The organism is Acidovorax sp. 59 (assembly GCF_002754175.1).
Classification (GTDB): Bacteria; Pseudomonadota; Gammaproteobacteria; order Burkholderiales; family Burkholderiaceae_C; genus Acidovorax; species Acidovorax delafieldii.
In genome coordinates, this window is record NZ_PEET01000001.1 from 1 (window position 1) to 110,242 (window position 110,242).

115 protein-coding genes, 1 tRNA gene and 1 riboswitch are annotated in these 110,242 nt (G+C 65.9%); of the genes, 71 read left to right on the forward strand and 45 right to left on the reverse strand.

Features of this window, described 5'->3' with window-relative positions:
• A partial coding sequence (locus CLU87_RS00005) for a CHASE3 domain-containing protein (protein WP_233193669.1) occupies positions 1-2,451 on the reverse strand: 2,451 nt, incomplete at its 3' end.
• A gap of 196 nt (positions 2,452-2,647) precedes the next feature.
• Here CLU87_RS00005 and ubiA point away from each other — a divergent pair.
• Positions 2,648-3,541, forward strand: coding sequence for a 4-hydroxybenzoate octaprenyltransferase (gene ubiA, locus CLU87_RS00010; RefSeq protein WP_099729087.1), 894 nt, complete (start codon positions 2,648-2,650; stop codon positions 3,539-3,541).
• A gap of 43 nt (positions 3,542-3,584) precedes the next feature.
• On the opposite strand, the gene proC is transcribed toward ubiA, so the two are convergent.
• From proC to CLU87_RS00025, 3 genes are all read right to left on the reverse strand, one after another.
• A complete protein-coding gene (gene proC, locus CLU87_RS00015; RefSeq protein ID WP_099731958.1) occupies positions 3,585-4,421 on the reverse strand; it encodes a pyrroline-5-carboxylate reductase in 837 nt (278 codons plus the stop codon).
• Positions 4,422-4,579: 158 nt separating this feature from the next.
• Positions 4,580-6,073 (reverse strand): glycerol kinase GlpK, encoded by a 1,494-nt coding sequence (glpK, locus tag CLU87_RS00020; RefSeq protein WP_099729088.1) that lies wholly within the window; start codon positions 6,071-6,073, stop codon positions 4,580-4,582.
• A gap of 21 nt (positions 6,074-6,094) precedes the next feature.
• Entirely contained in the window at positions 6,095-6,859 is a 765-nt protein-coding gene (locus CLU87_RS00025; protein ID WP_099729089.1) for a DeoR/GlpR family DNA-binding transcription regulator, read from the reverse strand.
• A 236-nt stretch (positions 6,860-7,095) separates the two neighbouring features.
• On the opposite strand from CLU87_RS00025, the gene CLU87_RS00030 reads away from it, so the two are divergent.
• From CLU87_RS00030 to CLU87_RS00150, 25 genes are all read left to right on the forward strand, one after another.
• The gene (locus CLU87_RS00030) at positions 7,096-8,187 is read left to right on the forward strand and encodes an ABC transporter ATP-binding protein (RefSeq protein WP_099729090.1); all 1,092 of its coding nucleotides are present in this window, start codon (positions 7,096-7,098) and stop codon (positions 8,185-8,187) included.
• 1 nt (position 8,188) lies between these two features.
• The gene (locus tag CLU87_RS00035; RefSeq protein ID WP_099729091.1) at positions 8,189-9,280 is read left to right on the forward strand and encodes an ABC transporter ATP-binding protein; all 1,092 of its coding nucleotides are present in this window, start codon (positions 8,189-8,191) and stop codon (positions 9,278-9,280) included.
• Between the two features lie 58 nt (positions 9,281-9,338).
• Positions 9,339-10,235 (forward strand): carbohydrate ABC transporter permease, encoded by an 897-nt coding sequence (locus tag CLU87_RS00040; protein ID WP_099729092.1) that lies wholly within the window; start codon positions 9,339-9,341, stop codon positions 10,233-10,235.
• Positions 10,228-11,040, forward strand: coding sequence for a carbohydrate ABC transporter permease (locus tag CLU87_RS00045; RefSeq protein ID WP_099729093.1), 813 nt, complete (start codon positions 10,228-10,230; stop codon positions 11,038-11,040). Before CLU87_RS00040 ends, CLU87_RS00045 begins: the two co-directional genes overlap by 8 nt.
• Positions 11,041-11,052: 12 nt before the next feature.
• Positions 11,053-11,361 carry a DUF2160 domain-containing protein gene (locus CLU87_RS00050; RefSeq protein WP_099729094.1) on the forward strand — a complete coding sequence of 103 codons (309 nt, stop codon included), beginning with the start codon at positions 11,053-11,055 and terminating at the stop codon, positions 11,359-11,361.
• Positions 11,362-11,474: 113 nt separating this feature from the next.
• Positions 11,475-13,205 (forward strand): ABC transporter substrate-binding protein, encoded by a 1,731-nt coding sequence (locus CLU87_RS00055; RefSeq protein WP_099729095.1) that lies wholly within the window; start codon positions 11,475-11,477, stop codon positions 13,203-13,205.
• A 188-nt stretch (positions 13,206-13,393) separates the two neighbouring features.
• Positions 13,394-14,986, forward strand: coding sequence for a glycerol-3-phosphate dehydrogenase/oxidase (locus CLU87_RS00060; RefSeq protein WP_099731959.1), 1,593 nt, complete (start codon positions 13,394-13,396; stop codon positions 14,984-14,986).
• Between the two features lie 194 nt (positions 14,987-15,180).
• On the forward strand, positions 15,181-15,549 hold the full coding sequence (rplN, locus tag CLU87_RS00065; protein WP_007861702.1) for a 50S ribosomal protein L14: 369 nt from the start codon (positions 15,181-15,183) through the stop codon (positions 15,547-15,549).
• Positions 15,550-15,558: 9 nt separating this feature from the next.
• Positions 15,559-15,879 (forward strand): 50S ribosomal protein L24, encoded by a 321-nt coding sequence (gene rplX, locus CLU87_RS00070; RefSeq protein WP_008906524.1) that lies wholly within the window; start codon positions 15,559-15,561, stop codon positions 15,877-15,879.
• 9 nt (positions 15,880-15,888) lie between these two features.
• Positions 15,889-16,428, forward strand: a complete 540-nt coding sequence (gene rplE / locus CLU87_RS00075) for a 50S ribosomal protein L5 (RefSeq protein WP_005793632.1) — start codon at positions 15,889-15,891, stop codon at positions 16,426-16,428.
• An 8-nt stretch (positions 16,429-16,436) separates the two neighbouring features.
• Positions 16,437-16,742 carry a 30S ribosomal protein S14 gene (gene rpsN, locus CLU87_RS00080; RefSeq protein WP_015016017.1) on the forward strand — a complete coding sequence of 102 codons (306 nt, stop codon included), beginning with the start codon at positions 16,437-16,439 and terminating at the stop codon, positions 16,740-16,742.
• Positions 16,743-16,762: 20 nt separating this feature from the next.
• Positions 16,763-17,158, forward strand: a complete 396-nt coding sequence (gene rpsH, locus CLU87_RS00085; protein ID WP_005793636.1) for a 30S ribosomal protein S8 — start codon at positions 16,763-16,765, stop codon at positions 17,156-17,158.
• A gap of 25 nt (positions 17,159-17,183) precedes the next feature.
• A complete protein-coding gene (gene rplF, locus CLU87_RS00090; RefSeq protein ID WP_056065384.1) occupies positions 17,184-17,717 on the forward strand; it encodes a 50S ribosomal protein L6 in 534 nt (177 codons plus the stop codon).
• An 11-nt stretch (positions 17,718-17,728) separates the two neighbouring features.
• On the forward strand, positions 17,729-18,094 hold the full coding sequence (gene rplR / locus CLU87_RS00095; protein WP_005793639.1) for a 50S ribosomal protein L18: 366 nt from the start codon (positions 17,729-17,731) through the stop codon (positions 18,092-18,094).
• 17 nt (positions 18,095-18,111) lie between these two features.
• Positions 18,112-18,630, forward strand: coding sequence for a 30S ribosomal protein S5 (gene rpsE, locus CLU87_RS00100; protein WP_015016014.1), 519 nt, complete (start codon positions 18,112-18,114; stop codon positions 18,628-18,630).
• Between the two features lie 14 nt (positions 18,631-18,644).
• Complete coding sequence (rpmD, locus tag CLU87_RS00105) at positions 18,645-18,827, forward strand: 50S ribosomal protein L30 (RefSeq protein ID WP_005793644.1); 183 nt, start codon at positions 18,645-18,647, stop codon at positions 18,825-18,827.
• A 10-nt stretch (positions 18,828-18,837) separates the two neighbouring features.
• Positions 18,838-19,269: a 50S ribosomal protein L15 gene (gene rplO / locus CLU87_RS00110; RefSeq protein WP_056065387.1), complete on the forward strand. Its 432-nt coding sequence runs from the start codon at positions 18,838-18,840 to the stop codon at positions 19,267-19,269.
• 24 nt (positions 19,270-19,293) lie between these two features.
• Entirely contained in the window at positions 19,294-20,613 is a 1,320-nt protein-coding gene (secY, locus tag CLU87_RS00115; protein WP_056065391.1) for a preprotein translocase subunit SecY, read from the forward strand.
• A 137-nt stretch (positions 20,614-20,750) separates the two neighbouring features.
• Positions 20,751-20,864 carry a 50S ribosomal protein L36 gene (rpmJ, locus tag CLU87_RS00120; RefSeq protein ID WP_005793651.1) on the forward strand — a complete coding sequence of 38 codons (114 nt, stop codon included), beginning with the start codon at positions 20,751-20,753 and terminating at the stop codon, positions 20,862-20,864.
• 23 nt (positions 20,865-20,887) lie between these two features.
• Positions 20,888-21,253 carry a 30S ribosomal protein S13 gene (gene rpsM, locus CLU87_RS00125; protein WP_008906516.1) on the forward strand — a complete coding sequence of 122 codons (366 nt, stop codon included), beginning with the start codon at positions 20,888-20,890 and terminating at the stop codon, positions 21,251-21,253.
• Between the two features lie 16 nt (positions 21,254-21,269).
• Positions 21,270-21,674, forward strand: a complete 405-nt coding sequence (rpsK, locus tag CLU87_RS00130) for a 30S ribosomal protein S11 (RefSeq protein WP_005793662.1) — start codon at positions 21,270-21,272, stop codon at positions 21,672-21,674.
• Positions 21,675-21,764: 90 nt separating this feature from the next.
• The gene (gene rpsD, locus CLU87_RS00135) at positions 21,765-22,388 is read left to right on the forward strand and encodes a 30S ribosomal protein S4 (RefSeq protein ID WP_008906515.1); all 624 of its coding nucleotides are present in this window, start codon (positions 21,765-21,767) and stop codon (positions 22,386-22,388) included.
• Between the two features lie 113 nt (positions 22,389-22,501).
• A complete protein-coding gene (gene rpoA, locus CLU87_RS00140; protein ID WP_005793666.1) occupies positions 22,502-23,494 on the forward strand; it encodes a DNA-directed RNA polymerase subunit alpha in 993 nt (330 codons plus the stop codon).
• A 154-nt stretch (positions 23,495-23,648) separates the two neighbouring features.
• On the forward strand, positions 23,649-24,041 hold the full coding sequence (rplQ, locus tag CLU87_RS00145) for a 50S ribosomal protein L17 (RefSeq protein WP_008906513.1): 393 nt from the start codon (positions 23,649-23,651) through the stop codon (positions 24,039-24,041).
• Between the two features lie 22 nt (positions 24,042-24,063).
• Positions 24,064-24,140 (forward strand) — tRNA-Met (locus tag CLU87_RS00150).
• A gap of 158 nt (positions 24,141-24,298) precedes the next feature.
• Here CLU87_RS00150 and nhaR read toward each other — a convergent pair.
• Positions 24,299-25,195, reverse strand: coding sequence for a transcriptional activator NhaR (gene nhaR / locus CLU87_RS00155; protein WP_099729096.1), 897 nt, complete (start codon positions 25,193-25,195; stop codon positions 24,299-24,301).
• Positions 25,196-25,345: 150 nt separating this feature from the next.
• Here nhaR and CLU87_RS00160 point away from each other — a divergent pair, with 150 nt between their 5' ends.
• Positions 25,346-25,894 (forward strand): Rrf2 family transcriptional regulator, encoded by a 549-nt coding sequence (locus CLU87_RS00160; RefSeq protein ID WP_056065396.1) that lies wholly within the window; start codon positions 25,346-25,348, stop codon positions 25,892-25,894.
• 83 nt (positions 25,895-25,977) lie between these two features.
• Here the strand turns inward: CLU87_RS00160 and CLU87_RS00165 are convergent, their stop codons facing one another.
• From CLU87_RS00165 to CLU87_RS00185, 5 genes are all read right to left on the reverse strand, one after another.
• On the reverse strand, positions 25,978-26,571 hold the full coding sequence (locus CLU87_RS00165; RefSeq protein WP_015016008.1) for a MarC family protein: 594 nt from the start codon (positions 26,569-26,571) through the stop codon (positions 25,978-25,980).
• Entirely contained in the window at positions 26,568-26,981 is a 414-nt protein-coding gene (locus CLU87_RS00170) for a VOC family protein (protein ID WP_099729097.1), read from the reverse strand. Before CLU87_RS00170 ends, CLU87_RS00165 begins: the two co-directional genes overlap by 4 nt.
• Positions 26,982-27,032: 51 nt before the next feature.
• Positions 27,033-27,407, reverse strand: coding sequence for a hypothetical protein (locus tag CLU87_RS00175; protein WP_099729098.1), 375 nt, complete (start codon positions 27,405-27,407; stop codon positions 27,033-27,035).
• A gap of 64 nt (positions 27,408-27,471) precedes the next feature.
• Complete coding sequence (locus CLU87_RS00180; protein ID WP_099729099.1) at positions 27,472-27,843, reverse strand: TraR/DksA family transcriptional regulator; 372 nt, start codon at positions 27,841-27,843, stop codon at positions 27,472-27,474.
• 123 nt (positions 27,844-27,966) lie between these two features.
• Positions 27,967-28,614, reverse strand: a complete 648-nt coding sequence (locus CLU87_RS00185) for a glutathione S-transferase (RefSeq protein WP_099729100.1) — start codon at positions 28,612-28,614, stop codon at positions 27,967-27,969.
• 122 nt (positions 28,615-28,736) lie between these two features.
• On the opposite strand from CLU87_RS00185, the gene CLU87_RS00190 reads away from it, so the two are divergent.
• The 6 genes from CLU87_RS00190 (at position 28,737) to CLU87_RS00215 (ending at position 35,032) form a co-directional block, all read left to right on the forward strand.
• On the forward strand, positions 28,737-29,108 hold the full coding sequence (locus CLU87_RS00190; protein ID WP_199170767.1) for a DUF2946 family protein: 372 nt from the start codon (positions 28,737-28,739) through the stop codon (positions 29,106-29,108).
• Positions 29,109-29,188: 80 nt separating this feature from the next.
• Positions 29,189-31,519, forward strand: coding sequence for a TonB-dependent receptor (locus CLU87_RS00195; RefSeq protein ID WP_099729101.1), 2,331 nt, complete (start codon positions 29,189-29,191; stop codon positions 31,517-31,519).
• A 14-nt stretch (positions 31,520-31,533) separates the two neighbouring features.
• Complete coding sequence (locus CLU87_RS00200) at positions 31,534-32,094, forward strand: YcnI family protein (RefSeq protein WP_233193670.1); 561 nt, start codon at positions 31,534-31,536, stop codon at positions 32,092-32,094.
• 64 nt (positions 32,095-32,158) lie between these two features.
• The gene (locus CLU87_RS00205) at positions 32,159-32,644 is read left to right on the forward strand and encodes a copper chaperone PCu(A)C (RefSeq protein WP_099729103.1); all 486 of its coding nucleotides are present in this window, start codon (positions 32,159-32,161) and stop codon (positions 32,642-32,644) included.
• Positions 32,645-32,749: 105 nt separating this feature from the next.
• Positions 32,750-33,619 (forward strand): PhaM family polyhydroxyalkanoate granule multifunctional regulatory protein, encoded by an 870-nt coding sequence (locus CLU87_RS00210; protein ID WP_099729104.1) that lies wholly within the window; start codon positions 32,750-32,752, stop codon positions 33,617-33,619.
• A gap of 78 nt (positions 33,620-33,697) precedes the next feature.
• Positions 33,698-35,032, forward strand: coding sequence for an FIST N-terminal domain-containing protein (locus CLU87_RS00215; protein WP_099731961.1), 1,335 nt, complete (start codon positions 33,698-33,700; stop codon positions 35,030-35,032).
• A gap of 57 nt (positions 35,033-35,089) precedes the next feature.
• Here the strand turns inward: CLU87_RS00215 and CLU87_RS00220 are convergent, their stop codons facing one another.
• Together CLU87_RS00220 and CLU87_RS00225 are read right to left on the reverse strand one after the other, a co-directional pair.
• Complete coding sequence (locus tag CLU87_RS00220) at positions 35,090-36,415, reverse strand: hemolysin family protein (RefSeq protein WP_099729105.1); 1,326 nt, start codon at positions 36,413-36,415, stop codon at positions 35,090-35,092.
• 80 nt (positions 36,416-36,495) lie between these two features.
• Positions 36,496-37,671, reverse strand: a complete 1,176-nt coding sequence (locus CLU87_RS00225; protein ID WP_056747899.1) for a rhodanese-like domain-containing protein — start codon at positions 37,669-37,671, stop codon at positions 36,496-36,498.
• A 228-nt stretch (positions 37,672-37,899) separates the two neighbouring features.
• Between CLU87_RS00225 and CLU87_RS00230 the strand changes: the two genes are divergently transcribed.
• Positions 37,900-39,114 carry a sulfite oxidase gene (locus CLU87_RS00230; RefSeq protein WP_099729106.1) on the forward strand — a complete coding sequence of 405 codons (1,215 nt, stop codon included), beginning with the start codon at positions 37,900-37,902 and terminating at the stop codon, positions 39,112-39,114.
• Positions 39,115-39,251: 137 nt separating this feature from the next.
• Positions 39,252-39,560, forward strand: coding sequence for a cytochrome c (locus CLU87_RS00235; RefSeq protein WP_099731962.1), 309 nt, complete (start codon positions 39,252-39,254; stop codon positions 39,558-39,560).
• Positions 39,561-39,616: 56 nt separating this feature from the next.
• Here the strand turns inward: CLU87_RS00235 and CLU87_RS00240 are convergent, their stop codons facing one another.
• A complete protein-coding gene (locus tag CLU87_RS00240) occupies positions 39,617-40,936 on the reverse strand; it encodes a D-amino acid dehydrogenase (protein ID WP_099729107.1) in 1,320 nt (439 codons plus the stop codon).
• Positions 40,937-41,031: 95 nt separating this feature from the next.
• Positions 41,032-41,143, reverse strand: a riboswitch (glycine riboswitch).
• A 228-nt stretch (positions 41,144-41,371) separates the two neighbouring features.
• Here CLU87_RS00240 and CLU87_RS00245 point away from each other — a divergent pair.
• On the forward strand, positions 41,372-42,154 hold the full coding sequence (locus tag CLU87_RS00245; RefSeq protein WP_099729108.1) for a 2-keto-4-pentenoate hydratase: 783 nt from the start codon (positions 41,372-41,374) through the stop codon (positions 42,152-42,154).
• A gap of 66 nt (positions 42,155-42,220) precedes the next feature.
• On the opposite strand, the gene CLU87_RS00250 is transcribed toward CLU87_RS00245, so the two are convergent.
• From CLU87_RS00250 to CLU87_RS00280, 7 genes are all read right to left on the reverse strand, one after another.
• On the reverse strand, positions 42,221-42,676 hold the full coding sequence (locus CLU87_RS00250) for a YXWGXW repeat-containing protein (protein ID WP_056065438.1): 456 nt from the start codon (positions 42,674-42,676) through the stop codon (positions 42,221-42,223).
• Positions 42,677-42,832: 156 nt separating this feature from the next.
• A complete protein-coding gene (locus CLU87_RS00255) occupies positions 42,833-43,285 on the reverse strand; it encodes a YXWGXW repeat-containing protein (RefSeq protein ID WP_099729109.1) in 453 nt (150 codons plus the stop codon).
• 203 nt (positions 43,286-43,488) lie between these two features.
• A complete protein-coding gene (locus CLU87_RS00260; protein WP_099729110.1) occupies positions 43,489-43,890 on the reverse strand; it encodes a hypothetical protein in 402 nt (133 codons plus the stop codon).
• Positions 43,887-45,218 carry an AarF/ABC1/UbiB kinase family protein gene (locus CLU87_RS00265; RefSeq protein ID WP_099729111.1) on the reverse strand — a complete coding sequence of 444 codons (1,332 nt, stop codon included), beginning with the start codon at positions 45,216-45,218 and terminating at the stop codon, positions 43,887-43,889. The genes CLU87_RS00260 and CLU87_RS00265 overlap by 4 nt, the downstream gene beginning before the upstream one ends.
• On the reverse strand, positions 45,205-45,780 hold the full coding sequence (locus tag CLU87_RS00270; RefSeq protein ID WP_099729112.1) for a DUF2867 domain-containing protein: 576 nt from the start codon (positions 45,778-45,780) through the stop codon (positions 45,205-45,207). Before CLU87_RS00270 ends, CLU87_RS00265 begins: the two co-directional genes overlap by 14 nt.
• Positions 45,777-46,670 (reverse strand): TetR/AcrR family transcriptional regulator, encoded by an 894-nt coding sequence (locus CLU87_RS23400; RefSeq protein ID WP_099729113.1) that lies wholly within the window; start codon positions 46,668-46,670, stop codon positions 45,777-45,779. The genes CLU87_RS00270 and CLU87_RS23400 overlap by 4 nt, the downstream gene beginning before the upstream one ends.
• A 288-nt stretch (positions 46,671-46,958) precedes the next feature.
• Entirely contained in the window at positions 46,959-47,690 is a 732-nt protein-coding gene (locus tag CLU87_RS00280) for a helix-turn-helix transcriptional regulator (protein WP_099729114.1), read from the reverse strand.
• 133 nt (positions 47,691-47,823) lie between these two features.
• Here CLU87_RS00280 and CLU87_RS00285 point away from each other — a divergent pair, with 133 nt between their 5' ends.
• Together CLU87_RS00285 and CLU87_RS00290 are read left to right on the forward strand one after the other, a co-directional pair.
• On the forward strand, positions 47,824-48,711 hold the full coding sequence (locus CLU87_RS00285) for a hypothetical protein (protein WP_233193671.1): 888 nt from the start codon (positions 47,824-47,826) through the stop codon (positions 48,709-48,711).
• Positions 48,712-48,766: 55 nt separating this feature from the next.
• On the forward strand, positions 48,767-50,707 hold the full coding sequence (locus CLU87_RS00290; protein WP_099729115.1) for an MFS transporter: 1,941 nt from the start codon (positions 48,767-48,769) through the stop codon (positions 50,705-50,707).
• 36 nt (positions 50,708-50,743) lie between these two features.
• On the opposite strand, the gene CLU87_RS00295 is transcribed toward CLU87_RS00290, so the two are convergent.
• On the reverse strand, positions 50,744-51,742 hold the full coding sequence (locus tag CLU87_RS00295) for a tripartite tricarboxylate transporter substrate binding protein (RefSeq protein ID WP_099729116.1): 999 nt from the start codon (positions 51,740-51,742) through the stop codon (positions 50,744-50,746).
• Between the two features lie 124 nt (positions 51,743-51,866).
• Entirely contained in the window at positions 51,867-52,883 is a 1,017-nt protein-coding gene (locus CLU87_RS00300) for a 1-aminocyclopropane-1-carboxylate deaminase (protein ID WP_056065818.1), read from the reverse strand.
• 162 nt (positions 52,884-53,045) lie between these two features.
• Between CLU87_RS00300 and CLU87_RS00305 the strand changes: the two genes are divergently transcribed.
• On the forward strand, positions 53,046-53,561 hold the full coding sequence (locus CLU87_RS00305) for an Lrp/AsnC family transcriptional regulator (RefSeq protein WP_099729117.1): 516 nt from the start codon (positions 53,046-53,048) through the stop codon (positions 53,559-53,561).
• An 18-nt stretch (positions 53,562-53,579) separates the two neighbouring features.
• Here CLU87_RS00305 and CLU87_RS00310 read toward each other — a convergent pair whose 3' ends face one another.
• Both CLU87_RS00310 and CLU87_RS00315 read right to left on the reverse strand, forming a co-directional pair.
• Positions 53,580-54,494, reverse strand: coding sequence for an EamA family transporter (locus CLU87_RS00310; RefSeq protein ID WP_056065464.1), 915 nt, complete (start codon positions 54,492-54,494; stop codon positions 53,580-53,582).
• 147 nt (positions 54,495-54,641) lie between these two features.
• A complete protein-coding gene (locus CLU87_RS00315) occupies positions 54,642-55,553 on the reverse strand; it encodes a LysR family transcriptional regulator (RefSeq protein ID WP_056065468.1) in 912 nt (303 codons plus the stop codon).
• 266 nt (positions 55,554-55,819) lie between these two features.
• Between CLU87_RS00315 and CLU87_RS00320 the strand changes: the two genes are divergently transcribed.
• Genes CLU87_RS00320 through CLU87_RS00390 form a run of 15 tightly spaced genes read left to right on the forward strand, consistent with a single transcriptional unit; the run spans position 55,820 to position 69,196 of the window.
• Positions 55,820-56,731 carry a transporter gene (locus CLU87_RS00320; RefSeq protein WP_082522512.1) on the forward strand — a complete coding sequence of 304 codons (912 nt, stop codon included), beginning with the start codon at positions 55,820-55,822 and terminating at the stop codon, positions 56,729-56,731.
• Positions 56,732-56,756: 25 nt separating this feature from the next.
• On the forward strand, positions 56,757-57,245 hold the full coding sequence (locus CLU87_RS00325; protein ID WP_099729118.1) for a hypothetical protein: 489 nt from the start codon (positions 56,757-56,759) through the stop codon (positions 57,243-57,245).
• 11 nt (positions 57,246-57,256) lie between these two features.
• Positions 57,257-58,429 (forward strand): S9 family peptidase, encoded by a 1,173-nt coding sequence (locus CLU87_RS00330; RefSeq protein ID WP_099729119.1) that lies wholly within the window; start codon positions 57,257-57,259, stop codon positions 58,427-58,429.
• Between the two features lie 38 nt (positions 58,430-58,467).
• Positions 58,468-59,409, forward strand: coding sequence for a VOC family protein (locus CLU87_RS00335; protein ID WP_099729120.1), 942 nt, complete (start codon positions 58,468-58,470; stop codon positions 59,407-59,409).
• Between the two features lie 9 nt (positions 59,410-59,418).
• Complete coding sequence (locus tag CLU87_RS00340) at positions 59,419-59,754, forward strand: Rieske (2Fe-2S) protein (protein ID WP_099729121.1); 336 nt, start codon at positions 59,419-59,421, stop codon at positions 59,752-59,754.
• Positions 59,755-59,770: 16 nt separating this feature from the next.
• Positions 59,771-60,904, forward strand: coding sequence for an FAD-dependent oxidoreductase (locus CLU87_RS00345; RefSeq protein WP_099729122.1), 1,134 nt, complete (start codon positions 59,771-59,773; stop codon positions 60,902-60,904).
• Between the two features lie 12 nt (positions 60,905-60,916).
• On the forward strand, positions 60,917-62,077 hold the full coding sequence (locus CLU87_RS00350; RefSeq protein WP_099729123.1) for an MFS transporter: 1,161 nt from the start codon (positions 60,917-60,919) through the stop codon (positions 62,075-62,077).
• Complete coding sequence (locus CLU87_RS00355; RefSeq protein ID WP_099729124.1) at positions 62,074-63,093, forward strand: tripartite tricarboxylate transporter substrate binding protein; 1,020 nt, start codon at positions 62,074-62,076, stop codon at positions 63,091-63,093. Before CLU87_RS00350 ends, CLU87_RS00355 begins: the two co-directional genes overlap by 4 nt.
• A 16-nt stretch (positions 63,094-63,109) precedes the next feature.
• The gene (locus CLU87_RS00360) at positions 63,110-63,907 is read left to right on the forward strand and encodes a cyclase family protein (protein WP_056065486.1); all 798 of its coding nucleotides are present in this window, start codon (positions 63,110-63,112) and stop codon (positions 63,905-63,907) included.
• A gap of 15 nt (positions 63,908-63,922) precedes the next feature.
• A complete protein-coding gene (locus CLU87_RS00365; protein ID WP_099729125.1) occupies positions 63,923-64,504 on the forward strand; it encodes a cupin domain-containing protein in 582 nt (193 codons plus the stop codon).
• Positions 64,501-65,472 (forward strand): tripartite tricarboxylate transporter substrate binding protein, encoded by a 972-nt coding sequence (locus CLU87_RS00370; RefSeq protein ID WP_099729126.1) that lies wholly within the window; start codon positions 64,501-64,503, stop codon positions 65,470-65,472. Before CLU87_RS00365 ends, CLU87_RS00370 begins: the two co-directional genes overlap by 4 nt.
• The gene (locus CLU87_RS00375) at positions 65,469-66,215 is read left to right on the forward strand and encodes an SDR family NAD(P)-dependent oxidoreductase (protein WP_099729127.1); all 747 of its coding nucleotides are present in this window, start codon (positions 65,469-65,471) and stop codon (positions 66,213-66,215) included. Before CLU87_RS00370 ends, CLU87_RS00375 begins: the two co-directional genes overlap by 4 nt.
• A 4-nt stretch (positions 66,216-66,219) precedes the next feature.
• Positions 66,220-67,209 carry a tripartite tricarboxylate transporter substrate binding protein gene (locus CLU87_RS00380; RefSeq protein ID WP_158236052.1) on the forward strand — a complete coding sequence of 330 codons (990 nt, stop codon included), beginning with the start codon at positions 66,220-66,222 and terminating at the stop codon, positions 67,207-67,209.
• Between the two features lie 11 nt (positions 67,210-67,220).
• Positions 67,221-68,216 (forward strand): fumarylacetoacetate hydrolase family protein, encoded by a 996-nt coding sequence (locus CLU87_RS00385; protein WP_099729129.1) that lies wholly within the window; start codon positions 67,221-67,223, stop codon positions 68,214-68,216.
• Entirely contained in the window at positions 68,216-69,196 is a 981-nt protein-coding gene (locus tag CLU87_RS00390; protein ID WP_099729130.1) for an NAD-dependent epimerase/dehydratase family protein, read from the forward strand. The genes CLU87_RS00385 and CLU87_RS00390 overlap by 1 nt, the downstream gene beginning before the upstream one ends.
• Before the next feature lie 132 nt (positions 69,197-69,328).
• On the opposite strand, the gene CLU87_RS00395 is transcribed toward CLU87_RS00390, so the two are convergent.
• The gene (locus CLU87_RS00395; RefSeq protein ID WP_099729131.1) at positions 69,329-70,510 is read right to left on the reverse strand and encodes a trans-acting enoyl reductase family protein; all 1,182 of its coding nucleotides are present in this window, start codon (positions 70,508-70,510) and stop codon (positions 69,329-69,331) included.
• Between the two features lie 294 nt (positions 70,511-70,804).
• Here CLU87_RS00395 and CLU87_RS00400 point away from each other — a divergent pair, with 294 nt between their 5' ends.
• From CLU87_RS00400 to CLU87_RS00415, 4 genes are all read left to right on the forward strand, one after another.
• Positions 70,805-71,293: a YiaA/YiaB family inner membrane protein gene (locus CLU87_RS00400; RefSeq protein WP_043565745.1), complete on the forward strand. Its 489-nt coding sequence runs from the start codon at positions 70,805-70,807 to the stop codon at positions 71,291-71,293.
• A 121-nt stretch (positions 71,294-71,414) separates the two neighbouring features.
• The gene (locus tag CLU87_RS00405) at positions 71,415-71,900 is read left to right on the forward strand and encodes a hypothetical protein (protein ID WP_199170768.1); all 486 of its coding nucleotides are present in this window, start codon (positions 71,415-71,417) and stop codon (positions 71,898-71,900) included.
• A 71-nt stretch (positions 71,901-71,971) separates the two neighbouring features.
• A complete protein-coding gene (locus CLU87_RS00410; protein ID WP_099731965.1) occupies positions 71,972-72,766 on the forward strand; it encodes a DUF2145 domain-containing protein in 795 nt (264 codons plus the stop codon).
• Positions 72,767-72,885: 119 nt separating this feature from the next.
• Complete coding sequence (locus CLU87_RS00415) at positions 72,886-73,938, forward strand: zinc ribbon domain-containing protein (RefSeq protein WP_099729132.1); 1,053 nt, start codon at positions 72,886-72,888, stop codon at positions 73,936-73,938.
• A 28-nt stretch (positions 73,939-73,966) separates the two neighbouring features.
• Here CLU87_RS00415 and CLU87_RS00420 read toward each other — a convergent pair whose 3' ends face one another.
• The 4 genes from CLU87_RS00420 to tgt form a co-directional block, all read right to left on the reverse strand.
• Positions 73,967-75,376: a diguanylate cyclase gene (locus CLU87_RS00420; RefSeq protein ID WP_099729133.1), complete on the reverse strand. Its 1,410-nt coding sequence runs from the start codon at positions 75,374-75,376 to the stop codon at positions 73,967-73,969.
• Between the two features lie 40 nt (positions 75,377-75,416).
• On the reverse strand, positions 75,417-75,995 hold the full coding sequence (locus CLU87_RS00425) for a PAS and helix-turn-helix domain-containing protein (protein WP_099729134.1): 579 nt from the start codon (positions 75,993-75,995) through the stop codon (positions 75,417-75,419).
• A 60-nt stretch (positions 75,996-76,055) separates the two neighbouring features.
• Positions 76,056-76,394: a hypothetical protein gene (locus CLU87_RS00430; RefSeq protein WP_233193672.1), complete on the reverse strand. Its 339-nt coding sequence runs from the start codon at positions 76,392-76,394 to the stop codon at positions 76,056-76,058.
• A 252-nt stretch (positions 76,395-76,646) separates the two neighbouring features.
• On the reverse strand, positions 76,647-77,819 hold the full coding sequence (tgt, locus tag CLU87_RS00435) for a tRNA guanosine(34) transglycosylase Tgt (protein ID WP_056065832.1): 1,173 nt from the start codon (positions 77,817-77,819) through the stop codon (positions 76,647-76,649).
• Positions 77,820-77,928: 109 nt separating this feature from the next.
• Here tgt and CLU87_RS00440 point away from each other — a divergent pair, with 109 nt between their 5' ends.
• On the forward strand, positions 77,929-78,408 hold the full coding sequence (locus tag CLU87_RS00440) for a universal stress protein (protein ID WP_056065531.1): 480 nt from the start codon (positions 77,929-77,931) through the stop codon (positions 78,406-78,408).
• Between the two features lie 96 nt (positions 78,409-78,504).
• Here the strand turns inward: CLU87_RS00440 and CLU87_RS00445 are convergent, their stop codons facing one another.
• From CLU87_RS00445 to CLU87_RS00460, 4 genes are all read right to left on the reverse strand, one after another.
• The gene (locus tag CLU87_RS00445) at positions 78,505-78,891 is read right to left on the reverse strand and encodes a hypothetical protein (RefSeq protein WP_056065534.1); all 387 of its coding nucleotides are present in this window, start codon (positions 78,889-78,891) and stop codon (positions 78,505-78,507) included.
• Positions 78,892-79,265: 374 nt separating this feature from the next.
• Positions 79,266-80,492 carry a phospholipase A gene (locus CLU87_RS00450; RefSeq protein ID WP_099729136.1) on the reverse strand — a complete coding sequence of 409 codons (1,227 nt, stop codon included), beginning with the start codon at positions 80,490-80,492 and terminating at the stop codon, positions 79,266-79,268.
• Positions 80,489-81,007: a hypothetical protein gene (locus CLU87_RS00455; RefSeq protein WP_233193673.1), complete on the reverse strand. Its 519-nt coding sequence runs from the start codon at positions 81,005-81,007 to the stop codon at positions 80,489-80,491. Before CLU87_RS00455 ends, CLU87_RS00450 begins: the two co-directional genes overlap by 4 nt.
• Positions 81,008-81,021: 14 nt before the next feature.
• Entirely contained in the window at positions 81,022-83,121 is a 2,100-nt protein-coding gene (locus CLU87_RS00460; protein WP_056747936.1) for an ATP-dependent helicase, read from the reverse strand.
• A 329-nt stretch (positions 83,122-83,450) separates the two neighbouring features.
• On the opposite strand from CLU87_RS00460, the gene CLU87_RS00465 reads away from it, so the two are divergent.
• Together CLU87_RS00465 and CLU87_RS00470 are read left to right on the forward strand one after the other, a co-directional pair.
• On the forward strand, positions 83,451-84,740 hold the full coding sequence (locus tag CLU87_RS00465; RefSeq protein ID WP_099729137.1) for an ABC transporter substrate-binding protein: 1,290 nt from the start codon (positions 83,451-83,453) through the stop codon (positions 84,738-84,740).
• Positions 84,741-84,851: 111 nt separating this feature from the next.
• Positions 84,852-85,805 carry an AEC family transporter gene (locus tag CLU87_RS00470; RefSeq protein ID WP_056065542.1) on the forward strand — a complete coding sequence of 318 codons (954 nt, stop codon included), beginning with the start codon at positions 84,852-84,854 and terminating at the stop codon, positions 85,803-85,805.
• A 28-nt stretch (positions 85,806-85,833) separates the two neighbouring features.
• On the opposite strand, the gene CLU87_RS00475 is transcribed toward CLU87_RS00470, so the two are convergent.
• Complete coding sequence (locus tag CLU87_RS00475) at positions 85,834-86,115, reverse strand: cupin domain-containing protein (RefSeq protein WP_056065545.1); 282 nt, start codon at positions 86,113-86,115, stop codon at positions 85,834-85,836.
• Between the two features lie 336 nt (positions 86,116-86,451).
• On the opposite strand from CLU87_RS00475, the gene CLU87_RS00480 reads away from it, so the two are divergent.
• Positions 86,452-88,413, forward strand: a complete 1,962-nt coding sequence (locus tag CLU87_RS00480; RefSeq protein ID WP_099729138.1) for a gamma-glutamyltransferase family protein — start codon at positions 86,452-86,454, stop codon at positions 88,411-88,413.
• A gap of 90 nt (positions 88,414-88,503) precedes the next feature.
• On the opposite strand, the gene priA is transcribed toward CLU87_RS00480, so the two are convergent.
• Positions 88,504-90,636 carry a primosomal protein N' gene (gene priA, locus CLU87_RS00485; RefSeq protein ID WP_099729139.1) on the reverse strand — a complete coding sequence of 711 codons (2,133 nt, stop codon included), beginning with the start codon at positions 90,634-90,636 and terminating at the stop codon, positions 88,504-88,506.
• A gap of 808 nt (positions 90,637-91,444) precedes the next feature.
• Between priA and CLU87_RS00490 the strand changes: the two genes are divergently transcribed.
• Positions 91,445-91,924: an NADH-quinone oxidoreductase subunit B family protein gene (locus tag CLU87_RS00490; RefSeq protein ID WP_099729140.1), complete on the forward strand. Its 480-nt coding sequence runs from the start codon at positions 91,445-91,447 to the stop codon at positions 91,922-91,924.
• 26 nt (positions 91,925-91,950) lie between these two features.
• Here CLU87_RS00490 and CLU87_RS00495 read toward each other — a convergent pair whose 3' ends face one another.
• The 4 genes from CLU87_RS00495 to CLU87_RS00510 all read right to left on the reverse strand — a co-directional run bounded on the left by CLU87_RS00495 (position 91,951) and on the right by CLU87_RS00510 (position 96,373).
• A complete protein-coding gene (locus CLU87_RS00495) occupies positions 91,951-92,835 on the reverse strand; it encodes a helix-turn-helix transcriptional regulator (RefSeq protein WP_099729141.1) in 885 nt (294 codons plus the stop codon).
• Positions 92,836-92,887: 52 nt separating this feature from the next.
• Positions 92,888-94,000 (reverse strand): uroporphyrinogen decarboxylase, encoded by a 1,113-nt coding sequence (gene hemE / locus CLU87_RS00500; RefSeq protein ID WP_099729142.1) that lies wholly within the window; start codon positions 93,998-94,000, stop codon positions 92,888-92,890.
• A 101-nt stretch (positions 94,001-94,101) separates the two neighbouring features.
• Positions 94,102-95,685, reverse strand: coding sequence for an MFS transporter (locus tag CLU87_RS00505; RefSeq protein WP_099729143.1), 1,584 nt, complete (start codon positions 95,683-95,685; stop codon positions 94,102-94,104).
• Between the two features lie 136 nt (positions 95,686-95,821).
• On the reverse strand, positions 95,822-96,373 hold the full coding sequence (locus CLU87_RS00510; protein ID WP_099729144.1) for a MarR family winged helix-turn-helix transcriptional regulator: 552 nt from the start codon (positions 96,371-96,373) through the stop codon (positions 95,822-95,824).
• 118 nt (positions 96,374-96,491) lie between these two features.
• Between CLU87_RS00510 and CLU87_RS00515 the strand changes: the two genes are divergently transcribed.
• From CLU87_RS00515 to CLU87_RS00530, 4 genes are all read left to right on the forward strand, one after another.
• Entirely contained in the window at positions 96,492-97,448 is a 957-nt protein-coding gene (locus tag CLU87_RS00515) for a Bug family tripartite tricarboxylate transporter substrate binding protein (protein WP_099729145.1), read from the forward strand.
• Positions 97,449-97,593: 145 nt separating this feature from the next.
• On the forward strand, positions 97,594-98,928 hold the full coding sequence (locus CLU87_RS00520; protein ID WP_099729146.1) for a sulfatase: 1,335 nt from the start codon (positions 97,594-97,596) through the stop codon (positions 98,926-98,928).
• A gap of 84 nt (positions 98,929-99,012) precedes the next feature.
• Entirely contained in the window at positions 99,013-99,948 is a 936-nt protein-coding gene (locus tag CLU87_RS00525) for a helix-turn-helix domain-containing protein (RefSeq protein ID WP_099729147.1), read from the forward strand.
• A gap of 182 nt (positions 99,949-100,130) precedes the next feature.
• A complete protein-coding gene (locus tag CLU87_RS00530) occupies positions 100,131-100,859 on the forward strand; it encodes an alpha/beta fold hydrolase (RefSeq protein ID WP_099729148.1) in 729 nt (242 codons plus the stop codon).
• A 78-nt stretch (positions 100,860-100,937) separates the two neighbouring features.
• Here the strand turns inward: CLU87_RS00530 and CLU87_RS00535 are convergent, their stop codons facing one another.
• A complete protein-coding gene (locus CLU87_RS00535) occupies positions 100,938-101,840 on the reverse strand; it encodes a LysR family transcriptional regulator (protein WP_056065575.1) in 903 nt (300 codons plus the stop codon).
• 160 nt (positions 101,841-102,000) lie between these two features.
• On the opposite strand from CLU87_RS00535, the gene CLU87_RS00540 reads away from it, so the two are divergent.
• From CLU87_RS00540 to CLU87_RS00545, 3 genes are read left to right on the forward strand one after another with little or no spacing between them, the layout of a single operon-like run.
• A complete protein-coding gene (locus CLU87_RS00540; RefSeq protein WP_099729149.1) occupies positions 102,001-102,984 on the forward strand; it encodes a TerC family protein in 984 nt (327 codons plus the stop codon).
• A gap of 27 nt (positions 102,985-103,011) precedes the next feature.
• Positions 103,012-103,170: a hypothetical protein gene (locus CLU87_RS23290; protein WP_167514376.1), complete on the forward strand. Its 159-nt coding sequence runs from the start codon at positions 103,012-103,014 to the stop codon at positions 103,168-103,170.
• Positions 103,167-103,730, forward strand: coding sequence for a DUF2062 domain-containing protein (locus CLU87_RS00545; protein WP_099729150.1), 564 nt, complete (start codon positions 103,167-103,169; stop codon positions 103,728-103,730). The genes CLU87_RS23290 and CLU87_RS00545 overlap by 4 nt, the downstream gene beginning before the upstream one ends.
• 169 nt (positions 103,731-103,899) lie before the next feature.
• Here CLU87_RS00545 and CLU87_RS00550 read toward each other — a convergent pair whose 3' ends face one another.
• The 4 genes from CLU87_RS00550 to CLU87_RS00565 all read right to left on the reverse strand — a co-directional run bounded on the left by CLU87_RS00550 (position 103,900) and on the right by CLU87_RS00565 (position 107,885).
• Positions 103,900-104,868 (reverse strand): tripartite tricarboxylate transporter substrate binding protein, encoded by a 969-nt coding sequence (locus CLU87_RS00550; protein ID WP_099731966.1) that lies wholly within the window; start codon positions 104,866-104,868, stop codon positions 103,900-103,902.
• 92 nt (positions 104,869-104,960) lie between these two features.
• Positions 104,961-105,218, reverse strand: coding sequence for a DUF2783 domain-containing protein (locus tag CLU87_RS00555; RefSeq protein WP_099729151.1), 258 nt, complete (start codon positions 105,216-105,218; stop codon positions 104,961-104,963).
• 26 nt (positions 105,219-105,244) lie between these two features.
• Entirely contained in the window at positions 105,245-106,897 is a 1,653-nt protein-coding gene (locus tag CLU87_RS00560) for an FAD-dependent oxidoreductase (RefSeq protein WP_099729152.1), read from the reverse strand.
• A 28-nt stretch (positions 106,898-106,925) separates the two neighbouring features.
• Positions 106,926-107,885 carry an MBL fold metallo-hydrolase gene (locus tag CLU87_RS00565; RefSeq protein WP_099729153.1) on the reverse strand — a complete coding sequence of 320 codons (960 nt, stop codon included), beginning with the start codon at positions 107,883-107,885 and terminating at the stop codon, positions 106,926-106,928.
• A 142-nt stretch (positions 107,886-108,027) separates the two neighbouring features.
• Between CLU87_RS00565 and CLU87_RS00570 the strand changes: the two genes are divergently transcribed.
• A complete protein-coding gene (locus tag CLU87_RS00570; RefSeq protein WP_099729154.1) occupies positions 108,028-108,837 on the forward strand; it encodes an IclR family transcriptional regulator in 810 nt (269 codons plus the stop codon).
• Positions 108,838-108,849: 12 nt separating this feature from the next.
• Here the strand turns inward: CLU87_RS00570 and CLU87_RS00575 are convergent, their stop codons facing one another.
• A complete protein-coding gene (locus CLU87_RS00575) occupies positions 108,850-110,172 on the reverse strand; it encodes an O-acetylhomoserine aminocarboxypropyltransferase/cysteine synthase family protein (RefSeq protein WP_099729155.1) in 1,323 nt (440 codons plus the stop codon).
• Between the last annotated feature and the right edge of the window lie 70 nt (positions 110,173-110,242).

The window sequence follows — 110,242 nt, forward strand, 5'->3', positions numbered from 1 at the left end:
GTCGAGCACGCCCAGGCCCGAGAAGTCGGGCAGGTTCACGTCCAGCACGATGGCGCTGGGCAGGCTGTGTACCGCATAGGCCAGGCCGTCCGCCGCGTTGTGGGCCAGGTGGCAGTCAAAGTCCATCTCGCCGGCCAGGTCGCTCAGGATCTGCGCAAAGCGCACGTCGTCCTCAATCACCAGAATGCTGCGCGCGCTCGCGCGGCGCGGGGCTACGGGTGCGGTGGGGGCCGCCACGGGTGGCAACGCGGGGGCCGAAGGAGCCGGTGCGACGACCGGTGCCGCCGTGTGGGCTGGCGCAGGCGCCGCCAGCGGCATTGCGGATTCAGCTTCAGGCGACGAAGGCACCAGCTTCTGGGGCAACACCAGGGTAAAGACGCTGCCCTCGCCCGGCGTGCTGTGCACGTGGATGGACCCACCCAGCAGCTGCGCCAGATCGCGCGAGATCGACAGGCCCAGGCCCGTGCCGCCGTACTTGCGGTGGGTGCTGCCATCGGCCTGGCGGAAGGCTTCGAAAATCAGCTCCTGCTGGTGCGCCGGAATGCCGATGCCGGTGTCCTTGACGGCAAACGACAGCGTGTCGTCCGGGTTGCGCGACACATGCAGCGCCACCGAGCCCTTCTCGGTGAACTTGAGCGCGTTGGACAGCAGGTTCTTGAGCACCTGCCCCAGGCGCTGCGGGTCGGTGTCCAGCGTGGCGGGTGCGTCGGGCGCGACGGTGGCCGTGAGCGTCAAGCCCTTCTCTTGCGCCAGCGGGCGCAGCGGGTCGATCAGGGTTTGCAGGGCCTTGGACAGCGTCACCGTTTCCACCGACACGGTGGCCTGGCCGGCCTCGATCTTGGACAGGTCGAGGATGTCGTTGATGAGTGCCAGCAGGTCGTTGCCCGCCGCGTAGATGGTCTGCGCGTACTTCACCTGCTCGGCGCTCAGGTTACCCGGCTTGTTGTCGGACAGCAGTTTGGCGAGGATCAGGGTGGAGTTGAGCGGCGTGCGCAGCTCGTGGCTCATGTTGGCCAGGAACTCGCTCTTGTACTGGCTGGCCAGCTCCAGTTCGCGCGCCTTGTCCGTCATGGCGCTTTGGGCGCGCAGCAGTTGCTCGCGCTGGTATTCCAGCTGCTGGGTCTGCGCCTCCAGGTGGGCGTTGGTCTGCTCCAGCTCGGTCTGCTGCACCTCCATCTGGGCCTGCGACTCTTGCAGGATGCGGCTTTGCTGCTCCAGCTCTTCGTTGCTCACACGCAGCTCTTCTTGCTGCGTCTGCAGCTCCTCGGACTGGCGCTGGGTTTCTTCCAGCAAGGCTTCCAGGCGGTTGCGGTCAATCCCAGCGCGGATCGCCACCGCCAGAATGCCCGAGGCGCGTTCCATCAGCGTGCGTTCGGGCTCTGTCAGCGGGCGATGAAAGCCCAGTTCGATCACGGCAAACACTTCGCCGTTCTCGATGGCGGGGGCCAGCAGCAGCTCGGTCGGTGCGGACTGGCCGGTGCTGGACGACACCATCAGGTGCCCGGCGGGCACATCGCGCACATGCAGCATCTGGCGCGAGCGCGCGACCTGGCCCACCAGGCCTTCGCCGGGCAGCAGGCGCTGCTCCAGCCGTTCGCGGGGCAGGGCGTAGCCACCAAACAGGGTGAGCGCGCCGTTGCAGTCGGCCACATAGCCTGCCCCTACGGCCGCGCGCAGGTACTGCGCCAGGTATTCGAGCGTGAGCTGGCCCAGGTCCTCCAGCCGGTGGTCGCCCTGGATGCGCTGGCTCAGCCCGTTGAGGCCGGCCGCCACCCAGGACTGCTGCGCCTTGAGCCGGTACTCCCGCGCATTGGCGGCAGCCGACAGGCAGATGAGCACCAGCAGCACGAACGAGCCGCCCCAGGAGTAGTAGGTGGACATCGAGGCGGCCTCTACCCACTGCTTGCGGTCACTTTCCAGCTGCTGGTTCAGCAGCGTGGACAGGTCCGATGCCAGGTCGCGGATGCGGTCCATCAGCACCCTGCCGGCATCACTGCGGGTCACGGCCACGGCGGCCTCCTGGCCTTTGGAGCGGCGCAGTTCAATGGTCTCGCCCAGCTCGCGCAGTTTTTCGTAGCGCAGGTCGTCGATCTGCAAGACCAGGCGGCGCTGCACGGCGCTGTCGTTCGTCAGCTCCTTGAGGCGCGCCATGTTGCGCTCCATGGCGCCCAGGGACAGGTTGTAGGGCTGCAGGTAGGTGTCGTCCCCCGTCAGCAGATAGCCGCGTTGCCCGGTCTCAGCATCTTTCAGCGAAGACACAAACAGGTTGAGGTGGCGCATGGTCACCGTGGTTTCGTCCATGGCTTCCACCGCTTGCGCGCGCACCTGGGCGGTGCGGAAGTTCACCAGCGCGATCAGCACCGTGGCGAGGGCAGCAATCACAAATCCCACCAGCATTCCGCGGGGGACAGCAAAACGCGTGGCGGCCTGGGAGGTCGATGTATGGGGCATGCGTTGGTGCCCCAGGGGGCGGTGCGTTGGGGGAACGAGCGGAGACTTTAACGGGTTTTGTGCTCGCGCTGGGGCTGTTACCTGGCCCCGGTGATGCGTGCCCCAGTCGCGGCGCTGCTGCTACATTCTGTGCGCCCGTGGCCCGCCACCCGCCGCAGCGTCTTGCTGCGGAGCCTGCTCTTGTAATGGTCCCATCATGTCGTCGTCCCCTGTTTCCCCCCGCAGCCGTTTTGCGCTCTATCTCGACCTGATCCGCTGGGACCGCCCCGCTGGCTGGCTGGTGTGCCTGTGGCCCACGCTGAGCGCGCTGTGGATTGCGGCCGAGGGGTTCCCGGGCTGGCACCTGCTGGCGGTGTTTGTGCTGGGCACCATCCTCATGCGTAGCGCAGGCTGCTGTGTGAACGACGTGGCCGACCGCGACTTTGACAAACACGTCAAGCGCACGGCGCAGCGCCCGGTCACCACCGGTGCGGTGTCGGTGAAGGAGGCGCTGGGCCTGGGGGCGGTGCTGGCGCTGGTGTCGTTTGGCCTGGTGCTCACCACCAACACCGCCGCCATCGCCTGGTCGGTGCCCGCCGTGCTGGTGGCCATTGCCTACCCGTTCACCAAGCGCATCATCTCCATGCCCCAGGCGGTGCTGGGCATTGCGTTCAACTTCGGCATCGTCATCGCGTTTGCCGCCGTGCAGGGCAGCGTGCCTGCGGTGGCGTGGTGGATGTGGCTGGGCAATATGTTCTGGGTGCTGGCCTACGACACCGAATACGCCATGGTGGACCGGGACGACGACCTCAAGATCGGCATCAAGACCTCGGCCATCACCCTGGGGCGGCTGGATGTGGCCGCCATCGTGGTGTTTTATCTGCTTTTCTTGGGTATTTGGGCGGTAGCGCTACAACCGTATGCCTTGGGCGCTATATTTTATGTAGCGCTTGCGGTGGCGCTGGCCCAGGCCGTGTGGCACTTCACCCTGATCCGCGCCCGCACCCGTGAGGGCTGCTTCAAGGCGTTCCGCATCAACCACTGGCTGGGCGCCACGGTGTTTGCGGGCATTGCGGGCAGCTATCTGGTGCGGGCGGTACTCACAAATTAATAGCGAGCAGCGCTTGATCGACTAGCGCTACCGCCCCAAAACATCAAGATCCGAACTCGTTGCCGAGTTCGTTGGCACGCTTTTCGGCGGCGCGCATGGCGGCCTCGAACGCCTGCGACACGCCGCTGGCTTCCATCGACTGCAGGGCGGCATAGGTGGTGCCGCCCTTGGAGGTGACGCGTTCACGCAGCACAGCCGGGGGTTCATGGGAGCGGCGGGCCAACTCCGAGGCGCCCACAAAGGTGCCCACGGCCAGCTGGTGCGCCTGCGCTTCGGTCAGGCCCATGCCCACACCAGCGCGCGTCATGGCTTCGAGGAAATAGAACACATAGGCCGGGCCCGAGCCCGAGAGGGCGGTGACAGCGTCCAGCTGGGTCTCGCTCTCTACCCACAGGAATTCGCCGGTGGACGCCATGATGGCCTCCACGCTCTGGCGCTCGGCGCTGGTCACGGCGGGGCGTGCGTAGATCGCGCTCATGCCCTTGCCCACCAGCGCGGGCGTGTTGGGCATGGTGCGCACGATGCGCTCGGTGCCCAGCCACTGGGCGATGCTGTCCGAGCGGATGCCCGCCGCCACGCTCAGGTGCAGGGCCTGCTGGGTGTGCGCCTTGGCCTGCGCAGCCGCGTCCTTGAAGGTCTGCGGCTTGACCGCCCAGACCACGATGCTGGCGCGCTGCAGCGCCGCGCCCGCCTCGGGCTGCGCCGTGAGTCCAAAGTTCTTGAGCAACGCCTCGCGCGTGGGGGCGTAGGGCTCGACCACCTCGATCTGGCTGGCCGGGTGGCCCTGGCGGATCAGCCCGCCGATGATGGCGCTGGCCATGTTGCCGCCGCCGATGAAGGCGATGGTGGGGAGGTTTGGGGAGGCAGTGGTCTGGCTCATGGTGCGTGCAGGCAAGGTGGCAAACAAGGAAGGGCCACGATGGTAGCGCCGCCGGGCCGTCAGTCCATGTCTGCAGCGGCGACAGCGGCAGGACTCATGGGAGGAAAGACGGGCTACTGGGACGGCAGAGACCTTGTCACCCCAGCGCCGCGGGGACCTCAGGCTGCCGTAGTTTGGCGCACCGCATGCTCCCAGTTCGCCATCAGCTCCTGCGCACGCGCGCTGCTGAGTGTGGGCACAAAGCGGCGGTCGGCGCGCCACAGCCGCGCGAGTTCATCCGTGCTGCGGTACACGCCGCTCGACAGCCCTGCCAGGTAGGCCGCGCCCAAAGCGGTGGTCTCGATGACTGCAGGCCGCACCACCGGGATGCCCAGCAGGTCGGCCTGGAACTGCATCAGCAAGTCGTTGATGCAGGCGCCGCCGTCCACGCGCAGCTCGCTCACCGGGGCGCCGCCGGCGGCCACGGCGTCGCGGCTCATGGCCAGCAGCAGGGCGGCGCTCTGGTAGGCAATGCTTTCGAGCGCCGCGCGCGCAATGTGGCCCAGCGTGGTGCCACGCGTGAGGCCCGTGATGGTGCCGCGTGCGTCAGGCTTCCAGTACGGGGCGCCCAGGCCGGTGAAGGCGGGCACCATCATCACGCCGCCCGAATCGGGCACGCTTTGGGCCAGTGACTCCACCTCGTTGCTGGTGGAGATGGCGCGCAGGCCGTCGCGCAGCCACTGCACCACCGCGCCGCCGACAAACACACTGCCTTCCATCGCAAATTCAGGTTGCGCCGTCGCCTGTGCCGCACTGGTGGTGAGCAGGCCGTTCTGCGAGGTCTGGAACCTGCCGCCCGTGTGCATGAGCATGAAGCAGCCCGTGCCATAGGTGTTCTTGGCCATGCCGGCGGTGAAGCAGGCCTGGCCGAACAGCGCGCTTTGCTGGTCGCCCGCCACGCCTCCAATGCGGATGGCGTGGCCCAGCAGGTCGGCCGCGATGTCGCCAAAGTGGGCGCTGGACGGCAGCACCTCGGGCATCAGCGCCTTGGGAATGCGCAGCAGCGCCAGCAGCTCGTCGTCCCACTGGTTGGTGTGCACATTGAACAGCATGGTGCGCGAGGCGTTGCTCACATCCGTCACGTGCACTTTGCCGTAGGTGAGCTTCCACATCAGCCAGCTGTCCACTGTGCCAAAGGCCAGCTCGCCGCGCTCGGCCGCTTGCCGCGCGCCGGGCACATGGTCCAGCATCCACTGCAGTTTGGTGCCGGAGAAGTAGGCGTCCACCAGCAGGCCGGTCTTGGCCTGGATGGTGGCGGCATGGCCTTGTTCGCGCAGCTGGGCGCAGGCGGGTTCGGCGCGCCGGTCCTGCCACACGATGGCGTGGTGCACGGGCTGGCCGGTCTGGCGGTTCCACAGCACGGTGGTCTCGCGCTGGTTGGTGATGCCGACAGCGCGTATGTCGCCGGCCGCAATGTCCGCCTTGGCCAGCGCATCGCGTGCGGTGGTGATCTGGGTGCGCCAGATCTCCAGCGGGTCGTGCTCCACCCAGCCGGGCTGGGGGTAGATCTGCGGCAGCTCCAGCTGCGCCTGCGCCACGATGTGGCCGCCTTCGTCAAAAACGATGCTGCGGGAGCTGGAGGTGCCTTGGTCGAGAGCGAGCAGGTAGGTCATGAGGGCAAAGGATAGGTGAAGCTACGCAGCTACCGTGCAGATGACTTCAGCATCTTGCAGAAGGGCCGGGAAGGGCTCGGGCGGCGGTGCGTCGGTGAACAGGCGGTCGATCTGCGCCAGCGTGGCCAGTTGCACCATCGCCGGGCGGTTGAATTTGCTGAAGTCGGCCGCCAGCCAGACCTCGCGCGCGTGCTCGATGATGGTTTGCGCCACCTTCACTTCGCGATAGTCGAAGTCGCGCAGCGACCCGTCGGGCTCGATACCCGAAATACCGATGAGCGCAATGTCCACCTTGAACTGGCGGATGAAGTCCACGGCGGCTTCGCCCACGATGCCCCGGTCGCGGGCGCGCACCACACCGCCGGCCACGATCACCTCGCACTCGGGGTTGCCGCTCAGGATGGCCGCCACATTGAGGTTGTTGGTGATCACGCGCAGGCCCCGGTGGTGCAGCAGCGCCTTGGCGATGGCTTCTGTGGTGGTGCCGATGTTCAGGATCAGCGAGCAGTCGTTGGGCACCTGTTCGGCCACGGCGCGCGCAATGCGCGCCTTGCCTTCGGCATGCAGGTTTTCGCGCTGGGTGTGCGCCAGGTTCTCCACCGTGGAGCTGGGCACGCGCACGCCGCCATGAAAGCGCGTGAGCAGTCCCGACTCTGCCAGGCGCTGCACATCGCGGCGCACCGTCTGCAGGGTGACCCCCAGCGTTTCGGCGAGCTGTTCCACCGTGGCGGACTTGCGCGCGCGCACTTCTTCGAGGAGTTGGAGTTGGCGGGGATTGGTGTTCACGGTGGGGGTGTTGTGCGCAGTGTTATGTCACCGAATCGTAACGAATCTGAAACATTCGCCTTGGTGCCCGGTGGCACGCTAAAGACTGTAAATCGAACAAAAACGAATTGATTAAGGGTAAACCTTGATTCGATTCGAACAAAAAGGAACAAAAATGAAAAAGATCGAAATTTGAGGGCTGCCGTGCGTGTGTGCAGCCCTTTCACACAGGCCCCAGGGCCGGAAGAGGATGCTTCATGCAGCTGGCGTTGGACAGCATCAGCAAAAAAGTCGGGGCGCAGACCTGGCTGTACGACATGAACCTGTCGCTGCAGCCCAATGCCGTGACGGTATTGCTGGGGGCGACCCAGGCGGGCAAGACCAGCCTGATGCGCATCATGGCGGGGCTGGATGTGCCCACCCATGGACGCGTGTTGGTTGATGGCCGGGACGTGACGGGCACCCCTGTGCGCGACCGCAATGTGGCCATGGTGTACCAACAGTTCATCAACTACCCCTCGATGAAGGTGGCGGCCAACATTGCGTCGCCCCTGAAGCTGCGCGGCGAAAAGAACATCGACGCCCGGGTGCGTGAGATCGCAAGCCGCCTGCACATCGACATGTTTCTGGACCGCTACCCGGCCGAGCTGTCGGGAGGGCAGCAGCAGCGCGTGGCACTGGCCCGCGCCCTCGCCAAGGGTGCGCCGCTGATGCTGCTGGACGAACCCCTGGTGAACCTGGACTACAAGCTGCGCGAAGAGCTGCGCGAGGAGCTGACCCAGCTGTTTGCTGCCGGCCAGTCCACTGTGGTCTATGCCACTACCGAGCCGGGCGAGGCCCTGCTGCTGGGTGGCTACACCGCCGTACTCGACGAAGGTCAGTTGCTGCAGTACGGCCCTACGGCCGAGGTGTTCCACGCGCCCAATTCGCTGCGTGTGGCGCGCGCTTTCAGTGACCCGCCGATGAACCTGATTGCTGCCTCGGCCGCCACTGCCGGTGTGCGCCTGCAGGGCGGTGTGGAGCTGGCCGTGCACCTGCCGCAAGGTGTGGCCACGGCGGCTGGGCTCACGGTGGGCGTGCGCGCGAGTGCGCTGCGCGTGGTGGCGCGCCAGGGCGACATCAGCGTGGGTGGGGTGGTGGAGCTGGCGGAAATCTCGGGGTCGGATACCTTTGTGCACGCGACCACACCCTGGGGCGACTTGGTGGCACAGCTGACCGGTGTGCATTACTTTGAACTGGGCACGCCCATCACGCTGCACCTGGACCCAGCCCAGGTCTATGTGTTTGGCGCCGACGGCCGACTGGCGTGGGCGCCTGCGCGGCCTGTTACTGCACAAGGAGGGCGTTGAGATGGCCCGCATCAGTCTGGATTTGGCGCATTCGTACAAGCCGAACCCGCAGCAGGACAGCGACTACGCCCTGCTGCCTTTGAAGATGGAGTTCGAGGACGGTGGCGCTTACGCGCTGCTCGGTCCCTCGGGCTGTGGCAAGACCACCATGCTCAACATCATGTCGGGCCTGCTTGTGCCGTCACACGGCAAGGTGCTGTTTGATGGCCGCGACGTGACGCGTGCCAGCCCGCAGGAGCGCAACATTGCGCAGGTCTTCCAGTTCCCGGTGATCTACGACACCATGACGGTGGCCGAGAACCTGGCGTTCCCGCTGCGCAACCGCAAGGTGCCCGAGGCGCAGATCAAGCAGCGTGTGGGCGTGATCGCCGAGATGCTGGAGATGAGTGGCCAGCTCAACCAGCGTGCGGCAGGCCTTGCGGCCGATGCCAAGCAGAAGATTTCTCTGGGCCGTGGACTGGTGCGCGCCGATGTGGCGGCCGTGCTGTTCGATGAGCCGCTCACGGTGATCGACCCGCACCTCAAGTGGCAGCTGCGGCGCAAGCTCAAGCAGATTCACCACGAACTCAAACTCACGCTGATCTACGTGACCCATGACCAGGTGGAGGCGCTGACCTTTGCGGACCAGGTGGTGGTGATGACGCGCGGCAAGGCCGTGCAGGTGGGGTCTGCCGACGCCTTGTTCGAGCGACCTGCGCATACTTTTGTGGGGCACTTCATTGGCTCGCCGGGCATGAACTTTTTGTCTGCGCACAGCGAGGGCGACAGTATCGCTGTGGCCGGGCATCGCCTGGCCAGCCCCGTGGGCCGTACGCTGCCGAACGGTGCCCTGCAGGTCGGCATCCGGCCCGAATACCTGGCCCTGGCCCAGCCGCAGCAGCCGGGCGCATTACCTTGCATGGTGGTGCAAGTGCAGGACATTGGCACCTACCTGATGCTGACCGCCAAGGTGGGCGAGCACACCGTCAAGGCGCGTTTCACACCCGAGACGCACCTGCCGTCGGCCGGTGACACGGCGTGGCTGCAGGTGCTGGGCACCCACACCTGCTTCTACCAGAACGAACAGTTGCTGACCGCGGAGGTCGCCCCATGAGCGCCGCCCGGCCGCCCGAAGGCGCTCAGCACCGCAGTGCGCAGCACGGAGGTTTCCAATGAGCACCACGACCAAACCCGTGAACCAGAAGGCCTGGTTCCTGATCCTGCCCGTGATTTTGTGTGTGGCCTTCTCGGCCATCCTGCCGTTGATGACGGTGGTGAACTACTCGGTGCAGGACATCATTTCGCCCGAGCGCCGTGTCTTTGTAGGCACGGAATGGTTTGTGCAGGTGATGCGCGATGAGGAGCTGCACTCCGCGCTGCTGCGCCAGTTGACCTTCTCGCTGGCGGTGCTGGCGGTGGAGATTCCGCTGGGCATCATGCTGGCGCTATCCATGCCTGCGCAAGGCTGGAAGTCGTCCGCCGTGCTGGTGGTGGTGGCCCTGTCCTTGTTGATCCCCTGGAACGTGGTGGGCACTATCTGGCAGATCTATGGCCGCGCCGACATCGGCCTCATGGGCCGGCTGCTCCAGGAGATGGGCATTGAATACAGCTACACCGGCAACGCCACGCAGGCGTGGCTCACGGTGCTGCTGATGGACGTGTGGCACTGGACGCCGCTGGTCGCTCTGCTGGCCTTTGCCGGGTTGCGCTCCATCCCCGACGCTTACTACCAGGCGGCCCGCATCGACGGTGCCAGCAAGTTCGCCGTGTTCCGCTACATCCAGCTGCCCAAGATGCGCGGCGTGCTGATGATTGCGGTGCTGCTGCGCTTCATGGACAGCTTCATGATCTATACCGAGCCTTTTGTGCTCACAGGCGGCGGGCCGGGCAATGCCACCACCTTCCTGAGCCAGTACTTGACGACCAAGGCTGTGGGCCAATTCGATCTGGGCCCTGCCGCAGCGTTCTCGCTGATCTATTTCTTCATCATCCTGCTGCTGTGTTTCATCCTCTACAACTGGATGCAGCGCGTGGGTACTGCCAGCAACGAAGGAGCCGGCCATGAATGAAAAGCGCTTCCAGAAGCGGTCGATCTTCCTTGTTGTCTACCTGCTGTTCGCCCTGTTGCCCATCTACTGGATGGTCAACATGAGCTTCAAGACCAATGAGGAGATCCTTTCGACCTTCACGTTCTTTCCACAGCATTTCACCTGGGCCAACTACAAGACCATCTTCACGGATGAATCCTGGTATTCGGGCTACATCAACAGCCTGATCTATGTGGCTATCAACACGGTGATCTCGCTCACCGTGGCGCTGCCCGCAGCCTATGCATTCAGCCGCTACCAGTTCCTTGGCGACAAGCATGTGTTCTTCTGGCTGCTGACCAACCGCATGACGCCACCAGCCGTGTTTTTGCTGCCGTTCTTCCAGCTCTACACGACTGTGGGGCTCATGGACACGCACATCGCAGTGGCGCTGGCGCACTTGCTGTTCAACGTGCCGCTGGCCGTGTGGATTCTGGAAGGTTTCATGAGCGGCATTCCGCGTGAGATCGACGAGACGGCCTACATCGACGGTTACAGCTTTCCGCGCTTTTTCATGACCATCTTCTTGCCGCTTATCAAGGCCGGCGTGGGCGTTGCAGCGTTTTTCTGCTTCATGTTCAGCTGGGTGGAGCTGCTGCTGGCCCGCACGCTGACCAGCGTGAATGCCAAGCCCATCGTGGCCACCATGACGCGCACGGTGAGCGCATCGGGCATGGACTGGGCGACGCTGGCGGCAGCGGGCGTGCTGACCATCGTGCCGGGTGCGATCGTGATCTGGTTTGTTCGCCACTACATCGCAAAAGGCTTTGCGATGGGGCGGGTTTGAGGAGGCAGCGAGATGTTTGACTGGATGGCCTGGACGCTGCCCGTGGCGGTGTTCTTCATTTGCATCGTGCTGATGCTGATCGGCATGACGGTGTGGGAGATCAAGTCGCCCACCACGATGCGCAAGGGCTTTTTGCCGCTGGAGACGACGCGCGGTGATCGGCTGTTTATTGGGCTGCTGTCAGCGGCTTACGTGAATCTTATTTTTGTGGGCATCAGCGGCAAGCTGGCCCAGTGGTTCAGCCTGCAGGGCGATCCGTCGATCTGGATCAGCTTTGTGCTGTCGATGGCAGTGCTGCTGCTCATCCTGCGCAAGGGGTGAGGTGCCTGCAGGCAGCCTTGATTTCAATGGTTCCCGTCGCGCGGCTCAACCCTTCCCCGGAGCCGCGCGACCCTTGCATCCAAAGGGGAGATGACTATGAGGAGACAGGCACTATGAAGACGCGGTACACAGCGCTGGCACTGGCAGTAGCGGTCATGACGGGTCAGGCCGCCATGGCGGGCGAGGCGGAGGCCAAAAAATGGATCGACACCGAGTTCCAGCCCTCCACGCTGAGCAAAGACCAGCAGATGGCCGAAATGAAGTGGTTCATGGACGCAGCCAAGAAGCTGCAGGCCAAGGGTGTGAAGGAAATCTCGGTGGTGTCCGAAACCATCACCACCCACGAATACGAATCCAAGACGCTCGCCAAGGCGTTCGAAGAAATCACCGGCATCAAGGTCAAGCACGACCTGATCCAGGAAGGTGACGTGGTCGAGAAGCTGCAGACCTCCATGCAGTCGGGCAAATCCATCTATGACGGCTGGATCTCGGACTCGGACCTGATCGGTACGCACTACCGCTACGGCAAGATCATGAACCTGACCGACTACATGGGCGGTGCAGGCAAGGAGTGGACCAACCCCGGCATCGACATCAAGGACTACATCGGTACCAAGTTCACGACCGGGCCGGACGGCAAGCTGTACCAGCTGCCTGACCAGCAGTTTGCCAACCTGTACTGGTTCCGCGCCGACCTGTTCGACCGCAAGGACATCAAGGACAAGTTCAAGGCCAAGTACGGCTACGACCTGGGCGTGCCGCTCAACTGGAGCGCCTATGAGGACATCGCAGAGTTCTTTACCAACGACGTGAAGAATATCGACGGCAAGCCCATCTATGGCCACATGGACTACGGCAAGAAGGACCCCTCCTTGGGCTGGCGTTTCACCGACGCCTGGCTGTCCATGGCTGGCACGGCCGACATCGGCGCGCCCAATGGCCTGCCGATCGACGAATGGGGCATCCGCGTGGCTGACGATAAGTGCACACCCGTGGGCGCCTCAGTGGCCCGTGGTGGTGCGACCAATTCGCCTGCCGCCGTCTACGCCCTCACCAAGTACGTGGACTGGATGAAGAAGTACGCGCCCAAGGAGGCCACGGGCATGACCTTCGGCGAAGCTGGTCCCGTGCCTGCACAAGGCCAGATCGCGCAGCAGATCTTCTGGTACACCGCCTTCACGGCCGACATGACCAAGCCCGGCCTGCCAGTGGTGAACGCCGACGGCACCCCCAAGTGGCGCATGGCCCCCGGCCCCAACGGTCCGTACTGGAAGCAAGGCATGCAGAACGGATACCAGGACGTAGGCAGCTGGACCTTCTTCAAGGACCATGACGCCAACAAGACGGCTGCCGCCTGGCTCTACGCACAGTTCGTGACAGCCAAGACCACGTCGCTCAAGAAGACCATGGTCGGCCTGACGCCGATCCGCGAATCCGACATCCAGTCCAAGGCCATGACCGACATGGCGCCCAAGCTGGGAGGTCTGGTCGAGTTCTACCGCAGCCCGGCCCGCGTGGCATGGTCGCCCACTGGTACCAATGTGCCTGACTACCCCAAGCTGGCGCAGCTGTGGTGGAAGAACGTGGCACAGGCTGTGACGGGTGAAAAGACCCCCCAAGGCGCCATGGACACGCTGGCTGACGAGATGGACCAGGTGATGGCCCGTCTGGAGCGTGCGGGCATGGCACATTGCGCACCCAAGCTGAACCCCAAGAGCGATCCCTCCAAGTGGCTCAGCGACAAGCAAGCGCCTTGGGCCAAGCTGGCCAATGAGAAGCCAAAGGGCCAGACGATTGCCTACAACACGCTGCTGCAGGCGTGGAAGGACGGCAAGACGCGCTGATCCTCAGATCAAGGTGTTGTTGTAATCACCATTGATCGGCAGCCAAGGCCCAAAAGGTCTCTGGCTGCCTTTTTTGCTCCATACCGCCCTCGGCCCCTGTGCGGCTGCGGGGCGGGTTTTCACCCCGGGAGTGTCAGGAATTCAAGGGTAAACCCTTGGTTTTTACTCCGCCCATGGACAATCACCCCATGACCATTGCCACCGCACCTCTTCCTACACGGCGCGCCGACCTCCTGGCCCGCCTCGCCCAGCCGCAGCAGTATGACCTCGCCGTGATCGGCGGTGGCGCGACGGGCCTGGGGGTAGCGCTGGATGCCGCGGCGCGCGGCTTTAGCGTCGTGCTGGTGGATTCACACGATTTCGCCAAAGGAACCTCGTCCCGGGCCACCAAGCTGGTGCATGGCGGGGTCCGTTACCTGGCCCAGGGCAACATCGCGTTGGTGCGCGAGGCGCTGCATGAACGCACCACGCTGCTGCACAACGCGCCCCATCTGGCGCAACCGCTGCCCTTTGTGATGCCGTCGTACCGTTTTTGGGAAACGCCCTTCTATGGCATCGGGCTGATGATGTATGACGCGCTTGCAGGCAAGGCTGGCCTGGGCCCTACGGAGTTTCTGGGGCGCGCTCGCACCCTGCAATGTCTGCCCACCGCCCGTACCGAGGGGCTCAAGGGCAGTGTCAAATATTGGGACGGCCAGTTCGATGACGCTCGCCTGGCCTTGGCGCTGGCGCGCACGGCCGCCAGCCTGGGCGCTTTGGTTGTCAATTACTGTCCCGCACGGTCGCTGGTTCACGAGGCTGGCAAGGTCGTGGGTTTTGTCTGCGAGGACGCGGACAGCGGCCAGCAATTCACGGTGCGCGCTCGGTCGGTGGTCAACGCCACGGGCGTGTGGGTGGACACCCTGCGCCAGATGGACGGCGAAGCCATCGGTCGGCCTGTCAAGCCCATGGTGGCGCCCAGCCAGGGGGTGCACATTGTGGTGGACCGGGAGTTCTTGCCGTCCGACCACGCGCTGATGGTGCCCAAGACGGCCGATGGCCGCGTGCTGTTTGCGGTGCCTTGGCTGGGCAAACTCATTCTGGGCACCACCGACAGCCCGCGCCAGGATGTGGTGCGCGAGCCTGAGCCCTTCCGGGAGGAAGTGCGGTTCATCCTGGAGGAATCCGCGCGCTACCTGACCCGCGCGCCCCGCGTCGAGGACATTCGTAGCATCTGGGTGGGCTTGCGTCCGCTGGTCAAGCCGCAGGACGACGACGGCGACAACACCAAGAAGATCAGCCGGGAGCACACCGTGCTGGCCAGCCGCAGTGGCCTGATCACCGTGACGGGTGGAAAATGGACCACCTACCGGGCAATGGCCGAAGATGTGTTGCAAAAATGCTTCACCACGGGGCTGTTGCCTGAAAAACCAGCTGGGGTGACCAATCATCTGCCGTTGGTGGGAACTCCTCGGGAGCCCGTACAGCACCGCATCAGCGATGCCCAAGGACTGCACTCTTACGGCACGGAAGCGGCTGAGGTGCGGGCAATGCCCGGAGCGCAGACGGATCTCGGGGGCGGCCTGACGGAGGCAATGGTGCGCTTTGCGGCCCGCTACGAATACGCCTGTACGGTGGAAGATGTGCTGGCGCGGCGTTCGCGTCTGCTGTTCCTGGATGCCCGCAAGGCGATTGAGCTGGCGCCGGTTGTCGCAGGCCTCCTGCGCGAGGAGCTAGGCGCCGATCCGCAACTGGAGGCCTTTCTGGCCCTGGCGCAACAGTATCTGCATGTGCCCACATAACACGCGCTTGACTTCCTAAAAGTCTTTTGCAATAATCGAGGGCTTCGCGTTTCATACGTGAAGTTTCTGCCCAGCGGGAAGTGCTGCAAATGGTTTGCGGTGCGGACGACGGGCCCAAGACTGACTGGCTGATTTGCAGCCCTTGAGAAGTTCTCTGGGGCTGTTGTCTTCTGGTGCAAGTTGGGAATATTGAAATGATCCAGACAGAATCTCGGTTAGAGGTTGCCGACAATACCGGCGCCAAGTCCGTCCTTTGCATCAAGGTGCTGGGTGGCTCGAAGCGTCGCTATGCAAGCGTTGGCGACATCATCAAGGTGAGCATCAAAGAAGCCGCTCCACGTGGCCGCGTCAAAAAAGGCGAGGTTTACAGCGCAGTGGTGGTTCGCACGGCGAAGGGTATTCGTCGCGGCGACGGTTCGCTCGTCAAATTCGACGGCAACGCAGCAGTGTTGCTGAATGCAAAGTTGGAGCCCATTGGCACCCGCATCTTTGGACCCGTGACGCGTGAACTGCGTACCGAGAAGTTCATGAAGATCGTGTCCCTGGCTCCTGAAGTTCTCTAAGGACGCGCCATGAACAAGATTCGCAAGGGCGACGAAGTCATCGTGCTGACCGGCCGTGACAAGGGCAAGCGTGGCACTGTGTCGCTGCGCAAGGATGACTCTCACCTCGTCATCGACGGTATCAACCTGGTCAAGAAGCACGCCAAGCCAAACCCTATGAAGGGTACGACGGGCGGCATCATCGAAAAGGCCATGCCGATTCACCAGTCCAACGTGGCCATCTTCAATGCCGCTACTGGCAAAGCTGATCGCGTGGGCATCAAGGTGCAGGCTGACGGCACGCGCGTTCGCGTGTTCAAGTCCAGCGGCGCTGAAATCAAGGCGGCCTAAGGGGTAAACATGGCACGACTCCAAGAAATTTACCGCGACAAGATCGCTCCCGAGCTGACCAAGCAGTTCGGTTACACCTCGCCGATGCAGGTTCCCCGTCTGACCAAGATCACGCTGAACATGGGCGTGAGCGAAGCAGTCTCGGACAAGAAGGTGATGGACAACGCTGTGGCCGATCTGACCAAGATTGCTGGTCAGAAGCCTGTGGTGACCAAGGCCAAGAAGGCTATCGCTGGTTTCAAGATCCGCGAAGGTCAGGCCATTGGCTGTATGGTCACGCTGCGTGGCGTGCAGATGTATGAGTTCCTGGATCGTTTCGTGACCGTGGCGCTGCCCCGCGTTCGTGACTTCCGTGGTATCTCCGGTCGCGCCTTCGATGGCCGTGGCAACTACAACATCGGCGTCAAAGAACAGATCATTTTCCCTGAAATTGAGTACGACAAGGTTGACGCCCTGCGCGGTCTCAATATCAGCATCACCACGACGGCCAAGTCCGACGAAGAAGCCAAGGCGCTTCTCGCTGGTTTCCGTTTCCCGTTCAAGAACTGAGGCGAAGCATGGCTAAAGTAGCTTTGATCCAGCGCGAACTGAAGCGCGAAAAACTGGCAGCCAAGTACGCAACCAAGTATGCGGAACTGAAGGCAATCGCTGGCGATGCCAAGCGCAGCGACGAAGAGCGTGATGCAGCCCGCCTGGGCCTGCAAAAGCTCCCGCGCAACGCAAACCCCACACGTCAGCGTAACCGTTGCGAAATCACCGGTCGTCCACGTGGCACCTTCCGTCAATTCGGTCTGGCTCGCGCCAAGATCCGCGAACTGGCTTTCAATGGCGACATCCCAGGTGTCACCAAGGCCAGCTGGTAAGCAGGCAGGAGAGATTAAACATGAGCATGAGTGATCCCATCGCTGACTTGCTGACCCGCATCCGTAATGCACAGATGGTCTCCAAGGCCACGGTTCTGGTGCCATCTTCCAAAGTGAAGATCGCCATCGCCCAGGTGCTGAAGGACGAAGGTTATATCGACGGCTTCCAGGTCAAGACCGAAGCTGGCAAGTCCGAACTCGAAATTGCCCTGAAGTATTACGCAGGCCGTCCAGTGATTGAGCGCATCGAGCGCGTCAGCCGCCCTGGTCTGCGTGTCTACAAAGGCCGTGATTCCATTCCACAAGTCATGAACGGTCTGGGTGTGGCAATTGTCACAACGCCCAAGGGCGTGATGACCGATCGCAAGGCGCGCGCTACCGGTGTCGGTGGCGAAGTGCTCTGCTACGTGGCCTAACCCGCGGCATTGAGGAGAAACTGAAATGTCCCGAGTAGGAAAAATGCCCGTGACCATCCCCGCAGGTGTGGATGTGTCCGTGAAAAGTGACCAGATCTCCGTGAAGGGTTCTGGCGGCACCCTGTCGCTGGCGCAAAACGCGCTGGTGAAGGTGTCCAGCAATGAAGGCAAGCTCAGCTTTGAGCCTGCCAATGATTCCCGCGAAGCCAATGCCATGAGCGGCACGATTCGCCAGTTGGTCAACAACATGGTGGTCGGCGTCAGCAAGGGTTTCGAAAAGAAGCTGAGCTTGGTAGGCGTGGGTTACAAGGCTGCTGCAGCCGGTTCCAAGCTGAACCTGGCCGTCGGCTATTCGCACCCGGTCAACATCGAGATGCCCGCTGGTATCACGGTTGCCACCCCTACCCCCACTGAAGTGGTGATCAAGGGTGCTGATCGTCAACGCGTCGGTCAGATCGCCGCTGAGATCCGTGCTGTTCGTCCACCCGAGCCCTACAAGGGCAAGGGCATCCGCTACGCGGACGAAAAGATCACGATCAAAGAGACCAAGAAGAAATAAGGAGCTGCAACATGTTGACCAAGAAAGAGCAGCGTCTTCGTCGTTCGCGCCAGACCCGCATCCGCATTGCACAGCAAGGCGTGGCGCGTCTGACCGTGAACCGTACGAACCTCCATATCTACGCCAGTGTGATCTCCGGCGACGGCAGCAAGGTGCTGGCAAGCGCTTCGACGGCAGAAGCCGACGTGCGCAAGTCGCTCGGCGGTTCGGGCAAGGGTGGCAATGCCGCTGCAGCCCAGATCATCGGCAAGCGTATCGCTGAAAAGGCGAAAGCTGCAGGTGTCGAGAAGGTTGCATTTGATCGCGCAGGCTTTGCCTACCACGGTCGCGTCAAGGCTTTGGCCGACGCAGCCCGTGAAGCCGGCCTGCAGTTCTAAGCGGAGCGGAATAAAAAATGGCTAAATTTCAACCCAAAGTGCAAGACGAAGGTCGTGACGACGGTCTGCGCGAAAAAATGATCGCGGTCAACCGCGTGACCAAAGTCGTGAAGGGTGGCCGTATTCTCGGTTTCGCCGCACTGACTGTGGTTGGCGACGGTGATGGCCGCGTGGGCATGGGTAAGGGCAAGTCCAAGGAAGTGCCTGCTGCTGTGCAAAAGGCGATGGAAGAAGCCCGCCGCAACATGGTCAAGGTGTCCCTGAAGAACGGCACCATCTATCACAACGTGACCGGCCACCATGGCGCGGCGGTGGTGATGATGGCTCCCGCACCCAAGGGTACCGGTATCATCGCTGGCGGTCCTATGCGCGCAGTCTTTGAAGTACTGGGTGTGACCGACATCGTGGCCAAGAGCCATGGTTCGTCCAACCCCTACAACATGGTCCGTGCTACCTTTGACGCGCTCGTCAATTCGACGACTCCGTCGAACGTTGCAGCCAAGCGCGGCAAGACAGTCGAAGACATCTTCGCCTGAACCGGAGCCTGAATATGACAACGCAACAAACCGTCAAGATTCAACTGGTGCGCAGCCCGATCGGCACCAAGGAATCGCACCGCGCCACCGTCCGTGGCCTGGGTCTGCGCAAGCTGAACAGCGTCAGCGAATTGAAGGATTCGCCCGAAGTTCGCGGCATGATTAACAAGATCAGCTACCTGGTCAAAATCGTCTGAGAGATAGATCATGGAACTCAATAGCATCAAGCCCGCAGACGGCGCCAAGCATGCCAAGCGCCGCGTAGGCCGTGGTATCGGCTCCGGCCTGGGCAAGACCGCTGGCCGTGGTCACAAGGGCCAAAAGTCCCGCTCTGGTGGCTACCACAAGGTGGGCTTCGAAGGCGGTCAAATGCCGCTGCAACGTCGCTTGCCCAAGCGCGGCTTCAAGTCGCACCTGCTCAAGTTCAATGCAGAAGTTACGCTGACGGCGCTGGACCAACTGGGCCTGGCCGAAGTGGATGTGCTGGCACTGAAGCAAGCTGGCCTGGTGGGCGAGCTGGCCAAGGTGGTCAAGGTCATCAAGAGCGGTTCCCTGAGCAAGGCAGTCAAGCTGTCTGGCGTGGGTGCTACGGCTGGTGCCAAGGCAGCCATCGAAGCTGCTGGCGGCAGCGTCGCCTGAGTGTGGCACTGAAGGAAGGCATCTGTGGCTACTAGCGCGGCTCAAATTGCAAAGACCGGAAAATTCGGCGACCTGCGTCGTCGTCTGGTTTTTCTGTTGCTGGCGCTGGTCGTATACCGCATCGGGGCTCATATCCCTGTGCCTGGTATCGATCCAGCCCAACTTCAGCAGCTGTTCAGTGGCCAGCAGGGCGGCATCCTGAACCTGTTCAACATGTTTTCGGGTGGCGCGCTGTCGCGTTTCACAGTGTTCGCACTGGGGATCATGCCGTACATCTCTGCATCGATCATCATGCAGCTGATGACCTATGTGCTGCCTGCGTTTGAGCAGTTGAAGAAGGAAGGCGAAGCTGGTCGCCGAAAGATCACGCAATACACCCGTTACGGAACCCTGGGCCTGGCCCTGTTCCAGTCTCTGGGTATTGCCGTGGCTCTCGAAAGCTCTGCTGGCTTGGTTCTGAGCCCCGGTTTTGGCTTCCGCCTGACTGCGGTGGTCAGTTTGACGGCCGGAACCATGTTTCTGATGTGGTTGGGTGAGCAGATCACCGAGCGTGGTCTGGGTAACGGGATTTCGATCCTGATCTTCGGTGGTATCGCCGCCGGGTTGCCCAGTTCGATCGGTGGTCTTCTGGAGCTGGTTCGTACTGGCGCGATGAGCATCCTGGCAGCCATCTTCATCGTTATCGTGGTGGGTCTGGTGACTTACTTCGTGGTGTTTGTGGAGCGTGGTCAGCGCAAGATCCTGGTGAACTATGCACGGCGACAAGTCGGCAACAAGGTGTATGGCGGTCAATCGTCGCACTTGCCCTTGAAGCTGAACATGGCGGGTGTGATTCCTCCGATCTTCGCGTCGTCGATCATCTTGCTGCCTGCGACTGTGGTGAACTGGTTCAGTGCTGGTGAATCGATGCGTTGGCTCAAGGACATCTCGGGTGCACTGACTCCAGGTCAGCCCATCTATGTGATGTTCTATGCCGCTGCGATCATCTTCTTCTGCTTCTTCTACACGGCGTTGGTGTTCAACAGCCGCGAGACAGCAGATAACCTGAAGAAGAGTGGTGCGTTCATCCCAGGCATTCGTCCCGGTGAACAAACTGCGCGTTACATCGACAAGATCCTGGTTCGCCTGACCTTGGCCGGTGCCGTGTACATCACCTTCGTGTGTCTGTTGCCGGAATTTCTGATCCTGAAGTACAACGTACCGTTTTACTTTGGCGGAACTTCCCTGCTGATCATCGTGGTGGTGACCATGGACTTCATGGCCCAGGTCCAGAACTACATGATGTCGCAACAGTACGAATCGCTGCTCAAGAAGGCGAACTTCAAAGGCAGTGCAGGCGGTTGACATCACGAGGGCAGCGCCCAGCGCTGCCTGCAAAGAGTTGGATATCGGTTGAGTTGGCGCCCCACGATTTTTCGCGGGCACAAATTGTGTTCCGTGCGAAGCAGCCGGGACGGATGGAAAAGTTTTAGGAGAATGCAATGAGAGTTTCGGCTTCGGTCAAAAAAATCTGCCGCAACTGCAAGATCATCCGCCGCAAGGGTGTGGTGCGCGTGATCTGCACGGATCTGCGTCACAAGCAGCGCCAAGGTTGATTGGAAAGTATTAGAGGACGCATATGGCACGTATCGCTGGCATTAACATTCCGCCGCACAAGCACGCGGAAATCGGTTTGACCGCCATTTTTGGCATTGGTCGCACCCGCGCTCGCAAGATCTGCGAAGCAACTGGTATCGCTTACTCCAAGAAGATCAAGGATCTGACGGACGGCGATCTGGAAAAAATTCGCGAGCAAATCGAGCAGTTCACCATTGAAGGTGACCTGCGCCGCGAAACCACGATGAACATCAAGCGTTTGATGGACATCGGCTGCTATCGTGGCTTCCGCCATCGCCGCGGTCTGCCAATGCGTGGTCAGCGCACCCGTACCAATGCTCGCACTCGCAAGGGTCCGCGCAAGGGTGCAGCTGCACTGAAGAAATAAAGATTGAAAGATCATCATGGCTAAGTCTCCTGCCAATAACGCAGCTCAGCGCGTTCGCAAGAAGGTCCGGAAGAATGTTTCGGACGGCATTGCACACGTGCACGCCTCGTTCAACAACACCATCATCACGATCACCGACCGTCAGGGCAATGCTCTGTCGTGGGCTTCGTCCGGTGGCCAAGGTTTCAAGGGTTCGCGCAAGTCCACCCCATTCGCAGCCCAGGTGGCTTCGGAAGTGGCCGGTCGCGCTGCCATCGATCAAGGTATCAAGAACCTTGACGTTGAAATCAAGGGCCCAGGTCCTGGTCGTGAGTCTTCGGTGCGCGCATTGGGCGCACTGGGCATCCGTATCACATCGATCTCCGATGTGACCCCGGTGCCACACAACGGCTGCCGCCCTCAAAAGCGCCGTCGTATCTAATCTCTCTAAGCCCACCGCCGCCTGTGAACGCGCAAGCGCCTCAGGCGGCTCCCGCAATGGTTTGCGGTAGATGACACAAAGGAAGCTCAAGTGGCACGTTACCTCGGCCCCAAGGCCAAACTCTCCCGCCGTGAAGGCACTGACCTGTTCCTGAAGAGCGCACGCCGCTCGATCGCTGACAAGTCCAAGTTCGACTCCAAGCCTGGTCAGCACGGCCGCACCTCGGGTGCCCGCACTTCTGACTACGGTCTGCAACTGCGTGAAAAGCAGAAGGTCAAGCGCATGTACGGCGTGCTGGAAAAGCAATTCCGCCGTTACTTCGAAGCCGCCGAAGGCAAGAAGGGCAACACTGGCGCCAATCTGCTGTTCCTGTTGGAGTCCCGTCTCGACAACGTCGTGTACCGCATGGGTTTCGGCTCCACTCGCGCTGAAGCGCGCCAGCTGGTGTCGCACAAGGCGATCACCGTGAACGGCAAGTCCGTGAACATTGCTTCGTACCTCGTGAAGACGGGTGACGTTGTGGCTGTGCGTGAAAAGTCCAAGAAGCAAAATCGCGTGGTGGAAGCCCTGCAACTGGCAGCTCAAGTGGGTATGCCCGCATGGGTGGAAGTGAATGCCGAGAAGGCAGAAGGCATCTTCAAGAAGGTGCCAGACCGTGATGAGTTTGGCGCCGACATCAACGAATCGCTGATCGTTGAGTTGTACTCGCGCTAATCGGTCGAGTACGTAATTCAAGAAAACCGTCCCTGAACCGCGAGGCATCGCGGTTTAGGCGCTTCACCAGCCTTACCGGTGTAACGAGCTGGGGGTATTGAGAGGAAGTCTGAATGCAAACCAATTTGCTGAAACCCAAGGCGATCAATGTCGAGCAGCTTGGCCACAACCGTGCCAAGGTCGCACTGGAGCCGTTCGAGCGTGGGTACGGCCACACGCTGGGCAACGCCATACGGCGCGTCCTGCTCTCGTCCATGGTGGGTTATGCAGCGACGGAAGTCACCATTGCAGGCGTTCTGCACGAGTATTCGTCTATTGACGGTGTTCAAGAGGATGTGGTCAATATCCTGCTGAACCTCAAGGGTGTGGTGTTCAAGCTCCATAACCGTGATGAAGTGACGTTGAGCCTGCGCAAAGATGGCGAAGGTGTGGTCACTGCCCGTGACATCCAGACCCCTCACGACGTGGAAATCGTCAACCCTGATCACGTGATCGCCAACCTGTCTGCTGGCGGGAAGCTGGACATGCAGATCAAGGTAGAGAAGGGTCGCGGCTATGTGCCCGGCAATCTGCGCCGCTATGCCGACGAGTCGACCAAGTCGATTGGCCGCATCGTGCTGGACGCGTCGTTCTCCCCCGTGAAGCGTGTGAGCTACACCGTGGAAAGCGCCCGTGTGGAGCAGCGTACCGACTTGGACAAGCTGGTGGTCGAGATCGAGACCAACGGCGCGATCACTGCCGAAGATGCCGTGCGGGCATCTGCCAAGATCCTGGTGGAACAGCTGGCGGTATTCGCGCAGCTGGAAGGCGGCGAGCTGGCTGCGTTCGACGCACCCGCAGGCCCACGTGGCAATGCAACGTTCGATCCGATCCTGCTGCGTCCTGTGGACGAGCTGGAACTGACCGTGCGTTCTGCCAACTGCCTGAAGGCCGAGAACATCTACTACATCGGTGATCTGATTCAGCGCACCGAGAACGAGCTGCTCAAGACGCCTAACCTCGGCCGCAAGTCGCTCAACGAAATCAAGGAAGTGCTGGCATCGCGTGGCCTCACCTTGGGCATGAAGCTTGAGAACTGGCCGCCAGCAGGTCTGGACAAGCGTTAAGCCAAAGCTATAATCGAAGGCTGCCCAAATTTTGGGCGCCCGGTTTGATGTCCCCCGCAAGGGGGACTTTTCGTTCCCTCCGGGGAACAGTGCCTCGGACAGTACCTGATACGGCTGCCTGATTTAATTACATAGACAGTAGAAAGAAAGCACCATGCGCCACGGACACGGCCTTCGCAAACTCAACCGCACCAGCTCGCACCGCCTCGCGATGCTGCAGAACATGATGAACTCGCTCATCGAGCACGAAGTCATCAAGACCACCGTCCCCAAGGCCAAGGAACTGCGCCGCGTGATCGAGCCCATGATCACCTTGGCCAAGGAAGATTCTGTCGCCAACCGCCGCCTGGCATTCAACCGTCTGCGTGACCGTGACAGCGTGACCAAGCTGTTCAACGACCTGGGCCCGCGTTTCAAGGTGCGTCCTGGCGGCTACACCCGCATTCTGAAGATGGGCTTCCGCGTGGGCGACAATGCGCCTATGGCCCTGGTCGAATTGGTCGATCGTGCTGCAGAAACCGAAAATAATTCGGCAGCAGCTGAATAATAGGGTATAATTTATTTCTTATCGCGCGATGGAGCAGTCTGGTAGCTCGTTGGGCTCATAACCCAAAGGTCGGAGGTTCAAATCCTTCTCGCGCAACCAAAACATAGCAAGCATTGCTAAAACAAAACGCCCACTCCACAGTGGGCGTTTTTGTTTGTGCTCTCACTCGTTGCTTGTGCTCCTCTATGAGGGCGCGAGTTGGCGTGTTGATGACAACTTGTTCCTCCTGCGCAGAGCGCCATCGCGCTCCTACCGGCTCAGTGAGCGAACAGATCTGCCTTGGCGGCCTTGGTGATGGCCACCACACAGGGGTGCGTAATGCGCCTTTCAATGGAGATCGCAAAGAATTCCTCCACCAAGTCTGAGGAGCGGCCGATAACCTCCACGCCAAACTGAGCAGTGGTCTCCTCTTCCAGCACGGAGGGGGATGTGAAGATGCCTCTGCCTTCCCGCCCAAACGCATTCATCAACGCGCTGTCGTCAAACTCGCCGACGAGACGGGGTTGCAGGTGGTGCTTGTTCAGCCAGTGGTCGAGTTGCTGGCGAACGGACGACATGGGACCTTGGATGAGCATGGGCGCACCATGCAGGCACTGGGGGAACGGCCCCTCCAACTGTGCACGCAGGGCGGGGGCGCACAGAAAACTCATGCTGCTGGTGCCCAGCGGGTGGTTGAAGGCTTTGACGCCGATCTTGTTGGAAACAGGCTCGTCGGCCAGCACGAGGTCCAGCCGGTGCAGGCTCAACTGCGCAATCAATTCGGGAAACTTGCCCTCATGGCAGGTCATGTGCACGCGCTGCGGCATGCCCAGTGCGGGCTCCAGCAGGTGGTAGGCCACCGACTTGGCTATCGAGTCGGCCACCCCCACGCGGAACTCCAGCGGCTTCTCTTGTCCACGCGCCAGCCGGATGGATTTTTCCAGCTCGTCGCCCAGCGCGAAGATCTGTTCGGCATACCCCAGGGCCACACGCCCCTCGCTGGTCAGCTCCAGGCCACGCCCCCTTTTCCGGAACAGGTCGTGGCCCAGCCACTCTTCCAGTTGCTTGATCTGGCCGGACAGTGTTTGCGGAGTGGTGTTGAGCTGCTCACCGGCCCGCATCACACCGCCAGCCTTGGCAACCGTCCAGAAGTAGCGCAGGTGCTTGAAGTTCATACTGCCCAAATGCTTCGCATAAATCGAAGAATAAAACTCAATAAAACGAATATACGCGAAGTATGAAATTCTCTACATTGACGTTTGGCAGCTTCCGTGGCGATCTGCGCTGCGGCCTGGAGCTGCCTGTGTTCACAAGGAGTAGCAACGATGCGTATCACGACCCGAGGACAGCTGGCGGTGTCCGCCATGACCGACCTGGCCCTGCGCCAGAAGATGCGGCCCGTGCCTTTGTCCACCATCAGCGCACGGCAGGGGATTTCTCTGTCTTACCTTGAACAGCTGTTCAGCGCACTGCGCCGCGCCGGCTTGGTAGACAGTACCCGAGGGCCCGGTGGCGGCTATACCCTGGCGCGGCAAGCGGAGCAGGTATCGGTGGCTGAAATCATCCTAGCGGTAGAAAACCTCAAGACCGACGAGCTGCAGAACCTGGGGCCCAGTCAGGCCGCCCAGGTCAAATCCATGACGGGAGAACTGTGGACCAGCTTCAACTCCCGGGTGATGGAGTACCTGCAGTCGGTGACGCTTCAGGACCTTGTCACCCAGGCGCTGGAGCAGGGCACGGTCGTGGAGGAGAAGGCCCCAGCTGCGCGGGCCAAGCTGCCGCTGGCACCCAAGCCCCGCCCTTTGATGGCGCGGGTCAACGTGCCCAACTCGGTGTTTGCTCTGGGGACCATGCCGATCCTGCAGCGTCGCTGAAGCGGCCGCCATGTGGTGCTGCGGGGCGCTGTGAACGGCGCCACGCACACACGAGGGCCGTGGCCAGCGGCTCCTAGCGCGGGCTACAGCTGGTGCGCCAGCTGCTTGATTCCCCGGATCAGCATCTCCACCGAGATCGCGACCAGGATCAGGCCCATCAGGCGTTCAAACGCCATCACCACGCGTTCGCCCACCAGGCGCTGGATGCGCTCGGCCAGCAGCAACACCACGGCACACACGGCCATGGTGACGCACAGTGCGCCCACCCATTCCCATCGCCGCTCCGGGGCCTGGGCCACCAGCAGCATCACCGTGGCCAGCGCCGAAGGGCCTGCCAGCGCGGGGATGGCCAGCGGCACGATCAGCGGCTCGCCCGGTAGCTCCGCCTGTGGTCCGTCCGCCGACGGAAAGATCATGCGCAGTGCGATCAGAAACAACACCACGGCACCGGCAATCTGCAGCGACAAGTCGCTCAAATTCATGACCCGCAGGAACTCCGCTCCGAAGAACAGGAACACCAGCAGCAGTGCAAACGCAATCAGCACTTCCCGCAGGATCACCCGCGCCCGGCGCTCGGGCGCCACGCCCCGCAGGGCATTGGCAAAGATGGGGATGTTGCCCAGCGGATCGGTGATCAGCAGGAGCAGGATGGTGGCCGACGCGAAGGTGTAGCTCACGTTGCGTACACCGCGTCCAGCGAGCGAAAGCCCTTGATCTCGATCGGGTTGCCGCTGGGGTCGTGGAAGAACATCGTCCACTGTTCGCCCGGCTGGCCTTCAAAACGCACCTGCGGCTCCAGCACGAAGGCGGTGTCGGCGGCCTTCAGCCGTGCGGCCAGCGCATGCCAGTCGGGCAACTCCAGGATGGCGCCGAAGTGCGGCATGGGCACCAGATGGTCTCCCACGCGCCCGGTGCGGGCGCTGGCAAACGGCGTGCCCAGATGCAACGAGATCTGGTGGCCGAAGAAGTCGAAGTCCACCCAGGTGTTGGTGCTTCGACCCTCCAGGCAGCCCAGCACGCCGCCGTAAAAGCGCCGGGCGGCATCCAGGTCGGTGACGTGAAAGGCGAGGTGAAAGAGGCTGCGCATCCCACAGAGGATAGCAGCCAGTGCCACGCCTTGGCGCGGCCTGCAGGCCAGTCAGGCGACCGACGGATCGGCGGCCATGTTGTCAAACTTCTTGAAGTACTGGCGCGCCATGGCCACCAGCTGGGCGTCTGTCGGGTGGTCTGCGGCCACCGAGTCCACCACCACGCCGGCCACGGCCGCATGGTGTTTGGCGGCCCAGTCGCGGAACTGGTTGCGCACCAGGCCCGGGCCGGCCAGCAGCACCTCGCGGGTGTGGGTCAGTGTCTGGGCGATATCGGCAAAAAACGGCGCGAGGTCGTCGGCCTTGCCCTGGTGCTTGTGGTGGCTGCGGGACTTGATGCGCTGGGCTTCCGCGTGTTCGCGATCGAACATCACCACATGGGCTTCGGATTGGTCCATCCAGACAACGGCGTGAAAAGTGCTCATGAATCGGCTTTCTTGAAGGAGTGACAAAAAACGGGAAAGGAGCAGCCTGAGTGCGTGCATTCGCTCATGCCGCCCGCCGGTGTTGCTCTGCCTCTTCCTGGCAATGCACACAGCGTGCGGCCTCGGGCGTGGCGTGCAGGCGGGCGGCGGTGATGTGGGTGCCGCAACCCGTGCACTCGCCGTAGGTGCCGGCTTCGATGCGGGCCAGGGCGGCCTCGACCGCCGCCAGGTGTGCGGTCTCGCGTTCGTCCAGGGCAAATTCCAGCTCGCGTTCGGTGGCAACCTGGGCACGCGGGTCTTCCGGTTGTCCGAAGTGGTCGGCGGCGGCTTCGGCGCGGCCGATGACACCACCGCGCTGCGCGGCCAGCTGGGCCAGCAACTCGGATTGCTGGGCCAATAACTGCTGGCGGAAAGGTGCGGCTTGGGTCTTGTCCATGCGGGGTCTCCTCGGGGTGATCGGATACCTGCATGGTGCGCCTGTGCGCGGCGCGCTGGGTTGACCAAGGTCAAGGGATGGCGCGCGGTGTTCCCACCCTGGTGACACCGCTGCGTGGCGGGCTCAGCGCTTGGGCGGGCGCGCCAGCATTTCGGCGGTGTTGGTCTTGCGGTCCGCATTCACGCGCTGCACATGGGGGCGTTCGGCCATGCGGGCGAGGTAGTCGCGCACAGGCAGGTCGGCCAGGTAGTCCTTGCCGTAGATGATCTTGGTGGCGGAGCTGATCAGCGGCAGGTGAACGACGGCCGCGCAGTCGGCCATCGTGAAGGTGTCGCCGCCCACGTAGGGGCTGAACTTTGCCAACTGGCCGAAGGCGGCAATGTTCTTCTGCAGCTGTGCGCCCACCTTTTCCTTGGCGGTGTCGCTCACGGTGCCGCCAAAGAACGCCTGCGGATACAGGTTGCGTGCCACCAGCTCCAGGTGCAACTCCAGAAAGGTGATCAGCTCGCGCACCTTGGCGGCCTGGAAGGGGTCGGCCGGGATCAGCGGGTGATCGGGGTGGGCGGCTTCGATGTAGTCGGCGATCACCGCCGACTCACACAGCGCTCCCTGCGGCGTGCGCAGGTAGGGCACCTTGCCCAGCGGGCTGGCGCTGCGATCGGTCTCGCCCACCCAGGCCAGTTCTTCGGTGAACGGCAGGCCCTTTTCGAGCAGCGCAAGCTTGACCTTGTTGTAGTAGTTGCTGGCCGAAAAGCCGCAGAGTGTGAGCATGGTGTGTCTCCGATGTGTTGTAGGGGCAAACGCACATCCTAGGCCCGCACCTGGTGCGGGGCGGTCACGCAGATGACCCGTGCACTGGCTGGCGTGGACTGCGCACCTACAATGGCGCTTCCATGTCGTTGCCGTCCCTCCAAACCATCCGCAGCCTTCGCTGGCTCGCCCGTTGTGTGCTGGCGTGGTTTGTGTTGTCGATCGGCGTGGCCGTGGCGTCGCCGCTGGTGCACCCGCAGGCCATGGAGCTGATCTGCTCGGGCTCGGGCGCGATCAAGGTGCTGGTCAAGACCGACGACGGCGCCAAGGAACTGTCCAGCCACACGCTGGACTGCCCGTTGTGTGCGCACGTGGGTGCTCCACCTCCCGCGTCCCAGGCCCAGCTGCCTGTGGTTCACCCCCTGGCGCATGCCCTGCGCCCCATCCCTGCCGCGCACATTGCAGCGCGCACTGCCGCGCCGCTGCCGCCGCGCGGGCCCCCATCACTCTCCTGAAATTGCTATTGATTCGATAGCTGCTCGCGCATGATTTACATGCGCTTGCGGCCTATTTGGTTTGATTTTCAGGAGTTTCCATGCGCAAAAGCCGCATGGCGCTGGCCGTGGCCAGTGCCTTTCCCGTCGTCCTTGGCATCGCGTCCGCCGGGGCTTCATCCGCATTCGCCCAGACCGCTGACAGCACCAGCACCACCAGCCATGCCCCGGTCAAGGAACTGGGCGTGGTCACCATCACCGGCGGCCAGCCCACCTCGCTGCCCACGCAGATCCCCACCACCATCGAGGGCGTGACGCGTGAGCAGATCGAGCATGCGATCAACGCCACCGACAGCGAAGACGCCCTCAAGTACCTGCCTAGTCTGCTGGTGCGCAAGCGCTATATCGGCGACTACAACCACGCAGTGCTGTCCACCCGCGCCTCGGGCACGGGCAACCCGGCGCGGTCCATGGTGTTTGCCGATGGCATTTTGCTGAGCAACTACCTGGGCAACGGCCCCACCAACGCGCCGCGCTGGATGCTGGTCACGCCGGAAGAAATTGAGCGCGTGGACGTGCTTTACGGCCCGTTTTCGGCCGCCTACGCAGGCAACTCGGTGGGCGCGGTGGTGGACTACGTCACGCGCATGCCGACAAAGTTCGAGGCGCACGGGCAGGTCAGCTATCAGCACCAGCCCTTTGACCTGTACAGCACCAACGGCACCTATGGGGGCAAGCAGGTGAGCGCCTCGGTGGGCAACAGAAATGGCGACTGGTCGTGGTTCCTGAACTTCAACAAGACCGACAGCGAAGGCCAGCCGCTCACCTTCCCCACGCGCCTCGTGTCTGCGGGGACCGTGGGCAATGCGGGCACGCCGGTGACGGGCGCAGTGCTGGGCAACAACCGCAGCAACCAGCCCTGGTACCTGCTGGGCACGGCCACCCAGTACCACACGCAGCAAGACCACATCAAGGCCAAGATCGCCTATGACTTTTCGCCCACCGTGCGCGCCGCCTACACCTTCGGCTGGTGGCACAACGCATCCGAGGGGCGCCCCACCAGCTACCTGCGCGACGCCAACGGCAATGCGGTCTACAGCGGCACGGTCAACATCAATGGCCGCTCGTTTGCGCTCGCGCCTACGGACTTCAATGTGTCCAACGAAGACCTCACGCATTTCATGCACGGTCTGTCGGTCAAGAGCCGCACACAGGGCGTGTTTGATTGGGAGGTGGCCGCCAGCCTGTACGACTACCAGACCGACACCCTGCGCGCTGCTACCGTGGCGCTGCCTGCCGCGCTGAACGGTGGGGCAGGGCGCATCGTCAACAGCAAGGGCACGGGCTGGAACACGCTGGCCGCCAAGGGCACCTGGCGGCCCGATGGGCTGCAGGGCACGCACATCGTGGACTTTGGCTTGCAGCGCGACAGCTACCAACTGCGCACTATCGAAAACGCCACGACGAACTGGATCAGCGGTGATGCAGGCGCCCGCAACCAGGCCTTCAACGGCGACACGCAGCTCATTGGCCTGTGGGCGCAAGACACGTGGAAGATCGCGCCACGGTGGAAGGCCGTGCTGGGCGCCCGCGCCGAGCGCTGGAGCGCCAGCAACGGCCAGACCGGCAACGCCACCACCACGCTGAGCCACCCCGAGCGCAACGAAACCTATGTGTCGCCCAAGGCGGCCGTGGCCTACCAGGCCAGCGACCTGTGGGTGCTCAAGGCCTCCACCGGACGCGCCGTGCGCATGCCCACCGTGGCCGAGCTGTACCAGGGCGGCATCAACGGCAGTGGCACGCTCATCAACAACGACCCCAATCTGAAACCCGAGAAGAGCTGGACCACCGAGCTGACCGCCGAGCGCGACATGGGCAATGGCCTGCTGCGCCTGACAGCCTTTTTTGAGCGCACCAAGGACGCGCTGTACTCGCAAACCAATGTGCTCGTCACACCCAACGTGACCAACGTGCAGAACGTGGATGCCATACGTACCAAGGGCATTGAGCTGTCGTACCAGGCCGCCAACGTCTTTGTGCGCGGGTTGGAGCTGGGCAGCAGCCTGACCTGGACGGATTCCAAGATCACGCGCAACGACAAGTTCCCGGCCAGCGTCGGCCAATGGCAGCCCCGCATCCCCGAGTGGCGCGCCACTGCGGTGGCCACCTACCGGCCCGATGACAAGTGGTCGTACACCCTGGGCGCGCGCTACAGCGGCAAGCAGTACAGCACGCTCGACAACAGTGACCCCAACGGTTTTGCCTACCAGGGCGCGAGCCGCTACTTCACCACCGATGTGCGCGTGCGCTACCAGATCACCAAAGCGGTCAGCGCCGCCGTGGGCATCGACAACCTCAACAACTACCAGTTCTGGAACTTCCACCCCTACCCGCAGCGCAGCTACATGGCCGAGCTGAAGGTAAGCCTCTGAAAGGAAAATATCCCATGTCTCTGAATACTATGAAAAAGATAGCTGCTACCGCATGTTTGACTAGCGCTACAGCCCTGTTTAGCACTGCATCTGCCCATGTGGTGCTCGAATACCAGGTGGCCCCGGCCGGCGCCAGCTACAAGGCCGCGTTCAAGGTCGGCCACGGCTGCGGCGCGTCGCCCACGCGGCAGGTCGTGGTGGACATCCCCGCAGGCATGCGCGGTGCACGCCCCATGCCCAAGTCGGGCTGGACGCTGGATGTGCAGCGCGACAAGCTGGCCCAGCCCTACACCAGCCACGGCCGCAGCATCACCGAAGACGTGGTACGCATCACCTGGACGGCCAAGACGCCGGACGACATGTTGCAAAGCGCGCACTACGACGAGTTTGTGCTCGTGGCCCAGGCGCCGGAGCAGGCGGGCACCGTGTACTGGCCGGTGCGCCAGGTCTGCACCGAGGGCCGCAACGATTGGACCGAGGTGCCCAAGGCAGGCCAGCAGCTGTCGGACCTGAAGTCCCCTGCCGCAGCGCTGGAGATTCTGCCCACCGGTGGCGCCGCTGCCCACAATCATTGACAGTCGGACCCAGAGCCTGTTGCTGCTTCCCCTTTCTTCTCTCGCAAACCGAAAGACATTCACCATGAAAAAACTGCTTCACACCGCTGCCGTCTTTGCCGCACTGCTGAGTGCCCCTGCATGGGCCCAGACCGCCGCCGTCAAGGTCGAAGGCGCCTGGGCGCGTGCCAGCGTGCAGGGCCAGAAGGCCACGGGCGCATTCATGCGCCTGACCGCCAAGGACGGTGCTCGCCTGGTACGTGCCGAGTCGCCCGCTGCCGGCCTTGCCGAGGTGCACGAGATGAAGATGGAAGGCGACATCATGAAGATGCGTGCGGTGCCTACGCTGGACCTGCCCGCAGGCAAGACGGTGGAACTCAAGCCCGGGGGCTACCACATCATGCTGCTGGACCTGAAGGCACCCCTGGCCAAGGACAGCGCGGTGCCCATCACCCTGGTGTTCCAGGACGCCAAGGGCGTGGAAAGCAAGCTCAACCTCACGGTGCCGGTGGGCACCGCTGCACCCGGTGGCGCCACTGCGGGCAGCATGATGGATGGGCATAAACACTGAGGTGACAGCCGCCGCAGCGCCTTCGCGGGCGCAACGCATTGGAGTAAGCTGTGACTCCTCAGAACCTTCAGCAGGTTCTCACGACCCACCTCTTGCGGAGCGGCCATGAGCGACACATCCAACTTCGGTTTCGGCAAATTCGTCCCCGGTTTTGACTTTTTGCAAAGCCTTGCCAAGGGGGCGTCCAGCAGCATTCCGCAGTTGCCCAACCTCAGCAATTGGGTGGCGCCCACCATCAGCGTCGAAGAGCTGGAAAAGCGCATCGACGAGCTCAAGGCCGTGCAGTTCTGGCTGGAGCAGAACTCACGCGCGCTGGCCGCCACCATCCAGGCGCTGGAGGTGCAGAAGATGACCCTGGCCACGCTCAAGGGCATGAACTTCAGCATGGGCGACGTGGCCAACGCCTTCAAGCTCAAGACCGCCGACACGGTGATGAGCGGCGTGCAAAAAGCCGCTGACACGGTGACCGGCGCCGCCGAGGCCGTGGCGGGTGCTGCCGCCCGCGTGACCGGCCGCGCCAGCGCTGCCGACGAGTCCGAGGAGGAGCCCGCTGACACCGAGCCCGCCCCTCAACCCGCCAAAGGCAAAGCCAAGGGCAAGACAGCGGCGGCCGCCGAGCCTGCCGTGGTGGACCCGATGCAGTGGTGGGGCGCGCTCACGAGCCAGTTCCAGCAGATTGCCACCAACGCCATGAAGGACGCGGCCAAGCAGACCGCCATCGACACCACCAAGAACATGGCCACCGGCCTGGCCAAGGAAGCCCTCAAGACGGCCACCGGCATGGCCAGCCAGTTTGCCGCCAAGGGCATGCAGACCATGCAGGGCGGCGCCAAGCGCGCCGCCGCGTCATCAGCGGGCACTGCCAAAAAGGCCGCTGCCGCCAAGAAGCCCGCAGCCCGCAAAACCACCACGAAACCCGCCGCTAAAAAGGCCGGCAGCACCCGCAGCCCTGCGGCACGCAAGCGAGCGGGCTGACGCCAAAGCGGGCCGGTGTGGCAGCCCGCAGATGGCGCGGCACTGCCCCACCCCCGCCCAGGCCTGGAGACCATCACCATGAAACTCTTCCCCACCGGCCATGCGACCCACCCGCAGTGGCGCATGGCCGCTGCGCTGGTACTGGCGCAGTTGCGCGCCCAGATGGCATTGCCTGACTACGCGTCGGCGCCCACCCTGGGCCTGCTGTACATCACCGACCACTATGCCAACGAGGCCCAGGCGCTGCTCGACTACCTGAGCAGTGAACTGCCCGAGGTGACCGACTGGAGCGGTACCGTGGGCGTGGGCGTGTCGGCCAACAATGCCGAGTACTTTGACGAGCCGGCTCTGTCGGTCATGCTGTTCGATGTGCCGGCCGACCAGTACCGCGTGTTTTCTGGCGTGGCGCCGCTGCCCGCCCACGCGCCGCATGCCGGCGCAGGCTTTGTGGCCCACACAGCGCTGGTGCATGCCGACGGCCACACGCCGGAATTGGCCGAACTGCTGACCGAGATGGCCGCGCGCACTGACACCGGCTACCTGTTTGGCGGCCTCAGCGCCAGCCGCACGGCCAGCGTGCAGTTTGCCGTGGGCGGCGACGGCAACATGGCCGGGCAGGGCGGTGCCAGCGGGGTGTTTGACGGGGGGCTCTCGGGCGTGGCGTTTGGCGCGGGTGTGTCGCTGGTGTCGCGCGTCACGCAGGGCTGCCAGCCCGTGGGCGCGCTGCACACCATCACGGCCGCGCAGGAGAACGTGGTGCTTGCGCTGGATGGCGAGCCGGCGCTGGATGTGCTGCTCGATACGCTGCAGGTGTCGCTCGACAGTGGCGACCCGCAGCCTGCCCTGCGCAAGGTGCGCGCCACGCTGGCCGGACTGGTCAGTGCGGGGGAGCAGCCACAGGGCCAGCGCCGCACGGGCCACTTTGGCACCGACACGCGCGTGCGCCATATCCTGGGGTTGGACGGCTCCCGCCGGGGCGTGGCCCTGGCCGACCATGTGGAGCCCGGCATGCACCTGGCGTTCTGCCAGCGCAACGTGGCGGCCGCGCGGGCGGACCTCATGCGCATCTGCGCCGAGATCCGCGAGGAACTATCGCCGGAGGAGTTGGAACCCGCGCCCATGGTGGCGTCCGGCGCGCCAGGGGAACTGGCCGCTGCGCCGGGCGTTGCCGGACATGCTGGAGCGCAACCCCAGACGGGGCGGCGCATTTGCGGCGCGATCTATGTGAGCTGCTCGGGCCGGGGCGGGCCGCATTTTGGCGGGCCCAGCGCGGAGCTGCAGATCGTGCGCCATGCGCTGGGCGATGTGCCACTGGCCGGTTTTTTTGCGGGCGGCGAGATCGCCCACCACCATCTGTACGGCTACACCGGCGTGTTGACCGTGTTTGTGGACGGCGAGCCCTCGCCGTCCTGAGGTAGACGAGGGGAGGGGGCTGGCTGGCGCAGCAGCCCCCGCCATCGTCAACGCCGGTCAGCCCGCGCCGTTCTCGTCGGACTCGGCTTTTTCCTCGGGCGTCAGCCGCGTGGCCAGGATCTTGTCGATGGTCTTGCCATCCATGTCCACCACTTCCAGCTTCCAGTCCTCCCACTGCACCGTGTCGGTCACCTTGGGCAGGCGGCCGGTCAGCAGCATGATCATGCCGCTGAGTGTGTGGTAGCGGCCGCGCTCTTCCTCGGGCACGGCGTCCAGGTTCAGGCGGTCCTTCAGCTCGGGCACGGGGATGTGGCCGTCCAGCAGCCAGCTGCCGTCCTCGCGCTGCAGCGCCCACGAGGTCTCGGGGTCGCGCGGCTGGAACTCGCCGGTGATGGCCTCGATGAGGTCCTGCAGCGTCACAATGCCCTGCACCTCGCCGTATTCGTCGATGACAAACGCCATGTGCACGTCCGACAGGCGGAAGTTGTCCAGCAGCTCCATGCCCGTGATGGTTTCGGGCACATACAGCGCCGTTTGCAGCGGCTGGTCGGCCAGGCCCCCACGCGCCTTGTCGCGCAGGGTGCGGGACAGCCACTGGCGCGCGTTGATCACCCCCAGGATGTTGTCCATGCCGCCGCGCACCACCGGGAAGCGCGCATGGTCGGACTCTTCAATGCACTGGAGGTTGTTTTCAAACGGCGCATCAATGTCCAGACACACCACATCCCCGCGCGGCACCATCAGCGAGCCGATCTGGCGGTCGTCCAGGCGGAACACGTTGCGCACCATGGTGTGCTCGTGCGACTCGATCACGCCGGCGGTGGTGCCTTCGACCAGCATGGCGTGGATCTCTTCTTCGGTCACCGGGCTGCCACTGGTTTCCTTCACACCCAACAGGCGCAGCAGCGTGCGTGTGGATGTGGACAGCAGCAGCACAAACGGCTTGGTGGCCAGCGCCAGAAAGTTGATGGGCCGTGCCACCAGGCGGGCAAAGGTCTCGGGGTACGACTGGCCGATGCGCTTGGGCACCAGTTCGCCCACCACGATGGAGAAGTACGTGATCAACACCACCACCAGACCCGTGGCCGCGTAGCCGCCGTAGGGCAGTGGCACCCCCAGGCGCTCCAGCCACGAGGCCAGCGGCGCGGCCAGCGCGGCTTCGCCCACGATACCGTTGAGCACGCCGATCGACGTGATGCCGATCTGGATGGTGGAGAGGAAGCGCGTGGGGTCTTCGCCCAGCTTCACGGCCGCGGCGGCACCGCTATCGCCCTCATCAATCAGCTTTTGCAACCGGACTTTGCGGGCCGTGACCAGAGCGATCTCTGACATGGCAAACAGGCCGTTGAGACAGATGAGGGCGAACAGTATTGCTATTTCCATACAAAGGGCGCCTTGCGCGCCCTTGGGAGTTGAGAAGCGACCAATTGTAAGGACAGGGGCCAGAGGCCTTGCGCAGGCTCCTAGCCACCTTCGGTTGGTAGGCCGGTTTCATCCCATTCGGGCAACCCGCCGCGCAGCCAGTACACCGACTGGAAGCCCTTGGCGGAGGCTACCTTGGCGGCCTTGTAGGACTTCCAGCATTCGGCGCCGTTGCACGCAAAAATCACCGGCTTGGCTCTGTCCAGGCCCTGAAGCTTGTCCAGCGCCTGGAAGTCATCCTGCGCGGCATTGAAGGCCACGTCCTTGAGGCTCTTTTCCACATACGCAGCGAACACGGCCCCGCGGATGCGCTTGGTCTTGAATTCCTTTTCGGTGCGGGTGTCCACCAGCGTGGCGCCCTGCGCCAGCAGGGTCTGGGCCTCGCGCGCGGTGACACGGTTGACCCCAGGCAGGCTGGTGGGCGTGAACAGCCCCAGCTCGGCCACGCGGCGGTATTCCACCGCCTCCGGGCGCACGGAGACTGGCGGCAGGCCGCTGGCGGAGGACGACGCGTTGAACCACTGGGCCAGCTTGTTGCGCGCATCCGCCGGCAGATCTTTTTTCACCACGATGGAGAACCCCCCCGGAACGGGCTGCGACGTGGCCAGCACCCGCGCGATGCCGGGGTGCGCCGCAGACCATTCGGCCCAGTCGTCCTCGCGCACCACGGTGGCATCGGCCGTGCCCAGGGTCAGGGCGGTGAGGCCCGCCTGGGGAAATTTTTCGTACTGCACGGCGCGCAGGTTCTGGAACGACAGCCCTGCCTCGTTCAGCATGCCGCGCGCCATGTAGGTATAGACCGAGTCTTGCTGGGGCAGGTAGAGCCTGCGGCCCTTCATCGCAGGCACTGCCGCCAACTGCTGCAGCCCGACCAGCAGGTATCTGTCTGATTTTTGCGTTGCGCCTACCAGTTCGTAGCCGCGTTGCAACGCAGACGCCGCCACCTGGGCAGGGCCAATGAAGATGTCATAGCCCGCGCTGCGGGTGGCGCGCATCACGTCGGCCATATCGTCGCTGGTCGTAAGTGCCACCGACTGGCCCGCGGCTTTCGAAAGGCCCGATTCGGCAGCGGTGCGCAGGATGGAATGCGCCGCCTTGCGGGCGGTGGGCTCCACGGCCACGATGGCCGTCAGCTGGGCTTGTGCTGCGCTGCAACCCAGCCATAGGACAAGTAGCAGTCCCAGCGGGCCTCGGGTCGGTTTTCTGGTGGTGTTCATTGCGCTGCTCCTCTCCCCAAAACAAAGCGCGAATATGCCCACGCCCCCCGCACCTGCGTACGAATGTTTCTGATCTTTTGTTCTTGTTACTTCTGCTAACGACGCCGCGCGTGCGGCAGGAGGAGCTGCCGCACAGAATGCGGGCTGACCCGATCCCCCAGCCCCAGTCCCCGCCCAATGGCGAGGGGCCACAAGGTTTTGTCCACCCCACTATTTGGAGACGTTTCCATGAAAGATTCGATGACCCTGCCGCGCCGCCACATGTTGGCCGGAAGTGCTGCTGCCCTGGGCGCGCTGGGCCTGTCCGGATGGACGGGAAGTGCGCGGGCCCAGCAAGCCGCAGCCTCTGCGGTCAAGCCGCTGCCCGCCTATGCGGGGTGGAAGTCGCCGGATGCATTGATCGTGCACAGCAGCAGCACCCTGGAGACGCGCCGCTCCGCGTTCGGCACCAGCGTCATCACGCCGTCCAACCAGCTGTACGTGCGCAACAACCTGCCTGCGCCTGACGCGGCCATCCTGGACAACCGCGACGCGTGGACGGTGTCCGTCGAAGGGGTCAAGAGCCCGCGCAGTCTCACCTTGGCTGAGCTCAAGACGCTGGGCGTGGAGACCGTGGCCACCGTGCTGCAATGCTCGGGCAATGGCCGGGGCTTTTTCCCCAGCAAGCCCAGCGGCACGCCCTGGTCGGTGGGCGCTGCCGGTTGTGTGGTCTGGAGCGGTGTGCCGCTGCGCAACGTGGTGGCCGCCCTGGGCGGGCTGGCCGATGGTGCCGCCTACCTGACCGGCACGGGGGGCGAGAAGCTGCCCGAAGGTGTGGACCCGCTGTCGGTACTGGTGGAGCGCTCGGTGCCCGTGAAGGCGATGGACGACGCCCTGCTGGCCTGGGAGATGAACGGCGAGCCGCTGTCGCTGGCGCATGGCGGGCCGCTGCGGCTGGTGGTGCCCGGCTACCAGGGCGTGAACAACATCAAGTACGTCAAGCGCGTGGCGTTTACCAGCGCACAGTCGCAGGCGCGCATCATGTCGCACGGCTACCGCATGTCGCCGCCCGGCAGCAAGGCCAGCCCCGACCAGCCTTCGGTGTGGGAGATGGGCGTGAAGTCGTGGATCAACGGCCCCTTGCCCGACAAGGGGGCACTCAAGCCCGGACAGGTGCAGGTGCATGGCGTGGCCTTTGGCGGTACGCGCGGCATCAAGGGCGTGGAGGTGTCGGCCGATGGCGGCAAGACCTGGTTGGCGGCCAAGCTCATCGGCCCCGATCTGGGCCCCTTTGCCTGGCGGCAGTTTGCGCTGCCCGTGCGCCTGGAGGCGGGCACCCATGTACTGGCCAGCCGCGCCACCGACACGGCAGGCAATGTGCAGGCCGAGCAGCGCGAGGAAAACCTGGGCGGCTACAACAACGCCAGCTGGCGCGACCACGCCGTCACCGTGACCGTGGCATGACATCGCTCCCCCCTGAGGCGCTTTGCGCCTTCCCCCCGAAGGGGGGACGCCACCCGTGGCCTGGCAGAGCCAGTTCCACGGTGGCACTGGCATGGGTGCGCGCCGCTATCGAACGGCCTCGGGTGCCGCAAGGCGGTTTGCTGGTAGGGCTAGCGTTACTGTGGGCGGGTGCCAGCTGGGCCGCCGAGCCGGCCGAGCTGGCGCGCGGCAAGGAGCTGTTCACCAAGATCCAGCCCGCCTGCGCGGTGTGCCACACGCTGCAGGCCGCCGGTGCCGAGGGCCAGGTAGGCCCGGTGCTGGATGAGCTGAAACCCGACGCCGGCCGTGTACTGCGTGCGCTCAAGGCAGGCATCGGCGTGATGCCGTCCTATGCCGAGCGCATGAGCGAGAAGGACATGCTGGCCGTGGCGCAGTTTGTGGCACACGCCACAGGCGCGGCCAAGTAGGCGCAGCCTCTCGCGGCGGTTGCAGCAGCGTTGCCTCGCTGCAACCGCACGCTGCTTCAGGCTGCCGTGCGCGACGGCACCAGCGCCGCCCCGGCTGCGCGCCCCTGCAAGCCCTGGAACGCAAAGTCCACCTCGGGCACGCGGCCGCTCACGATGTCGGCCAACGCCTTGCCCGAGCCGCAGGCATGCGTCCAGCCCAGCGTGCCGTGGCCGGTGTTAAGGAACAGGTTGCCCACCTTCGTCTTGCCAATCAGCGGCACGTTGCTGGGCGTGGCGGGACGCAGGCCGCTCCAGAACTGGGCCTGGCTCGCGTCGCCCGCGCCGGGGAAGAGCTGCTCCACGCGCCGCACGATGGCCTCGCAGCGCACCTGGTTCAGGTGGCGGTCATAGCCGTTCAGCTCGGCAGTGCCGGCAATGCGCAGGCGATCACCGCCGCGTTCGCTGGTGTAGCGCGAGAACACGAGCTTGAACTCGTCGTCCGTCAGGCTCACCTGGTGCGCCTTGCTGGCGTCCTTGACCGGCATCGTCACCGAGTAGCCCTTGGCCGGGTAGATGGGCAGCTGGATGCCCAGTGGCTGCGCCAGCAGCGGGCTGAACGAGCCCATGGCCAGCACAAACGCATCGCCGCGCACGCGATCGAAGCGGCCTTCGGCATTGGTCACTTCCACATGGTCGATGCGGCCGCCTGCCTCGCGCAGCGCGGTGATGTGGTGGCCCATGCGGAACTGCACGCCCGCCGCTTCACACAGCTTGGCCAGCTCGCGTGTGAACTGGTTGGCGTCGCCGGATTCGTCCTCGGCCGTGTAGGTGGCGCCCGCCAGCTGAGGGCGGATATGGGCCAGGGCAGGCTCGATGCGCACGGCCTCGTCGGCGCTGATCACCTGGCGCTCGCAGCCGAGTTGGCGCATTTGCTCGGCCGGGGCCAGCGCGCCGTCGAATTCTTTTTGGTTGGTATAGAAGTGCAGGATGCCCTGCGTGCGCTGGTCGTACTGGATGCCGGTGGCCGCGCGCAGCTGCTGCAGCGTGTCGCGGCTGTAGGTGCCCAGGCGCACGATCTGCTCGATGTTGTGGCGCGTGCGCGCGGGCGTGCAGTTGCGCAGGAAGGACAGACCCCACAGCCATTGCCGCATGTCGGCGCGCAGGCGGAACAGCAGGGGTGCATCCTCTTTGCCCAGCCACTGCAGCACCTTGAGCGGCGCACTGGGGTTGGCCCAGGGTTCGGCGTGGCTCACCGAGATCTGGCCGCCGTTGGCAAAGCTGGTCTCGGCACCGGGCGCACCCTGGCGGTCGATGACGGTCACCTCGTGGCCGAGTTGCGAAAGGAAATAAGCCGAAGTCACGCCGAGCAAGCCGGCGCCCAAAACGATCACGCGCATGATTTTCAAAGCCTTTCTGGGCTCTGGCGCTAGAACAACATGCGCTGGCAGCTATGAATTCAATAGCGTGCAGCTGGCGCATGAATGCCCTAGCTGCCGCTCCCCCTGTCCTTGGTACCTGAGAGATTCACCGCCACCCACCCGGGCTGCGGCTTGCTCCTTCGGTGCGCTTCGCGTTGCGCGAGGCGGCTCTCCAGACGGCTTTGATGAATGGTGCAGTACGGGACCTGAGCGTGTATGGGAGTTTGCGCCTTCGGTGCAGCGGCGGCCTGTGGCTGCCGTGCTCTCCTGCGAGGCCGATTCTAGGGGCCAAGCCTGCGCGCAAGATCAACTCCGGCTGCTAATGGGGCGCAATCGTTGCTGATGCAGCGGGGCGGGGCCGCTGGTGAAGGTGCCGATAATCCGCCGACCCCTCGTCCTACTGAGAGTTTTGCCATGCCCCCCGCCACTTTGGACCCTGTCGCCAGCGCCGCCGTCATCACCCAGGCCCGGGAGGGGCGCACCCCCCGCCCGCTGGACTTTCCCGCAGGGCTTCGCCCACGCGATGCCGCCGAGGCCTACGCGGTGCAGGACGCCGTGGTGCGTGCGCGCGGTGACATCGCAGGCTGGAAGGTCGGCGCCGCGTCGCCCCAGGCGCAACCCGCGCGGGCCGCTCTCACGCGCGATTCGGTGTGGGCGGCCGCAGCGGGTGAGGCGGTTGCTCTGTCCGCAGCGGGTTTTGCCGTGATGGGCGTGGAGGCGGAGCTGGTGTACGAACTGGGGGCAGACCTGCCCGCCCGCGCCACCCCCTACAGCGCCGCCGAGGTGCTGGGGGCGGTGGTGTCGGTGCGCGCCGCCATTGAGGTATGCGACACGCGCTTTGCTGCATGGGCGCAACAGGGCGAGTGGAGCCGTCTGGCCGACCAGGCCTGCCACGGGGCGTTGATCGTGGGGGCTGGGGTGACCGATGTCGCTGCCGTGCAGCCCCTGGCGCAAGCGGTGACCTTGTCGGTGAACGGGGCCGTGGCCGTGCAGCATGCCACCTGGGGCAATCCGGCGGGCGACCCGCTGCGGCTGCTGGTGTGGCTGGCCAACGAAGGCGCGCGCAGCCTGGGCGGGCTGCGCGCGGGGCAGTGGGTCACCACGGGGTCGTGCACCGGCACCGTGCTGGTGGCGCCAGAGACCGAGGTGGTGGCGGACTTTCCGGGGCTCGGTCAGGCTGTGTTGTTGCTGCGGTAGCAGTGTCTGCCGCTATCGCGGGGACGGAGCCTGCTCAGCGCCCTGGTCGCGGCGGGAGCTGCTCCCTCAATTGCGGCGCGGGTTGTCCGGCTGGCTGTCACGGCGGTTGGGCACACCGTCGCCATCGCGGTCCCGGTCGTTGCGGTTGGAGATGCCGTCACCGTCGCGGTCCCAGCCACCGCGTTGCATCTCCCACCGGCCTTCGCGTTCGATCCACTGGGGCTGGCGATATTGGTAACCGTTGCGCGCCTGCACCCAGTGGCCGCGCACCCAGTGGTGGCGGTTGCCACGCCATTCCCAGTGGCCTTCTTCCCATACCTGGCCTCGGCGAGGGCGGGGCATCGCTTCATTGCGCGGAGGTGGCGGCGCAGGAATCACCTGGTAGGTGGGCGCAGTCTGGTAGCCGCGCTCGGGTTGGCCGGACTGAATGATGACGGTGCCCTGGGTGGCGGCCTGCGCAGGAGCGAAGGCCAAAAACGCCATAAGCGCCAGGGATGCTGCGGTGAGCGGGTGGCGGGCCATGAGTGTCTCCTGTGGGTGGTTCGATGCGGAACCGGGTGTTTCGATGGTGCACGGGCACCCGGCGCCGCGCTGTAGGCGCGATGCCGCCCCTGGCGTAGGCGCAGGGGGGCGCTCTGGGGCTGGCCTGCGCGCTACCGCAGGCGGCCGCCCCTCGGCTTAACGGCGGTACGGGTTGTCCGGGCGATGGTCGTAGCGGTTAGGCACGCCATCACCATCGCGGTCCCGGTCATGGCGGTTGGGCACACCGTCGCCATCACGGTCCCAGCCCCCGGGCTGCATGTTCCACCGGCCGCCGTGTTCAACCCAGCGGGGCTCGCGGTAGTGGTAGCCCGGGCGGGCCTTCACCCAGTAGCCCTGCATCCACACATGGCGGTGGCCGCGCCACTCCCAGTGGCCGGGCACCCACACCATGCCGCGGCGCGGGTGCGGTGCCACCTCGTAGCGGGGTGGGGGCGGTGCCTGGTACTGCACGAGTACCGGGGCGGGTTGCCGGTAGACGGGTGTACCAGCCTGGATGACGACGGTGGCGCTGGTCTGCGCCTGCGCCGCGCTCGCGGCGCCCAGCGACAGCAGGGCGATGGACACGACGGCAAGTGCTTTGCGGGCCATAAGGTTCTCCTCAGATGTGATTCCTTGCGGAACCGGAGACTTCATGGTGCGCACGCTGCGTCAAGCCGGTGTAGTCCCATTGCGAAGCTTTGTGAAGTTGTGTCGCCGACTTCGGAGGCAAACGGTTGCAGCGTGATGTTTGTCACGCCTGCTCAGGCATCCGGCGTCGGCCTCCTCCATTCACCTGCCCGCTATGGCTTGCTTCAGCGCCACCACACCAGCGCCGCAATCACCAGCAACGCACACCAAGCCGGGTGTCTGCCATGCGTGGCAAAGAACACCAGCACGCCACTGGCCAGGGTGGCAAGGCCCACCACATCGGCGGCCCAGGCGCCCAGGGCAGCGTCCCAAGGCGCGGTGCCCAGGCGCCAGAGCAGGGCGCTCAACGCCCAGCTCAGCACCGATGCAACATGCCAAGTGCCCCACAGGATGCGCAGGTGCGGGGTGTGCAGCACCTGCCGCGCAGTGCCGGGCTCCATGCGCCCCGCCGTTGGGTGCCCCTGCGTGCGCAGGCTGCGAAACAACAGAAGCTCGCCCAGCACCGAATGGGCCACACCCACCAGGGCCAGCCCGGCTGCCGCCAGGGTCAGCGCCGTGTTGGTCATGGGTGAATGGCCAGCGCCTCGTTGGCTCGGGTGTGCACGCGGGCACCCAGCTGCGTCAGCAGGTGCATCAGCCCCATCCACATGCGCTCGAATGCGGGCATCTCGCCAGGGACCTGGGCCAGGTGCTGGCCCAGCACGCGCTGGTGCTGGCGGGGGGTGACGGGCGGCGGTGTCTTGGTGCCAAAGTCAAACACCGGCTGGGTGAAGGGCTCCATCTGCCAGGCCTGCATCTCGGCCAGTGCGGGGGCGAGTTCGCTGGTGTAGGCCTGCACGGTCAGGTCGTTGCGCAAGAGCCCCAGCGCCTGGTAGGCCTGCAGCACCTGCGCGGTGCGCGCGGGGTCGGCGGGAGCGCGCAGCAGGGCCGACCACGCCTGCACCACCTGCGCCCGGAATGCGCTGGGCAGGACACGCGTGCAGCCAAAGTCGAGCACGCCCACCGTGCCATCGGGCGCGAACAGAAAGTTGCCCGGATGCGGGTCGGCATGCACCCGCCCCAGCACAAAAATGCAGTGCATGAACCAGTCCCACAGATGCTGCCCAGCCTGGTCACGCAGCGCCTGCGATGGCTGTGTGGCCAGCCAGGCCTGCAGCGGCTGGCCAGGCAGAAACTGCTGCGTGAGCACCTGGGCGCGCGTGTGCGAGAGCAGGGGCTGCGCCATCACCACGCCCGGCCGGGCCGCGTGCTGGGCGAACCACTGCATTTGTTCAGCCTCCTGCAGGTAGTCCACCTCGCGCAGCAGCGTGGCCTCGATCTCGGTCATCACGCTGTCCAGTACGGCATCCGCAGGCAAAGGCATGTCGGTGTGGGCCAGCGCGCGCAGCGCGGCGCGCATCAGTTGCATGTCGCTTGCAATGGTCGCGGCAATACCGGGGTACTGCACCTTGACAGCCACCGTGCCGTGGCCTGCCAGCTGCGCGCGGTGCACCTGGCCCAGGCTGGCGGCGGCAAACGCAGTGGGTTCAAAGTGGTCGAACAGCGCCTCTGGCTCCTGCCCGAAGGCCTGGCGGAACACGCGGCCCACCAGGGCTCGGTTGAGCGGCGGGGCCTGGTGGTGGGCGCGAGCCAGTTCGCTGCGCACACCGTCGGGCAGCAGGCCCGGGTGCATGCTGAGCAGCTGTGACACCTTGAGCGCTGAGCCGCGCAGCTGCCCCAGCGCACCAAACAGGATGCGGCCCAGCGCTGCCTCGTGCTCGGTCTGCGCCTGGGCCGAGCGCTTGCGCGTGCGGTGCGAAAGCTCGGCCATGCCGATGCGCGCGGCCGCGAGCCCCGTGATGGCACTGCGGGCCAGCTTGCCGGTGCGGGGTGCTTCCGAGTCAGTTTTGGCCATGGTCTGCCAGGCGCTGCGCCGTGCCGCGCGCTATGACACGGTGGATCGGCGTGATCACCGCCATGTAGGCATGGCCGAGTGTGTTGTGGATGTGCACCACCGTGCTCAGCACCACGCGGGGCGTGGCGTCAAGGGCGGCGGGCTGTTTGCAGATGGACACCTGCACGTCCAGGTGCTTGTCGTCCTGGCCCATCACCACCTCGGTGTCGCTCAGATGCCGGATGCGGAAGATGCCGACGCGGTCGCCCACGCGGTAACTGCGCGCGTCGCGCAGAGGCCGGCCACTGGCGGGTGGATGGTCATCGTGCAGCTGGCCCAGGTCCTTCAGGCCCACCAGGCGCACGGCCTTGTTGCGCACGAACATGAGGGCGCGGGTCCATGCCGGGGTACGGGCCGCCACGTCCAGCCACGACTGCAGGGCAGAGCGTGTGGGGTGCCGGTCGGCCACCTCGTAGGCATCAAAAAAATCTGCGCCCGGCAGTGTGGCGTGGATGGCGGTGCCGGGCGGCACTTGTGTGGCGCGCGCGGTGGTGGGCGCGGCGAGGGCAGGGGTCGCATTCATGGAGCGCTCTTTTTCTTGCGGGGCGTGGCTTTGGGCTGGGCGGCCGGTGCCCCGGTGGGGGGCGTGGCAGCGCGGGGCTTGCGCGGTGCTCGGGGGGGCGGCGAAGGCGTGGTGGCCGGGCTTGCGGCGGCGGCTGCCATGGGAGCGGGTGCCCGGGCTGTGGGGGCGCTGGCCATGGCCTGCTGGGCCATGTGCAGCATGCCCATCAGGCCGCTGCCGTGTTGCACCATGCGGGCCATCTGGCTGCGCAGCACAAAGCCACCCAGTTGCAGCACGCGGTTGACCAGCCCGCCGCGCAGCGCCTGCACCAGCACACCCAGCGACAGGTCCACCAGCTGCGTGGTGTCGGCAAATTCGTCGGAGGTGTCCGCCAGCCAGTAGCTCACCACACCCGCCAGGTAGTCGGTGTAGAGGTTGCCCGCCAGGCCCTTGAAATCGCAGGGCTCGATCTCGCCGCTGGCCTCGGCGGCTTCCAGAAAGCTCGCCACCGCATCGCGCAGGTTTTGGCGCGCTGCCAGCGGCTCGGCCAGCATCGACAGCGGCGAGCGCCTGGCCAGCCCGCGCACCTGGGCCACGAACTCGCGGTCGGCCAGCAGGCGCTCCAGCACGGCATCGGTCAGGCGCTGCAGCTTTTCTTGCAGGCCGTAGCCCGCAAAGCCCGGCGTCTGCAGCGTGTCGGCCAGCGCCTGGTGGGCCACGTCGTCCAGGTAGCCCAGCACGATGCGGTCCTTGGTGGGGAAGTATTTGTAGATCGTGGCGTCGCCAATGCCGGCGGCGCGTGCGATGTCTTTCATCGTCGTGCCGTCAAAGCCCTGGCGGGTCATGAGGTCCACCGCGCTGGCCACGATCTGGCGGCGCGTGGCGTCTTGTTGTTGGCGGGTGGTTTTCATTTAACTATTCTTAAATTGATTGAATTTTCAATTTAAAGAATAGTTATTTCTGTTTGTGGTGTCAAGCCACCTCTTCGAAGGCGCAAGCAGGGGTTTTGAGGCGTTTTTAGCCTCAAGCGCAGGTATTTCATGCGCTGATTGCTATCAAAAGGATAGTGATTGGAGGCTGGTTCATGGCACTGCGGCCAGTCCCTGCACCTGTGAGGCGGCCACTGCGCTCAACCAAGGGCAGAAGTTGGCTGGCAGCGACGGCTGCCGCTTGCAGGGCCCGCGAAATCGACGGCAGGCTTACCGCCGCATGCTGGCAAACGCCTCGAACTCCCAGCTGCGCATCGCCAGCAGCAGGGTGTAGCCCTCGCGCTCGCGGTCGGGCAGCTTCTGGTCGGCCAGGTGCTGCTGGGCAAAGTCCTGCGCCACGCGCTGCATGCGCTCCATGAAGGCGGGCGCCAGGCTGCGGCTGATGTTGCCGTGCACCAGCAGCACGCCTTCGCCCAGTCCGTCAAAGCCGCCCGCAAAGTAGTCCAGCAGCGCATGGTCGCGGAAGTAGTTCATCACCGGGCCATGTGGGCGCCAGCGGAAGGTCTTGGCCAGCTTGAGGCGGTAGCGGTTGAGCGGCCGCAGCTCGATGATGCCGATGCGGTCCAGCTGCGCCAGGTACTTGATGCCTTCGGCCTCCGTCAGGCGGTAGTAGCCGGTCACCTGCTCCAGCGTCCACTGGCTCAGCACACAAATTGCCATCAGCAGCAGCTTCTTGTCCGCCACCACGGCTTTTTCCTGCTCGTGGGTCAGCTCTTTCAGCAAGGGCTGCTCGTCGGCCACGCGCCGCGCCAGGTCGGCAAAGTCCAGCGCCAGCGCGCGGCAGATGGCATCGATGCGCGACAGCGGCATGTCGCCCTTGGCCAGCATGCGCTTGACGCTGGACTCGGCCATGCCCAGCGCCTGCGCCAGGTCGGCGTAGGTCATCTGCGCGGTCTTGAGTTCTTTTTTGAGGGCGGTGACAAGGTCGGCGGTCGTGCTCATGGGTTGGGGACTCCTGGGTATCGATTATCAATACCCGAAGGTGCGTGGGTAGCCCCTTGCGCGACTTTTTGAGGCGGCCGATGCGGCCGCTGCCCACACTGCGCGGCATCGTTCACTTTCTACGGTGTGTGTGATGCGTATTGCTTCTGTGACTCCCCTTCGTTTGCGCGGCCTGGCAACGCTGCCGCGCCTGTCCTGTGCCGAAACCGGCCTGCTGCTGGGCGTGGCCGCGCTGCTCGCGCTGGCGCTGTTTGGCCCGGGGCTGCCCGCCAGTCAGCACCAGCATGACTTTGCCGACCAGCGCACGTTGTGGGGCATTCCCTGTGCGCTCGATGTGTTGAGCAACCTGGCCTTTGCGTTGGCGGGTGCATGGGGTTGGTGGGTGCTGCGCCGTGTGCCGTCGGGCGCTCTGGACGCCACCCCCCGTGCGCTGGCCGCCCTGTTCTTTGGCGGGCTGCTGTGCACCGCCGCAGGCTCGGCGCTGTACCACTGGCAACCGCAGGACGCGGGCCTGCTGTGGGACCGTTTGGGCATGGTGCTGCCCTTTGCGGGGCTGCTGGGCCTGGCGGCGGCCAGCCGGGTGAGCGCGCGGGCGGGCGTGGTCGCTGCAGGCTCCGTGCTGCTGGCCGGGCCACTGGCCGTGTGGGTCTGGGTGCACACCGGCAACCTGTTGCCCTGGGCCGTGGTGCAACTGGGTGGTCTGCTCGTGGTGCTGGTGCTGGCATGCCTTCCACGCCGGGTCGATGGTCTGGCTCTGCACCTGGGCGTGGTGGTGGTGCTGTACGCCCTGGCCAAGCTGCTGGAGGCGGCAGACCACTCGGTGTTCGAGGCCACGAGCGGATGGGTGTCAGGCCACAGCCTCAAGCATGTGCTGGCGGCGGGCGCGGCCTGGCCGGTGCTGACGGCGCTGGGGTCGCTGGTGGCTTTGCGCCACAGTGACGCGGCGGGGATGCCGCGGGTCATGCCGTCCGGGCAGAATGGCGCCCACGCCGTGGGTGTCGCCCGCAGATCCGGCGCATGAAGCGCAGGTCCGGAAAATTCCAACAAGCCAACCCATCGGAAACGAGGAGAAACGCATGAGCCCCGACACCGCCTCCACCAGCGTGGCCCCAGCGCCCACGCACGAGGACCCGAACCAGTTTGCCTTGCTGCGCCAGCGGCGGTTTGCGCCATTCTTCTGGACCCAGTTCTCTGGAGCGGCCAACGACAACCTCTTCAAGTTCGCCTTCACGGTGATGGTGACCTACCAGCTCAGTGTGGACTGGCTGCCGCCGGCCATGGCGGGGCTGGTGATCGGCGCCCTGTTCATCCTGCCGTTCTTGCTGTTCTCGGCCACGTCGGGCCAGCTGACCGACAAGTACGACAAGACGAAGATGATTCGCTTCGTGAAGAACCTGGAGATCGCCATCATGCTGGTGGCGGCCGTGGGTTTCATCGCGGGCAATATCCCCATCCTGCTGCTGTGCACCTTCTTGATGGGCGTGCACTCCACGCTGTTTGGCCCGGTCAAGTTTGCCTACATGCCCCAGGTGCTCAACGAGCGTGAGCTGACGGGCGGCAACGGCATGGTCGAGATGGGCACGTTTGTGGCCATCCTGCTGGGCAATGTGGCGGGTGGACTGCTGGTGGCCATCCCGGGCATTGGCCACACCACGGTGGCCGTGGCCTGTGTGGTGGCTGCACTGGTCGGGCGCGCGGTGGCGCAGTTCATCCCCTCGGTGCCGGCCACCGACCCGGGGCTCACCATCAACTGGAATCCCTTCACAGAAACCTGGCGCAACCTCAAGCTGGCGCACGAGAACATCGTGGTGTTCCGCTCGCTGCTGGGCATCAGCTGGATGTGGTTCTTTGGCGCGGTGTTTCTGAGCCAGTTCCCCAGCCTGGCCAAGAACGTGCTGCATGGCAACGAGCAGGTGGCGTCGCTGCTGCTGGTGGTGTTCTCCATCGGCATTGGTGTGGGCTCGCTGCTGTGCGAGGTGCTCTCGCGCCGCCATGTCGAGATCGGCCTGGTGCCGCTGGGCGCCATCGGCATGAGCGTGTTCTCCATCGACCTGTACTTCGCGTCGCGCAGCCTGCCGGCGTCCGAGATCATGGGCCTGGCCGCCTTCATGGCCCAGGGCGCGCACTGGCGCGTGATGCTGGACCTGGCGCTGCTCAGCCTGTTTGCGGGCCTGTACAGCGTGCCCATGTATGCACTGATCCAGATGCGCAGCCAGCCCACGCACCGTGCGCGCATCATCGCGGCCAACAACATCCTGAACGCGCTGTTCATGATCGGCAGTTCGCTCATCGCCGGCGCCTTGCTGGGCACGGGTTTCACGGTGCCGCAGATTTTCCTTTTCACCGGCCTGGCCAACGCCGTGGTGGCGTTCTATATCTTCATGCTGGTGCCCGAGTACCTGCTGCGCTTCGTCGCCTGGGTGTCTTCGCGGTTCGTGTACCGCTTCAAGGTGCAAGGTGACGAGAACCTGCCGTCCACCGGCGCAGCCATCTTGGCGTGCAACCACGTGAGCTTTGTGGATGCGGTGCTGCTCATGGCGGCCAGCCCGCGCCCCATCTACTTCGTGATGGACCACCGCATCTTCCGCGTGCCCGTGCTGGGCTGGCTGTTCCGCCTGGCCAAGGCGATCCCGATTGCGCCGTACAAGGAAGACCCGAAGACCTACGAAGCCGCCTTTGACCGCGCGGCCCAGGTGTTGCGCGAAGGCGATCTGCTGGCCATCTTTCCTGAAGGTGGCATCACCAAGGACGGGCAGCTGCAGGAATTCAAGGGCGGCATCATGAAGATCATCGAGCGGGCGCGCGAAGAGGGTGTGGAGGCCCCGGTGATTCCCATGGCGCTGACCAATCTGTGGGGCTCGTACTTCAGCCGCATTGAAAAGGGTGGCGCCATGGTGCGGCCGTTTCGCCGGGGGTTCTACAGCCGCGTGGGGCTGAATGTGGGCTCTGCCGTGGCATCGACCGAGGTGCAGCCCACACTGCTGCGCGAGCGGGTGCAGAAGCTGCTGGCGGCCTGACGGCCAAGAGTGCAAGCCGCCCGTGGCTGGGCGGGTTCAGTCCGCCCGAATTTGCGCGCGCTGGGCAATGGCGCGCATGCGTGGCAACTCGTCTTCGATCTGCGCCAGCACGGCATCGCCCGTGGCGTAAGACGGCTCCAGCCCTGCGGCGATGAGCTTGCTGCGGATTTCGGCGTCCGCCAGGGTCTCGGCTAGGGCCTTGTGCAATTTGGCCTTGGCCTCGGCGGGCAGGCCGCGCGGCGCGACTACGGCCAGCCAGGAATCGGCCGAGAACCCCGGGAAGCCACTTTCTGCCACGGTAGGCACGTCGGGCAGCTGCGTGGCCCGCGTGGCGCCCGTGACGGCAATGGCCTTGATCTTGCCTGCCTTGAGCTGTGGCAGCGCTGCCGCCACGGTGTCGATGGTGAAGGGGATCTGCCCGCCCATCAGGTCGGCCATGGCGGGGGCGCTGCCCCGGTAAGGCACGTGCATCAGCTTGATGCCCGCGGCCGACCAGGTCAGCTCGGCTGCGAAATGCCCCGTGGTGCCGTTGCCAAACGAGCCGTAGGAGAACTTGTCGGGCGTGCGCTGAACGGCAGCGATCAGCTGCCGGAGGTTGTTGACCGGCACATCGCGGTGGGCCAGCAGAATCAGGGGCACACGGGCGACGAGGCCGACGGGCTCGTAGCTTTTGACGGGATCGTAGGGCAGCTTGGCGTTCAGCGCGGGGTTTACGGTGAAGGTGGAGCCAGAACTGATCAGCAGCGTGTAGCCATCGGCAGGCGCATTGGCCACATACGCCGCGCCGACCACGGTGCCCGCGCCCGCCTTGTTCTCGACCACGATGGGCTGGCCCAGGCGGTCGCCCAGCTTCTTGCTGATGGTGCGGCCCACGATGTCCACGGCGCCCCCCGGCGGAAAGGGCACGACCAACTGCACCGGCTTGGCGGGATAACCGTCGGCATGGGCGAGCCGCCACGTGCAGAGTCCCAGCCCCGCGGCGGCTGCCGCCACGAGGATCACGCTACGCCGACTGACAAGCTGCAAGCACTTCATGGGGGCTCCTTGGATCGGGGGTACGGGCGGGGCCCTTGCCTGGCGGTCAAGGGCCCTTTGAACAGGTGCTCAGATCAACGACAGCCCGGCCAGCTGTGCCAGCCGTCGCTGCTCGCTGGACGCATCAGCCGTTGCGAAAAAGAAAGCTGTAGGCGTTCAACGCCGGCACCCCTCCCAGGTGCGCATAGAGCACGCGGGAGCCTTCGGGGAATTCGCCCTTGCGCACCATATCGATCATTCCGTGCATGGACTTGCCTTCGTACACCGGGTCGGTCAGCATGCCCTCCTGGCGGGCGCACAGGCGGATGGCTTCGAGCGTGCCCTCGTTGGGCAGGCCGTACTCGGGGCCGCCGTAGCGGGTGTCCAGGATCACGTCCTCGGCCGTGATCTCCTGGTCCAGTTCCACCAGCTTGGCCGTGTTCTGTGCGATGCGCAGCACCTGGGCATGGGTTTTTTCGGGCTTGGCGGAGGCGTCGATGCCGATCACCTTGCGCGCTCGGCCGTCGGCCGCAAAGCCCACCACCATGCCCGCCTGCGTGCTGCCCGTGACCGAGCACACGACGATGTAGTCGAACTGGAAGCCCAGCTCTTTTTCTTGCTGGCGCACTTCTTCGGCAAAGCCCACGAAGCCCAGGCCGCCGTACGGGTGCTCGGAGCAGCCTGCGGGGATGGGGAAGGGCTTGCCACCGGCCTTCTTCACGTCCTCCATGGCCTGCTCCCAGCTGGGGCGGATGCCGATGTCAAAGCCCGCTGCGTCCAGGCGTACGTCGGCGCCCATGATGCGGCTCATCTCGATGTTGCCCACGCGGTCGTACACCGCGTCGGAGTAGTTGACCCAGTTCTCTTGCACCAGCACGCACTTCATGCCCAGGTGTGCAGCCACGGCGGCCACCTGGCGCGTCTGGTTGGACTGGATGCCGCCGATGGAGACCAGTGTGTCGTAGCCGCCTGCGATGGCCTCGGGGATCAGGTATTCGAGCTTGCGCGTCTTGTTGCCGCCGAAGGCGAGGCCCGAGTTGCAGTCCTCGCGTTTGGCATACAGGTGCACCTTGCCGCCGAGGTGGGCCGACAGGCGCGGCAGCGCCGTGATGGGAGAGGGGCCGAAGGTGAGCGGGTGGCGGGCAAATTTCTGCAGGTTCATGGCGGTGTTCCGGTCGATGAAGAGGAGGCGCAAGCGGGGGGGCTTGCAGTGCCTTCATCGTAGAAAAACACGCGCGTCAAGTGGTTGCAAAATTTTCCAAAATTTCAGTGTTTCAGGTTGATGGATCAGAATGTGAGGGATAAATATTTCTCTGGGTGACCTATGAGCGCAACAAAAGTTCGTCCCAAGAATGCGCCGCAGGCCGATGTCTCGGCCGAGCTGGACCGCACCGACAAAGCCATCCTGCGGCAGCTGCAGCGTGATGCGTCGCTCTCCAACGTGGCACTGGCCGAGAAGGTGCATCTGAGCCCGCCCGCCTGCCTGCGCCGGGTGGAGCGCCTCAGGCGCCTGGGACTCATCGATAAGGTGGTGGCGCTGCTCAACCCTCAGGCGGTGGGTGCGGGAATGCTGGTGATGATTGGGGTGGTGCTGGACCGCTCCACGCCCGATTCATTTGCCGAGTTTGAAAAGGCGGCGGCCAAGGTATCCGGCTGCATGGAATGCCATGTGGTCACCGGCGAGTTCGACTACTTCATGCTGGTGCGCACGCGCGACAACGACAGCTTCAACCGCCTGCATGCCGAGCAGCTGCTCTACCTGCCGGGGGTGCGGCAGGTCCGCTCGTTCATGGTGCTGCGCAACGTGCTCTCGACCACCGAGTTGCCGCTGGCGGTGTAGCGGCCTGCGTCCGACCGTCTACTGGGCGCCGCGCAGCCGTCCCATCATGGCCGCCCAGGCCGGGCCGCCAAACACGTTGACTACCAAGCCCGCCATCAAGAGCCCGGCGCCTGCAAAGTGCACCGGCAGCAACTGCTCGCCAAACGCCACCCAGCCCGTGGTCAGGCCCACCACGGGCACCAGCAGCGTGAAGGGCGCCACGCGGTTCACGGGGTAGCGCGACATGAGGTAGGTCCACAGCCCGAAACCCAGCAGCGTCGAAATCCACGCGATATAGGCCACGGCGGCCATCGATTGGAAGGACAGGTGCTGCACGGCCGCCCACACCGTGGCGGGCCCGTCCAGCCACAGCGACAGCGCCACAAAAGGCAGCGGCGCCACTACGCTGGACCAGACGATGAATGCAAACTGGTTCATTGGCCCATACCGCCCCACGGCACGCGTGACGATATTGCCGCAGCCCCACATCGCCGCCGCCGCCACGGTCAGCGCAAAGCCTGCCAGGGGCATGGAGGCCCCATGCGCACTCCCGATCAGCACCAGCCCGCAGCCTGCCAGCGCCAGGCCCGCCACCTGGTTGCCATGCCATTTTTCGCGCAGCCACCACGCCGCCAGCAGCAGGGTGAAGAACGATTGCGACTGCAGCACCAGCGACGCCAGGCCCGAGGGCATGCCGATGTGGATGGCGGTGAACAGCAGCGCAAACTGCCCCACCGCCATGGTCATGCCGTACAGCAGGTACAGCCGCAGGGGCACCTTGGGAGGCTTGACGAATAGCAGTGCGGGGAAGGCTGCGAGCAGGTAGCGCAGCGCGCCCAGCAGCAGGGGCGGCACACCGGCCACGCCCACCTTGATGACGGCGAAATTGAGGCCCCAGACCACGATGACGAGCAGGGCCAGGGCGAGGTCGCGGGGGCGCAGGGAAGAGGGCATGGTGTTGCGGAAGTGGCCGTGGACGGGCTCCGATTGTGGCTTGCACACCTCGGCCATAGCGGCGGTGTTCGGCCAGGTTTCCGATCAAAACGGGACATTTTGCGCACCCCCCCACGCACCGCACTGCAGCGCAGCGGCATGCGTGGGCTAGATGCGCGCGGCCACGGCCATGGCCCGCTCGCGCAGCCACTCCAGCCCAGGGTCCTTGTCGCGGTGCCGGTGCCACTGCAGCTTCTGGCGCATGGGCGGAATCTCCAGGGGCGGCTCCCAGATGCGCACGGGCAGGCCGAGCTGAACGGCACGCAGGGCGATGCGTTTGTGCACCGTGGCCACACGGTGGGTGCCAATCACCAGGCTGGGCAGGGCGGCCATGGTGGGCGCCGAGATCTCGATGCGGCGCTTCACGCCAAAGCGTTCGAGAAACCAGCCGTCGAACGCCGGGATGTGCCGCGCGCCCGAATAGTCGGCCACCACATGGCCGGCGGCCAGGTAGTCGTCAAAGCTCAGCGCTTCGGAGATGTGGGGGTTTCCCTCCCAGGTGATGCACAGGTAGGTTTCCTCGAACAGCGTGACGCTCGGGTGCCTGGGCGAGGCGTATTGCTCGGGAATGATGAGGACGTCGGCCCCGTATTCCTCCAGCTGCTCGACAGGCCGGTTGTTCTGCGCACGCAGGTGCAGTTGCACCCCTGGCGCTTCCTGAAACAGCTGCTCGATCAGCGGTTGCATGAGCACCGTGGTCGTGAAATCGGACACCAGCAGGGTGAAGCTGCGGGTGGATGTGGCGGGGTCGAACCGGGGCTTTTCTGCGATGGTGCTGTCGATGCGCATCAGGACCTCGCGCACGGGGTCCAGCAGCCCCTCGGCACGCGGCGTCAGCACCATGGTGCGGCCTTGCTGCACCAGCAGCTCATCGTCGAAATAGGTGCGCAGGCGCGCCAGGGCGTTGCTGGTGGCGGGCTGGCTCAGGTGCAGGCGTTCCCCGGCGCGGCTGATGCTGCGTTCGGTGAGCAGGGCGTCCAGTGCCACGAGCAGGTTCAGGTCCAGTTTGTTAAAGCGCATGGGCAGCAGGGATCGATCAAGGTATGTGGTTTCTTCCGCGCTCCCAGCCAGATGCAACAGGGGCCCGCAGAGTTCTTGATGTATTCATGGGATCAATACTTCGAATGGAATCAATCCATTTGATCTAAGTTAAGGCCGATCTTAATCTCGCTCCCGTCCTGCCACCTGGCAGACCCGATGAGGGGCCCACCTGTGCTACCGAGGCCCTGTCGAGCAAAGCGAAAACACGCCCAGCCTGGCTGGATGCGTAGAAAAAGGAGACAACGATGAAGACGGTACTTTCCCGCGCCGGGCAGGCGGCGGGCTGCATGTTGCTGAGCCTGCTGGGTGCACCCCAGGCCCAGGCTTTCGAAGGGGGCGTGTCGCCCTTCCCGGTCGGATCGACCGGCGAATACGTGGCCGGCCTGCCGCCCATTCCCGGGTTGTTTGTGCTGGAGCAGGTGCACCACACCACCTCCAGCGGTCTGTATGACAACCACGGTGACAAGCGACCCATCCCGTTCAAGCTGAGCGCAACCTCGGCCACCACGCGGCTGCTGGCGTCCTACGACATGACGGTGCTGGGCGCGCGGCTGTATTCGCAGCTGGTGATTCCTGCCGTCTCCTTGCGCACCGACGTCGCCGGCCACAGCGAGCGGCACAGCGGGGTGGCCAACATCACCGTCTCGCCCGCCGTGCTGCGCTGGAGCCTGACAGACAAGACCTATGCCGTGGCGGGCCTGGACATCGCGCTGCCCAATGGCTCCTACGACCCGCACCGGCCCAGCGTGTCCACCGGCTACACCTCGGTCCAGCCGGTGCTCGGGATTCGCCACACCGATCCGAGCGGCCTGGATATTGGCCTCATCAACCGCCTGATGGTGAACCGTGAAAACAGCACCACCCATTACCGCTCGGGCAGCGGCTATGTGGGCGAATTCACCGCTGGCTGGAACGTCGGCCCCTGGAAGATGGGCATGGTGGGTTCGTACCTTCACCAGTTCACGGACGACAAGCAAGGCGGCGCCACCATCCAGGACAACCGCGCACGCAGCTTTGCGCTGGGGCCCTCGCTCAACTACAACGCCGGCCCCTTCAGCGTGAGCCTGAGCTACCAGCGGGGCCTCTACGCCGCCAATACCACCAAGAACAACGTGCTGGGCATCGGGATCGCCATTCCGCTGTGGATCAAGCACTGACCTCGCGCATCTCGCACGGCACACCATGATGAAGAATTACCTGATGGCGTCCCCGCTGCTCGCCGCCAGCGCGCTGGTCCATGCAGCCGCGCCCGCTGAGCCGCAGGCGGTTTTCGACCGCTATGTGCAGGCCGTGCACGCGGCAGACATGGGTGCGGTGCGTGCGCTGATCGCCCCGGATGTCGAGCGATCGGACTACCCGGCTTGCACTGCGCCGATGGACAACCCGACCTGCCTGGCGCTCTACATCGACCAGACCGTGGTGCAGCCGCGCGCACGGCTCGCCGTGCTTTCGGTGGAGGTGCGCGCCAGTGAGTTGACCGCCCGGCTGGAGGTGCGCAGCCCGCTGTACGAGCAGGCGGGCGTGGAGCGCATCGTTGGCAGCGATGTGCTGCGCATCGAGGGCGGCCAGATCCGGGCCTTCCGCTTTGTGCCGGACTTCGCAGACCCCGCCACGGCCCGCTTCTTCGCCAGCATCGGCATCACGCCGCGCCCCCGCAGTTCCCAACCCTGAGTCTGAAATAGATGTTCAAGTATTTCCCCACCAACTACGTCTGGAACCTGTCCGTCGATCTCGCCATTGAAATGGGCGCGCGCATCGGCGAGATCGAGGAGATGTGCGCCCCCCTGCAAGAGGCCGCCAAGGCCCCGGATGCTGCTGGCACGCAGGCCTTTCGCGAGACCTGGGTGCGCATGGCCGACAAGCTCTGCGGACTGGCCGAAGAAGACGAAGCCCGGGGTCGCATGCTTTCGGCCGGTGAGAAGTACCGGCGCGCTGCGAGCTACCTGATCACCGCTGAGCGGCTGCAGGCGCACAACGCACCGGGCCGCCTGGCCATCTACCGCCGCGAACTGGAGCTGTTCCTCAAAGGCTCGGCCCTGCTGGGCGATCCAGTGGAGCGCGTGGAAATTCCGTACGAGGGAACCCACCTCTCTGCCCTCTATTACCCGGCCAAGGGGCTCCGGCCGGGCCAGCGGGCGCCGATTCTGGTGCAGCTCAACGGGCTGGACTCGACCAAGGAAATGAAGCACCTGGTCGGACTGCCTGCGTGGCTGGCCCACCGTGGCGTGTCCTCCCTGGTGGTGGATCAGCCAGGGACCGGCGAAGCCCTGCGCCTTCACGGACTGACCGCGCGGTACGACACCGAGCACTGGGCCAGCCGCGTGGTGGACTGGCTGGAGCAACACCCCGCCGTGGACCCGAAGCGCATCGGCTGCGAAGGTGTGTCCCTGGGGGGCTACTACTGCCCGCGCAGTGTGGCGATGGAGCCGCGCTTCGCCTGCGGCGTGGCCTGGGGCGCGAACCACGACTGGCGGGACGTGCAAGAACGCCGCTTGCAGAAAGAAGGCGACTTCCCGGTGCCGCACTACTGGGCCCACGTGTGCTGGGTATGGGGTGCCAAGGACATCGACGACTTCATGCGGATCGCGCAGAACGTGCACCTGGACGGCGTGGTCGAGAAGATCCGCGTGCCTTTCCTGGTCACGCACGGCGAGCGTGATTCGCAAATCCCGCTGAAGTGGGCGCACCGCACCTACGAGCAGCTGGTCAACAGCCCCCGGCGAGAACTCAAGGTGTTCACCGACCGCGAAGGCGGCTCGCAGCACGCGAGCTTTGACAACAGCATCAATGCGGGCCACTACATCGCGGATTGGGTGGCAGAAGTCCTGGGCGGACACACCGCCTGCAGGGCTTGAAGCCCCACCGCACCACTAACACCACAAAGGATCAAGAGATGAACATCATTGGACCCGACGCGCTGGTTTTTGGCGTGGACGATATCGCCGCCTGCGCGCAATACCTGACGGACTACGGGCTGACCCCGGTCGGGGTGACAGCACAGGGCGGGCGCTTCGAGGCACTGGACGGGACAGCCGTGGAGATACGCGCTCAGGACGACCCGGCGTTGCCGCCTTCGCTGGGCACAGCCAGCCTGCTGCGCGAAACCATCTACGGCGTAGCCGACGCGGCCACGCTCGATGCCATCGAGGCCGAACTGACCCGCGACCGCGTGGTGGTGCGCCAGGGCGACGTGCTGCGCACCACGGACGACCTGGGCTTTGCCCTCGCGTTCCAGGTCACCGTGCGCAAGCCGCTGTCGATGCCTGCCGAATCCGTCAACGCCCCCGGGGCCGCGCCGCAGCGGGCTCCCAACGCGCTGGGTCTGCCGCCAGACCTGGTGGCGCGACCCCGCTCGCTGTCGCATGTCGTGTACTTCGTTCCGGACGCGGCCAAGGCCGAGGCGTTTTATGCCCGCCTGGGTTTTGTCTGCACAGACCGGTTCACGGGCGTCGGCCCCTTCCTGCGCCCTGCGGGCACGCAAGACCACCACACGCTGTTCATGATCCAGACGCCCCCGTTCATGAAAGGCTGCGAGCACTTCACCTTCCACATGGGCGGCCCCACAGAGTTGCTGCTGGCTGGTACCCGCTTTGTGGAGAAGGGCTACCAGAGCTTCTGGGGCCCCGGGCGCCACCGGTTCGGCAGCAACTGGTTCTGGTACTTCAACTCGCCCCTGGGCTGCCATGTCGAATACGACGCAGACATGGACCAGCACGACAACACCTGGGCGCCGCGGGAGGTGCCGATGAGCGCCGATGCCTCGCAGCTGTTCCTGTTTCAGCACCGCGAGAAGTGGGCGCCCTCGGGCCCGCCGCCAGCGCAGGCGCACCATTGAGCTGGCACCATGAAGCTGTGCCACTGGAGCGACCTGCCCGACGGCGCATCGCGGGGCTTTGACCCCGCAGGCCACGGCCAGGACACGGTCATCGTCGTGCGGCAGGGCCTGCGTTTGCATGCCTATGCCAACGTCTGCCCCCACGATGGCGTCCCGATGGCATGGCGCAAGGACCGGTATCTGAACGCGGCCGGTGACCGCATCGTCTGTGCGGCCCATGGCGCACTGTTTGACATCGCCACCGGGGTGTGCACTCTGGGGCCGTGCCTGGGCGATGCGCTCACCCCCGTACCCCTGGTCCAGCAAGCCAATGGCGACGTCCATCTGGCGAACCCCAAAAAATGAACAAGGAGACAAACCCATGAGCCTATCTTCCCAACGCATCCTGGTTATTGGCGGCGGATTTTCCGGCATGGCAGCGGCCATTGAGCTGCGCAAGCAGGGCGCCCAGGTGGATCTGGTGGAGATCGACCCCGGCTGGCGCAGCTATGGCGCTGGCATCAGCCTGGGGGGCGCGACGCTGCGGGCGCTGCGGCGCCTGGGTGTTCTGGAGGCCTTTCTGGCCCAGGGCAACGCCTCGGACGGCGTGAACCTGCACCTCCCCCATGGCCCCCTGGTGGCCACGCTGCCCACGCCCCGCATTGCGGGCGACGATGTGCCGGGGGGCGGCGCCATCCTGCGCCCGGTGCTGGCCCGCATCCTGGCCGAGGCCACCCGCGCAGCGGGCGCCAATGTCCGTCTGGGCTGCACCTTCGCTGCCATCGACCAGCAGGCTGACGGGGTGCTGGTGACTTTCACCGACGGCCAGCGCCAGCGCTATGACCTGGTGATCGGCGCGGACGGGCTCTACTCCAAGGTGCGCGAAGCCGTGTTTGAAAACGCCCCACGGCCGCGCTACAGCGGCCAGGCGGTGTGGCGCGCCGTGCTGCCCCGGCCGCCAGAGATCGAGACGGCCACCATGTGGATGGGGCCCCAGATCAAACCCGGCGTGAACCCGGTCTCCAAGACCGAGATGTACCTCTTCGTCACCGAGCCGCGCCCCACCAACGACCATGTCGATCCAGCGACGTTTGTGGACGCCCTGCGCGCGCTGCTGGAGGGCTTTACTGCCCCCACGCTGCAGGCTATCCGCAGCCAGATGGGCCCGGACTCGCAGATCGTGTACCGCCCGCTGGAAGGGCTGCTCATGCCCCGACCCTGGTCCCGTGGGCGCGTGGTGCTGATCGGCGACACGGTGCACGCCACCACGCCCCACCTTGCATCGGGCGCCTGCATCGGCATCGAGGACGCGCTGGTACTGGCCGATGAACTGGCGCAGTCAGCGGGCGACGTGCCGGCTGCGTTGGCGGCCTTTGAAAGCCGCCGCTGGGAGCGCTGCCGCATGGTGGTGGAGAACTCGGCACGCCTGGGCGAGATCGAGATCGACGGGGGCGACAAGGAAGAGCACTCACGCATCATGCGGGAGTCCCTCATGGCGTTGGCCCAGCCCATCTGAAGCGAGGTCGCCATGATCACAACCAATTCGTTGCGGGGCCGCGTGGCCCTGATGGTGGGCCATTGCGCGGGCATGGTCGATCTGGTCGCGTTGCCGGTGTGGGTGGGCACGCTGATCTCGGTGTACCACTTCGACCCGCAGCAGGCGGGCCTGCTGGCTACCTTGTTTCTGGCCGGGGCGGTCGCGGCCAGCCTGGTGCTGGCGCCGTTCTTCCAGCTGCTGCGTGGGCGCAGCGTGGCTACCACAGGGTTTGCTGGCGCTGCCGTGGCATTTGCCGCAGCCTCCACCACGCAACAGTTTGCCTTGCTGGCCCTGTTGCACGGCGTTGCCGGGGTGGCTGCGGGCGCGGCCCTGAGCGTTACGCATGGCACCATCGCCCGCAGCCAGAACCCCCACCGCCTGTTCGCGCTGGTGGGCATGGCGCTGGGGGTGTTTGCCATCGTGTTCCTTGGCGGCACGCCGGTGCTGGTGGCGCAGCAGGGCGGGCCGGTGCTGTTCCAGGTGTTTGCCGGTGTCATGGCGGTGGGGGCGATGACTGCGGCAGTGGCGTTTCCCGCGCCTGACATAGCGGGTGGTGCGGAGCGTTCACGGACGCCTGCCACGCCTTTGCCTGCCGCCGTCTGGTGGGGCGTGACAGGCATCGCGGCCCTGGGATTGGTGCAGTCCATGACCTTCAGCTTTCTGGAGCGCGTGGGCAGCGACCGTGGTTATGGCCTGCAGGCGGTCACCGGGGTGCTCATTGCCCTGGGGGTGGTCAACCTCTTCCCTGCGGCCCTGGCGGCGGTGCTGGAAAAGCGCTGGGCAGCCCGCAACGTGCTGCTGGCGGGACCTGCGCTGCAGGCTTTGCTGGTGGTGGTGATCATGAACTTGCCCATGTTTGCACCCTATGCGGCGGCCGCCGCCGTGTTTGCGGCCGTGATGATCTTCACGCACACCTTTGCCTTTGGCGTGCTGGCGCGGCTGGACCCCAGTGGCCGTGCGCTGGCCGCGACTCCTGCCATGCTGATGTTTGGTGCGGCCATTGGGCCCATCCTCGGTGGCACGCTGGTCAAGGCCTGGGGCTATGGCAGCTTGGGGGTGGCCGCCTTGGTGATCGATGCAGTGGCGGTCTATGCATTTGCACGCATTCATCGTGCTCCGGGTACTGCAGTCGCAGTGAAAGGCATGGCATGAGCACGCCTTTTGCCTCAGTGCAGACCCAGCAGGCTCGGCTCAGCCGCCGCGCCTGTCTGGTGGCGGCGGCAGCAGGCATGGCTGCGCCGTGGGGCCGCGCGCAGTCGGGGCGGCACGTCACCTTCATCGTGCCCCAGCCTGCGGGCAACCCCAGCGACGTGTTCGCCCGCAAGCTGCAGACAGTGATGCAGCGCGAACTGGGTCAGACCATCGTCATCGAGAACCTGCCGGGCGCTGGGGGCTCCATCGGTGTGCAGCGAATGCTGAACGCGCCAGCCGATGGTGCAACGCTGGTCGTTGCGTCGCAGACCGAGCCCATCCTCACGCCCTTGTCTCTGGCCAGCGCGCGGTACAAGCCCGAGCAGATGCGTGCCATCGGCACGCTGGGGCGGACCAGCTACGTGCTGGCAGGCCGGACCGACATGCCCGCCACCACCCATGCACAGTTGCTGGATATTGCGCGGCAAGCGGCGGCCGCTGGCAAGCCGCTGACCTTTGGGCACATCGGTCAAGGTTCGATGATCCACCTGATGGGGACACAGTGGGCGCGCCTGTGTGGCGTGCCGCTGGTGCATGTGCCGTACCGCGGTGTGCCACCGGTCGTGCAAGACCTCATGGGCAATCAGATCGATCTGTCCTTTGTGCCGCTGGGCGGCGCGTCGCTGAACATGCTGGAGACGGGCAAGCTGCGCGCCTTCGGCAGCACCGCCGCCAATGCGCCTGCGCTGCTGCCGCACGTCGCGCCATTGAGCCAGCAGTCTGCGGCGCTCAAGGGCTTTGAATACACCGCCTGGGGCGCGCTGCTGGTGGCGCGCAATACCCCCGACGCGGCGGTGCGTCGCCTGCACCAGGCCTTTGGTGTGGCCCTGCGCGACACCGAGGTCCAGAGCTTTCTGCGCGCCAATGGCACCGAGCCCCAGGAGCCTCTGTCACTGGCCGCCCTGGACCACTTCTACCAATCCGAAATCCAGATACACCAGGCCCTCGCCCGAACCGTTGGCGTGGTGCCTGAGTGAGCTTTGTACCCCTGCCATGACCAAACCCCAACGCCGCTTTGTGGACCTTTCCATCTACCTGGAAAACGATGTCCTCTCCGACCCGCCCCCCCTGGCGCCCAAGATCACGTACCAGAAGCACGCCGACACGCTGCCCGAGTTCATGGCCATGATCCCGGGCACCCGGCCTGAGGACTACCCGGATGGCGAAGCAGCTGCCGCCGAATGGGTGACGCTGACCACGCACAACGGCACGCACCTCGATGCGCCGTGGCACTTCCACTCCACGCAGGACGCGAAGAACGGCGGAGCCCGCCCCTCCATCACGATTGACGAAGTGCCGCTGGAATGGTGCTTTCAGCCGGGTGTGAAGCTGGACTTCCGCCACCTGCCCGATGGCTATGTGGCCACCGCTGCCGATGTGCAGGCCGAGCTGGCCCGCATCGGCCACACACTGCAGCCGCTCGACATCGTGGTGGTCAACACCCGCGCGGGCTCGCGCTACGGGCACAAGGACTACCTGGGCGCTGGTTGCGGCATGGGCTACGAGGCCACCATGTACCTGCTGGAACGCGGTGTGCGCCTCACGGGCACCGACGCCTGGAGCTGGGACGCACCGTTTTCATACACCGCCCAGCGCGTGGCGGAAACCGGCAACAAGGCCCTGATCTGGGAGGGCCACAAGGCGGGCCGCGACATCGGCTACTGCCACCTGGAAAAGCTGCACAACCTGGAGGCGCTGCCACCGACGGGTTTCACCATCAGCTGCTTCCCCCACAAGATCCGCGGCGCCTCAGCAGGCTGGACGCGCGCGGTCGCCATTTTTGAAGATTGAGTCAGGAGTTCGTTCATGGGTTTTCCATCCATCCACCGCGTGGTTACCGGTCACAACGCGCAAGGTCGGGCCATCATTGCCAGCGATGGGCCGTTGCCCACGGTGGTCGAGATCGCCGCCATCCCAGGCACCGTGTTCCACGAAGTGTGGAGCACCTCCGAATCGCCCGCGGTCGTGGACAACGGCCCGGACCCGACGCTCGGCCCGCTGGTGCTGCCGCCCCCGCAGGGTGGAACGCGCTTCCGGTTTGTGGACATCCCGCCGGACACGCCGGAGTTTCTGGCCTACGGTGCCGAACGCATGCACGACGCCTTCCGCCAGGTGGGCGACGCTGCGGCGTCTACGGTGAAGGCCGACTCCCCCCACCCGCTGATGCACCGCACCGAATCGGTGGACTACGGTGTGGTGATCGAAGGCGAACTGACGCTGATCCTGGATGAGGGCGAAGTGCAGCTGTGCCCTGGCAGTGTGGTGGTGCAGCGGGGCACCAACCACGCCTGGGCCAACCGCTCGGGCGCGCCGTGCCGCATGCTGTTTGTGCTGGTGGACGGGCGCTTTGATGAGTCAGTGGCCGCACCTGCCAAGGAGCAGCCATGAGCACGCGCCGTCAATGGCTGGGCGCTGCAGCGTCCGCAGCGCTGACGCCCTGGGCGTGGGCGCAGGCCCCGTATCCCGCGCGCCCTTTGAGCTGGGTGGTACCTTACCCGGCCGGGGGCTTTGGCGACGCGATGTCGCGCCTGCTGGTGCAGAAGCTGGGAGAGCGCATGCAGCAAGCCGTGGTCGTGGAAAACAAGCCCGGAGGTGCCGCGCAACTGGCGGCCCAATACGTCAAGCAGCAACCCGCCGACGGCCACACCTTGCTGTACGCAGACATCGGCCCGCTGGCCATGTACCCAGCGCTGTACGCCAAGCTGAGCTTCAGCCCTCTCAAGGACTTTGCCCCCCTGACGCGCTTGTTCAAGTCGCCGCTGGTCGTGGTCGTGCCTGCGGGCAGTCCGTTCCAGACTCTGGCCGACCTGCTGCGCGCGGCGGCTGCGGGTGATGGGCTCAACTATGGCTCGTACGGGCAGGGCAGCCAGCCCCATGTGTGGACCGAGCAGCTGCGCATCAAGACGCGTTCGCGCATGACCCATGTGCCCTATCAGGGCGCAGCGCCCGCGCTGCAGGACCTGATGGCCGGGCGCCTGGATTTCATGTGCGATGTGGTGGCATCGAGCCTGCCGCTGGTGCGCGAAGGCAAGCTGCGGGCGCTGGTCAGCGTGGGCAGCGAACAGCGCCTGCAGGTGCTGCCCCAGGTGCCCACGCTGACCGAAGCCGGGCATGCGGACCTCGACACTCCGGGCTGGAACGGTGTGATGGTGCGCGCGGGCACGCCAGCGCCGGTGGTCGAAGTGCTGCACAAGGCGGTGGTGGCCGCGCTGGAGTCGCCCGAGGTGCTGGGCCGCTACCGGCCGCTGGGCCTGGAGCCTGCACCGCTGGCGCCCGCTGCATTTGGCGAGTTCATCCAGAGCGAATCGCAGCGATGGGGCTTGGCCATTCGCCAAGCCGGGATCAAGGTCGAATGAGTCTCTTTGATCTGCAGGGTCGCACCGCCCTGGTTACGGGGGCCACCCAGGGCCTGGGTCTGGCGATTGCGCGCACCCTGGCCGAGCAGGGCGCCCGGGTGGTGGTCTCTGACCGCGATGCGCTGGCCTGTGAGCAGGTCGCTGCGTCGTTGCCCAACGCCATCGGTATCGCTGCCGACATGGCGGTGCCTGCGGCCATCGCTGCGCTGGTGGAGCGCGCCGGGCCGCTGGACATCCTTGTCTGCAATGCCGGTATCCAGGGGCCTGCGGGGCCTTTGGCCAATGCCAGCGATGCAGACTGGCAGCAGGTGTTTGACATCAACCTGTGCGCCGCAGCGCGGCTGTGTGCCTTGGTGCTGCCTGGCATGGCAGCGCGGGGCGGCGGCAGCGCGGTGCTCATCTCCAGCATCGCGGGCCTGCGCGGCAACCGGTCGATGGGCCTGTACGGGCTGACCAAGGCGGCGCTGGCCCAGTTGGCGCGCAACCTGGCTGTGGAATGGGGGCCCATGGGCGTACGGGTCAACGCCGTATCGCCCGGCCTCATCCGCACGCCGCTGGCTGAGCGGCTCATGGCCGACGACGCCTTCATGGCGCGGCGCATCCAGGCCACGCCGCTGCGGCGCGCCGGAGAACCCGAGGAAGTGGCTGGCGTGGTCGCCATGCTGGCCAGCCCCGCCGGGGCCTTTGTGACCGGACACAACCTGGTGGTCGACGGCGGCACCACCATCAGCGATGGGAGTTGAAACCATGCACGGCATACTGAACCGAAGAACCCTGCTGGCCAGTGCCTTGGCGCTGCCCATGAGTACCTGGGCAGCCACCTGGCCCTCACGGCCGTTGCGCATCGTCCTGCCGTTCGCGGCCGGAGGCAGTTCGGACCTGGTGGCCCGCCTGCTGGCCGACAAGCTGGGCCTGGCCCTGGGCAGCCCGGTGGTGGTGGAGTCGCGCGCGGGTGCCAACGGCATCATTGCCTCGGAGTCCGTAGCCCGCAGCACCGACGGGCATTCGCTGCTGTGGGTCAGCGCCGCTCACGCCATCAACGGCAGCCTTTACCCCCGGCTGCCGTATGACACGCAGCGCGACTTTGCCCCCGTAGCCCTGGTGGCCAGCCCCGGGCCCATGGTGATTGCCGTGCCTGCAGACCTGCCGGTGCGCAGTCTTTCCGACCTCATGGACCTTGCCCGGCGAAAGCCTGGGCAGGTCAGCTACGCATCGGCCGGGGTCGGCAATGTGCTGCACCTGGCGGGCGAGATGCTGGCGCAGCAGGCCGGAGTGCAGTTGCTGCACGTGCCCTACAAAGGCGCTGCGCCCGCCCTCAATGATCTGGCGGCCGGGCAGGTGAACCTCATGTTCAACAGCGCCCTGGCCGTGGCCCCCATGGTCAAGGACGGGCGCATTCGCCTGCTGGCGCAGACCGGCGCGCAGCGCTCGCCTGCCTTGCCCTCCGATCTGCCCACCGTGGCCGAAACGCCGGGCCTGGCGGGCTTTCAGGTCACGGGCTGGTTTGGCTTGTTGGCGCCTGCAGCCCTTCCCACCGAGGCCATCGCGCGGCTCAATGCCGAATGCGTTCGCATCCTGGCCCAGCCCGAGCAGCGCGAAAAGCTGGCCCTGCTGGGCAGTGCCGATGCCCCCACCCAGAGTGCACGCGAGTTCGGCGCATTTCTGACGGCAGAGACCGACCGCTATGCCCGCGTGATCCGGGCGGTGGGGCTGCGACTGGAAACACCTTCTTCCTGATAGGACTGGCGATGCGATTTGCAACTCTGAAAGACGGTAGCCTGGACGGCCGCCTGGTACTGGTTTCATCCAACGGTGTGCAGGCCGTCGATGCCGCTCCGCTAGCCGCGAGCCTGCTGGAGGCCTTGCAGAACTGGGACACTGTGGAACCCGCTTTGCGTGAGCGCACGGCAGCGCTGGAAGCGGGCAGGGCACCTGGCATCTTCGCGTTTGACCCTGCGGCCTGCAGCGCCCCCTTGCCGCGCAGCCCGCAGTGGCTCGATGCATCGGCTTTCCTCAACCATGGCCGCTTGATGGAGCGCGCTTTCAACACGCCACCCATTCCGCATTTCGACACCATCCCGGTCATGTACCAGGGCGCGAGCGACGACTTTCTGAACCCGCACGACGACGTACCGATGGCCAGCGAGGCCGATGGCATCGATTTCGAAGGTGAGTTCGGCGTCGTCTGTGGCCCGGTGCCCATGGGCGTGACGCCTGAAGCAGCATTGAATTGCGTCCGCCTGGTGGTGCAGATCAACGACTGGAGCCTGCGCGCGTTGGGCCCGCACGAAATGAAGACGGGCTTTGGTTTCTTGCAAGCCAAGCCTTCCACCAGCTTTGCACCGCTGGCAGTCACCCCCGACGAGCTGGGCGATGCCTGGCAGGACGGGCGGGTGCATCTGCGGCTGCATGTGGATTCCAACGGCCAATGGTTTGGTCACCCCCATGGCGGCGAAATGAATTTCAGCTTTGGCCAGCTCATTGCCCACGCCGCCCGCACACGGCGGCTCACGGCAGGCACCATCATCGGTTCGGGAACCGTGTCCAACCAGGCCCGCGATGCAGGCTCCGCCTGCCTGGCTGAGCGGCGTGTGATCGAGATCCTGGACGAGGGCGCTGCCAAGACGCCCTTCATGCGCTACGGCGACAGCGTGCGCATGCAGGCGCGTTGGCCCGATGGCCGTGAGGGGCCTTTTGGTGTGGTGCACCAGCGTGTGGTGGCTGCAGGCACGGGGGCACGCTGATGCATGTGATTGTTACCGGTGCTGGCGGGTTCATTGGTGCCGCCCTGGCCGAGCGGTTGCAGTCCGCCCCACTCGTGCCCGGTACGCCCTTGCGATTGACGCTGGTGGACCGCGTCGGGCCTGCTGCGCCTTGCGCGCCGGGCGTGCAATGGCACGTCGGTAGCTTTGCCGACCGCGCACTGTTCGAAGCCTTGGAGGACCATCCGCCCGACTGCGTATTCCACCTGGCCAGTGTCCCGGGATCGCTGGCCGAGCGTGAGCCTGCGCTGGGTGTGCAGGCCAATTTGCTGGATACCGTGGACTTGTGCGAAGGGCTGGCGCGCCCGGTGCGCGCAGGGCGGGCGCCCGTCCCGCGGCTGGTGTTTGCCAGCTCGGTGGCGGTGTATGGCGCGCTGGGCGCCCAGGCGGTCGATGAGCGCCAGTGGCCGCAGCCCACGCTCAGCTACGGGGTGCACAAGTGGATGGCGGAATTGCTGGTGGCGGACTACAGCCGGCGTGGCGATATCGATGGTCGCAGCCTGCGGCTGCCCGGCATCGTGGCGCGGCCCCCGGCAGAAACAGGCCATGGCTCCGCATTCATGAGCCAGATCTTCCATGCGCTGCGGGCGCGGCAGGAGTACACCTGCCCCGTGTCGGCGCAAGCCACGGCATGGTGGATGTCGCTGGGGTGCTGCCTGGATAACCTGGTGCATGCCGCACGCTTGCCCGCAGAGGGCATGCCGGCCGAACGGTGCTGGCAACCCCCGGTGCTGCGCGCGTCGGTGGAAGAGGTCGTGCAGACCATTGCCCGCGCGGTGCATGCCGATCCGGCCGAGTGGATTCGGTATGCGCCCGACGCCCATATCGAGACGCTGTTCGGCCGCCTGCCCGCCTTGCACACCCCCCGTGCGGAGGCTGCCGGTTTTCAGAACGACGGCTCGCTGCAGTCCCTGGTCGCACGCGTGTTGGGCGGGCTGCAGGGCGACGGTGGAGTGAAGTAGGGGGCGGCAAAAAGAGCGCGCCACGGGACGCGCTGCGGGGCAGGCGCCGGACTGGTGGGCGGCGCCGCGTGCTGCAGCGCTCCCGTGACGCGTCGAGCCCTCAGCCGATGCGGGCGTCGGCCTGGGGTGCGTTCAAGGCGTCTCGACCGCGAAGTCCAAGCCCGCATTCGCTTGCAGGCGAGCGATGAGCCGGTCGCCCATCGCCGGTGCCGTGGTCCAGATGCCGCCTGGGGTTTCCGTGGCTTCCTGCAGCAGGCATACCGCCGCTTCGGTGATCATCTTGGAGGTGGAGCCGTAGCCCGGGTCGCGGTCGCCCTTCACGCCCACGCGCAGGGTGTGGCCTGCGTCGTCGGTGCCCAAAAACATCACATCGTAAAAGCCGTTCTCGCGTTCCTCGCGCGAAGGGCCTTCGCCCGGCTTGGGGCCCTTGTCCGAACCCAGCGACTTGTCGCCCGCCACTGCGTTGGCGATGGCCTCGCCCTTTTCGCCGGGGCCGGTGATGAGCATTTCGTCGTAGACAAAGTCGGTGCCGTAGGCGTGCTGCAGCAGGAAGTTGGAGCGGTGCACGTTGCGCGTGTTGATGGCCGCCATCACGAACGGCGCGACCCAGACGCCATCGCCCAAAGCCTCGTCCACCATGGGCTTGTTGCCCGAGGGCTGGCGCGGGCCTTCAAACCCGGGGGTGAGCGAGAAGGGGTTTTTCAGCAGGTCCAGCACACCGGGCTGGGTGGCAGCGGCCGCCATGGTGGCCTTGAGGCTCGCGGCGGTGCCGCCCGAGAAGGTGCCCTTCATCTTGCGCACCCGGCCGCGCACGCGGGGGGCGGGGTGGCCGAACCGATGGCGGAATTCCTTTTGCAGCAGGAACACGCCCAGGTCGAACGGAATGGAGTCGAACCCGCACGAGAACACGATGCGCGCGCCGCTGGCCTTGGCGGCGGCTTCATGCGCGTCGATCATCTGGCGCATCCAGGCGGGCTCGCCACACAGGTCCACATAGTCCACCCCGGCCTTGGCGCAGGCGGCCACCAGTTCGTTGCCATACAGCTGGTAGGGGCCTACGGTGGTCAGCACCAGGCGCGTGGCGTCCATCAGCGCCTGCAGGCTGGCGGGGTCGCTGGTGTCGGTTACGACCAGTGGGGTGTCGGCGGGGGCGCCCACTTCGTCGCGCACGGCGGCGAGTTTGTCGGCATTGCGGCCCCCCATGGCCCAGCGCAGGCCGCTGCCGGCGGGGTAGCGTTGCAGCAGATATTCGACCACCAGGCGGCCGGTGAAGCCGGTGGCGCCGTGGACGACGAGGTCAAAAGGTTTGGTCATGGTGGGGGCTCCGTCCGTCAGAAGTACAAGGTCCGGGGGCAGGCAGAAGTTGCCTTGCCCGGAGAGGCCGCCATTCTCTGTGGCCGTGCCTGCTGCCTCTGTCGCGCAGGTGCGTGGCGAGGGCCGCGTAGGGCCTGAACAACGGCTTGCACCGAATTTTTTGAGAAAAAGTACCGTAAAACGATACCGGATAGCCTGCGGGTGGCCACTGTTACGGTTCAATGCAGACACGCAAGTTACGTCTGGGCACCATTCGTTCCGTGTTCAACCAACGCCCTTCAGGGCACCACAGCAATGTCTTCTTCTCCCATCGTTGTTCAACGTGACACCAAGGCCTGGCAGCTGCAGGTGTGGGTCTCGTTCGGCATCGCGGTTTTTCTGTGCGCCGTGGGTCTGGCGTGGCTGCCGGGCGAGCAGCTGGAGCAGGCGTTCATGGTGATGGGCTATGTGTTCTGCCTCTCGGCCGCGTTTGTGCTGGCCAAGTTTGTGCGGGACAACGAAAGCGCTTCGCGCCGTGGCGGTGGTGACACCCCCATGTGGAAGCTGGTGGTGTGGGGTGGCTTTGCGGTGGCTATGGGCCTCACGGGCTGGGGCCTGCTGAGCATGGACATCAACGTGACCTACAAGGCGTTTCTGGGCGTGAGCTGGCTGTACCTGATCACCACCGCCTTCACGCTGGCCAAGATGCTGCGCGACCGCCATGAGGCCGACCTGCTCGAAGCCCGCCTGCAAGGCCGCCGCGAAGCCGCCCAGGCCGCTGCCCAGAACAGCAGCGTGAACTGAGCGCACCCGGTGTGCACAGGCGGCAACCCGCCGCCCTTCTGGATGAATTTCTGTCTGGTCTTTCGACCCGGTCTGTCCCGCACCTGGGTGTGTGGGCGGGCCGTACCCTGAGGAGTGAATGATGATGAATGCCATGTTTTCTTCGTGGGGCTCTGCCGCTCGCCTGCCCCGCGCTCTGCTGGCCGCTGGTGTGGTGTGTGCGGCCCTGGTGGCTGCTGCGCCGGCCCGGGCGCAGAGCGAGGCTTCTGCCGCGCTGTCGATGTTGCCCGTGGCCTCGGTGGTGGGCACGGCGTCGGTGGCCTCGGCGGCCGCCGGTGCGGTGGTGACGGTGCCGGCGGCGTTGTCGGTGGGCGGCGCGGTGCTGACGGTGCGGGCGGTGGAGGCCTCGGCCGTGGGCACGGTGTACCTGCTGGAGCGTGCCTCGGATGGTGCGCAGGTCAGTGTGGAGGTGGTCGGCCGTGGTGTGGCGGGCTCGGCCTATGCCGTGGGCACCGTGGTCACCTGCAGCGTGATCGGCACGGGCGTGATCCTGTCAGCGGCGGGCGAGGCGATTGCCTTCATACCCAATGCCATCGGCCGTGCGCTGCTGCACAACGAGCGCCTGTGAGGAGCAGCACGATGGTGAAAGCCCTGAACCTTGGCCGCGACCCCGCGCAGCGCATCCCAGCCGTGGTGGGCATGGTGTTCTTCGCAGGGGCAGTGCTGCTGGCCGCCACGCCGGCCCACGCGGGCCGCTCGTGCGAGTCGCGCAAGCCCGTGCCCCCGCAGGTGATCGAGCGCGGCATGAAGCTGGCCGAACAAACCTCGGTAGCGCTGGATGCCGAGCACACCAAGTCGGGCGCACAGGTGGTGGTGCTGGCCCGTGCGGGGCAGGACCTCTCCAAATACGGTCTGCGCTATTCGCACTTGGGCTGGGCATACAAGACGGCCGAAGGCCCGTGGCGCGTGGCGCACAAGCTCAACGAATGTGGCACGGCGGTGGGCCACCTGTACCGCCAGGGCCTGGGTGAATTCTTTCTGGACGACCTGTGGCGCTACGAGGCCGTATACGCCGTGCCCACGCCCGAGGTGCAGCAGCGCCTGCTGGCCGTGTTGCAGGACAAGGGCCGCACCAAGACGCTGCAGCACCCGCCCTACAGCATGGTCAGCTACGCGTGGGGCCGCAAATACCAGCAGTCCAACCAGTGGGCGCTGGAGACCCTGGCGATGGCCATGGAGCCCAGCACCGTGCGCTCGCGCGACCAGGCGCAGGCCTGGCTGCAGTTCAAGGGCTACGAGCCCACCACGCTCAGGCTGGGCCCGCTCACGCGCATGGGCGGACGGGTGGGGTCGGCCAACATTGCGTTTGACGACCATCCGAACGAAAAACGGTTCTCGGACCGCATCGAGACCGTGACCGTCGATTCAGTCCTGGCCTGGATGCAGCGTACGCAGCTGGCAGCCGCCCCCGTGGTGCTGGCGATCAAAAATTGAATCAAAATGCCAGCAGGCGCAATCAATACATGCGCTGGCAGCTATAAAAAGAAGAGCATTTTCCGGTGCGCTGCAGGGTGCACCTAACCCCGGCGCCCGGCGCCACCGAGGAGAAGAACATGAGCAAGTCCCTGAGACTGTCCGAGAAATGGTTCCGCCGTGGCCTGTGGCTGGTGGCGCTGGTGTTTGCCAGTTTCCTCATCGGGCTGGGTGGCACCATCGTGGGCGATCTGCCCAAGGTTGAAACCCCGCTGCGGGTGGACGACTTTCTGGACAAAGCCGCAGCCGACAAGCTGCGTGCCGAGGTCAAAACGGCGCGCCAGGCCGAACAGGACGCGCAGACCGTGCTGGAGCAGGCCCAGCTGCAGCGCAGCAAGGTGCGCAGCGAGGTGCAGGCCGAGCGAGAGAGCTTCAACAACTGGCTGTCCACGCGTAGCGCCACGCAGCGGGCCGACCAGGACCCCGAAGTGATCGCGCGCACCCAGGCGCTCGACGCCCTCAAGCTGGTGGAGCGCAAGGCCCAGCAGGCGGTGGAGACGCAGCAGCAGGCCGCCCTTGATGCCCGCCAGGCGGCAGCCGCCCGGCAGGAGCAGCTCAACCAGATGGAGTCCGACGGCTACGTGAAGCTCGGGGCCGAGCGCCGCAAGGTCGAGCTGCGCGTGTTCCTGTACCGCCTGGCCCTCACGCTGCCGCTGCTGGCCGCCGCCGGCTGGCTGTTCGTCAAGAAGCGCAAGAGCACCTACTGGCCGTTTGTGTGGGGCTTTATCTTCTTTGCGCTGTTTGCCTTCTTTGTGGAGCTGGTGCCCTACCTGCCGAGCTACGGCGGTTACGTGCGCTACGTGGTGGGCATTGCCGTGACGGCTGTGGTGGGGCGCTATGCGATCCAGGCGCTCAACCGCTATCTGGAACGCCAGAAGCTGGCCGAGGCCCTGCCCGACCAGGAGCGCCGCAAGGAGCTGAGTTACGACGTGGCTCTGGCCCGCCTGGCCAAGAGCGTGTGCCCCGGCTGCGAGCGGCCCGTGGACCTGAAAAACGAGAAGATCGATTTTTGTCCGCACTGCGGCATCGGCCTGTTCGACCACTGCGGCCACTGCAGCACCCGCAAGAGCGCGTTTGCGCGGTTCTGCCATGCCTGCGGCACTGGGGCGGGCGTGAAACTGGCGCAAGAGTGAGGCAGGCCGCGCTGCGGCCCAGGCGGGCCTAGCCCACCATCACCCGGTTGCGCCCCTCGGCCTTCGCGCGGTACAGGGCCGTGTCGGCGGCCAGCAGCAGGGTGTCCATGTCGGCATCCGCGCCCAGAGTGGCGCTGTGCACCAGGCCGATGCTGACGGTGGCCCGCTGGGGGCCGCCCTGCGTCGCATCCAGTGCCTGCCGCTCCACGGCGCTGCGCACCCTTTCTGCAATGGCCTGGGCCTCGGTGGGGGACACGCCGGGCAGCACGGCGGCAAACTCTTCGCCCCCCATGCGGCCCAGAACGTCGTCGGCGCGCAGCGCGCGCAGCATGGTCTGGGCAATGCTGACCAGCAGTCGGTCGCCCGCGCCGTGTCCGTGCTGGTCGTTCACCTGTTTGAAGTGGTCCACGTCCACCATCATCACCGCCAGCCCGGTGGATTCGCGCTGGTAGCGCTCCAGCAGGCGATCGCCCTGTTTGAGCAGTGCGCGGCGGGCCAGCACGCCCGTCAGGTCGTCGTGGCGCACGGCATGGTGCAGGCGGCGCAGGGCCTCGGCGCGTGCCGCGCTGGCACAGGCCACGGCCAGGGGGCCCAGGGCCAGCAGCGTGACGCCCACACGCAGAGAGAACACATCGCCCGCATGGGCTGGCGTGAAATTGAGCACACCCGTGGCCACACCCGCCATGGTCCACAGGCACACCACCAGCGACAGCAGGCTGGAGGTGAAGGCGCTGTAGCTCAGCGCACACCACAGCAGCCCAGGCACCACAAAAGCCAGCATGCCGGGCCCGCCGATGAGCGTGCGGATGCCCTCGGCCAGCACCAACGAACTGACGGGTGCGACGCGCCAGAACAGGGGGGTATCCTGGGTGTGCGAGGGCGGATCTGCCGCGCGCGGCGCAGCCAGCACCACGGGCACGATGAGCATGTAGTTCATCAGTTCGGTGCTGAACCACAGCGACAGCAGGTCCGTCCACGGGGAGTCGAAATACACCGGTGCCGCGCCGCAGCCTGCCAGCGCACCCACCGCGCTGGCCGCCAGTGCCGCCAGCAGCAGGTACAGCGCCGCCACCGTGCGCTGCAGCCGCAGGATGGGCTCGTCCAGCCCCCGCAGCACCAGCCAGCCGGCGGTGGCGCCCAGCAGGTTGGCGGCGTTGAGCCACAAGGCCATGCCCCAGGCACTGCCGGTAGCCAGGTCGGCCGCTACATAGCCCACTGCCGCCGCCACCCAGGCGGGTGGCCGTGCCAGGTGGGGGTAGCGCACCAGCAGCCCCAGCAGCAGTGCATTGGCAGGCCAGAACGCCGACAAAAAGCCGATGGGACGCGCAAAGATGCCCACCAGGCAGGCGGTGAAGATCAACAGCGCCAGGGCGGCCCAGGCCACGGGCGGGGGAACGGTCCGGGCGGGAGCAAAGAGGCGGGGCAGGGTGGGCGGCATGTCGGCAGCGAAGGCGTGCGGGCCCCGATTGTCCCCGGTGTCAGGGCATGCCCAACAGCAGGGCCACCAATTCGCCCGTGCTGGTGGCCCCCAGCTTGCGCATGATCCGCCCCCGGTGGGCCTCCACCGTGCGGTGGCTGATGTGGAGGTGGCGGGCAATCTGCTTGCTGGTGGCACCGGTGACGATGTGCTGCGCCACCTCGCGCTCGCGCACCGTGAGCGGGGTGCTGACCACCCGGCGGTGCGAGATGTCTTCAAACATCCACACCGCGCGCGCAAACGGTTGGGCGCGGTCCAGCGCGCGGCCCACCACATGGCACCAGAATAGCGTGCCGTCCCGGCGGCGCATCACTCGCTCGTCGCTGTAGCTGCCGGTGTCCATCATGGCGGGCAGGCCCAGGTTGCCGGTGTGGGTGAATTCGTCCAGCGACGGATACAGCGGCGCCAGCGGCTGGTCCAGCAGCTCGGCCTGTTCGTAGCCAAACATGCGGGCAAAGGCGTCGTTGCAGATCTCGATGCAGCGCTCGCGCGTCACGCACATGCCGACGGGGGCCAGGTTGAAGGCCAGTTCCAGCGCTTCATTCAGAGGGGGCAATGATGCGGGTGGGACGATGGTCATGGGGCGGATTTTGCAGCAGCCCCGCCAGGCTGAGCGGGCCACCCTGGCGGGGCCGATCGATCAGCGCCGACGCCACCGCTTCTTCCACTGCCGCTGGATCACCCGCGCCACGCGCCAGGCCCACGAGGCGCGGGCACGTTCCAGCACGGCATGCTTGAGCTGCATCCAGTGCGCGTGGGTCCAGGCAAACCAGCGCAATTGCATGAGCGCAGGCTGCGTGAGGGTGAACAGCCGCGCCACCACCGCCGTGCCCACCACCTTGGCCAGCACGATGACGAGCATGCCCAGCACCACATGCCCGCGCCCGATGGCCCAGAGCGCCAGCAGCTTGATCGGCAGCAGCAAGGCCGTAGGCAACGCAAACAAAGCCACCGCAGCCCAGGGCGGCAGGGAGCGCACCCAGCCTTCGATCCAGCGCAGCCCCGGCCAGCGGCCGATGCGCGCCAGCAGGCGCTGCAGAGGCTCCCAGCCCCATTCCTCGAACAGGATCAGCAGCGCCAGCAGGCCGCTGCCCAGGCCCGTGAGGGCCCGCAGAGGCCAGTGCAGCAGGTGACGCAGGAGTTTTGGAATGATTTGGGCCCGATGCGCTAGTGGATCATGCCTGAGGTGCTATGTAAAACATAGCATTCTGGCGGGAGGCATCTCCGCAGCTCACACGCCGCGCGCCCGGTCGGCCTTGAACTGCGCGCGGAACTGGGCGAAGGTGCCGGCCTCCAGCGACTCGCGCACCTCGCGCATCAGGTTCAGGTAGTAGTGCAGGTTGTGCACAGTGGTGAGCATGGGGCCCAGCATCTCGCCGCAGCGGTCCAGGTGGTGCAGGTAGGCACGTGAGAAGCCTTCACGTCCGCCATCGTCCCACGACACGCCCGAGCTGCCTGCGCAGGCGTAGCAGGTGCAGCTGGTGTCCATGGGCTTGTGGTCGGCCTTGTGGCGTGCGTTGCGGATCTTCAGGTCGCCAAAACGCGTGAACATCGTGCCGTTGCGCGCGTTGCGCGTGGGCATCACGCAGTCGAACATGTCCACACCGTCGGCCACGCCCTGCACCAGGTCTTCGGGCGTGCCCACGCCCATCAGGTAGCGGGGCTTGTGCGCGGGCAGGCGGTGGGGCGTGTGGGCCATGATGTCCAGCATCTCGTCCTTGGGCTCGCCCACGCTCACACCACCCACGGCGTAGCCGGGGAAGTCCATCTCGACCAGGCGCTCCAGAGACTCCTGGCGCAGGTTCTTGAACATGCCACCCTGCACGATGCCAAAGAGGGCGTTCGGATTGTTCAGGCGGTGGAATTCGTCCTGGCTGCGTCTTGCCCAGCGCAGGCTCATTTCCATGCTCTTGCGCGCCTCGGCCTCGGTGGTCTTGTGGCCCTTGGTCTCGTACGGCGTGCACTCGTCGAGCTGCATCACGATGTCGGAGTTGAGCGTGGTCTGGATCTGCATGCTCACCTCGGGCGACATGAAGAGCTTGTCGCCATTCACGGGGCTGGCAAAGGTCACGCCCTCTTCGGTGATCTTGCGCATGGCGCCCAGGCTCCAGACCTGGAAACCGCCGGAGTCGGTGAGGATGGGCTTGTCCCACTTCTCAAAGCCGTGCAGGCCGCCAAAGCTCTGCATCACATCGAGGCCCGGGCGCATCCACAGGTGGAAGGTGTTGCCCAGGATGATCTGTGCGCCCATGTCGTGCAGGCTGCGCGGCATCACGCCCTTGACGGTGCCATAGGTGCCCACGGGCATGAAGATGGGGGTTTGCACCACGCCATGGTTGAGCGTGAGCTGGCCACGGCGTGCGTGGCTGGAGGGGTCGGTTTTGAGGAGGTCGAACTGCAGCATGATGGGGCGCATTGTCCCAGACGGGCCGGGCTGACCTGCCGCAAGGGATTGGACTGGCGCTGGCCGATGGCGTCGCTACACTGGTCTGTACTCACTCAAGGAGAACCCCATGCTCAAGATCCTCATCGCCGTGGACGGCTCCGAACTCTCCCTGGATGGCGTGCACCACGCGCTGGCGCTGGTGCGCCAGGGGCTCCAGGCCACGATGGTGCTGGCCAACGTGCAGGAGCCCGCCACGCTGTACGAACTGGTGACCACCCGTGACCCCGACCTGATCGCCGCCGCCAGCCTGGAGGCGGGCCAGCATTTGATGGCGCCAGCACGCGCGCTGCTCGATGCCGCCGGGGTGGCCTACGAAACCGATGTGGGGGTGGGCGATGTGGCGCACACGCTGGTGGACATGATCGAGCGCTCGGGCTGCGACATGGTCATCATCGGTGCCAAGGGGCAGGGCGCCATCACCAGCGCGCTGCTCGGGTCGGTGTCGCAGGAGGTGGCCCATGCCAGTCCGGTGCCGGTGACCATCGTCAAGCATGCCGAGGTGCAGGAGGGGGTGGACAGCGACGCGGTCGAGGACGCCGAAGCCTGACCCCTTTGGCGCCCGCCCTGATAGAAAAAGACAGGACAAACGAAAAGGGCCGCTGTGCGCGGCCCCGATCGGAATGTGTGGGAGAGGTTGCCCGGATCAGGCCGCCTTGCGAAACGGCTCCGAGGGCCGCTGCAGCTTGCCATGGGGCAGGGTGGCCAGGCGCGAGAACATGCGGCGTACATAGCCGCGCACCCACAGGCATTTGTTGAGCTCGTCCACGGGCAGCGGGCCTGACACCACCACGATGTCGTTGGCCACGTCCTGTGCACCGGCAGCGCGCAGGCGGCGGCGCGTGTTGTTGGCCCAGGACTGGATGCGCGTGGGGCTACCGTGCTGGTGCACCTCGCCCGTGTGCACATCGAACGCAATGGCCACCGTGTCGGTCTTGAGCTTGAAGCGGCGTTCACCCGTGACGGCGCTGGGCGCCTCGCGCATGTCATACAGGTAATAGCTGCCTGCCTTGAGCTGGTATTGCATGTCCATGGGTGTGTTCCTCTTTGTCGGCATTGTCGAGGGGCACGCGGCAGGCAATGGCAGGTAAAACGGTGGGAAAGGGGCTCTTATTGAGCGCCTCTCACAGGGGGCCACGCCGGTTTCTGTGCGCGTGCCATTGTGGCCGCGCGTCGGCGCCATCCGGAGAAACTTGAGGACGATGTCGTAACGAGTTGTGAGGGCCTTCGCCCCGCCTTGGGCTACTGCTGGCTGGTGCTTCGTCCAAGGCGTATGCAACTGGCGCGGCCCCAGGCGCGGGCAGCCAAGCAAGGGCCGCCCCGCAGCGAGGGCTGCGTCCCCTTGCCCACATCGCGTAGCGATGTGAGAGCGGGGGAGGGCGCGCAGCGCCTCAGGGGGTTTCTCTGCTAGAAATCCACCAGACTCAACCCCACACTGAACACAGTGCGCTTGCGGTTGTAGTCGATCATGCTGTCGCCGTAGCCGCTGAACAGCGAGGTGTGCAGGCGCAGGTTGCTCTTGCTGCCGAACAGGCCGGTGCCCAGGGCCTGCAGCCATTCCACACGCACCGAGCCCCGGTCGCTGCTGGCCAGCGTGTGGCGCACCGTAGCGCCCAGGGTGTTGTCCTTGTTCACGTTCCACAGCAGCGACAGTTCGCCCCGGCCGATGTAGTCGCTGATGCCGGGGTTGTCGTCGCTGCCTGCGCTTTCGGGGATGCGCTTCCAGATGCGGGCGTTCACGCTGAAGCGGTTGTCCAGTTCGATGCCGGTCATCAGGTAGGCGCGGTTCCAGCTGCGCGACAGCGGCTTGCTCTGGCCGTTGGACTGGTGCACCAGGCCGATGCCGCTGTAGCGCCACTTCCAGCCAAACGGCAGTTGCGCTGTGGTGGGGTACACGTACATCAGCTCGGGCTCGTGGTCGGTGGCGCGGAAGGGGCGCGAGATCTCGGGGGTGAACAGTTGCCAGTACGACTGCTGCGTGTAGCCAAACCACAGCGAGTCCTTGAGCGTGGGGTGGCCCTGGGTCAGCATGCCCTGCGCAATCTTGGTACGCACGGACAGCTGGATGCGGTTTTCGGTGCGGCGGTACGGGGTCGAGTCGGTGGCCGAGTTGCCGTCGGCATCCGACGCGGGCTGGCGGTTCACGCTGCTCGACGCCACCACCGACACCGTGATCGGGCGGTAGCCCCGGAAGCTGAATGTGCCGCAGTCCGTGCCCGTTTCCAGCTCCCAGAAGCGGGAGAGATCGCTGTACTGCGGGTCGCGGCAGCCTTCGGTGCGCGCCACGTCGATGATGCGGGTGGCAGGCAGCGTGGCGTCCACCGGCGGGGGCACGGCCGACGAAGAGCTTGCGCCGCTGGCACTGGCCGACGCCGAAGCAGCAGGGGCTTGCCAGGACTGCGCTCCTGCAGGAGCGGCCTGGGCCTGTTCGGCCGCCCAGGCGTCAAAGCAGGCCAGGCGCGCCTGGTTGTCGCTGGACAGGGCGGTGCAGCGGCGCAGGGCCGCGTCGGTCCCGGCGGATGCGGCAGGTGCTGATTGCGCAAAGGCCGCGCCGGCCGGGGCCAGGGCTGCGAGCAGCAAGGCCAGCGGGCGGTGCAGACGGGACGCGGGGGTGCCCCGCGCTACGGCGCTCATTGCCAGGCCGCCTGTTTGCGCAGCACAAACGGTGCTGACGGCGTGGTGGGGGTGGGGTGGGCGTTGTTCCATGTTCCGCGTATTTCCTTGCCGCAACTTCCATCGACCACCTGGCCTGTCCAGGTGGCACTGATGTTGGTGCCGTTGATCGATTCTTCCAGGGTCAGGTCGCCGCCGTCGACGTCACCACTGACCTGGGCCGTGGTGCCGCTGCGCGCCACGGTGCCACGCACGCTCTGTGCCAGCTCGGGGTGCGGGCCCAGTTGCAGCGTGGCCGTGGTGGGCTTGTCTCCCGGCGCAGGGGCCTGCAGCTCGGCGCGCCACTGGCCCTGCAGGTGTTGGTGGTCCATCTCTGCCGCCGCTGGGCATGCCGCCGTGGATTGTGGTGCTTTTTGGCCGATGGCGCTTGTAGGACAAGCGCTGATAGCTATCAAAAGCGCAGCAATGCCCCAGGCGCTGCGGCCACGGGGCAGGGCGGGGCGTGGGGTGGTATCGGTGGCGGGGTGTTGTGCCATGTGCGTACGCCCTCTCAAGCAGTGGGCGCCGGGTTGGCGGCCGCAGCCGCGTTGGCCGCAGTGGTGGCCTGGGCCTTGGCAGCAAATTCGGCGCGCAGGGCCTTGAGCTTTTCACGCGGGTCTTCGCGGGCGGTGGTCTTGTCCAGGCCCATTTCGGCGATGAAGCGGCTCGGTTGTGCGGCCACCATTTCGCGCCCTTTTTTGCGGCGCTTGGTCCAGCTCACGGCCAGGGTGCGCTGGGCGCGGGTGATGCCCACGTACATCAGCCGGCGCTCTTCCTGCAGGCGCTGCAGCACATCGTCGGTCACCTTCTGCTGGCGGCCTTCGTCGTCATCGAGCTTGAAGGGCAGCATGCCTTCGGTCACGCCCACCAGCACCACGTGGGGCCACTCCAGCCCCTTGCTGGCGTGCAGGGTGGAGAGCGTGACCATGTCCTGCTCCTGCTCGCGCTCGCTGATGGTGGATAGCAGCGCAATGGTCTGCGAGACCTCCAGCAGGCTCTTGGTCTCCTTGGCCACCACAGCACCGGCCGTATCGTCGATCTGCCCGCCCGCGCGCTGGGCCATCCAGTCGCAGAACTCCATCACGTTGCTCCAGCGGGCGGCCGCCACTTTTTCGCTGTCTTCGTTGTCGTACAGGTGCTGCTCGTAGCCAATTTCCTTGAGCCATTCGTTCAAAAAGGCGCGGGCCTCTTCGGCGCCATGGGTGCGGCGGGCGCTGTACTCCAGGTAATTGATGTAGCGGCCAAACTCGTGCAGGCCGTCCATGGCGCGCTTGGGCACAGCGGCAGGCAGCATGCCGTTGAACAGCGCGCCGAACATGCTTTGCTTGTGCTGGGTGGCAAAGGCCCCCAGCGATGCCAGCGTGGTGTGGCCGATGCCACGCTTGGGCGTGGTGATGGCGCGCAAAAACGCCGGGTCGTCGTCGTTGTTGATCCACAGCCGGAACCAGGCGCACAGGTCCTTGATTTCGGCGCGGTCAAAGAAGCTCGTGCCGCCCGAGACCTTGTAGGGAATGTTGGCCTTGCGCAGTGCCTTCTCGAACGGCTTGGCCTGGTGGTTGGCGCGGTACAGGATGGCGAAGCTCTTCCAGTCCGGCGGCGGGTTGCTGGCCGCGCGCAGGCTCTGGATGCGGGCCACGGCGCGCTCGGCTTCGTGCTCCTCGTTGTCGGCATCGACCACACGCACCGGCTCGCCCTCGCCCAGTTCACTGAACAGGGTTTTGGGGAACAGCTTGGGGTTGGGCCCGATCACGTTGTTGGCCGCACGCAGGATGGCGCTGGTGGAGCGGTAGTTCTGCTCCAGCTTGATGACCTTGAGGTGGGGGTAGTCCACCGGCAACTTCTTGAGGTTGTCCAGCGTGGCGCCGCGCCAGCCGTAGATGGACTGGTCGTCGTCGCCCACAGCGGTGAAATGTCCCTTTTCGCCCACCAGCAGCTTGAGCAGCTCGTACTGCGTGGCGTTGGTGTCCTGGTACTCGTCCACCAGCACATGGCCCAGGGCCGCCTGCCACTTGGCCCGCACCTCTGGGAAGTCGCGCAGCAGCCGCAGCGGCATGCCAATCAGGTCGTCAAAGTCCACGCTCTGGTAGGCCGCCAGGCGCTCTTCATAGCGCGCCATGAGCGTGGCGATGATGCGTTCGTTGTCGTCCGCCGCCTGGGCCAGGGCCTGTTCGGAGGTCAGACCCATGTTCTTCCACTTGCTGATCACCCACTGCCACTGGCGCGCCGTGGCCATGTCGGTGGTGCCACCCGAGGCTTCTTTCAGGATGCCCGTCACGTCATCGGCGTCGAGGATGCTGAACTGCGGCTTGAGGCCCAGCACATGGCCGTCCTCGCGCACCATGCGCACGCCCAGCGCGTGGAAGGTGCACACCAGCACATCCTTGGCGCGCCGGCCAATGAGGCCCTTGGCGCGCTCGCGCATCTCGGCGGCGGCTTTGTTGGTGAAGGTGATGGCCGCGATGCGTTTGGGGTCCATGCCCTTTTCGATCATGTGGGCGATCTTCATCGTGATCACCCGTGTCTTGCCCGAGCCCGCGCCTGCCAGCACGAGACAGGCCCCGTCGGTGTAGTGGACAGCCTGGAGCTGGGCGAGATTGAGACCGGCAGACATGGAGAGGGTGAGGGCAGGAAGGGGCGGAGGGCGGAAACCGGGCAGGGCGCGGGGCGGTGGGCGCCACGGGCGCGGGGTGCAAACCGAGGGGTGTGCCGAGCAAGGGCGCAATGATACCGGCGCGCCCCCGGCAGCTGCGGTGCGAGGGTATCGGCCGCCGCCCCATGCGCGACCAGCGCCTGACAGGCTGCTGACGGGGCCGCTGCCGGACCCGCGCGCGGGCCCTGTGCTCCGGGAAACCCCGCTAGGGGCTTTGTTTTCACAATTTGATACTGGTTGGCGAGTCCTTCCCTTTGTCGGGAGGGGAGTGTTGTGAACCGAGCACCGCCATGAACCCTGCCACCCCGCCTTTCATCGCTCTGACTGCCGCCGCGCCCCGGGCGGGCCGCCGCCGGTTGCCACTGCCTGCATGGACCGCCTGGTCCGCCCTGGCGGCTGCCGGTGTGCTGGCGGCTGCGGCGTTGCTGCCACGGGTGGCGCATGCGCAGGTGGGGGGCAACGCCCCCGCGCGCATCGGCGTGGTGGGGCCGTTCACGGGGCCGTCGGCCGACTTTGGCGTGCCCATGCTCAACGGCATCAAGCTGGCGGTGGATGAGATCAATGCCGTGGGCGGCTACCTGGGCCGCCCGCTGGAGCTGGTCATCAAGGACGACAGGGCCGACCCCGACCAGGGCCGCAGGGTGTCGCAGGAGCTGCTGGCCGAGAAGGTAGTCGCCACCATCGGCTTTTGCAACACCGGCGTGGCGCTCAAGGCCATCGACCTGTTTCAGGACGCCAAAAGCCCGCTCATCGTGCCCTGCGCCACAGGCACAGCCGTGACGGCCAAATATCCCGCGCCCGACAGCTACATCTTCCGCGTGCAGGCGCGCGACGCGATCCAGGCGCCTTTCCTGGTGGACGACATCGTCAAACGCGGCTGGGACAAGGTCGCCATCTTTGCCGACAAGACCGGCTATGGCGAAGGCGGCTACAACGATGTGGTGGCCGCACTGGCCGCCAAGAACCTCAAGCCCGTGCATGTGGCGCGCTTTGACCTGGGGGTGAAGGACCTGACGGCCGAGCTGACTGCGGCGCGCAACGCGGGTGCCAACGTGGTCTACAGCTACACCGTGGGGCCGGAGAACGCCACCATTGCCAACGGCAAGAAGGCGCTGGGCTGGAAGGTGCCGCAGGTGGGGCCGTGGCCGCTGTCCTTCCCCTTCTTCCTCGAAGGCGCCAAGGACGCGGCCGAGGGCGCGCTGATGGTGCAGACCTTCATCGCCGAGCCCAGCAACGAGCGCCGGGCATCGTTCCTGTCGAGCTACACCCGCAAGTACCAAGGCAAGGTGGCCGTGCCCATGGCGGCAGCCAACGCCTACGACGCCACCTATCTGCTGATGTACTCGTTCCTCGGCATCCGCGACGGTAACCTGAACGGCAAGGCCATCAAGGAATCGCTGGAGGGCAAGATGAAGACCTACTACGGCGTGGTCACCACCTACGACAAGCCCTTCAGCGCGCAGGACAAGGACGCGATCACGCGCAACATGCTGGTCATGGGCATGGTCAAGAACGGCGCCATCACCTTTGCCTACCCGGAGGATGCCAAGCGCAACCTCATCATTCAGCGCAAGCAATAACAAAAAGCGGATGTCTGCGCTCGCCGCCCGCGAGCCCACCCACCTGACTTTGCGCTGACCACCCCGGGCGCCGCAGACCCTGGCTGCAGGCGCAACAAGGACAATCGGGCTGTGCTGTCCGTCCTGCTCGTCACCTTCCCCTTCTTTGCGCTCGTGCTCTGTGGCTACCTCGCCGCACGGCGCGGCGTGCTGCCGCAACCTGCCATCCCGGGGCTCAACGCCTTCGTGCTGTACTTTGCGCTGCCGTGCATGTTGTACCGCTTTGGCGCCAGCACACCCATCCACCAACTGCTGGACCCGGCCGTGGCAGGCGTGTATGTGCTGTGTGCGCTGGTCATGGTGGGCGCCACGGTGGCGCTTACGCGCAACGCGCGCATCGGCTGGAACGACGCGGCCTTTGGTGCGCTCGTCGCAGCTTTCCCGAACACGGGCTTCATGGGTGTGCCGCTGCTGGTGGCCCTGTTGGGTGCCCAGAGCGCGGGCCCAGCCATCGTCACCATCGTGGTGGACATGGTCATCACCAGTTCACTGTGTATTGCGCTCTCGCGCCTGGATGGGGCGGGCACCCACGGCGTGGGCGTGGCGCTGAAAAGTGCTTTCAGGGGCATGGCCACCAACCCCATGCCCTGGTCGATTGCGCTGGGCGCGCTCGCATCGGCGCTGCAGTTCAAGTTGCCGGGTCCGGTGGACAAGACCATCGCCATGCTGGCCGACGCGGCCTCGCCCGTCGCGCTGTTCACCATTGGGGCCGTGCTGGCCCGCTCGCAGATGAACCAGCACGAGCAGGTCCCTGCACGGGACTACGTGCCGGTGGCGCTGGCCAAGCTGCTGGTGCACCCGCTGCTGGTGTGGGGCGCAGGCACGGCGGCCATGGCGCTGGGGGTGCCGCTCACGCCCTTTGCGCTCACGGTGATGGTGCTGCTGGCGGCGCTGCCCAGCGCCAGCAACGTGTCGCTGCTGGCCGAGAAATTCGGCGCCAACAACGGGCGGGTGGCGCGCATCATTCTGGTGTCCACTGCGCTGGCGTTTCTGAGCTTCTCCGCCGCCGTCGCGCTGCTGACCTGAGCCGCCAGGCTGCTGCGGTGCGGCGGTGTCAGGCCGCCGGGGGTGTCTTGCGCCCTACCAGATACTGCACTCCCAGCATGCCGTAGAACTCCGAGTGCGGCTCTTCGGCCGCCAGGTGAAAGACATCGCCCGCCTGGTACACACGTTCTGACGCAGCCGTGGCGATGCGGATATCACCCGACAGGATCAGCGCCTTGGCCTCGAACGGGTGGGTGTGGTCACCTAGCATGCCCCCGGCTTCGCGGGTCACGGTGACGGCGGGCTCAAAGCCTTCGCGGGCCAGTTCGTCTGCAAATTGTTCGGGGGTCATGGGGTCTCCTGCTGCGGTACGGGGCAGTGTAGGTGCAGGCTCAAAGCCAGAGCGGGGACTCGGACTATCAAAAATGATAGCTACCAGCGCATGATGCACTAGCGCTACCGCCGGATTTGCTTCGATTTTTCATGCGGGGCTCGCGCGCATGCGTCGTCCAGACAATGTGGCCGTGCCGCTGTCGTGCCGCCGCCTTGGCCTGCCTGTCGTTGCCTTCCTGAGATGGCTGCCTTGAGAAAACGATACGAAAAAACATTCGACAGGGCACGCTTTTTGCGCCGACGATGCCACGTGGTCAATCCATGCCCACGAACGGACAACAACAGGAGATTCACTATGAGGAAGAGGAATATTGTGCTGTGGGCACTCACGCCCGTGGCCGTTGCGCTGGTGCTGTCGGGCTGCGGCAGCGGCTCGGACAACGACCTGGCCGTGGACAACAATGCCCAGAGCTGCTCGGTGGTATCCAGCTCCGGATCGGCTGTGGTGGTGGGCTCTGGCGTGGCGGGCGACCCGGCCGCGCCCGAGGCGGCATCGGGCTACCGCCTGGGCTACAAGGCCAAGCAATCGAGCAAATACATGGTGGTGGCCAACACCCCGCTGGCCACCAAGGCCGGCTGTGACGTGCTCAAGGCCGGCGGCACGGCGGTGGACGCTGCCGTGGCCGTGCAGGCCGTGCTGGGCCTGGTGGAGCCGCAGTCCAGCACGCTGGCGGGCAGCGCCTTCATGATGTATTACGACGCCAACACCAAGAAGGTCGTGGCGTACGACGGCCGCGAGACCGCCCCCGCTGCCGCCAACGGCTACTACCTGGTGCGCCAGGACCAGGGCGACGCCTCGTCCCCCGCGCCCGTGCCCAGCGCCCGGCGCAGCGGCCGCTCCATTGGCGTGCCTGGCGTGATGCGCATGCTGGACATGGCCCACAAGGAACACGGCAAGCTGGGCTGGGACAAGCTGTTTGACGAAGGCATCCAGCTGGCCACCAACGGCTACCGCATTCCCGGCCGCATGGGCGACGCGATCAAGGGCAACGCCGCCAGCCTGGCGCTGGACGCGAATGCGGTGTCCGCGTTCTTCAACGCCGACGGCACCCCCAAGGCCACCGGCACGGTGACGACCAACCTGCCCTACGCCCAGACACTGCGCACGTTGGCGAGCGGCGGTGCCAACGCGATGTACTCCGGCCCGCTGGCCGAGGCCATCGTGGCCAAGGCAGCCCAGGCGGTGGGCGATGATGCGGCCAAGACGCCCATCACCCCCAGCCTGATGACGGTGAACGACCTCAAGAACTACCAGGCCAAAAAGCGCGAGCCGGTGTGCACCACCTACCGCGCGAGCTACTACGTCTGCACCATGTCGCCGCCGTCGTCGGGCGGTATCGCCATTGCGCAGGCGCTGGGCATTCTGGAGAACTTCGACCTTTCCAAATACGGCCCCACCAATCCCACCAATGAAGGCGGCGTGCCGAGCGTGATGGGTGTGCATCTGGTGTCCGAGGCAGAGCGCCTGGCCTATGCCGACCGTGACAAGTACGTGGCCGACACCGATTTCATCCCGCTGCCTGGCAAGGGCGTGTCCACCATGCTGGACAAGGCTTACCTGAAGCAGCGCGCGGCGCTGATCCAGCCGGATGGCAAGTCGCTGGGAACGGCGTCTGCGGGGGCACTGGGCGATGTGCCTTTGGGTGTGGACAAGACGGTGGAGCGCGGCACGACGCACTTCTCCATCGTGGATGCCTATGGCAACGTGGTGTCGATGACCTCCACGGTTGAGTCCAGCATGGGCTCGTTCCACATGGTGGGCGGCTTCCTGCTGACCAATCAGCTCACCGACTTCTCGGCGCAGCCCGCCGACGGTGCGGGTGTGCCCATTGCCAACCGCGTGGCCCCCGGCAAACGCCCCCGCAGCACCATGGCACCCACCTTGGTGTTCAAGGGCACGGAACCGGGTGATTTCGTGATGGCCACGGGCTCGCCCGGCGGCGGCACCATCATCCAGTACGTGCTCAAGACCGTGGTCGGCGCGGTGGACTGGAACCTGGACGCTCAACAAGCCACATCGCTGGTGAACTTTGGCGCCACCAACAGCCCCACCACCAACGTGGATGGTGCCAACACGGCGCTGGACCTCACCGGCCTGATCGGCGGCCTCAAGGCCAAGGGCCACACGGTGAACAACGCCGCGCAGTCGAGCGGCGTCTCCACCATCATGCGGGTCAACCGCAACGGCCAGACCAAGCTGGAAGGCGGCGTGGACCCGCGACGTGAAGGCATCGTGCTGGGTGACGGCGCGCTGTAAACGGCGAACCACGCTCTGACGATGCGGGGGCTGCGTTGAAGAGCGCAGCCCCCTTTGTTTTTGGCCGCTGCGACAGACTGCGCGCGCGCCTCAGATCGCCAGCGGGTCCACGTCCACCAGCCAGCGGATCAACCCCTTGTGCTCCGGCTGGCTGCGCGTGGCTTGCAATATCGGCTGCCATGCGGCCAGGAAGCGCTGCAGGGTGGCGCGGCTGCTGCTTTCCATCAGCATCTGGGCGCGTTCCACATTGGCGACGCGCTGGATCGTGAGCGGCACAGGCGGGAACAGGATCACCGTGCCATCTGGCAAACCCGGCAACTGCGCGGCGTGGGCGGCAGCGGTGGCCGCAGTCAGAAAGCCCTGCGCCACCTCCTGCGTGCGCGCATCGGCCCGCACCAGCGCCTGGTACGAGAACGGGGGCATGGCGGCCTCTTCGCGCTCCTTGAGCTGCTGGGCCGCAAAGGCTTCGTAGTCGTGCTTGCGCAGCGCCTCGAACACGGCGTGCTGGGGGTGAAAGCTCTGCACCCACATCTCGGGCTGCGTGCCATGCACCGCTTGTGCGGCCATGTAGGCGGCGTCGCGCCCGGCGCGGCCCGCTGCCTGCATCAGCAGTGCAAACAGCCGCTCGGCGGCGCGGAAGTCGCTGCTGAACAGCGCGCCGTCGGGCTGCACCGCAGCCACCAGCGTGATGCGCCGAAAGTCGTGCCCCTTGGCAATCATCTGCGTGCCCACCAGCACATCGACCTCGCCGGAATGCACCTGCGCCAGCTGGGCCTCCAGCGCGCCCTTGGCCTTGGTGGTGTCGGCGTCGATGCGGGCGATGCGGGCGGGCGTTCGGTCGGGCCGCAGCACCTCCCGCAGCAGCGTGCCGAGCTGCTCCTCCAGCTGTTCGGTGCCCTTGCCCATGGGGTGGATGTCGGGGCTGCCGCAGGTCGGGCAATGAAACGGCACACGCACCGTGTAGCCGCAGTGGTGGCAGCGCAGGGTGCGGTCGGTCTTGTGGAACACCTGGTGCGCGCTGCAGTGCGGGCAGTCGCTCTTCCAGCCGCAGTCCACACAGTGCAGCACGGGCGCGTAGCCCCGGCGGTTCAGCAGGATCATGCTCTGCTCGCCACGCGCCACGCGTTCGGTAATGGCCTGCAGCAGCGGCGCGCTGAACACGGTGCGGCGGGGCTGCTGGTTCATGTCCACCCGGCGCACACGGGCCAGGGCACCGGCGCCAATGCGGCTGGGCATGTGCAGCCGCACGTAGCGGCCGCCTTCTGGGTCTTCGGCCGTGGCTGGGCGGCTGGCGTACCAGCTCTCCAGCGACGGCGTGGCCGAGCCCAGGATCACCTTCGCGCCCTGCTCGCGTCCGCGCCAGATGGCCAGGTCGCGCGCGGAGTAGCGCGCGCCCTCCTGCTGCTTGTAGCTGGGGTCATGCTCTTCATCCACCACGATGAGCTTCAGACCTGGCAGGCTGGCGAACACCGCCATGCGCGTTCCCAGCACGATGCGTGCGCTGCCGCTGTGCGCGGCCAGCCAGCTGGCCAGGCGTTGCGGGTTGGTCATGCCGCTGTGTAGCGACGCCACGGCACCGGGGCCGAAGCGCGGAGCGAAGCGGCCTGCAAAGCGCTCTTCCAGCTGGGGCGTGAGGTTGATCTCGGGCACCATCACCAGCGCCTGGGCGGTGGGGTCGGCCTCCAGCATCTCTTGCACGCAACGCAGATACACCTCGGTCTTGCCACTGCCGGTGCTGCCAAACAGCAGGAAAGGCCCTTTTTCTGAGGAAATTCGGGCCCTGGCGCTTTCTTGTTCTGCGCTGAGTGCTATGTTTTCAATAGTGCGTGAGGTGTCTCCTGCGCCCTTGGCTGGGCGCCGCAGCCGCCGTGCCAACTGCTCGGGGCGCAGGTCGCGCAGTTGAGGGGGCAGGGCCGACAGGGCCACCTCGCCCAAGGCGCGCTGGTAGTAGCGTGCTGCAAACCCCACCAGACGGCGCCAGGACGCATCCAGGGGCGCCACGCCCTCCAGCACACCTGCAATGGGGCGCAGCGTGGCGCCATCGGGCAGCTCACCGGGGGCTTCGTCGGCGTCCCACACCACGCCCAGCACCTCGCGCGTGCCCAAGGGCACGCGCACCAGCGTACCTGGTGAGAGTGGGCGCTCACTGGCGTAGCTCAGCAGGTCGCCGACTCCGCTGTGCGATGGCGTCTGCAGGGCAACGTGGACGAGGGAGGAGGGCATAGACACGAGCTATGGAGGAGAAATAGGCTTAGTGCGCGTTGTGGATGTGATCTGGAGCTTTGGCGGCTAAGTGCTTGATTTGCCGTGGGTGTGTGAGTAATCCCGGATTTCTGTGGATAACTTTGTTGACATCCTGTCCCGACCCCCGCCCAAGCCGCATGAGTGCTGGCTGCGAACAGATTGCCCGGAAATACAGCACTCCAAAAAAATCGTTATGAATCAATCATCTGAAGAAATTTGCCCCGGATTTTTGTGCTAAGCCGATTCAGCGCCCCCATGTTGCGCTGCATCACGTTTTGTGTGCATAAGTCGGACAGCAGGACTTCGTCAAGAGGACAGGTTGCCCCCTTTTTGTGCTAGCGGCGTGAGCCCATGTTCATGCGTTTCTTCGATATGGCCTGCAAGTGCTTGATTTGACAGGGGATTTGTAAGAAATTCAGAATTTCTGTGGATAACTTTGTTGATATCCCTTGGGTTTGCTTCGCAAGTCCTTGTCAATTCGTGCTTTGGCTGGATTGCCTGTCAAAAAAGCAGGGGATTTAACGCCATATAAATCAAGCACTTAGCGTCGTGATGAGGTTTGTTTGCAAGTTGCCGTACGAAGTCGCGCCGGGTATGAGGATGCTTCAACTTTGTGCATAAGTGCGCTGGCGGGGACGCCGGATCTGCTGCGAAATGCCCGGGGATTGTCGCAGGGCCCGGAGTGTCTGGCGTTCTTGGTGTCACGGCGGTCCATGTCGCTTTGCTTCAAGACGGCGCGGCGACTTGTGGCGACGATGCCGCCATGACTACTTACTCTTCTTCCCCCATGGCAGATGCGCCCACCATGGAGCGCGACGGTTTTGTGCTGGCCCGGCTGGACGAGGTGGTGCAGGCGGCACGCACCGACAGCCTGTGGTTCATGACCTTCGGGCTGGCGTGCTGCGCGGTCGAGATGATGCATGCCGCCATGGCGCGCTACGACCTGGACCGGTTTGGCATCATCCCGCGCTCCAGCCCCCGCCATAGCGACCTGATGATCGTCGCCGGCACCCTGACCAACAAGATGGCGCCCGCCATCCGAAAGGTCTACGACCAGATGCCCGAGCCGCGCTACGTGATCTCCATGGGCTCATGCGCCAACGGCGGTGGCTACTACCACTACAGCTACTCGGTGGTGCGGGGTTGTGACCGCATCGTGCCCGTGGATGTGTATGTGCCCGGCTGCCCGCCCACGGCCGAGGCGCTGCTCTACGGCATCCTGCAGCTGCAGGCCAAGATCAAGCGGCCCAAGGTGATCCAGCGGTAATCGGCAGACCCCAGCGGGCGGCGGCTTCAACTGCGCCGCAGCAGCCAGTCCGCATCGTCGCCCGGCTGCTGGGTGTGGACCTTCAGTGCTGCGGGGGGCTTTTCGAACAGGGCGCGCGCCTCGCGGCTGAAATGCGCCTGGTCGGCGTAGCCATGGCGCAGGGCGGCATCGAGGGCACCGGCGTTGCCGTCGCGCATGGCCAGCAGGGCATGTTCGGCGCGCAGCATGCGTTCGATCTCGCCAGGCCGCAGGCCCGCCAGCTGCCGGGTGCGTCGCTGCAGGTGCCGGGGCGTCCAGTCCAGCGCAGAGGCCAGGGCCTGGCGTGCGCCGCGCTGCCAAGCCTGGCGCAACACCTCCAACCAGGCAGTATGCCGGTCGGCCACGGCCGCCCAGCGTGGGGTGAGGAAGTCCACGCACAGCGCCTGGCGCACCCCATGGTCGGGCGCCGCGTGGACGGCCGCGAGGAAAGGGTGCCAGGCTGTGGGCAGCCAGGTCGTTGCGTCCGTGACCCGGTCGGTCATCGGCGCAAGGTCCTGCCCGGTAAGCAGCCCGAGCGCGCCGGGCTGGAACGCCAGGCAGAACGAATCACCATCACGGGAGGAGACCGAGTGGTAAGGATGTCGGTGGGCGCCCGACAGCGTGATGGCCGGTAGGGCCGCTGCGGCGGTCGCGCCCGCACATTCCACGAGCTGGGCCGTGCCCCGCGTGAGCCAGATGATGCCGGGGTAGGGGCTGGGCGGCACGCGCGTGTCCGTCGGGGTGTAGGGCGGCTGGCGGCCCAGGTCGCGCCAGAAAAAGGCGCGCACGCAGTCTGCGAGCGCGCCGGGTGGGGATTGCAGGGCCGAGGCGGGCAGTGCCTGCGGGCCAGTGGGGGACTCCGCTGGCGGCGGTACGGGGTGTTCCGTTGCCATCACCTGGTCCCTGCGCGGCGTGCCGGGCGGTCTGGATGCCTCGCCCGGGGTGTCAGCCCTGGCGCTGCGCGCGCGAGTGGCTGTGCACAGCCTCCACCAATGCCGCCACATGCTCGGGCGGGGTGAACTGGCTGATGCCGTGGCCCAGGTTGAAGATGTGCGTGGGGCCGGTGGTGTTGCGGTCGGTGTGGGGCTTGCCAAAGCTGTCGAGCACGGCATGCACCTGGGTGACGATCTGCGCAGGCGGCGCAAACAGCACGTTGGGGTCGATGTTGCCCTGCAGCGCCTTGCCGGGGCCGCCCACCTGGCCGCCGACGATGGCGCGCGCCTTGCCCAGGTTGGCCGTCCAGTCCAGACCCAGCACCTCGCAGTCGATGTCCTTCATGTCCTCCAGCCAGATGCCGCCGCCTTTGGTGAAGACAATGCGCGGCACATCGGTGCCATCCACGCCGGTGCGCTTGAGCTGTGCCAGCACGCGCTTGGTGTAAGCCAGGCTGAACTCCTGGAAAGCACCGTCGGCCAGCACGCCGCCCCAGCTGTCAAAAATCATCACAGCCTGTGCGCCCGCGTCGATCTGGGCGTTGAGGTATGCGGCCACGCTGTCGGCATTGATGGCTAGGATGCGGTGCATCAGGTCGGGGCGGGCGTACATCAGGCTCTTGACCAGGCGGTAGTCGTCCGATCCCTTGCCCTCGACCATGTAGCAGGCCAGTGTCCAGGGGCTGCCCGAGAAGCCGATCAAAGGAACACGCCCATTGAGCGCCTTGCGGATGCTGGTGACGGCGTCGAACACGTAGCGCAGCTTGTCCATGTCGGGCACGGCCAGCTCGGCCACGGCCGCTTCGTCGCGCACCACCTTGGCAAAGCGCGGGCCTTCGCCCTCGGCAAACGACAGGCCCAGGCCCATGGCGTCGGGCACGGTCAGGATGTCACTGAACAGGATGGCGGCGTCGAGTGGGAAACGCTCCAGCGGCTGCAAGGTCACTTCGGTGGCGTAGTCCACGTTCGTGGCCAGGCCCATGAAGCTGCCCGCCTGGGCGCGCGTGGCCTTGTACTCCGGCAGATAGCGCCCCGCCTGGCGCATGAGCCACAGGGGCGTGTAGTCGGTGGCCTGGCGGCGGCAGGCACGCAGGAAGGTGTCGTTGGCAAGGGGGGCGAAGGTCATGGTGCGATTGTCGCAGGCAGTCCGCCGGCCTCGGCACCCGATCCGGCTGCGGAAATTGACGCGCATCAAGCCGAAACCACGACGGGTCGGCTCAAGGGCATCTATCGCTCTGCAATGTAGTGCGACATCCGCACGACTTCGCCCGGCGCCAAAAACGCACGCACTTCGGTCTCCAGGGCCTGGTCGGCCATGGTGGCGCGGGCGCGCTGGTGCAAGTAGTCGGCCCAGGACTCGACGATGAAGCGCTCCACATAGCGCGAGGGCTCGCCCAGGTCCTTGTAGATGCGCCAGAAGGTGGCGCCGTCGCGGCGGCGCGGGGCCTTCATGCGGCTGATGGTGTCGAGGAAGGCGGCATCGGTGCCGGGGGCAATGCGGTAGCCCACTTCCACGGCCACGGGGCCCGCTTCGGGCAGGGGCTCGGCCTCGATGAAGAGTTCGTCCCAGGGCGTGGCCTGGGTCACCTCATGCAGCGCGCCCATGCGCAGCGGCATGGGGCGGGCCAGCAGCAGTCCCGCGCCCATCAGCGCGGCGGCCACACACAGGGTGGGCATGAGTCCGATCAGATCCGAGGACGCGCCCCAGAAAGCCGAGCCCATCGCAAACGCGCCCAGCGCCGCCACCATGTGCATCGCCACTGCGCGCGAGCGCACCCACTGCGGGGCGCTGGCCTGCGTGGCGGTGTTGAAGGTGGACATGGCCGACATCCAGGCAGCGCCCGCGAACAGCATGGCGATGTAGACCACCCAGGCAATGTGGGTCAGTGCAGCCACCAGCATGGCCACTGCAAACACCACACCACCGGCGCCGACGATGGCCTCGAGCCCAAAGCGCGCGCGCAGCCGCCCCAGCACCAGGCCGACCGCCACGGCGCCCGTGCCCAAGCAGCCCATAAGCAGACCAAAACCCTGTGCACCTGTGCCGAGCTGGCGCTGCGCAATCACCGGCAGCAGCGCCCACAGGGCCGAGCCCGCTGCGCTGAAGGCCATCACGCGCACCAGTTGCGCGAGGATCATGCGCGAGTGCCAGGCAAAGCGCAGGCCGCTCAGGGTGCCGCCCCACAGGCGTTCGGCGGGCAGCTTGGAGGGCGGGTGCGCCTTGGGCGGCCAGCGGCGGATGGACTCCCACATCACCAGCGTGGTGGTCACCGTGACGGCAAAGACCCAGCCCGCGCCCAGCTGCGCAAACACCAGGCCCGCCATCGTGGGCCCCACAGCGCGCGCGGCGTTGTAGGCAATGCTCACGGCGGTGATGGCCTGGGGCCATTCGTCACGCGGCACGGGGTCGATGACCGACGAGTTCCAAGCGGGTGTGAGCACTGCCGTGCAGCAGCCGCAGATAAACACCAGAAACAGCACCGACGCCGGGCCACTCCAGCCCCCCAGCGTCAGCAGCGTGAGCAAGGCGCACGCCCCGGCCTGCGCCAGCAGTGCGCCCGATATCAACCGGCGCCGGTCGGTGGTGTCCGCCAGCACGCCGGCAGGGAGTGCCAGCAAAAACATGGGCATGAACACCGCCGTCTGCACCAGAGCAGCCAGGAACGACGAACCCGTGAGTTCCACCATGAGCCAGGCCGCCGCCATGCTCTGCATGCCGCTGCCCACAAAAAAGATGCCACCACAGATCCACAGGCCCCGGAACGCGGGTTGGCGCAAGGGGCTCCACAAAGAGGTCGAGTGCTGGGACATGGAGGGTGGGCGTTGGGTGTGCGTGGGCCGTTGTGGGACGTGGGGGGCGCGGGTGCGCCGTGGGCGGGTAGCTCAGGGCGGGTTTGAGGATATCGCCGGTTCCCCGTTTTGGGGCAACTCCATTCTGCAATCCCCCTCAATCCACATGCCGCCCGCCCCGCAGCCGGTAGGTGCGCGGCACGTCGGTGCGGGTGGCGACCAGCGCCTCGGCACGCTGCTGCATGTCGGCCAGGGTCTGGTCCAGCCCAGCCACCGCCTCGGCACTGAGGCCCGCCAGCAGCTCCTGGTTGAGCGCCTTGACCTGCGGAAACAGCTCGTCGTGCACGGTCTGGCCCGCCGCTGTGAGCGACAGCCGGGCCTGGCGCCGATCGCCGGGCATGGCGTCGCGGGTGATGAGCTTCTTGGCCAGCAGCGAGGTGATGGCGCGCGAGGTGCGCGCCCGGTCCAACCCGAGGCGTTGGGCCAGCTCGGCCGGGGGCATGCCGGGGTGCTGCGCCAGCATCATCATCAGCCCCCACTCGCGGCGGGTGATGCCGTAGCCGCCTTCGCACAGCCGCACCACCAGGCTGCCCGCCACGGCGATCAGGCGGTTGAGGCGGTACATCAGCAGGTCGTTCGCAGCCTGCGGGTGGGCCAGCCGGTGGCCGGGCGCGGCGGGTGGGTGGGGGGCCGGTGCAGGCGCGGGCATCAGGGTATATCCGGGCGATGATTGATTAGATCAATTGATTGTGTGCCCAATACATTGCGCCCATCAACCCGGGCAGCCCTGCTGCCGGGCCCGTCTGCCCACGCTGGAGAAACCGATCATGTGGAAACCCCTTGCCACCTCTGCCCTGACCGCCGTGCTGGCCCTGTGCGCCACCCTGGCGCATGCCCAGGACACCCCGCTGCGCATCGTGGTGGGCTACGCCCCCGGCGGCGCCACCGACCGCGTGGCCCGCATCGTGGCCGACAAGCTGGGCAGCAAGCTCGGTACGCCCGTGATCGTGGAGAACAAGACCGGCGCGGGCGGCCGCCTGTCGGCCCAGGCTGTCAAAGCCGCGCCCGCCAACCAGCCCACGCTGCTGCTGGCCAACCCCGCCGTGATGCTGGTGGCACCCCTGGTGTTCCCCGATGCGGGCTACGACCCCGAGCGCGACTTCCGCCCCGTGAGCCATGTCAACAGCTACGAATTTGGCGTGGCTGTGGGCAGTGCCGTGCCGGTCAAGGAACTGCCTCACCTCATGGCGTGGCTGCGCGCCAACCCCGACAAGGCCAACTTCGGCGTGCCTGCCACGGGCAGCCTGCCGCACTTTTTTGGCCTGATGGTGGGCGACGCCGCCAAGGTGCGCGCCGAGGTGGTGGGCTACCGGGGCTCCGCGCCGCTGCTCAACGACCTGCTGGGCGGCCAGGTGCCCGTGGCGTTCGACACGTTTGACAGCCTGCTGCCCCAGCACGAGGCCGGCAAGATCCGCATCCTGGCCGTGTCGAGCGCCAAGCGCAGCCCGCTCGATGCAAAGATCCCCACCTTCAAGGAAAGCGGCATGGACCTGGCCGCCACGGGCTGGAACACCTTCTTTGCCCCGATGAGCATGCCCAAGGCCCAGGCCGAACGTTTGTCCGGCTTGATCGCGGAGGTAATGAAAGACCCGGACACGCAGCGCAAGTTCGAGACCGCCAAGATGGAGCCCGTGGTGGCGACCATGGCGCAAACCGAGGCCATGCTCAAGGCCTACCGCGCGCAATGGGCGCCGGTCGTGCAGCGCTCGGGCTTCAAACCATAGCAAGGAAGCCTCCCTGAGCGGCTGCGCCGCTTCCCCCGGAGGGGGACGGCGGCCTCGCTGCGGGGCGGCCCTTGCTTGCCGCCCCCGCCTCGGCCGCGCCTGTCGCGAAGACTGCGCGCCATGTTGAGTGAAACTGGATTTCGAGATGACCCTACCACCCCGCCCGAACATCATCTTCATCGTCGCCGACGACCTCGGCTATGCCGACCTGGGCTGCTACGGTGGGCGCGACGCGGCGTTTGGCCCCGTGTCGCCGGTGCTTGACCAGCTGGCGGCCAATGGCCTCAAGCTCACGCAGGGCTACTCCAACTCCCCCGTCTGCTCGCCCACGCGCTTTGCGCTGATGACGGGGCGCTACCAGTACCGCCTGCGCGGCGCTGCCGAGGAGCCCATCAACAGCAAGAGCCGGGGCAGCACCACCCTGGGCCTGCCGCCCGAGCACCCCACGCTGCCCTCGCTGCTGCGCGCAGCAGGCTACCGCACGGCGCTGATGGGCAAGTGGCACCTGGGCTACCCGCCCGCGTTCGGGCCGCTGCGCTCGGGCTACGAGGAGTTCTTCGGCCCCATGTCGGGCGGGGTGGACTACTTCACCCACTGCAGCTCCAACGGCACGCACGACCTGTACCTGGGCGAAGAAGAAAAGCAGCAGGACGGCTACCTCACCGACCTCATCACGGACCACGCGCTCGACTACGTGCAGCGCATGGCGCCGGGCGCGCAGGCGGGCACGCCGTTCTTCCTGAGCCTGCACTACACCGCGCCCCACTGGCCGTGGGAGACGCGTGATGACGAGGCGCTGGCGCAGGAGGTCAAGGGCAACCTGTTTCATCTGCACGGCGGCAACATCGAGACCTACCGCCGCATGATCCACCACATGGACGAGGGCATCGGCCGCATCATGGCGCTGCTGGAGGCAAAGGACCTTGCGCGCGACACGCTGGTGGTGTTCACCAGCGACAACGGCGGCGAGCGCTTCTCGGACAACTGGCCGCTGGTCGGCGGCAAGATGGACCTGACCGAGGGCGGCATCCGCGTGCCCTGGATTGCCCACTGGCCTGCGGTGATCGGCCCCGGCGGCGTGAGTGCGCAGACCTGCATGACCATGGACTGGTCGGCCACCATGCTCGACGCCGCAGGGGCCGCCGCGCATGCGGACTACCCGCTGGACGGCCGCTCGCTGATGCCGCTGCTGCGCGATGCCAACGTGATCGACGAGCCCTCGCTGTTCTGGCGCATGAACCACCGGGGCCAGCGCGCCATGCGCCAGGGCGTGTGGAAGTACCTGCGGGTGGATGGCAACGACTACCTGTTCAATCTGGCCGACGATGAACGTGAGCGCGCCAACCGCGCGCCCGTGGAGCCCGAACGCCTGCAGACCATGCGCGCCGCGTGGGAGGCGTGGAATGCGTCCATGCCCGCCATTCCTGACGATGCGACCGTGAGCCTGGGGTACTCGGTGAAGGACATGCCGCAGCGCTGAGCCTGGCGGGCAGGCCGTCAGGGGAGTGGTTGGGCGGGCTTGCCCTGTTGCCTGCCCGGCACGCTTGCCGGTAGATTGGGCGCCATGCCCGCCGCTTCTGCGCCTTCGTCCCCCGCTGCTCTGCGCCAGTGGAGCACCGACGTGGTGGCGCCGCCCGCGCGCCTGGACTACTGGGTGGGCGCGATCTGCGAGGCGTTTCTGGAAATGGATTGCAGCTCCCGCGAGGCGCCGCTGTTTGGCGGGGAACTGCAAAGCCTGCCGGTGGAGACGCTGTCCATCAACCGCGTGCGGGCCTCCACCCAGGATGTGTTTCGCACACCCGCAGGCATTGCGCGCAGCCGCCAGCTGCCCTTCTACCTGATCGGCCATGCCGAGACCGCGTGGCATGTGCGCCAGGATGGCCATGTGGCCCATCTGCGCCCGGGCGATGTGGTGCTGCTGGATTCGGCACGGCCTTACGAACTGCACTTTCCCGAAGGTGTGCACTGCGTGTCGCTGCAGCAGGCCGAGGCGCCCGGGCCGCGCGTGGCCTGGCGCGACCGGGGCTGGGGCCAGAGCCTGGGCGCGCTGGCCGTGCAGCTGGCACGTGACCCGGCCTCGGCGCAGGCCCTGCTACCTGCGTTGCTGTCCGACCACCTGGGCGCGTTGTTGTGCGCTGCGCTGGAGCCGCCTCTTTCACCGGCCCCCACGGCGGCGCGCAGCCTGCACGCCCATCTGTGTGCGCTGCTGCGTGCGCGCATTGACCAGCCGGGCCTCTCGGCCCCGGCGCTGGCGCAGGAGGCGGGTGTGTCGCTGCGCACCCTGCACCGGGCGTTTGCGGCACAGGGCCACACCTTTGCGGGCACGTTGCGCCAACTGCGCCTGGCGCGTGCAGGCGAGCTGCTGCGCCGCCCCCAGCTGGCCCATGTGGCCGTGGGCGAGATTGGGCGGCGCTGCGGCTTTGCCGACCCTTCGCATTTCGCACGCGCCTTCCAGCGCGCCATGGGCGTGTCGCCCGCGCAGTGGCGGCGTGGCGGCTGATTCCGTTTCCCAATCATCCGTGTCGTTGTTGCTTCGCCCTGCCGCGCTACACGGCGGTGAAGCTTTTGGCACATCCAGCACAGCCGGCTGGCACGCGCGGGCCATTCCGTGCCACCGGGTGTTTCTAAGGTAGCGGCAGGGCGGATTGCCCAGTCCTGCAACACAACCCCAAGGAGACACACATGCCGGATACCTATGTCCTGGTCCATGGCGCCTGGCACACCGGTGCCGAAATGGAAGCCACCGCCACCCACCTGCGCGCGCGCGGCCACACCGTGCATTGCCCCACGCTGGCAGGCAACCGCCCCGGCGACGACCGCGCGGCCACGGGCCTGGCCGATGCGGTGGATTCGCTGGCGGCCTTCATCGACAGCCAGAGCCTGACCGACGTGCGGCTGGTGGGCCACAGCTACGGCGGCATGGTCATCAGCCACATGCCCGCGCGTCTGCCTGGGCGCATCCGCCGTCTGGTGTACTGGAACGCCTTTGTGCCGCAGCCTGGCGAATGCCTGAATGACCTGGTGCCGCCGCATTACCGTGCGCTGTTCGACCAGGTCGCGGCCAGCAGTGGCAATGCCGTAATGCTGCCGTACCCCATCTGGCGCGAGGCCTTCATCAACGATGCCGACGAGGCCCTGGCGCAAAGCACCTATGCGCTGCTCAATCCCCACCCCTATCGCACCTTCACCGAACCGGCGCAGCTGCCCGTGCCGATGGCCGCGCTGGAGGTGGGCAAGAGCTACCTCAACGCGCAGCAGGACACCGGGCTGCCCCACAGCCTGCCGTGGCACCCGCGCCTGTCGGAGCGGCTGGGTTTGTTCCGCCTGGTGGAGTGCCAGGGCAGCCACGAACTGTGCTTTTCCGACCCGGCATCGGCGGCGCAGCACATCGAGCGGGCAGGGCGCGACTGACGGGGCCTGCGAGGGCATTGCGCCATCTTTTTGCGTCTTTTGGGCCCCAAGCGCTAGATCGGTATGTGCTGGTAGCTATTAATTCAATAGCATTCCGCCCTGGCCTGCCTCCAGCAGCCGCGTGAGCAGCGGGTGCATCACCTTGCGGGCGCTGTAGATCAGGTGGAACTGCTCCTGCACGTCGGGTGCGGTACCCACCTGCACCAGCCCGTGGGTCTGGGCCAGGTGCTCGCCCAGCGAGACCGGCGCGGGCATCACGCCCATGCCGGTGGCGGCAAAGGTGCTCAGCAGCGCGCTGTCTTCAAACTCCCCAGCGATGCGCGGACGGATGCGTTCGCGTTCTAGCCAGTGGTCGATGCGGGCGCGCATCGCGGCGTGGTCGGTGGGCAGCAGCACGGGCACCACGGCCAAGCTGTGGGGGAAGTTGTTGGCCGCCGCCTCGGCCCACAGCGGGGGCGCATACCAGGCAATGGCGCTCGTGCCCAGCAGCTGGCTGGTGGTGCGCAGGGCGGGGTTGGGGGGCGCGGCACGGTCTGCCAGCACGGCATCGAGCTTGTGCAGCGCCAGCTCGCCCAAGAGGGGCTGGAACTCGCCCTCGTGGCACAGCAGGCGCAAGTGGGGTTCGTCCAGCACGGGGGTCAGCAGCCGGTGCACGGCCAGCTTGGCAATGCCGTCGGAGATGCCCAGGTTCAGCCGCAACGTCTGGCCGCTGGCGGCCTCGCGCACGCGCACGGGCAGCAGCTCGCCCAGCGCAAAAATGTGGTCGGCCTCGTGCAGCGCGGCCACGCCCGCATCGGTCAGCACCAGGTTGCGGCCCTCGGTGCGCAGCAGGCTCACGCCCAGCGACTTTTCCAGCTCGCGCACCTGGGCGCTTATGGTCTGCACGGCCATGTCCAGCCGCTCGGCGGCGCGGGCGATGCCGCCCTCCTTGGCCACCACCCAGAAGTAGAAAAGATGGCGGTAGTTGAAGCTCTGGCTCATGATCTCTTTGCGGTGGGGCCGTTAAAAAAGTGTTTGGTTCGTAAAAACCGAACCAATACTACTGTGATCACAGGTTTTAAAGAAGTACCCCAGCCCCTACAGTCCGGGGCTTGGGCGTCCGGCGTGGCTGGGCGTGTGAGGGCATCTTTGGAGAAACTCGATGGAAACAATCGGAACGTGGTGGATGTGGGCGGGATTTGCCGTCTTCGTGGTCATCGCCATAGGCGTGGACCTGCTGGTCATGGAGCGCCAGGGCGCGCACAAGGTCACCATGGGCGAGGCCGCGCGCTGGAGCCTGTTGTGGTTCTCGCTGGCCTTTGTGTTTGTGGCCATCCTGTGGTGGTACCTGGACAGCAGCCAGGGGCGCGAGATCGCCAACACGGTGTCCATGCAGTTCATCACCGGCTATCTGGTGGAGAAGAGCCTGTCGGTGGACAACATCTTCGTCTTCCTGATGCTGTTCAGCTACTTTGCCGTGCCGCCGCAGTACCAAAAGCGCGCGCTCATCATCGGCATCATCGGCGCCATCGTGCTGCGCACGCTGCTCATCCTGGCAGGCGCCTGGCTGCTGGCCACCTTCCACTGGCTGCTCTATGTGTTCGGTGCGTTCCTGGTCGTCACGGGCGTGAAGATGTGGTTTGCCGCCGGGCAGGAGCCTGACATCGCCACCAACCCGGTGCTCAAGTTCCTGAAGAAGCGCATCCGCATCACCGACCAGTTCGACGGTGAAAAGCTCTCCACCATGATCAACGGCGTCAAGCACTACACGCCCTTGTTCGTGGTGCTGATCCTGATCGGCACGACCGACATCATCTTTGCGGTGGACAGCATCCCGGCCATCTTCGCGATCACGAGCGACCCGTTCATCGTGCTCACGGCCAACATCTTTGCCATCCTGGGTCTGCGTGCGCTGTACTTCCTGCTGGCAGACCTGGCCGACCGTTTCCACCTGCTGGCCTACGGTCTGGCGCTGGTCCTGGTCTTCATCGGCGGCAAGATGTTGCTCATCGACTTTGTGAAGATTCCGATCGGCTATGCGTTGCTGGTCACGGCCACGCTGATCGCCGGATCGATCTTCCTGTCGCTGCGCAATTCGGGCGAGGCGGCCAAGGGCGCCCCACCCGCACTGCCCCCCAAGGCCTGATCGCTGCCGAACCGGGAGACTTGAGCCATGGATCTGATCGAATCGGTGATGCTGTGCATGTTGTTGGGCCTGGTGGGGGCCACCGCGATGGCCTACCGCGCGGAGAACGAGCCGCGCGATGTGCGCCTGCTGGTGGGCCTCACCACCTTGTGGGGCGCAGGCACCGCGGTAGCGTTCGTCGCATGATGCAGCCGCTGTGTCGCCTGCGCCGCTGGCTGCGGGCCCTGGAGCCCCGGGCCCGGCAGCTGCTGGACCGCAGCTGGCTCGCGCAGTTCCAGCCCTGGCTGGAGCAGCGCGCGCTGTTCCGCTTTCAGCGCCAGCCGCTGGCGCGCGGGGTGGCGGCGGGCATGTTCTGCGGCCTGATCCCCGGGCCGTTGCAGATCCCTGGCACGCTGCTGGTGTGCGCCTGGCTGCGCGGCAACGTGGTGGCTGGGGGCGTGGCCACCTTCTATACCAACCCGCTCACCACGGTGCCGCTGTATGTCATGGCCTTCTACCTCGGGGCGCTGGTGATGCCCGGCGCGCAGACGCTGCCCGCCTGGAGCAGCGTGGCGCCTGGGGGGGAGTTCACGGTGCAGGCCCTGGGCACCTGGATGCAGGCGCTTGGCACGCCACTGCTGATTGGCCTGCCCACCCTGGGGCTGCTGCTCGCAGCACTGGGCTACGCCACCGTGCAGCTGCTGTGGCTGGCCCCCGCGCTGCACCGCAAGCGCCGGCTGGCACGCTGCCGATCAGCCGCTGTGTAACGCGCGAATCGGCGCTGCCCACTTTCCGAAGCGCGAGGCTCGGCAGAGCCTAAAGTCCACAGGCTGCGAAACTGGCGCGCGGCCATCGCCAGTGCCACCGTGGAACTGGCTTCGCCAGGCCACGGGTGGAGTCCCCCTGAGGGGGAAGCGGCGCAGCCGCTCAGGGGGCTCAATCCAGCTTGACGCCCACCTTGGTGATGACGCGGCCCCACTTCTCCCGCTCGGTGCGCGCAAAGCTGCCCATCTGGGCGGCGGTGCCGGGCATGGGCTCCACACCCAGGGCCTGCAGGCGCGCCTTGGTGCGCGTGTCGGCCAGGGCGGTCTGCAGTGCCTTGCTGAAGTTCGCCACCACATCGGCCGGCGCGCCGGTGGGCACCACCAGGCCTTGCCACGCAAAACCTTCAAACCCCTGCAGGCCCTGCTCGGAAATCGTGGGCACATCGGGCATGGTGGTCACCCGCTGCGGGCTGGCCACACCAATGGCGCGCACCTTGTTGCCCGCGAGGAACGGGTACACCGTGGCGCTGTCGATCCACATCGCGGGCACCTGACCGCCCATCACGTCCTGGATGGCCGGGGCTGCGCCGCGATAGGGCACATGCGTGAGCTTGAGACCGCTCTGCTCGCGGAACAGCTCGCCCACCAGGTGGTGCGGGCTGCCCGGCCCGGCCGACGCCCAGTTCACGCCATCGGCCTGGCCCTTGGCCCAGGCCATGAACTCCTTGAGGTTCTTGGCCGGCACGCTGTTGGACACCACCAGGAACATCGGAAAGCGCACCAGCAGGCCCACGGGCTGGAAGTCCTTTTCGGCGTTGTAGGCGAGCTTGCTGAACAGGAACGGGTTGGCCGCCAGTGTGGCGAAGTCGGCCGAGAACATCAGGTTGCCGTAGTCCTTGTTGCGCGCTGCGTACTCTGCGGCGATGTTGGTGCCTGCGCCGGGCTTGTTGTTGATGATGATGGGGCGGCCCAGCGTGGCAGACATGGATTCGGCAATGGTGCGCGCCACGATGTCCGAGCCGCCGCCCGCCGCGTAGCCCACCACCCATTCGAGTGGCTTGGAATCCTGGGCGTGGGCCAGGGGCAGGGTGGTGGCGAGGGCCAGGCCCGCGAGGGTGGCGAGGAAATGTTTGCGCTGCATGGTGGTGTTGTCTCCGTGGTGGTCAAAGTTCAAGGCGGGTCGGACCCCGCACCGTCTGCGCGGTGCTGAAGTGCCAGGTGAAAAGGTGCGGGCTAGGCCGCCACCGAGTGGGTGGGCACCACGGGCGTGATGGCCGGGGTGGTGCGCCGGTCGGCCGTGGGCACGGCGCTGCCGCGTGCCAGTTGCAGCGCGTGCTGCAGCGTGGCCTGGTCGCCGATGTGGTTGGCCAGCAGCAGCACCAGGCGTGCGTTCATGGCGTGGCTCTCGGGCGTGGACAGGCCCTGGTGCGCGGCAATCAGCGCTTCATAGAAGTCGTCGCAGGCCTGCAGGTTCGGTTGGGTGTTCAGCATGGGCATGTTCCTTGTCGTCTTCCTGGTCAGGCGGCTGCGGCTGTGGCACGCGCCAGGGCGCTGCGCACCGCTGCTTCGGTGGGCGTGCGCCAGCGCGCGCACACGTGCTGGTCGGGCCGCACCAGGTACACGGTGCGCGGCAGCGCATCCAGCCGCTGGGCGGCCAGCGCCTGGTGGTCGATCACGTCGATGCCGATCTGCAGCACTTTCACACCGGGCAGGTCATGGGCCCATGCCGGAGCCGGGCCAAACACCAGCAGCGTGAAGTCCGGCCCCAGCTCGCGCAGCAGCCAGGTGGGCTGGCCCTGCTTCGTCAACGGCGCGTCCAGCAGCACGGCACCGGGCACCTGGGTGCCTGCGAAGTGATCGGTATCCGGCGTGTTCAACGGCGACTGGTGCAGCGTGGCGGGCACCGACAGGCGGCCGCTGTTGACGATGCGCCTTGCAAACGCATGTTCGCGCGCCAGGTGCAGTGCCGCGTCGCGGAACAGGCGGCTCACTTCGCTCTTGGGCGTGATGAAGTCGGTGGCGCGGGTGGAGTTGCACAGGTTCTCGTCCGCCGCGTATTCACGCTCGGGGCCATAGGTGCTCACCAGCGCGGGGCTGGCGCGGCCCTGGAGCACCCAATCGAGCTTCCAGGCCAGGTTCTCCGCGTCCTGCACGCCGCTGTTGGCGCCCCGTGCGCCAAAGGGCGAAACGCCGTGGGCGCTGTCGCCCGCGAAGACGACGCGGCCGTGCACGAACTGGTCCATGCGCAGGCAGGCAAAGGTGTAGACGCTGGCCCAGTCCAGCTCAAACTGTGCATCCGCACCCAGCAGCGCCTTCACGCGCGGGATGATGTTCTCGGGCTTCTTTTCTTCTTCGGGGTCGGCGTCCCAACCGAGCTGGAAGTCGATGCGCCAGACGTTGTCGGGCTGGCGGTGCAGCAGCACGCTCTGGTTGGGATGAAAGGGTGGGTCGAACCAGAACCAGCGCTCGGTGGGGAAGTTCGCCTCATCCGCCAGCTTCACGTCTGCGATCAGGAAGCGGTCCTGAAAAATGCGCCCCTTGCTCTCCAGTCCCAGCATCTGCCGCGTGGGCGAGCGTGCGCCATCGCAAGCCACCAGCCATTGCGCATCCATCTGGTAGGCGCCCTCGGGCGTGTCGATGCAAAGCAGCGCGCCGTCCGCGCGGCTTTGCACCGCAGTGACCTTGTTGTGCCAGCGGATGTCGATGCCCGGCAACTGCAGCGCGCGCTCCACCAGGTAGGCCTCGGCGTAGTACTGCTGCAGGTTGATGAAGGCGGGGCGCTCGTGGCCTTCTTCTGGCAGCAGATTGAATTCATACAGCTGCTCGTCTTTGAGGAACACCTTGCCCAGGTTCCACGACACGCCCTTGTCCACCATGCGCTGGCCCACGCCCAGGCGGTCCCAGATCTCCAGCGTGCGCTTGGCAAAGCAGATGGCGCGCGAGCCGATGGAGAGCTTGTGGTCGTTGTCCAGCACCACCACGCGCTGCCCGCGCTGGGCCAGGTCGATGGCGAGCGACAGGCCTACGGGGCCCGCGCCGATGACCACGATGGGGTGCTGTGCGGGCGTGGCGCGGTCTTGGTCGGGCGAGCGCACATAGCCGAAGTCGATGGCCTGCACCTCGGCTCCGCTCGCGCGGAAGGCTTCGGCGGGAATGTCTCTGGGGTTCATGTTGTCTGTCTCCTCCACCGTCGGTGGCTCAACCTTCCAGTGCTTTCCACATGGCAACGTCGCGTTCAGCGGTCCAGATGCGTGGGTCGGGGTATTGCGTGGCCTCGTCGTACGCACGGGTCACGTCAAACGGCATGCAGTGGTTGAAGATCACCCAGTGGCCGTACTTGGGCTGCAGCTTGGCAAACGTGGCCTCGTACACCTTGCGCAGGTCTTCGCCCTTGGCGGCACTGGCCTTCACGCTACCGTACAGATCGCTGATGAAGGCGCGTGTGCCGGCCAGGCCCGCCTGCACCTGCTCGGAAGTCTGCAGCGCGGCGCCACGGCCGGGCACCAGCTTCTCGGGCTTCAGCGCCGCAATGTTGTCCAGCGTTTGCGGCCAGTCCTGGAAATACGCGTCGCCCGCATACGGCGTGGCGTCGAACTCCACCAGGTCGCCGCTGAACAGGATCTTTTCCTGCGGCAGCCAGGCCACCGTGTCGCCCTTGGTGTGGCCCCGGCCCAGTTGCAGGATCTGCACCTCCAGCTTGCCCAGCCACAGGGTCATCTTCCTGTTGAAGGTCATGGTCGGCCAGGTCAGGCCGTCCGGCACGCTCTCCACGTTCTGGAACAGGCGCGGAAAGCGGCCAATCTCGCTGTCCTTGTCGAACTGGCCGCGCTCCACGATCAGGTCGCGCGTGTCCTCGCTGGCAATGATGTGCTCGGCGCCGTACGCGCTGGCCCCCAGCACGCGCACGGCATGGTAGTGGGAGAGCAGCACGTACTTGATGGGCTTGTCCGTCACCTCGCGGATGCGGCGGATCACGTCCTGCGCCATCACGGGCGTGGCCTGGGTGTCGATGACTATCACCGCGTCGTCACCAATGATGATGCCGGTGTTGGGGTCCCCCTCGGCCGTGTAGGCATAGGCGTGGTCGGAGAGCTTGTCGAAGCTCACCTTCTTCACTTCGAGGTCGGCGGCGGAGGCAAAGGTTTTGACAGTGCTCATGGTGGTGATTTGTTAATGGTGAATGCGTTTATCTAAACGGAATGCGTTGATGTTAGGCAAGAAATTCGTTCATGTCTAACGCATTTGTTTAGGTGTAAACCCGAGGTGCGGCTGGATGCTGCGCTGCGTGGACAATCGCCCCATGCCCACCACGACCCCCGACCTGCCCCCCGCCGACGACGAAGACACGCCCCGCAGCCCGCGCGGCATCCAGAGCGTGGAGGTGGGCGGCCAGCTGCTGAAGGTGCTGGCGCGCACCGGCCGGCGCATGGCGCTCAAGGACCTGGCCCGCGCGGCGGACATGACGGCCGCCAAGGCGCACCCCTACCTGGTGAGCTTTGGCAAGCTGGGCCTGATCGAGCAGGACGCCGTGAGCGGCCACTACGGCCTGGGCCCCTTGGCCATGCAGCTGGGCCTGATCAGCCTGCAGCAGGTGGACCCGGTGCGCCTGGCCATTGCCGAGCTGCCCGCGCTGGCCCAGCGCATCGGCTACACCGTGTCGGCCTCGGTCTGGGGCGACAACGGCCCCACCATCATTCGTGTGGAAGAGGGCCCCACCGCCGTGTATGTGGCCATGCGCCACGGCACCACGGCCTCGGTGCGGCACACGGCCACGGGCAAGGTGTTTGCGGCCTTCGGCCCGCGCGAGCGCGCTGCGGCTGCGCTAGCGGCCGAAGGGTTTGCGGGAGCACTGGACGAGCCCGCCTTTGCGACCGAACTGGAGGCGGTGCGCCAGCACCAGATCAGCGAGGTGACCGACCAGCTCCTGCCCGGCATCAGCGCGCTGGCCACGCCGGTGTTTGATGGCTTCGGGCAGCTGGTGCTGTGCATCGCCGTGATCGGTCCCAGCGCCACGCTGCAGACCGGGCCCGCCAGCCCGGCGGCGCAGCATCTGCGCGAGGCGGCCCGGAGTTTGTCGCAGCGGTTGGGCGCGCCGGTCAGCCCCGTGTAGTCCGCAGGGCGATCAGCCCGCTGCGCGCCCCAGCGCCTGGTCGATGTCCCACAGGATGTCGTCCAGGTCTTCAATCCCCACCGACAGCCGCACCATGTCCGCGCTCACGCCCGCGCTCGCCAGTTCTTCTTCGTTCAGCTGGCGGTGCGTGGTCGATGCAGGGTGGATCACCAGCGTCTTGGCGTCGCCGATGTTGGCGAGGTGGCTCAAAAACTCGCATGCGTCGATGAACTGCTCGCCGGCGGCTGCGCCGCCCTTCACGCCAAACGTGAGGATGCCCGAGGCGCCCGGCGCGCCATCCACCGCGCGGAACTGCTTTCGCGCCAGGTCGTAGTACGGCGAATCCGCCAGGCCCGGGTAGTTGACCCACGCCACTTGCGGATGGCTCTGCAGAAACTTCGCCACGGCCAGCGCATTGCGGCAGTGCTCGCGCATGCGCAGGTGCAGGGTTTCGGCGCCCTGCAGCAGCTGCCATGCGTTCATGGGGGAGAGCACGCCGCCAAAGGTGCGGTTGACCTCCATGCGCGCCTTCATCGTGTAGCCGAAGTCGCCAAAGGTCTCGTAGAACTTCACGCCGTGGTAAGCGCGGCTGGGCTCCACCATCTCGGGGAATTTGCCGTTGTCCCACGGGAACTTGCCGCCTTCCACCACCACACCACCCATGGTCGTGCCGTGGCCGCCGATGTACTTGGTGGCGCTGTGCACCACGATGTCGGCGCCGAGCTGCAGCGGGTTGCACAGGTACGGGCTGGCCACCGTGTTGTCGATGACCAGCGGCACGCCGTGTGCATGGGCCACCTCGGCCACGGCGGCGATGTCGAGCACGTTGACCAGCGGGTTGCCGATGGTCTCGCCATAGAACGCACGGGTGTTGGGCCGCACCGCACGCGCAAAGTTCTCGGGGTCGGCCGGGTCCACGAATGTAGTCTCAATACCCAGACGCGAAAAGCCCACGCCCAGCTGCCCCACGGTGCCGCCATACAGCGTGCTGGCTGCCACGATGTGGTCGCCGGTTTTGAGGATGGCCAGCAGCGCCGCCATCTGCACGGCCATGCCGCTGGCGCAGGCCAGGGCCGCGCGGCCGTTTTCGAGGCTGGCGATGCGCTCCTCCAACACCGCCACCGTGGGGTTGCTGATGCGGCTGTAGACATTGCCAAAGGTCTGCAGGTTGAACAGGCTGCTCGCGTGCTCGGCGTTGTCGAACACAAAGCTGGTCGTCTGGTGGATGGGCGTGGCGCGCGCGCCGGTCACCGGGTCGGGCTGGGCACCGGCGTGGATGGCGCGGGTGCCAAAGCCGAAGTGGCGGTCGGCACCGTTGGATGTGGGCTCGGTCATGGCGGTGGCGCAGCCTGCAGTGCTGCGCAGGGGGTTGGGTGAAGGAATTTGAAAGAAATCGGCCGCAAGC

Coding starts and splice junctions, on each gene's coding strand:
- CLU87_RS00390 (WP_099729130.1), top strand. CDS start 68,216: ATGCATGTGATTGTTACCGGTGCTGGCGGGTTCATTGGTGCCGCCCTG.
- CLU87_RS00565 (WP_099729153.1), bottom strand. CDS start 107,885: ATGAGCACTGTCAAAACCTTTGCCTCCGCCGCCGACCTCGAAGTGAAG.
- proC (WP_099731958.1), bottom strand. CDS start 4,421: ATGAGCCAGACCACTGCCTCCCCAAACCTCCCCACCATCGCCTTCATC.
- CLU87_RS00200 (WP_233193670.1), top strand. CDS start 31,534: ATGTCTCTGAATACTATGAAAAAGATAGCTGCTACCGCATGTTTGACT.
- CLU87_RS00570 (WP_099729154.1), top strand. CDS start 108,028: ATGCCCACCACGACCCCCGACCTGCCCCCCGCCGACGACGAAGACACG.
- CLU87_RS23290 (WP_167514376.1), top strand. CDS start 103,012: ATGGATCTGATCGAATCGGTGATGCTGTGCATGTTGTTGGGCCTGGTG.
- CLU87_RS00220 (WP_099729105.1), bottom strand. CDS start 36,415: ATGGAAATAGCAATACTGTTCGCCCTCATCTGTCTCAACGGCCTGTTT.
- CLU87_RS00365 (WP_099729125.1), top strand. CDS start 63,923: ATGGGTTTTCCATCCATCCACCGCGTGGTTACCGGTCACAACGCGCAA.
- CLU87_RS00035 (WP_099729091.1), top strand. CDS start 8,189: ATGGCCCGCATCAGTCTGGATTTGGCGCATTCGTACAAGCCGAACCCG.
- CLU87_RS00180 (WP_099729099.1), bottom strand. CDS start 27,843: ATGGACAAGACCCAAGCCGCACCTTTCCGCCAGCAGTTATTGGCCCAG.
- CLU87_RS00290 (WP_099729115.1), top strand. CDS start 48,767: ATGAGCCCCGACACCGCCTCCACCAGCGTGGCCCCAGCGCCCACGCAC.
- CLU87_RS00560 (WP_099729152.1), bottom strand. CDS start 106,897: ATGAACCCCAGAGACATTCCCGCCGAAGCCTTCCGCGCGAGCGGAGCC.
- hemE (WP_099729142.1), bottom strand. CDS start 94,000: ATGACCTTCGCCCCCCTTGCCAACGACACCTTCCTGCGTGCCTGCCGC.
- rpoA (WP_005793666.1), top strand. CDS start 22,502: ATGCAAACCAATTTGCTGAAACCCAAGGCGATCAATGTCGAGCAGCTT.
- CLU87_RS00375 (WP_099729127.1), top strand. CDS start 65,469: ATGAGTCTCTTTGATCTGCAGGGTCGCACCGCCCTGGTTACGGGGGCC.
- CLU87_RS00530 (WP_099729148.1), top strand. CDS start 100,131: ATGCCGGATACCTATGTCCTGGTCCATGGCGCCTGGCACACCGGTGCC.
- CLU87_RS00410 (WP_099731965.1), top strand. CDS start 71,972: ATGGTGTTCTTCGCAGGGGCAGTGCTGCTGGCCGCCACGCCGGCCCAC.
- rpmJ (WP_005793651.1), top strand. CDS start 20,751: ATGAGAGTTTCGGCTTCGGTCAAAAAAATCTGCCGCAACTGCAAGATC.
- rpsE (WP_015016014.1), top strand. CDS start 18,112: ATGGCTAAATTTCAACCCAAAGTGCAAGACGAAGGTCGTGACGACGGT.
- CLU87_RS00505 (WP_099729143.1), bottom strand. CDS start 95,685: ATGTCCCAGCACTCGACCTCTTTGTGGAGCCCCTTGCGCCAACCCGCG.
- rplR (WP_005793639.1), top strand. CDS start 17,729: ATGTTGACCAAGAAAGAGCAGCGTCTTCGTCGTTCGCGCCAGACCCGC.
- CLU87_RS00340 (WP_099729121.1), top strand. CDS start 59,419: ATGAAGCTGTGCCACTGGAGCGACCTGCCCGACGGCGCATCGCGGGGC.
- CLU87_RS00405 (WP_199170768.1), top strand. CDS start 71,415: ATGATGAATGCCATGTTTTCTTCGTGGGGCTCTGCCGCTCGCCTGCCC.
- rplX (WP_008906524.1), top strand. CDS start 15,559: ATGAACAAGATTCGCAAGGGCGACGAAGTCATCGTGCTGACCGGCCGT.
- CLU87_RS00225 (WP_056747899.1), bottom strand. CDS start 37,671: ATGAACACCACCAGAAAACCGACCCGAGGCCCGCTGGGACTGCTACTT.
- CLU87_RS00335 (WP_099729120.1), top strand. CDS start 58,468: ATGAACATCATTGGACCCGACGCGCTGGTTTTTGGCGTGGACGATATC.
- CLU87_RS00260 (WP_099729110.1), bottom strand. CDS start 43,890: ATGACCAACACGGCGCTGACCCTGGCGGCAGCCGGGCTGGCCCTGGTG.
- CLU87_RS00525 (WP_099729147.1), top strand. CDS start 99,013: ATGCCCGCCGCTTCTGCGCCTTCGTCCCCCGCTGCTCTGCGCCAGTGG.
- CLU87_RS00330 (WP_099729119.1), top strand. CDS start 57,257: ATGTTCAAGTATTTCCCCACCAACTACGTCTGGAACCTGTCCGTCGAT.
- rpsM (WP_008906516.1), top strand. CDS start 20,888: ATGGCACGTATCGCTGGCATTAACATTCCGCCGCACAAGCACGCGGAA.
- CLU87_RS00575 (WP_099729155.1), bottom strand. CDS start 110,172: ATGACCGAGCCCACATCCAACGGTGCCGACCGCCACTTCGGCTTTGGC.
- CLU87_RS00495 (WP_099729141.1), bottom strand. CDS start 92,835: ATGGCAACGGAACACCCCGTACCGCCGCCAGCGGAGTCCCCCACTGGC.
- CLU87_RS00250 (WP_056065438.1), bottom strand. CDS start 42,676: ATGGCCCGCCACCCGCTCACCGCAGCATCCCTGGCGCTTATGGCGTTT.
- CLU87_RS00395 (WP_099729131.1), bottom strand. CDS start 70,510: ATGACCAAACCTTTTGACCTCGTCGTCCACGGCGCCACCGGCTTCACC.
- CLU87_RS00510 (WP_099729144.1), bottom strand. CDS start 96,373: ATGCCCGCGCCTGCACCGGCCCCCCACCCACCCGCCGCGCCCGGCCAC.
- CLU87_RS00265 (WP_099729111.1), bottom strand. CDS start 45,218: ATGGCCAAAACTGACTCGGAAGCACCCCGCACCGGCAAGCTGGCCCGC.
- rpsH (WP_005793636.1), top strand. CDS start 16,763: ATGAGCATGAGTGATCCCATCGCTGACTTGCTGACCCGCATCCGTAAT.
- CLU87_RS00255 (WP_099729109.1), bottom strand. CDS start 43,285: ATGGCCCGCAAAGCACTTGCCGTCGTGTCCATCGCCCTGCTGTCGCTG.
- ubiA (WP_099729087.1), top strand. CDS start 2,648: ATGTCGTCGTCCCCTGTTTCCCCCCGCAGCCGTTTTGCGCTCTATCTC.
- CLU87_RS00465 (WP_099729137.1), top strand. CDS start 83,451: ATGAACCCTGCCACCCCGCCTTTCATCGCTCTGACTGCCGCCGCGCCC.
- CLU87_RS00490 (WP_099729140.1), top strand. CDS start 91,445: ATGGCAGATGCGCCCACCATGGAGCGCGACGGTTTTGTGCTGGCCCGG.
- CLU87_RS00460 (WP_056747936.1), bottom strand. CDS start 83,121: ATGTCTGCCGGTCTCAATCTCGCCCAGCTCCAGGCTGTCCACTACACC.
- CLU87_RS00400 (WP_043565745.1), top strand. CDS start 70,805: ATGTCTTCTTCTCCCATCGTTGTTCAACGTGACACCAAGGCCTGGCAG.
- CLU87_RS00245 (WP_099729108.1), top strand. CDS start 41,372: ATGCCCCCCGCCACTTTGGACCCTGTCGCCAGCGCCGCCGTCATCACC.
- CLU87_RS00270 (WP_099729112.1), bottom strand. CDS start 45,780: ATGAATGCGACCCCTGCCCTCGCCGCGCCCACCACCGCGCGCGCCACA.
- CLU87_RS00210 (WP_099729104.1), top strand. CDS start 32,750: ATGAGCGACACATCCAACTTCGGTTTCGGCAAATTCGTCCCCGGTTTT.
- rplO (WP_056065387.1), top strand. CDS start 18,838: ATGGAACTCAATAGCATCAAGCCCGCAGACGGCGCCAAGCATGCCAAG.
- CLU87_RS00050 (WP_099729094.1), top strand. CDS start 11,053: ATGTTTGACTGGATGGCCTGGACGCTGCCCGTGGCGGTGTTCTTCATT.
- CLU87_RS00295 (WP_099729116.1), bottom strand. CDS start 51,742: ATGAAGTGCTTGCAGCTTGTCAGTCGGCGTAGCGTGATCCTCGTGGCG.
- CLU87_RS00195 (WP_099729101.1), top strand. CDS start 29,189: ATGCGCAAAAGCCGCATGGCGCTGGCCGTGGCCAGTGCCTTTCCCGTC.
- CLU87_RS23400 (WP_099729113.1), bottom strand. CDS start 46,670: ATGAAAACCACCCGCCAACAACAAGACGCCACGCGCCGCCAGATCGTG.
- CLU87_RS00380 (WP_158236052.1), top strand. CDS start 66,220: ATGCACGGCATACTGAACCGAAGAACCCTGCTGGCCAGTGCCTTGGCG.
- CLU87_RS00345 (WP_099729122.1), top strand. CDS start 59,771: ATGAGCCTATCTTCCCAACGCATCCTGGTTATTGGCGGCGGATTTTCC.
- rpsN (WP_015016017.1), top strand. CDS start 16,437: ATGGCTAAAGTAGCTTTGATCCAGCGCGAACTGAAGCGCGAAAAACTG.
- CLU87_RS00550 (WP_099731966.1), bottom strand. CDS start 104,868: ATGCAGCGCAAACATTTCCTCGCCACCCTCGCGGGCCTGGCCCTCGCC.
- CLU87_RS00060 (WP_099731959.1), top strand. CDS start 13,394: ATGACCATTGCCACCGCACCTCTTCCTACACGGCGCGCCGACCTCCTG.
- CLU87_RS00555 (WP_099729151.1), bottom strand. CDS start 105,218: ATGCTGAACACCCAACCGAACCTGCAGGCCTGCGACGACTTCTATGAA.
- rplE (WP_005793632.1), top strand. CDS start 15,889: ATGGCACGACTCCAAGAAATTTACCGCGACAAGATCGCTCCCGAGCTG.
- priA (WP_099729139.1), bottom strand. CDS start 90,636: ATGCCCTCCTCCCTCGTCCACGTTGCCCTGCAGACGCCATCGCACAGC.
- CLU87_RS00285 (WP_233193671.1), top strand. CDS start 47,824: ATGCGTATTGCTTCTGTGACTCCCCTTCGTTTGCGCGGCCTGGCAACG.
- CLU87_RS00535 (WP_056065575.1), bottom strand. CDS start 101,840: ATGAGCCAGAGCTTCAACTACCGCCATCTTTTCTACTTCTGGGTGGTG.
- CLU87_RS00215 (WP_099731961.1), top strand. CDS start 33,698: ATGAAACTCTTCCCCACCGGCCATGCGACCCACCCGCAGTGGCGCATG.
- CLU87_RS00170 (WP_099729097.1), bottom strand. CDS start 26,981: ATGCGCAGCCTCTTTCACCTCGCCTTTCACGTCACCGACCTGGATGCC.
- CLU87_RS00540 (WP_099729149.1), top strand. CDS start 102,001: ATGGAAACAATCGGAACGTGGTGGATGTGGGCGGGATTTGCCGTCTTC.
- rplN (WP_007861702.1), top strand. CDS start 15,181: ATGATCCAGACAGAATCTCGGTTAGAGGTTGCCGACAATACCGGCGCC.
- rpmD (WP_005793644.1), top strand. CDS start 18,645: ATGACAACGCAACAAACCGTCAAGATTCAACTGGTGCGCAGCCCGATC.
- CLU87_RS00445 (WP_056065534.1), bottom strand. CDS start 78,891: ATGGACATGCAATACCAGCTCAAGGCAGGCAGCTATTACCTGTATGAC.
- CLU87_RS00415 (WP_099729132.1), top strand. CDS start 72,886: ATGAGCAAGTCCCTGAGACTGTCCGAGAAATGGTTCCGCCGTGGCCTG.
- glpK (WP_099729088.1), bottom strand. CDS start 6,073: ATGACCTACCTGCTCGCTCTCGACCAAGGCACCTCCAGCTCCCGCAGC.
- CLU87_RS00040 (WP_099729092.1), top strand. CDS start 9,339: ATGAGCACCACGACCAAACCCGTGAACCAGAAGGCCTGGTTCCTGATC.
- CLU87_RS00370 (WP_099729126.1), top strand. CDS start 64,501: ATGAGCACGCGCCGTCAATGGCTGGGCGCTGCAGCGTCCGCAGCGCTG.
- rplQ (WP_008906513.1), top strand. CDS start 23,649: ATGCGCCACGGACACGGCCTTCGCAAACTCAACCGCACCAGCTCGCAC.
- CLU87_RS00310 (WP_056065464.1), bottom strand. CDS start 54,494: ATGCCCTCTTCCCTGCGCCCCCGCGACCTCGCCCTGGCCCTGCTCGTC.
- CLU87_RS00175 (WP_099729098.1), bottom strand. CDS start 27,407: ATGAGCACTTTTCACGCCGTTGTCTGGATGGACCAATCCGAAGCCCAT.
- CLU87_RS00350 (WP_099729123.1), top strand. CDS start 60,917: ATGATCACAACCAATTCGTTGCGGGGCCGCGTGGCCCTGATGGTGGGC.
- CLU87_RS00450 (WP_099729136.1), bottom strand. CDS start 80,492: ATGAGCGCCGTAGCGCGGGGCACCCCCGCGTCCCGTCTGCACCGCCCG.
- CLU87_RS00190 (WP_199170767.1), top strand. CDS start 28,737: ATGTCGTTGCCGTCCCTCCAAACCATCCGCAGCCTTCGCTGGCTCGCC.
- CLU87_RS00205 (WP_099729103.1), top strand. CDS start 32,159: ATGAAAAAACTGCTTCACACCGCTGCCGTCTTTGCCGCACTGCTGAGT.
- CLU87_RS00385 (WP_099729129.1), top strand. CDS start 67,221: ATGCGATTTGCAACTCTGAAAGACGGTAGCCTGGACGGCCGCCTGGTA.
- CLU87_RS00360 (WP_056065486.1), top strand. CDS start 63,110: ATGACCAAACCCCAACGCCGCTTTGTGGACCTTTCCATCTACCTGGAA.
- CLU87_RS00185 (WP_099729100.1), bottom strand. CDS start 28,614: ATGCTCACACTCTGCGGCTTTTCGGCCAGCAACTACTACAACAAGGTC.
- CLU87_RS00480 (WP_099729138.1), top strand. CDS start 86,452: ATGAGGAAGAGGAATATTGTGCTGTGGGCACTCACGCCCGTGGCCGTT.
- CLU87_RS00455 (WP_233193673.1), bottom strand. CDS start 81,007: ATGGCACAACACCCCGCCACCGATACCACCCCACGCCCCGCCCTGCCC.
- CLU87_RS00425 (WP_099729134.1), bottom strand. CDS start 75,995: ATGACCATCGTCCCACCCGCATCATTGCCCCCTCTGAATGAAGCGCTG.
- CLU87_RS00545 (WP_099729150.1), top strand. CDS start 103,167: ATGATGCAGCCGCTGTGTCGCCTGCGCCGCTGGCTGCGGGCCCTGGAG.
- CLU87_RS00055 (WP_099729095.1), top strand. CDS start 11,475: ATGAAGACGCGGTACACAGCGCTGGCACTGGCAGTAGCGGTCATGACG.
- CLU87_RS00315 (WP_056065468.1), bottom strand. CDS start 55,553: ATGCGCTTTAACAAACTGGACCTGAACCTGCTCGTGGCACTGGACGCC.
- CLU87_RS00030 (WP_099729090.1), top strand. CDS start 7,096: ATGCAGCTGGCGTTGGACAGCATCAGCAAAAAAGTCGGGGCGCAGACC.
- CLU87_RS00320 (WP_082522512.1), top strand. CDS start 55,820: ATGAAGACGGTACTTTCCCGCGCCGGGCAGGCGGCGGGCTGCATGTTG.
- CLU87_RS00420 (WP_099729133.1), bottom strand. CDS start 75,376: ATGCCGCCCACCCTGCCCCGCCTCTTTGCTCCCGCCCGGACCGTTCCC.
- CLU87_RS00045 (WP_099729093.1), top strand. CDS start 10,228: ATGAATGAAAAGCGCTTCCAGAAGCGGTCGATCTTCCTTGTTGTCTAC.
- CLU87_RS00160 (WP_056065396.1), top strand. CDS start 25,346: ATGCGTATCACGACCCGAGGACAGCTGGCGGTGTCCGCCATGACCGAC.
- CLU87_RS00300 (WP_056065818.1), bottom strand. CDS start 52,883: ATGAACCTGCAGAAATTTGCCCGCCACCCGCTCACCTTCGGCCCCTCT.
- CLU87_RS00230 (WP_099729106.1), top strand. CDS start 37,900: ATGAAAGATTCGATGACCCTGCCGCGCCGCCACATGTTGGCCGGAAGT.
- CLU87_RS00305 (WP_099729117.1), top strand. CDS start 53,046: ATGAGCGCAACAAAAGTTCGTCCCAAGAATGCGCCGCAGGCCGATGTC.
- CLU87_RS00515 (WP_099729145.1), top strand. CDS start 96,492: ATGTGGAAACCCCTTGCCACCTCTGCCCTGACCGCCGTGCTGGCCCTG.
- CLU87_RS00355 (WP_099729124.1), top strand. CDS start 62,074: ATGAGCACGCCTTTTGCCTCAGTGCAGACCCAGCAGGCTCGGCTCAGC.
- CLU87_RS00440 (WP_056065531.1), top strand. CDS start 77,929: ATGCTCAAGATCCTCATCGCCGTGGACGGCTCCGAACTCTCCCTGGAT.
- CLU87_RS00240 (WP_099729107.1), bottom strand. CDS start 40,936: ATGCGCGTGATCGTTTTGGGCGCCGGCTTGCTCGGCGTGACTTCGGCT.
- tgt (WP_056065832.1), bottom strand. CDS start 77,819: ATGCTGCAGTTCGACCTCCTCAAAACCGACCCCTCCAGCCACGCACGC.
- CLU87_RS00280 (WP_099729114.1), bottom strand. CDS start 47,690: ATGAGCACGACCGCCGACCTTGTCACCGCCCTCAAAAAAGAACTCAAG.
- nhaR (WP_099729096.1), bottom strand. CDS start 25,195: ATGAACTTCAAGCACCTGCGCTACTTCTGGACGGTTGCCAAGGCTGGC.
- CLU87_RS00325 (WP_099729118.1), top strand. CDS start 56,757: ATGATGAAGAATTACCTGATGGCGTCCCCGCTGCTCGCCGCCAGCGCG.
- rpsK (WP_005793662.1), top strand. CDS start 21,270: ATGGCTAAGTCTCCTGCCAATAACGCAGCTCAGCGCGTTCGCAAGAAG.
- CLU87_RS00520 (WP_099729146.1), top strand. CDS start 97,594: ATGACCCTACCACCCCGCCCGAACATCATCTTCATCGTCGCCGACGAC.
- rplF (WP_056065384.1), top strand. CDS start 17,184: ATGTCCCGAGTAGGAAAAATGCCCGTGACCATCCCCGCAGGTGTGGAT.
- CLU87_RS00475 (WP_056065545.1), bottom strand. CDS start 86,115: ATGACCCCCGAACAATTTGCAGACGAACTGGCCCGCGAAGGCTTTGAG.